Source organism: Rhodocaloribacter litoris, from assembly GCF_011682235.2.
In the GTDB taxonomy this organism is placed as follows: domain Bacteria; phylum Bacteroidota; class Rhodothermia; order Rhodothermales; family ISCAR-4553; genus Rhodocaloribacter; species Rhodocaloribacter litoris.
Genome location: NZ_CP076718.1, coordinates 1,130,693 through 1,246,035 on the forward strand (window position 1 = coordinate 1,130,693; position 115,343 = coordinate 1,246,035).

The window sequence follows — 115,343 nt, forward strand, 5'->3', positions numbered from 1 at the left end:
GGCGTCGTGCCCGTCGCCGCCGTGGGGGTCCAGCACGTCGGCCCACATGAACGTGGCGGGCGGCGTGGGGGTGGCCGTCGGGTGCAGCGCCGCGTCGTTGCCGCCGGCGTAGAACAGCTTCGGCGCCGTGCCCTGCTCGGGCTTGCGGACGGTCACCTTGCCGGCGGCCAGGCGACGGCTGATCTCGGAATCCGGGTCGTCCAGGTCCCCCGCGAGGATGGCGTGCTCGGGGCAGACCACCACGCAGGCCGGCTCCTGCCCCACCTCGATGCGGTGGGCGCAGAAGTGGCACTTGGCCGCCGTGCCCGTCTCGGGGTCCACGTAGATGGCGTCGTAGGGGCAGGCCTGCAGGCACGCCTTGCACCCGATGCACACGTCCGGGTCGAACTCGACGATGCCGTCGGCCCGCTGGTACATGGCCGTCACCGGGCAGATGCGCACGCACGGCGGGTTGGCGCAATGGTTACAGCGCGTCACCTGGAAGTGGCGGCGGACGTTCGGATAGACGCCGGTCTCGACGTACTTCACCCACGTCCGGTTGACGCCGAGGGGCACCTGGTTCTCGCTCTTGCAGGCCGTCGAGCAGGCATGGCAGCCGATGCAGGCGTCGTTGTCGATCAGAAAGCCGTAGTTCATGGAGGGAGGCGGACCGGGACAGGGGCTGGGTGGATTAAACTTGTGATGTCAAGTGATGTCAGGTAAAGAAAGCGCTTTTGTACGGAGAATGCAAGAGGGTATGTATTCGAGATTCAGCGGAGGTCGGTCGGCAGGTCGTCCGGCCGGTTGATGTTGCGGAGGGGGGCGGCGGGGACGTCGACGAGGCGGACGGCCCCGAGGCGGTCGAGCAGGGCGTGGAGGGCCCGGCGTCCGGCGGCGAGTTGCTCGGCCACCACCGGGCGCACCGTGGTGGCATAGGCGGCGCAGAGGGGGTGCAGCCGCCCGTCCGGGGTGCGGGGGACGACGGCGTCGAGGCCGGGACGGCAGGCAGCCAGCAGGGTGCGGAGGATGTCTTCGGAGAGAAAGGGCAGGTCGCACGCCACGGCCAGCAGCCAGGGCGTCTCGGCGGCCTCCAGCCCGGCCAGCAGTCCCGCCAGCGGGCCGGCGCCCTCCACGGGGTCCTCCACCCGCCGCACCGGCAGCCCGTAATCCTCCTGGCCCGGGCGCACGCTCAACAGCACCGTACCCGCCACCGGCGCAACGACCCGGTACACCCGCTCGATCATCGGGCGACCCGCCACCACCGCGCGGGCCTTATCCGACCCGAAACGCCGGCCGGTTCCGCCTGCGAGGATCAACCCGGTGACGCTTTCCTTTTCCATGCCGAGACCGATACCCGGAGAACGCCGCTGTATGCTTTGCTCAAAAGAAAAGATATGCTTTTCTTCCGGACCGGCATGGTGTCCGCTGTCTGCCGGTCGTTTTTCGCTGTGCACACCGTTTTGCTGATTCGTACGCTCACATGGGGGCTGGTTCTCTGGGGAGTCACGGGCGCGGTCCGGGCTCAACCGGAGCCGGCGAGCCGAATGGCGGTCCCTTCGGTCTTCTCGGCCGAGTCCGGCCGGCCGTTTCGCCTCCATTTCACCCCGGACGAACACGGCGGGCACGCGCAGACCTGGTCGCTCGTGCAGGACGACCGGGGGTTGATCTACGTGGGCAACAACCACCGCGTGCTCGAATACGACGGCGTGGCGTGGCGGCACATCCCCATTCCGAACGAGAGCATCGCCCGCGGCCTGGCCCTCGACGACCACGGCACGGTCTTCGTCGGGGCGCAGGATGAGGTCGGCTACCTGGCGGCCGGGCGGGACGGCGTCACCCGCTACGTCTCGCTGCTGGACGCCCTGCCACCGGAAGACCGTGCCTTCGGGGACGTGTGGCGGGTGGTCGTGCTCTCGGACGGCGTCTATTTCCAGAGCACCCGGCAGATCATGCGGTGGGACGGCCGCCCGCCGATGCGGGTGTGGCGCACCGCGACGCGCTTCCGCCCGGCCACGGCGGTGCGGGACACCCTCTTCGTCTCGGAGGACGGCCGCGGTCTCCTGGCGCTCGCCGGCGACACGCTGGCTCTTGTGCCGGGCGGCGAGGTGTTCGCCGCCCGGCCGGTCTACGCGGTGCTGCCTCTGCCGGGCGGCGGCCTCGTCGTGGGCACGGCCTCCGACGGCCTCTTCCGGCGTTCGGGCGGCGCGTTCGTGCCGATGCCTACCGGCGCCGACGACGCGCTCCGCAACGGTTTTCTCTACACGGGTGTTGTGTTGCCCGGAGGCCCGCTCGCCTTCGGGACGATCCGGCGCGGCGGCGTCGTGCTCGCCCCGGACGGCCGGCTCCTGCGGCGGCTCGACCCGTCCACCGGCGTCCCGGAAGACCCCATCCTGAACCTGGCCGTCGACCGGGAAGGGGCGCTCTGGGTGGTGCAGGACGGCGGTCTCGTCCGCCTGGAAACGAACAACCCGATGACGGTCTTCGACGAAGCCCTGGGCATCGGCGGGACGGTGGAAGCGGTGGCCCGGCACCGGGGGCGGCTCTATGCGGCCACCCGCGAGGGACTCCGGCGGCTGGAGCCCGGTCCGGCAGGGATCCCCCGCTTCGCACCCGTGCCCGGCTTCGACGGCCAGATCTGGGACCTCGTCGATGCCGGGGAAACGCTGCTGGTGGCGAGCGCGGGCGGCGTGTACGCACTGCGCGACGGGCGGGCCGAACGCCTCCTGACGGCCGGCCATGCCTACACTCTGTACCCCGACCCCGGCCGGCCGGGCCGCGTCTGGGCCGGCCTGGGCGACGGGCTGGCCGTGCTCGAGCGCCGGGCCGGGCGCTGGGTGGCCGCCGGCCGCGTCGAGGGCGTCACCGAGGAGGTGCGATCCCTCGCCCGCACCGGAGCGCGGACGCTCTGGCTGGGCACGTCGTACCAGGGACTCGTCGAGGTGGTCTTTCCCGGTGACGAAACGGCCCCACCTGCCGTCTACCGGTACGGCCTCGCCGACGGCTTGCCCGAGGGCCGCATCTACCTCTTCCAGGTGGCCGGCGTGTGGAAGGCGGGGACGCTCCAGGGCCTCTTCGACTTCCGCAGCGAGCCCGGACCGGACGGCACCCGGCGGCTCGTGCTCGCCCCGGACACGGTCCTGGCTCCTGCCCTCGGCAACCCCGCCCGCGACTTCTTCCGCATGGCCGAGGACGCCGCAGGCCACGTGTGGGCGCGACTCGACGGCGAGACGGGCGTCTTCCTGCGGCAGCCCGACGGGCGCTACCGCTGGGTCTGGGATCGGACGCCTCTCCGGCGCATCTCGCAATCGACCTTTTCCTTCTTCCCGGAGCACGACGGCGTGGTCTGGATCGGGCGCAGCAAGGACCTGATCCGCTACGACACGCGGCCGGCCTTCACGCCGACGGTGCCGGGGGCGGTCGTGCTGCGGCGGGTCGCACCGGCGGACCGGGACACGCTGCTCTACGACGGCGGGCGCGTGGACGGGCGGCCGGTCCCGGTCCTCCCCTATGCGATGCGCAACCTGCGGTTCACCTATGCCCTCCCCTTCTTCGATGCCCCCGACGCCACGCGCTTCCAGGTGCGCCTGGTTGGGTTCGAAGAGCAATGGTCGGCCTGGAGCGCGGAGACGTACCGGGACTACACCAACCTGCCCGAGGGATCGTACCGTTTCCTCGTCCGGGCGCGGGACGTCTACGGGCGGATCAGCGAGGCCACGACGTTTGCCTTCACCATCCACCCGCCGTGGCATCGGACGGCGTGGGCCTACCTCGGCTACCTGCTGGGGGTGCTGGGTCTGGTCTATGCCGGGGCACGCTGGCAGCAGCGACGCCATCGTGCCCGCGAGCGGGAGCTGGAACGGCAGGTCCGGGAACGCACCGCGGAGGTGGCCCGCCAGCGCGACCAGCTCGAACGGCAAGCCGTCCGCCTGGCCGAACTCGACCGGCTCAAGTCCCGCTTCTTCGCCAACGTCACGCACGAGTTTCGCACACCGCTGACCCTGACGCTCGGCCCGCTCGAAGACCTGCTCGACGGGGACACGCTCCGTGATGAGGACGCCGAGCAGGTGCGCCTGAGCCTGCGCAACGCCCGCCGCCTGCTCCGCCTGATCAACCAGATCCTCGACGTCTCGCGCCTGGAGGCCGGGCGGATGCGCCTGCAGGCCCGCGAGGGCGACCTCGCCGCCTACGTGTATGAGCTGGCCCAGGCGTTCCTGCCCCTGGCCGAACGCAAGGGCGTGGCCCTGCTCGTCGACGTGCCGCCGGAGCCTGTGTTGGTTTACTTCGACCACGACCAGCTGGAGAAGGTCATTGGCAACCTGCTCTCGAACGCCTTCAAGTTCACCCCGGAAGGCGGTACGGTGCGGGTGACGGTGAACGCCGATGCCGAAGCCGCCGAGGTGCAGGTGAGCGACACCGGCCCGGGCATCGCCCCCGAAGACCTCGACCACATCTTCGACCGCTTCTACCGGGCCGACGAGTCGACGGCCCACCGGCAGCCGGGCACCGGCATCGGGCTGGCGCTCGTGAAAGAGCTGGTGGAGCTGCATGGCGGGACGATCCGCGCCGAGAGCACCGTCGGCGAGGGGACGACGTTCCGGGTCCGCCTGCCACGCGGCAGCGACCACCTGCACCCCGAACAGCGAGCCGGCATGGATCCGTGCGACGAAGGCTTCGACGAAAACGCGGAAGAGCGCCTCGTCCGCTATGCCGACCTCCCGCCGGAGCACCCCGCCGGCGACGGGCCCGAACCGCCGGAAGACCCGGAGGAAACGCCGCGGGAGGACCGCCCGCTCGTGCTCGTCGCGGATGACAACGCCGAGCTGCGGGCCTTCGTGCGGCGACACCTGGAGCCGGATTACCGCGTCGTAGAGGCCGGCGACGGTGCGGCGGCGCTCGACCTGGCCCGCGAGGCCGTGCCCGACCTCATCGTCTCGGACGTGATGATGCCCAGCCTCGACGGCGACGCCCTCTGCCACGCCGTCAAGACCGACCCCGACCTCGACTTCGTGCCCGTCATCCTGCTGACGGCCCGGGCCTCGATGGAAGGACGGCTCCAGGGACTCGAAAAAGGTGCCGACGACTACCTGACGAAGCCCTTCGCGATGCCGGAGCTCCGCGCCCGCATCGCCAACCTGATCGCGCAGCGCCGCCGCCTGAAGGCCCGCTGGCAGGGCGACGGCCTGCGCCTGCAGGCCACCGTGCCGGAGGTGACCTCGGCCGACGAGGCCTTCCTCCGGTCCGTCCTCGAAGCCGTCGAGGCGGAGATGGAGGACGAAACGTTCTCGGTCGCCCGGCTGGCGGGGGCCGTCGGGCAGAGCCGCGCCAACCTGCACCGCCGCCTCAAGCAGCTCACGGGCAAGACGCCGTCCGAATGGATCATGGCGCTCCGCCTCGAACGGGCGGCCGCCCTGCTGGCCGGTGGAGCCGGCACCGTCTCGGAGGTGGCCTACGGCGTCGGCTTCAAGAGCGTCTCCTACTTCTGCAAGTGCTTCCGCGAGCGCTACGGCACCACCCCGGCACGCTACCGCGAAACCCTCGGGGACGAGACGGGCCGGTAGCCCCGCTTCGCCCTCATGCCCTTCTTTTCGCCCGTTTCCGGGCATTTGCTACCGGAGTGACATGATTTGAGACGAGGGTGTTATGCCCTTACGGGGAGGATGGACGAGACTGGAGGTATCGCACACGCGCCCTCCCCTTCCTCGCACCGTCCGCGCCCGATGGATGCTCCTGCCGACCGCTCCGAACCTTCCGGCTACGACATCCTGGTCGTGGACGACAATGCCGAGATGCGGGCCTATATCCGCCATTGCCTCCGGGACTTCGAAGGCGGCGGGCATCGCATCCGGGAGGCGGCCGACGGGCAGGAAGCGCTCGACGCCCTCGCGGGACACCCCTGTGACCTCGTCATCACCGACGTGGTCATGCCCCGCATGGACGGGCTGACGCTCGGCCGGCTGGTGAGCGAGCACTACCCCGGCGTGCCGGTCCTCTTCATCACCGGCGAAGCCCCGGCCGACGCTCGCCGCCGGGCGGCGCGTCTCGCCACGGGGACCGTGCTGCCCAAGCCCTTCAACGGGCGCAAGCTGTGCCGGGCCCTCGATCACTTGCTTCATCCCCATTCCTGAAATCGTTCGACGTCTCTTGCTGGTCCTCACCCCCCCTTTCGTCATGAATAGATCCACTGCCTCCCGTCTCGCCGTTCTGTTGGTGGGAACCGTGCTGTTCGTGGCGGGGATGCCCGCACGCGCCCAGGACACCGTCCCCGGCACACGGCTTGCCTTCGACGGCATCGACGATTATGCCAGAACCAACAATGGCATCCCCTTCGGGGCCACCTACACCCTCGAAGGATGGTTTCGCACCGACGGAGATGCGATGAGCGAGGCGGAAGACCTCCTCAGCGGGGCCGTACCCGGTGGCACGTACATCCTCCTCGAAATCCGACCCTCGGGTCAGATACGCTACCTGCATCGCGTGCCGGCCGGAAGTGTGGGCGGGGCGGAAGTCCTCTCTCCGGCCACCGTGAACGACGGCGCCTGGCACCACGTGGCCGCCGTCATGGACGGCACGGAGATCCGGCTCTACATCGACGGCGTGCTCGAAGCCTCAGCCCCCGAAACGTCGGCCATCAATGACAATGTGAACGTGTACCTGGGCAGCCTGGGCGATGGAGGCGGGCGCTTCTTCGGCGGAGGCATGGAGGAGGTTCGGGTGTGGAACGTGGCACGGACGGAGGCGGAGATCCGCGAGGCGATGCACCGCACGCTCAGCGGAACGGAATCCGGCCTCGTGGCCTACTGGCAGTTCAACGAGGGCGCCGGCTCGACGGCCGCCGACGTCGTGGGCGGGCACGACCTGACCCTGCAGAACGGCACCGCCTGGGCCGGGTCCGACGTGCCGGTGGCCGGGGGCGTGAGCGTGACGCAGACGGAAGCCGACGGCCTGGTCGACTTCGCGGCAGCCGGCGTGTCGATGAGCTACACCGTGCAGAGCGGCGCTTCGGTCACGGTCACGCGTCTGGATGCGGCGCCGGCGGTCGTGCCGGGTACGCTCGTGACGCCGTTCGACAGCCAGTACTGGGCCATCGAGCGCTATGGAACGGACACCTTCAGCGCCTCTGTCACCTTCACGGTGAGCGAGGACCTGACGATGGCCGACGAGGCCGACCCGGGACGAATCAAGCTGTTTCGTCGGTCGAGCACGGCGGGTATAGAACCGTGGGGCATAGTGGCGGCGGCTACGAGCGTAGACGCCGCGGCAAACACGGTGACGTTCGAGGGGATCACGGCCTTCGGGCAGTTTCTCGTCGGTCGCAGCGGCACGCCCGATCCCATCGCCGGCACGTTGCTCGACTTCGACGGCGTCGACGACCGCGCCCACGCGGCGACGGATCTCAACCTGGGCGCTACGGACATCACCGTCGAGGCCTGGGTACGCCGCGGCTCCACAGACACCAACGATTTCTTCTTCTCGTACGGGGATGTCGGCGAGGGGCGCAACCAGGGTCTCTCGATGGGATACCGGCCTACCAATGTTTTTGCCTCTGGATTTGCGGGCGGAAACGACCTGGACACGCCGGTGGCCTACACCGACACCGGCTGGCACCACTGGGCCGGGGTCTACGTCCGGTCGACGGGCGAGCGGCGGCTCTACCGGGACGGTGTGCTGGTGGCCTCGGATGTGACCGGTGAGCCGTTCGAGGAAGTGGATGCCCCTGAACTTTTCCTGGGGCGCTTTTTCCTTCAGGCGAACTCGGACTTTGGTGGTGATCTGGAGGAACTGCGGGTGTGGAACACGGCACGGACGGAGACAGAGATCCGCGAGGGAATGCACCGGACGATGACGGGGACGGAATCGGGCCTTGTCGCCTACTGGCAATTCAACGAAGGTATCGGTACCACCGCGGCCGACGTCGTCGGCGGGCACGACGTGGCGTTGCAGAACGGCACCGCCTGGGCCGAGTCCGACGTGCCCGTGGCTGGAGGCGTGAGCGTGACCCGGACCGAAACCGACGGGATGGTCGACTTCTCGGCGGCCGGCGTGACGATGGACTTCGCCACGCAGAGCGGCGCGCAGATCACCGTCACCCGCCTCGGTGCGGCGCCGTCTTCCCTGCCCGAGGGCGGCTCGGTCGAGACGGTCCTCGACAGCCAGTACTGGATCATCGAACGCAATGGCCCGGGCAGCTTCGAGGCCGACGTGACGTTCACCGTGGCCGAGGACCTGACGGGCGACGTGGCCGGGCGCATCCTGCTCTTCCGCCGCGACAGCCGCGCCGGCGCCGACGCCCCGTGGGAACAGGTGGGCGCGGCCGATAGCCTCGATGCTACCGCCAGAACGGTCACCTTCCGCGGCCTGACGACCTTCAGCCAGTTCGCTCTCGTGCGCGCGCCGGCGGCTGAGACCGTGCCGGGTTCGCTTCTCACCTTCGACGGTGTCGATGATTATGTTGAGATACTGGACAGCCCCGACTTTGCCTTCGACCGGGACAGTTCGTATACCGTCGAAACGTGGGTGCGCTATACGGGCACCGGCGGAAGCGGCTCCGGCGACGGGGCCATCATCGAGAAGTGGAGCGGCGGGGCGGCCTCCTATCCATTCGTCCTGCGGGTCAACCGGCAGGAACCGGGACAGGTGTACTGCGCCGTGTGGGATCAGAGCACGGGTATCTCATCCCGGTCCCAGGGGAACCTCAACGATGGCGCCTGGCACCATCTGGCGTGCGTGCACGACGGGGCGAAGCGCACCCTGACCCTCTACGTGGACGGTGAACCCCAGGAGGTGGCCTCGACGGCCTCCGTGGGGTCGCTCGCCAATACCCATCCCATCTATTTCGGACGGCGTGGCGGTCACCTGAACGAATGGTTCGGCGGGGATCTGGAGGAGGTACGCATCTGGCGCGTCGCGCGGACGGAAACCGACGTTCGCGAAGCCATGCACCGGACCCTGACGGGCACGGAGCCGGGCCTGGTGTCGTACTGGCAGCTCAATGAAGGGACCGGCACGACGGCCGCCGACATCGTGGGCGGGCACGACGGGACGCTGAACGGCGGCACCGCCTGGGCCGCCTCCGACACGCCCGTCGGCGGCGGCGCGAGCGCCACGGCCACGGCGGCCCTCGGCCCGGTCAACTTCGCCGCGGCCGGCGTCACGATAAACTTCACGGCCAACACCACGGCGGACCCGATCATCGTGACGCGCCTCGACCTCGACCCGTTCGATGCACCCGCCGGCGCGGCGCTGACGTTCCTCGGTGGGCGGTACTGGGTCGTCGAGCGCTTCGGCGACGGCGCCTTCGAAGCGTCGCTCACGTTCACGCTCGACGGCCTGACGGCGGACGACGCTGCCAATCCGGGTCGCCTCAAGCTGCTTCGCCGCGACAGCCGGGCCGCGGGCGGCACGTGGTCCGTCGTCGCCCACGGCCTCGCGGCGGACGCCGACGCGGGCACGGTCACGTTCCCCGGCGTGACCGGCTTCAGCCAGTTCGCCATCGCACGGGGGGGCACGCCCGGCACGCTCGCCGGAACCGCCGCCGACTTCGACGGCACCAACCACCTCGACGTGGGCGACCTGGGCGACTTCGGGCGACGCCTGAAGACGGCCACCGTCTCGTTCTGGATGAAGAGTGCTTCGGCGGCGTCCGGCTCGATCATGAAGGTCGAGGTCGATCCGGCCACGCCCACCGCGCCGGTCTTCGCCATCGAGGCCAACCGGCTGCTCTCGGCCGGCTGCACCGTGGGCGACGGCGCGGGCGCGACGCTGTTCTACGTGCGCGATAGCGCCGGGCGGGTGCTGGCCCGCCACATCACCGCGGACCTCTACGACGGCACCTGGCACCACGTGGCCTGGGTGCTCACCGACGCCACGGCCAACCAGATGACCGTCTACGTGGACGGCGTCGCGCAGACGCTCAACGGCACGTGCTCGCAGTCCCCGGCGACGTTCGTGGACTGGGGGCAGCCGCTCTTCCTGGGCGCGGCCTCCGCCGCCGGCACCGCCGAAGACCACGCCGCCGTATCGCTCGACGAGGTGCGGTTCTGGACCCGCGCCCGCACGGACCGGCAGGTGCGCGAGGCGATGCACCATCCCCTGACCGGCGCGGAACCGGGCCTCGTCGCCTACTGGCTGTTCAACGAGGGGACGGGCAGCACGGCCGCCGACCTCGTGGGCGGGCACGACGGGACGTTCGCGGGGGGCGACGGGTGGACGCCCGCCACGATGCCTTTCGGACCGGGCGTCTTCGCCCAGGAGACTGAGGCTGGCGGTCCGATCGACTTTGCCGGAACCGGCCTGGCGGCCGACTACCTCTCCCACAGCGGCTCCGTCGTCGGCGTCGACCGGATCGACCAGACGCCCGAGAATCCGCCGGGCGGGACGGCCATCGAGGTGTTCGAGGGTACCTACTGGCTCCTGACCCGCTACACCGGTGGACCCTTCACGGCCGACCTGACCTTCACCACGACGGGCTTGACAGCCACCGACGCCGCCGCGCCCGGCCGGATCAAGCTCTTCCGCCGCGAGGGCAACAGCGACGGTACCTGGACCCTCTCGGCCAGCGCCGTCGCCGTAGATGAGGCCGCCGGTACGGTCACGTTCTCCGGCGTCTCGAAGAGCGGGCAGTACGTCCTGGCCCGCGGGGAGGAAACACCGGCCGTGGCCGGCACGGCCCTCGACTTCGACGGCACCGACGACTTCGTGCGCGTGCCCGGCCTCGTGCTGCCCAACACCTTCACCCTCGAGATGTGGATCAACCCGCAGAGCGGCACCGACGGCCGCGCCTTCATCGCCAAGGATACCGGCAGCGACGGCGGCGGCTTCGGCAGCGAGGACCTGTTCAACATCGGCTTCTATGAGGGCAATCTGAGGGTTTTCCTTCGAAACCAGAAGCTCCTGGCGGGCAGCCGCGTCACCGGGCAGCAGCACCTGGCCGTGGTCGTGCAACAGACCGGCACCTCGTCGCTCGTGACGGTCTACCGCAACGGCGTCCAGGTTGCCCGGGGCACGCTCGCGGCCGTCCTCGATGACGACGGCTCCGGAGCCGACTGGACGTTCGGGCAGAACTGGGTGCTTCAGGCGCTGGCGAAGGCCCAGACCGACCCGCCCGCCGGCGATTTCTTCGACGGCACGCTCGATGAAGTCCGCATCTGGACGACCGCCCGCACCGCCGCGCAGATTCGTTCGTCGATGCACCAGGTTTTTGGCGGCACCGTCGACGGGCTGCTCGCCTACTGGACGTTCAACGAAGGCACCGGCACCACGGCCGTCGACCTGGTGGCCGGGCAGGACGGCACACTCGAGGGTGGTACCGGCTGGGTGATCTCCGGCGCGCCGATCGGCGAGGCCGTCGTGGCCACCCGCACCGAGGCCGGCGGTCTGGTGGACTTCTCGGGCACCGGCCTGCAGGTCGACTATACCGCCCAGGACGGCGCAACGGTCTACGTCAGCCGCGTCGACGGGGCGCCCAACACCGTTCCTTCCGGCGTGACGCCCTTCGACGGGCAGTACTGGGTCCTCGAGCGCTTCGGCACCGGCGCGTTCACGGCCGATCTGACCTTCACCCCGTCCGAAGAGGTGGACGGGTACGACGAACTCCTGGCGGGTCGCCTCAAGCTGTACCGCCGCACCGGCGGGGCGGACGGCGCGTGGACGCCCGCCGCCGAGGCCGCCGAGGTCAACCCCTTCACCGGCACCGTCACCTTCCGCCGCATCAGCCAGCCCGGGCAGTACCTGCTCGTCCGCAGCGACGCCCGCGCCCTCGTCCTCGACGGCGTCGACGATGCCGCCACAACCACGCTGGCCGAGGATCTGGACTCGTGGACGCTGGAGGCCTGGGTGAAGGCCGACGCGGCGCCCTCCGCCGCAAAGACCACCGCCCTCGTCGAGCGCGGCGCCAACTACGCCCTCTTCTGGGATCATCCCGACGCGACCGCACGCGGGGCCGCCGCCCTCACCATCGGCGGCACGCGGCACACGGCCTCCTTCGGCACACTGGAGGCCGGGCGCTGGTACCACCTGGCCGCCTCGTACGACGGCGAGACCCTCCGCGCCTATCGCAACGGCCGGCTCATCACCCAGAACGAGGACCCGTCCGGCCCGCCCGACGCGGACCCGTCCACGCTCGTCATGGGCCGCCACCAGGCCACCGGCGAGCACTTCGCCGGGCAGCTCGACGAGGTGCGGCTGTGGGACGTCTTCCGCACGGGCGACAGGATCCTGGCCGACATGCAGCGCACGCTCGCCGGCGACGAGACCGGCCTGGCCGGCTACTGGCGCTTCGACCTGGCCGTGGGCGCCGGCGCCCGCGACCTCACCGGCGGCGGCCATGATGCCACGTTCACCGGCACGCCGGTGCTGGTGGCCTCCGGCGCTCCCGCCGACCTCGTCTTCCCCGGCGACGTCGCCGCCACCGACGGCGTCTTCGAGGATAAAACCGAGATCACCTGGCCGGCCCTGAACCTGCCCGACGTGACGGTCAAGATCTTCCGGGACGGCGCACAGATCGCCGTGGCGTCGAGCGACCGGACCCTGTATGCCGACATGAAGGGCACGCGCGGCACGGAGCACACCTACTGCCTGGTGCTCTCGGCCCCCTTCCGGGCCGACTCCGAGCCCGTCTGCGACGCCGGCCGCCGCATCCTGTTCGCCCCGGACGACGTGGCCGCCACCGACAGCACACTGAGCGATCAGGTCCGGATCACCTGGGTGGACCGGTCGGCGTTCGAGACGGGCTTCAACGTCTACCGCGACGGCAGCCTGCTCGCCACGGTCGAGGCCGGGGTGCAGAGCTACAGCGACACGAGCGCCGCCGGCGGGATGACCCACACCTACTGCGTCGAGGCCGAGGACGCCGACGGCATCCCGTCGGAACAGGGGTGTGACACCGGCAGCCGGGGCTTCGTCCTGCCCCCGCTCGCCGTCGCCGCCACCGACGGGCAGTACCCCGACCGCGTCGTCGTCACCTGGACCGACCAGGCCCCGGACGAGACCGGCTACCGCATCACCCGCGACGGCGTCGAGCTGGCGACACTGGCCGCCGGGACGACCTCGTACGACGACCTCACGCCGACCTCGGGCGTGGCCCACACGTACTGCGTCGTCACGCTCAACGGCAGCCTCGAATCGCTGCCCGCCTGTGACCAGGGCGGTATCGACATCCTCCCCGCGCCGGGCGACGTCACCGCCACGCGCGACACCTTCGATGATCGCGTCGAACTCACGTGGACCGACCCGATCACGTTCGAGGACGGCTTCCGCGTCTACCGCCGCGACCTCGCCGGGACGGACTCGACGCTGCTCGTCACCACCGATCCGGGGGTGAAACGCTACACCGACCCCGACGCCGAGCCGGGGGTGGACTACCGCTACTGCGTGACCACGCTGAGCACGGCCAGCGGCAGCGAGGTCGAATCCGTGGCGGCCTGCGCCGGGGGACGCCGCTCGCGGGTGCTGGCCCCCACGAACGTGGCGGCCACCGACGGCGACCACGAGAACCGGGTCGTGCTCACCTGGCAGAACCCCGCCACCCGCGCGGTGCTGATGAACCTCTACCGGGTGGGAACGGACACCACCCTCATCAAGACCGTCTCCTCGGCCCTGACGAGCTACGAGGACTTCGGGCAGGCCTCGGGCACCGTGTACGCCTACTGCGTTTCGGCCGTCAACGAGGAGGCGGACGAGACGGCGAAGGTCTGTGACGAGGGCCACCGCATGCTGGCCGCCCCGACGAGCGTGGCCGCCACCGACGCCGAGAGCGAGGATTACGTCGAGGTGACATGGGTGGACAACTCCGGGATCGAGCAGGGCTACCGCGTCTACCGGCAGGCCGCCGGCGAGCCGGTTCGGGTGCTCGTCGGCACCACCGGCGCAAGCCAGGCCTCGTTCCAGGACTTCAGCGGCGCCTCGGGCGTGACCTACACCTACAGCGTCGTCGCCTTCGACGCCTACAGCGAGTCCGACGCCGGCACCGACGAGGGCTTCCGCACGCTGGCCGCCCCGACGAACGTGTCCGCCGCCGACGGCACGGCCGAGGACCGCATCCGGATCACCTGGATCGACAACTCCCGCGCCGAGGATGGCTATCGCATCTACCGCCGCACGCTGGCCGACGAGGACTCCGTCGTCATCGCCGAGGTGGGCAAGAACCGGGGCGTCTACGAGGACGCCACCGTGGTGCTGGGCGAGACGTATCGCTACAGCGTCGAGGCCTTCGACGCCCACGGCACCTCGGCGGCGGGCTCGGACGTGGGCACGACCGTGCTCTTCGCCCCCGAGACGTTCAATGCCTCCGACACCTACACCGGCCGCGTCGTCCTCTCGTGGATCGACCGCTCGGCCGTCGAGAGCGGCTACCAGGTGCTGCGCGACGATGTCCTCATCGCCACCACCGCGGCCGGCGCCACGACCTACATCGACTCGACGGCGGCGGGTGGCGCCTCATACACCTACTGCGTCCGTGCCACCGGCGGGCTGGCCTTCTCCGAACGGGCCTGCGACGCCGGCACCGCCATGGCCGGCGACCCGATCCCCGCGCTCGGGGACAACGGCGTGGCCGCCTCCGACGGCGCCTTCGACACCCGCGTGCAGATCACCTGGTCCAACGCCGGCGTCGATGCCTCGCAGGGCCTGCGCATCCGCCGGGATGGGGTGGAGATCGACCAGACCGGCGCCGGGGCGACGTCCTACAACGACTTCGACGCGGCCCCGGGCACGCTGGCGCTCTACTGCGTGGAGTCCGTCGCCACGGGCAGCACCGCGGGGTGCGACTATGGCTGGACGCCGCCCGACGGCTCCATCAGCGGCCGCGTGGCCTCCCGGCTCGGCGGCGGCATCGGCGACGTGGCCGTCTGCCTCGCCCCCAACCCGAACAAGGCCCTCCTCTTCGACGGCGAGGGCGGCACGGCCGTGGTGCAGGGCGTGGCGCTACCCGACTCGTTCACCGTCGAGTTGTGGGTGCGTCCGGCCGCGCTGACCGGCCGGCAGGACCTGATCGCCCTGCCGAACCTGCGGCTCGGCCTCACCGGCGCGAAGCTGCGCCTCGACTACGGCACGGACCGCATCGAAAGCGCCGACCTGGTCACCACCGCCTGGCAGCACGTGGCGCTGACCGTCCACCAGAACCGCACGGGCCCCACCAGCGACGTCAGGCTCTACCGCGACGGCATCCTGGTGCTCACGACGACCTTCAACCAGGTGCTCGACACGGGGACGCACGACTGGTCCTTCGGCGGTGACACGACGAACGGGGACCACTTCAGCGGGCGTCTGGATGAAGTGCGGTGGTGGAACGGCGTGAAGCCGGCTGACGTCCTCGCCGCCTCGGCGGCCGAGGCCCGCCCCCTCACCGGCAACGAGGACGGCCTGCTCGCCTACTGGCCGATGGACCAGGGCGCCGGCCGGATCGCCGGGGACCGCTCCGGCGGCAACGCCCACGCGGCCTTCGCCGGCGGCGTCTACTGGACCGACGACAGCGCCCCGCTCGAAGCCTGCGGCACGACCGACGCCGAGGGCAACTACACCGTGGCCGGCCTCCGCTACGGCAGCGGCACCACGTTCACCGTCACCCCCCGCCTCGGCGCCCGCGCCTTCGACCCGGCCTTCAAGAAAATCACGCTCAACGCCAACAGCCCCGTCCAGAACGAGGTCGACTTCACCGACGTCTCGGCCTTCACCATCGCCGGCACGGTGCAGTTCGCCGGCACCACCTGCCCCGTCCCCGACGCCGACGTATACCTCGACGGCGTCTTCAAGGGCAAAACCGAGTCCGACGGCACCTACAGCATCGCGGCCGACATCGGCGAGCGCATCGTGGAGGTGCGCCGGGGCGAAGCCGGCGACGCGCATCCCTTCACACCCGCTTCGGCCACCGTCACTGTCGAGGACGACGTCTTCGGCGTCGACTTCACCGACGGCAAGACGCGCCGGCTCTCGGGCTACTTCGGCGGAAGCTGCAACACCGGCATCGGCACGGCCACCATCCGCATCTTCACGGCCGACGGCTGCTTCGAGAAGGTCATCGAGACCAGCGGCAACTACGCGGTCGAGTTGCCGCCGCAGAAGTACCTGGTGCAGGTGACCGGCGTCGAGACGACGAACACGCAGCTCAAGGCGGACATCCTCGCCTTCTTCGACAACCTCGGGGCGCAGGAGGTGGACCTGACCGAGCAGGCGGACACGCTCGACCTGATCTACCGCGCGCCGCTGGCACTGGCCCTCAGCGGCTTCCCGGATCCGCCGGCGGCCTGCAGTGCCGGCTTCAACGGCGGCAGCCTCCCGGCTGTGCCGGTGCTCGCGCAGGGCGTCTCCTACCCGCTCACGATCACCGTCGTCGAGGACTACGGCAACGGGCAGACGTGCCCGCTCGAAGAAGGCACCCTGACCGTGACCGACGGCCTCGGCAACGAAACCGTCGTGACCACGCTCGACCTCGTGGACGGCGCAGCCATCTATACGACCACGGCCGGCCCACCGGACATCTTCAGCGGGCGCACCATCGACGGCGTCAACCGCTCCTTCCAGAAGTCGCTCCACGTCGTTGCCGAGGTTGAGGGCCGGACGCCGGTCAGCGAGACGACCTGGGCCCTCATCGAAGGGGCCCGGGCCCGGACGGCCACGTTTGTCTCCGCCACGACGGGCGAGATCCCGCTGATGATCCTGCACGACCCGCCCGGCAGCAACTCGTACAGCTACCTCGAGAAAGGAAGGACCGTCTGCAACAGCGTCAGCCACATGAAGCTCTCGGGCGGCGATGCCGGTGTCGAGTTTGACCTCGTGCTCGGCTTCAAGTCGGCAAACGGCCTGGGCGTGATGATCGAAAGCGGCGCCGGGCTCGCCGTGCGCGGCCGGTTCGTGGGCGGGCAGGACGTGACCGAACTCGACCAGAATGACGGCAAACGCTCGCTGGAGATCTGCGCCACGGCAACGGAACGCTTTTCGACCTCCGACGACCCGACCTGGGTCGGCGAAGACCTCTTCGTCGGGGTGGCCTTCAACCTCATCTTCGCGGAAGCCGACGTGCTTTCCGCCGATGCCGCCGCCTGCACCGTCGAACTCTCGGAAACACTCGCCACGGACTTCGACGAGGTCGAGCCCTTCGAGACGGTGTACGTATATGGCGCGAGCCACATCGCCTCTTCGCTCATCCCGGAGCTGGAGAACCTCATCGCGCTGGCGGGAGAAGACGCTGCGATCGAGCTGATCGAAGAGATGGACCTGTCTCCGCTGATCGGAGGCGATCTCGGTGAGGCGACGTTCCAGACCAGGCGGCTCCTGCTGACGGAAGCCCTGGCCTACTGGCAGGGGATGCTCGACCGGAACGAAGCAAACAAGGCCCGGGCCCTCGAGACGCCGTACATCAACCGCTCGTTCAGCGGCGGCGCCACGTTCGAATACGCGCTGAATGAGGTCGAGACGGAAACCACCTTCGCCCGAACGACCCGCACCTACTTCGAAAGCAGCGGGGGCGTCGGCAGCGTGCTCACGGGAGCCGGGTACGACCAGACGGGGCTCATCGTGTACGACGCCCGTCACGAGGTGACCAAGGACACGCTGGCGACGGACGAGGAGACCCATCTGATGGGCTACGTCCTCTCCGACGGCGACACGGGCGACTTCTTCTCGGTCGACATCGGGAAGGATCCCGAGTACGGCACGCCCGTCTTCGGCACCGTCAGCGGGCGCAGCTCCAACCCGTGGGAGGCCAACACGCAACGGCGGGACTATCCGAAGCTGGAGATCAGCCCGTCCGCGCAGTTCGACGTGCCGCCGGACGAGTCGGCCATCTTCACCCTCTCGATCCTCAATGCCAGCGAGAGCCAGGAGCGCCGCGAGTACATCCTGGACGTGCTGCGCGAGTTCAATCCCGGCTCCGCCGTCATCGGCATCACGGGGGACCCCATCGGGCAGGAGCGCTTCCTCGTTGAGCCCGGCCAGGCCATCAACGTGACGCTCGCCGTCGACCGCGGGCCCGAGCGGTATGCGTACGACAGCCTCGCCCTGATCCTCTACCCGCAGAAGGAGTTCGAGATCTGGCAGGCCGATCCGCGACAGCCCTTCGTCATGGCGGACACGGCCTTCTTCAGCGTCCACTTCGCCGCTCCGTGCAGCGAGATCGCCATCCTTCGCCCGAAAGAACACTGGATCTACGACGCCGCCATGGCCGAGGCCGGCGACTCGGTGGAGGTCATCCTGCACGACTTCGCGCTCCAGGAGGCCGACGCCGACCCGGTCGAAGCCATCGGGCTGGAGTACCGCCTGCAGGACACGCCGGACTGGCTGCCGGCGCTCCAGGTGCAGGCCTCCACGCTCGACCCGGAAGCCACCTCGTACGTGGCCTCGTGGAAGCCGCCGGCCGACGGGCGCTATGAGGTGCGGGCCTTCGCGTCGTGCCCGGGCGGGACGACGTACTCCGAGCCCTTCCCCGGCACCGCGGACACGAAGCGGCCCGAACCCTTCGGCACGCCGCAGCCCGCCGACGAGACCCTGGCCCTGGGCGACGACATCGCCATCACCTTCAACGAGGACATCGACTGCGCCACCGTCAGCACCACGGGGCAGTTTCCCAACGTCCGGTTGAGCTACCTCGACGGCCCGGATGCCGGCACGGCGATTCCGGTCGAGGCCGCGTGTGACGGGCGGACGATCATCCTCGAGCCCGGGGTCGAGGCCGCCTCCCTGGAAGGCCGCCTGCTGGAGACCCGCCTGCGGGCGAACGTCGTCGACGGGCAGGGCAATCCGGTCGTAATCACGGACGCCGTGGGGAACGGCATCGCCGAGGACATCGCCTGGACGTTCACCGTGCGGCAGAGCGCCTTCACGTTCAGCCCGGTCAACCTCGACTTCGCGCTGTCCCGGGGAACGGGGGCGCTCGTGGTCACGAGCCTGGTCAACGGCCGCGCCCAGCCGATCGACTTCACGCTGCCCGCGTCGTTCGACCTGGTGCTGGCCTCCGACACGACGGTGAAGGTGCCCGTGGCGCCGTCGGACACGGCCGGGACGCTGGTGGCCGGCGGCAGCCGGGCCATCCGGATGACGCTGCCCGACACGCTGGCGCTGGGCACGTACAGCGGCACGCTGCTGGCCTCGGCCACCGACGCCGGGGGCAACAGCCTGGGACAGACGCCCTTCTTCCTCACCACCGAGGTCGTCTGTGCCCCCCCGGCCTGGGAGGTCGATCCGGCCGCCTTCGAGCATTCGATGACGCTCACGGCCCAGCTCTTCTTCGACGGCGCGGCCTCGACGGACACGAGCGACGTGCTGGTCGCCTTCGTGGACAACGAGGCGCGGGGCGTGGGCCGCGTCGAGGCGGTTTCCCCCGGCGTCTACCGCATCAACCTCCTCATCTACAGCAACGTGGCCTCGGGCGAGGTGGTCACGTTCCGCGCCTGGGACGAGAGCACGTGCACGCTGCACACGGAGACGAGCAAGACGCTCGTGTTCGAAAGCGGCGCGGTGCACGGCAGCTTTGCCCAGCCCGTGCCGGTCCAGGCGCCCCCGGTCGTCGACGAGCAGGCCATCCCGCTGGCGGCCGGGTGGACGTGGTTCTCGCTCAACAAGCACCCGGACGACACCGACGTGAGCGCCGTGCTGGGCGACCTGGCCGCCGTCGAGGGCGACCTGGTCAAGAGCCAGGCCGCCTTCAGCCTCTACGACGACCGCTTCGGCTGGGTGGGGACGCTGCCGTCGCTCGAGGCGGGACCGGCCTACCTGATCCACCTGCAGCAGTCGAACAGCCTGACGGTGACGGGCCTCGCCGTCGACCCCGCCGCCGAGCCGATCGACCTGGTGCCCGGATGGAACTGGGTGGGCTACCTCCCCGCCGCGCCGATGGACGTCAACACGGCACTGGCCTCGCTCGACGCGACGGCAACCCCCGGCGACGTCATCAAGAGCCAGTTCGCCTTCGCCCAGTACGTGGATGCGACGCTTGGCTGGGTCGGCTCGCTGACGACGATGGAGCCGGGCCTGGGATACCAGATCCAGGTGGCCAGCGCCGGCACGCTGACCTACCCGGGCAGCGAGGCCGCCCGCGACCTGCCGCCGCCGCTCCGGGTGATGGTCGTCGACCGGACGGCACCGCCCCGGCGCGTGGCGAAGGCGGTGGCGCTGGCGGAGACCGCCGGGACGGAGCACGCGGCCGGGTCCACCGGCAAGACGGCATCCCTGCAGGCGCTCCCGGCCCGTGAAGAGGCCAAAGAACACCGGGAAGACGCCGCCGGGGGACCGGACTGGACACTCGACCCGAAAGCCTATCCGTTCTCGATGAGCGTGGTGGCCGAGCCGGTAGTGGACGACCTGCCGCTGACGGCGCCGGGCACCCGGCTGGGCCTGTTCGCCGGGGACGAGCTGCGCGGCGCCGGCCAGGTGCGCTACGTGCCGGGCCTGGAGCGCTACCTGGTCTTCGCGATGGCCTACGGCGATGAGCCGGTTGAGCTCACGGTGCGGCTCTACGACCCGATGCGGGGCAAGGTGCTCGACGCCGGCACGGTCGCCTTCGAGCCGGACACGGCGCTGGGCACGCCCGCCGAGCCGCTGATGCTGGCCGTGACGACGGAGGCCACCGAGGACCTGCCGGCCGTCTTCGCGCTGGCCCCGGCCTACCCCAACCCGTTCCACCCGGCCACGAGCCTTCGCTATGACCTGCCCCGCCCCGAGCACGTCCGCCTCGAGGTGTACGACGTGATCGGGCGGCGCGTGGCCACGCTCGTCGACGCACGGCAGAAGGCCGGGCGGTACGAGGTACGCTTCGACGCCCGCCACCTGGCCAGCGGCGTGTACGTCTACCGCCTCCGGGCCGGAGACTTCGTACAGACGCGCAAGATGGTGTTGCTCAAATGAGGCCTCGTTTCATGCAAAGACCGGTGCGAACCATGTACCGACGGGCGATGCCGTACGGGCTCGGCCTGATGCTGATCGGCTGGCTCCTTTCAGCCGCCGTGAGCCCTGCCCAGACCCCCTCGTGGTCTGTCGAGCCGTCCCGGTTCCAGTCGTCGATGAGCCTGACGGGCGTCGTCGAGCAGGACGGCCGGCGGCTCGGCGCGGCGGGAGACCTCCTGGCGGCATTCGTCGGGGAGGAGGTACGCGGCGTGGCCGGACCGGTGACGGTCGGCAGCGACGTGCTGTTCTTCCTGGCGGTCTATGCCAACGCCGACGGAGAGGCGGTGACGTTCCGCTTCTATGAGGCCTCCACGGGGCTGATCCACGACATTGCGGAGACGCAGGTGTTCGAGACGAACGCCGTACGCGGGCTGGTGTCGGCCCCGCTGGTGTGGACGACCGGCGCGGCGGGCGGCCCGGCATGGCAGGTGGACCCGGCCCCCTTCGCCGCGTCGATGAACGTCACGGGGACGTTCGTGGTGGGGGAGCGCCGGCCCGGCAGCGGGGCGCTGGTGGCGGCGTTCGCCGGAGAGGAGGTGCGCGGCGTAACCGGCTCCGTCGACGTGGGCGGCACGCCGTTGTTCTTCCTGACGGTCTACGCCAACGGGCCGGGCGAAACCCTCACGTTCCGCATCTTCGACCCGTTCACGGGGCGGGTCCACGAGGCCGCCGAAACGCTGGCTTTCGAGGCGAACGGGGTCGTGGGCAGCGTCACCAGCCCGTTCGTCTGGCACGCGGACACGGCCACGCACGCGGCGCATGAGGACGCGCCGGCGGCCTTTCATCTGGAAGCCCCCTACCCCAACCCGTTCGGCACGGCGATACGCATCCCGTACGTGCTGGATGCCCCGTCGCCGGTCCGCCTGACCGTCTACGACCTGCTCGGCCGGGTCGTGGCCCGGCTCGTCGAAGGCATGCAAGCCGCCGGGCCGCACGAGGCCGTCCTGGCGGGCGCCGGCCTGCCCGATGGCCTCTACCTGGTCCGCCTCGAAGCCGGAGATCGGGTGACCACGCGAACCGTCACCCGGCTTGCCGGATCCCGGAAACCATGAAGCCACGAATCCTTCCGCTCCTGCTGCCGGCCGTCCTGCTCGCGCCGGGCCTCGCTCACGCCCAGCCCGACTGGAGCCCGGACGGCACCTACGGCCAGTCGATGACGGTCGTGGCCGTCGTGCATTTCGACGGTGTGCCGTCGGACGACCCCGCAGACCTGCTCGCCGGCTTCGCCGGCGGCGTCTCGCGCGGGGTGGCCTCCCCCCTGCTCGTCGGCGGGACCTACGTGTTCTTCCTGAACCTGGGCGGAGACATGACCGGCGAAGCCCTCACCTTCCGGGCCTACGACGCCTCGACGGGGACGGAGCGCCCGCTCTGTGAAGGCGTTACGTTCGTGCCGGACGCAATCCGGGGCACGCTGGACGACCCCTTCCGGTTGTACACGTCGGACGGCCCCTCGCCCTGCGCGTTGCACTGGCGCGTGGCGCCCGGCCTCACGAACCAGATGACGGTGCATGCGGCCGCCTTCGTCAACGGCCTGCGGCTCCAGGACCCGGCAGACCGGGTGGCGGCCTTCGTGGGCGGCGAGGTGCGCGGTGTGGGCGTGCCCTTCGACGCCGGCGGCGAGCAGGTCTATCGCATCGAACTCTACGGGGTGACGGAAGGCGAACCCGTGGGCTTCCGCGCCTATGACGCCGCGACAGGCGTGACGTACGTGATGGCGGAACAGGTTGCCTTTGCGACGGGGACGACCCAGGGCACGCCGGGCGCGCCGGTCACGCTGACGAACGCGGCGGCGCTGCCGGTCGAGCTGGCCTCGTTTGCGGCCGTGCCCGACGGCGCCGCCGTGGTGCTCCGCTGGACGACGGCCACGGAGACGAACAACGCCGGCTTCGAGGTCCAGCACTTCGAAGGCGCCTGGCGCCCGCTCGCCTTCGTCGAAGGGCAGGGCACCACGGCCGAAGGCCATGCCTACCGGCACCGCGTCGAGGGCCTGGCGCCGGGCCCGCACCGCTTCCGGCTCCGGCAGGTCGACTTCGACGGCCGGTTCGCCTACAGCCCGGAGGTGTCGGTGACGCTCGGCGTGCCGGGGGCGTACGTGCTCTCGGCGGCCTACCCGAACCCGGTGCGGGACCGGGCCGGCGTCACGCTCTCGGTAGCCGTGTCCCAGCACGTGTGCGTAGCCCTGTTCGACGTGCTCGGCCGCCGCCTCCGCGTGCTCGTCGATGGGCCGATGGACGCCGGCCGGCCGCACCGCCTCATGTTCGACGCCGCCGGCCTGCCCGCCGGGCCGTATCTGCTCCGGGCCGAGGGCGAGCGGTTCCACGCAACCCGGACGGTGATGCTACTGAAATAGGCTTGCACCTCTCATCACGCGCCGCAGGCCTTTCTGGCGCGGGGCCCGTGCTTCTGGTGGGGAAGCACGGGCCCGTCGTTTTACGAACGATGCAGTTCGTGCCGCGCCGGGCATGCCGGTCCGGTTCCGCCCGTGCCCGCATCAGACCGGACAAGCGGAAACGTCCCGGATCTGCCCGGCCGCATCACCTTCGGCACGGATCAACCGGAGCGGGCCTCAAAACAGAAGGCCCCGCCCCCGAAGGAGGCGAGGCCTTCCGCCCGTGACGGGATTCGTCAGAACGTGTATCGCAGGCCGAGCTGCATGAACCAGCGCGAGCTGTAAAGACCGGAGTCTTTCGTCTCCGTCTTGAACAGGGCATCCTCGGTCGGCGTCAGGTCCGGGTCGAAGTCCAGGCTGTAGACGGGGGTGAAGTTCCCCGAGCCCGGCTCGCCCTGGAAGCCTTCGAACTCCAGCAGGCTGAAGTTGCCGATGCCGTTGTAGCGCACGCCCCAGTCGCTGTTGAGCAGGTTGGTGAAGTTGAAGATGTCGAGCGTGATCTCCAGCTTCTGGCGGCGCCCGCCGAGGTTGCCGAAGAGCTCCTGGGCGATCTTCAGGTCCACCACGTGCTCGAAGGGCAGGCGGCTGCCGTTGCGCTCGGCGTAGGTGCCGCGGCGGCTGCGGAGGTAGTCGCTGCTCTCGATGAAGCGGTCGAGGGCGGCGGCGTCCTCGGCGCTGAGCCCGGCCAGTTCGCTGGCGCTGTTGGGCACGTACACGAGCGAGGAAGCGAAGCCGTCGCCGTCGCCGCGCAGGTTCTGGCTGTTGGCGATCGTGTAGGAGAAGGGCCGCCCGCTCTCACCCGTGTAGAAGAGCGAGAACGTGGTGCCCAGGTTGTTCATGAACTCGACCCGGTAGGAGACCGAGGCCAGGACGCGGTGCCCGATGGAGAAGTCGGAGCGCGTCAGGTCCAGGTCGTTGAGGCCGTTGACGTTCTCCATGCTGTTCCAGAGCGAGTTGATCTGCGACGAGGTGCCGTCGTTGACGGCCCAGGCATCGCCGTAGGTGTAGGCCACGTTCAGCGCCAGCTGGTCCGTGTCGTTGAGCAGCCGGCGGAACAGGCGCTGCACCTGGGCCGTGACGTCGTACGTGTACCCCTCGCTCGTGGTGCCGACGCGGTGGATGGCCGTGTAGCGCGGGTCGATTGCCACGTCATCGCCGGCATAGACCGGGCGGTTGTCCGGCCCGTCGAGACGGCGGATGGCGGCCGGGTTCAGGTTCACGTTCGTGACCAGGATGTTGCTGAGCGTTTTCGTGTACTGGCCTTCGAGCGTGGCCACCCAGCCGCCGGGCAGCTCGTAGTCCAGCCCCAGGCTGGTGCGCAGCACGCGCGGGTAGCGGAAGTCTTTCTCGAAGATCTCCAGGCGCCCGCTCGGGATCAGGTTCGTGGCGCCGAAGTCCTCGCCGTCGAGGGCGTTCTGCACGTCGGGCACGAAGGGGATCGGCTCGCCGTTGGGCAGCCTGCCGGTGAAGACACGCACCTCGCCCGTGTTCGTCCCGTTGTTGAGGAACATGCCGCCGGGCCAGACGAAGGGCACGCGGCCGGTGAAGATGCCGATACCGCCGCGCAGCTGGGCCTGCCGCTCACCGGGCAGGTCGTAGTTGAACCCGAGGCGGGGCGAGAGGTAGACGGCCGCCGGCGGCGTCTTGCCCGGCGCGGCGCCCTTGAGGTCGATGCCCGCCGCCTCCAGGGCCGGGATCGTCGTGTCGAAGACGTCCGGTGCGAAGCGTGGCTTCGTGGTGATCTTCGGGATGTCCGCCCGCAGGCCGGCCGTGACGCGGAGCCGGTCGTTCACCTGGAACTCGTCCTGCACGAAGAGGCCGAGCTGGAAGGCCTTGAAGGCCCCGATGGCCTTCGAGCCGTCGCCGGCCACGCCGTCCACGAGCGAGAAGCCGCGGCGGAACTCGGCCGGTGACGCCGGGTCGACGGCCGGGTTGTTGACCGCTTCGAGCGACTGCAGGAAGTCGTCCAGGCTCCGGTAGCGGTAGAAGCCGAAGTTGCGGGGGATGAACAGGTTGCCGATGTCGTAGAACTCGTTGTGCGTGCCGAAGGTGAGCGTGTGCCGCCCCCGGAACCAGTTGAACGTGTTCGTGACGGTGAAGATGTCCTGCTCGAGCAGGTTGGCCGTCGAGAACTGCTCCGAGCCGAGGAAGATGCGCCCGGCGCCGTCGTCGATCTGCACGAAGGGGAACGGATCCCCGGCGAAGCCGCGGTCGTCGCGGACGCGCGTGTAGCCCAGGATCAGCTTGTTGGCGAAGCGGCTCCCGAAGGTGCTGTTGAGCTCGACGGCCGTCGAGTGCGTCGTGTTCGGGAAGACCTCGGCGTTGTTGGAGAAGTTGATGGCCGAGGCGCCGCTCTGGAAGGCGTCCACGTTGTCGGAGTGCGAGTAGCTGTGCCGGGCGCTGAGCTTGTGGTGCTGGCTGATGTTCCAGTCGAGCTTGACCAGGAGCTTGTCGTCGTCCAGTTTCGAGGCCTTGTCGCCGAAGTCGCCCGGGTCGTAACCGACGGCGAGCAAAGCCTGCCGCAGCTCCCCGAGCCGGCCGGCCGAGTTACCTGCGTAGGTGACCTCGAAGGGCTGCGGCGTCTCCGAGCGCAGGATCTCGCCGTTGACGAAGAAGAACAGCTTGTTCCGGACGATGGGTCCGCCGACGCGGAAGCCGTAGCGGTTGTTCGAGAAGTCCGGCAGGCGTTCCCGCGGGCCGTCTCCGGCCAGGTTCACCGGGGTCTTGCCGGCCAGGCTTTCATTGCGGAGGAAGTAGTAGGCCGAGCCCTCGAACCGGTTCGTGCCGCTGCGGGTGATGGCGTTGATCGAGCCGCCGGTGAAGCCGCTCTGCGTCACGTCGTAGGGCGAGAGGTTGATGCGGAACTCCTCGATGGCGTCGATGGAGATGGGCGTGGCGCCCGTCTGCCCGCCGTTGGTGCCCTGGGCCGAGAGGCCGAAGACGTCGTTGTTGATGGCCCCGTCGATGTAGATGGCGTTGTAGCGGTTGTTCTGGCCGGCGATGGAGACGGCCGGGCCGTCGTCGTCGTCGTTCTCGACGTAGGCCTGCGGCGTCAGGCGCACGAAGTCGGCCAGGTCCCGCCCGACGGTCGGGGTCCGCTGGATCTGCTCCTCATCGACGGTGGCCCCGACCCCCGTGCGCTCGGCGTCGAAGAGGCCCCGGTTGGCCACGACCTGCACTTCTTCCAGCTCCACGGCACTCTCGGCGAGCCGGACGTCGAGCCGGAACGTCTCGCCGAGGGCAAGCAGGATGCCTTCGCGCACGAAATCGTCGAAGCCGACGAACGTGACGGTGACCCGGTAAGGCCCCCCCACCCGCAGGTTGCGCAGGTTGTACGTCCCGTCGGTGCCGGCGGCGGTGCCGTACTCGGTGCCCGAGGGCAGGTGCACGGCGATCACGTTGGCGCCGGGCAGGGGCTCGCCGGCGTCGTCCGTCACCACGCCGCGCATCGACGCGGTCGTCACGCCCTGACCGAGCGCCGTGCCGGGCACGAGCACCAACAGACCGGCAAGGAACAACCCTTTTATGGCTTGGAGTCGCATTGTCATGATCCTCGAGTTGGTGGATAGAACCGAAGCAGATCAGAGGGTAACTCAAGGGAGCAGGCGGAAAACAAACCGGGCAAACACGGCGCCCGGAAAGCCACCTGCGTCACCCCGCACTGCCGGGTACCAAATTTAATACGATTCACCTTCCCGTCCGTCGAAGAAACGGTGCATTACAGAAGCATAATCTGACGAAAAACGGGAAGAATCAACGAACTGTCCCGATCGTCGCACCCGCCTCGAGCACACGTACCGCAGGTGGTCGCCGGAAGGAAGCCGCCGGTGATGCACGGTTGCCGAAACCGCCGGCCCGCCGTGCCCTATCCACGGGCTTTCCATCCTGCCGCCTTCCCATCCGCATCGAAACGGCCTATATTCTCCCCGCGAGGATGCCCGTTCCACAACCCGTATGCGGCCGTGACCGACCTGTCTTCTTCTTTTTCCCTGACCACACTCCTTCTGGAGGTGGACGAGCAGGGCATTGCCCTGTGCACGTTCAACCGCCCCGAGGTGCGGAACGCGCTCAACGAGACGATGGTCGGCGAGGTGCGGCGGGTGCTCGACGCGCTGGCCGCCCGGGACGACGTGCGGGCGCTGATCTTCACCGGCGCGGGCGGCGAGGCCTTCGTCAGCGGCGCCGACATCGCCGAGCTGCGCGAGCGGGGGCGCACCGAGGCGCTGCGACGCATCAACAACAGCCTGTTCCGCGCGATCGAGCAGTTCCCCGCTCCCACCATCGCCGCCATCCGGGGGTGGGCGCTGGGCGGCGGCTGCGAGCTGGCAATGGCGTGCGACCTGCGCGTGGCCGGCGAGGGGGCCCGGCTCGGACAGCCCGAGGTGCGGCTGGGCATCATCCCCGGCGCGGGCGCCACGTACCGCCTGCCCCGCCTCGTCGGCCCGGGCAAGGCCCGCGAGCTCATCTTCACCGGCCGCCTTGTCGACGCTCCGGAAGCGCTTTCGATCGGGCTCGTCAACCGGGTGGTGCCGGACGACGAGGTGGTGGAGGCCGCCCGCACCCTGGCCGCCGAGATCGCCCGCAACAGCCCGCTGGCCGTCCGCTTCGCCAAGACGGCGCTCAACGCCGCGGCCGAGATGAGCACCGACGCCGCCCTGGCCCTGGAGACGACCCTCCAGGCCGTGCTCTTCGAAGACGAGGAAAAATACCGCCGCATGACGGCCTTCCTCGAACGAAAGAAGTCGAAAAAATGAGTTTTACGTGGTGTGTCCTGAGGGGACGGATTTTGGGCCACGAAGACACGAAGGCACAAAGGGGCTGCCCCTCAGAAGCGCAATCTTATATCTTGCCTATGGTGCAGCAGTTCGTGTCAATCGAGGTCTCCGAGGCCGTATTGCAGCAGGAACGCTGCACCCCGTTCTGTGACAGAACCCGAACCGTTGACTGAGCCGGTCCGGGCGCTGCCCCCCGAGCTCGCATGCCCTAAGGCTGGGTCCGTCACGCCTACCCTCTTCACCCTGCATGCTGATTCGTCATGGCCTACTTCGGTATCGACGTCTCGAAAGACGCCCTCGACGTCGCCGACACGGAAGGCTACCTGGCCCGCTTCGCCTACGATGAGGACGGGCTGCACGCTCTGTGTCGGCGCCTGGCTCCGGCCACGCTCATCGTGCTCGAAGCCACCGGAGGGCTCGAGCGCGACGTGGCGGCTCGTCTCGGCACGGCCGGCCTCCCGGTCGCCGTCGTGAACCCGCGCCAGGTGCGCGACTTCGCCCGCGCCACCGGGCGCCTGGCCAAGACCGATCGGATCGATGCCCAGGTGCTGGCGGCCTTTGCCCAGGCCATTCGTCCCGAGGTGCGGCCGCTCTCGCCGGCGCAGCAACAGACGCTGGCCGCCCTGGTGGCTCGCCGGCGCCAGCTCGCCGAGATGATCACCGCCGAGCAGCACCGCCTCCGCCGGGCCAACGCCGTGGTCGTGCCCGACATCACCGCGCACCTGGCCTTCTTGCGGCAGCGCCTCGACGAGACGGACGCGGCCCTGCGCACGGCCATCGAGCAGAGCCCGCTCTGGCGGGCGGGCGACGACCTGCTGCAGAGTCTGCCCGGTATCGGCCCGGTCGTCAGTGCCACGCTGCTGGCCGAGTTGCCGGAGTTGGGTCGCCTGAGCCCGCCGCAGATCGCGGCGCTCGTGGGCGTGGCCCCGCTGAACAACGACAGCGGGCGACGCCGTGGGCGACGCAGGATCTGGGGGGGACGCGCACCGGTACGGTGCGTCTTGTACATGGCCGCCCTGGTGGGCGTGCGTCACAATCCGGTCTTGCGTGCCCATTACGAGCGGCTTCTGGGCCGGGGTAAGACACCCAAGGTAGCCCTGGTGGCTTGTATGCATAAGATGCTTCGGTGGCTCAACGCCATGATGCGGGACGCCCAGCCGTGGAATCCTGCGCTGCACGCCCTCTCTCCTTGACTCTCAAGACCGTTGCTGCAATCTGCAATTTGCAATCTTCAATCCAGGATTGATATGTCTGACCGCCGACAGCCGGTAACCGCCCGCCCCGCTTCCTCGGACCTTTCCGCCTTCGACTGGCGGCGGGTGGCCTACCTGGTGCTGGCCTCGCGCCTGATCGACGAGATCGAGGAGACGCGCCTGGTGCCCGAGCGGAAGGTGCTCTACCAGTTCTCCGCGCGCGGGCACGACGTGCCGCAGGTGCTGCTGGGCAGCCTGCTGACGCACCCGAAGGACGGCGTCGGCGCGTACTACCGCTCCCGCCCGCTGCTGCTGACGCTGGGGCTGAGCCTGGAGGACGCCTTCGCCTCGCCGATGGGCAAGTCCGGCGGCTTCAGCGACGGGCGCGACATCGGGGTGGTGTGCAACCTGCCGGGGCGGGACGGCCCCACCGTGCTGCCCATGGCCGGCGACGTCGGCTCGCAGTTCACGCCGGCGGCCGGGTGGGCGCAGGCCCTCCGCTACCGCCGCGACGTGCTGGGCGAAGCCGCCTACGACGGCGCCCTGGCCGTGGCCCACAGCGGCGAGGGAGCCGTGGCCACGAACGGCTTCTGGTCCGCCCTCACGATGGCCACCACGCTGCGCCTCCCCCTCCTCTTCTATGTGGAGGACAACGGCTACGGCATCTCGGTCCCCTCGCACCTGCAGACGCCCGGCGGCAACATCGTTGAGAACCTCCGGTCGTTCAAGCACCTCCGCCTCTTCGACGGCGACGGCACCGACCCGGCCGGGGCGGCGTCGCTGCTCCAGGAGGCCGTCGGCGTGGTGCGTGCCGGCGAGGGGCCGGCCCTGCTGCGCCTGACCGTCCCGCGCCTCTCGGGCCACTCCGGGCAGGACAACCAGGCCTACAAGCCGCCCGAGCGCCTCGAAGCCGAGCGGGCCGCCGACCCGCTACCGAAGCTCCGCGCCTTCCTCGTGCCCGACCACCTCAGCCCCGACGCATGGGACGCCCTCGAAGCCGAGGTGCGCCGCGACGTGGAAGCGGCCCTGGAGGCCGCCCTCGCCCGGCCCGATCCGGACCCCGCCGCCGTCACCCGCTATGTCTTCGCCGAGACGAAGCCCGACGGCACGCTCGACGTGCAGCAGGCCGGCGGGCTCGCCCCCGAGGGGGTCGCCTTCCCCGAAGGCACCGACCGGCCCGACCCCGAGCCGTCGCGGACCAACATGATCACCGCCATCCGGCGCACGCTGGAGCACGAGCTGCGCGTCAACCCGCGCCTGCTCATCTTCGGCGAAGACGTGGGGCCCAAGGGCGGCGTGCACACCGCCACGATGGGCCTGCAGGAGGCCTTCGGCGAGGCCCGCGTGTTCGACACCAGCCTCTCAGAAGAAGGCATCGTCGGGCGCGCCGTGGGGATGGCGCTGGCCGGGCTGATGCCGGTAGCCGAGATCCAGTTCCGCAAGTACGCCGACCCGGCCACCGAGCAGCTCAACAACTGCGGCACCATCCGCTGGCGCACGGCCAACCGCTTCGCCGCGCCTATCGTGGTGCGGATGCCCGGCGGCTTCGCCAAGGTGGGCGACCCCTGGCACAGCGTCACCGACGAGGTGCGGTTCGTCCACGCCGTCGGCTGGCAGGTGGCTTTCCCCTCGAACGCCGAGGACGCCGTGGGGCTGCTCCGCGCCGCCATGCGGTCGCACAACCCCACCATCTTCTTCGAGCACCGGCTGCTGCTGGACCACCCCTCGGCCCGCCGCCCCTACCCCGGCGACGACTATGTCCTCCCCTTCGGGCGGGCGCGGCTCGTCCGGAGCGGCGCGGCCCTCACGGTGGTCACCTGGGGTGCGATGGTCGACCGCTGCGAGCGGGCCGCCAGGGCCGCCGGCGTCGACGCCGAGATCCTCGACCTGCGCACCCTGCGGCCGTGGGACCGCGACGCCGTGCTGGCCTCCGTGCGCAAGACCAAGCGGTGCCTCGTCGTCCACGAAGACGCCCTCACCGCCGGCTTCGGCGCCGAGATCGCCGCCACGCTCGTGCGCGAGGCGTTCTTCGACCTCGACGCCCCCATCGAGCGCCTGGCCGTGCCCGACATCCCCATCCCGTACAACCTCGGCCTCCTGGCCGCCACGGTCCCCGGCGTCGACCAGATCGCCGAGAAGATGCACGACCTGGTCACGTTCTGACGCCGCCCCCCGAAACGCCGCCGTACGCAAGCCCTATGATCGACATCGTCATGCCGCCGTCCGAGGAGGCCGTCGAGGCCGTGGTGCTCACCTGGTACAAACAGCCCGGGGAGACCGTGGAGGCGCACGAGCCCCTCCTGGAGCTGAGCACCGACAAGGTGACGATGGAGGTGCCCGCGCCGGCTTCGGGCGTCCTCCGTGAGATCCTCAAGCACGAGAACGACCCGGTGCGCCCGGGCGAGGTGCTCGGCCGCCTGGACCCCAACGGCGCCGGCGAGGCCCCGGCCGAAGCCGTCTCCGGCGCCCCGGCCGACGCCGCCCCCACACCGGCCGACGCCGGCACGCCCGACCGGCGGACGCGGCTGAGTCCCCTCGTCAAGCGGATGCTCCAGGAGCACGACCTCGACCCCGCGCAGATCCCGGGCACCGGCCGCGGCGGCCGCATCACCCACCGGGACGTGAAGGCGTACCTCGAGCGCCAGACCGCCGAGGCGGCTACCCCGCCTCCGGCTCCGGCGCCCGCCGGCCCCATCCCCAGCCGCCGCGTGCCGCATTCGCACATGCGCCGCCGCATCGCCGACCATATGGTCGAGAGCATGCTGCGCACCGCCCCGCACGTGACGGCCGTCTTCGAGGCCGACCTGTCGGCCATCGTCCACCACCGGAAACGCCACAAAGACGCCTTCGCCGCCCGGGGCGTCCGCCTCACCTACACCGCCTACTTCGTCCGCGCCGCCGTGGAGGCCCTGCAGGAGGTGCCCGAGGTCAACAGCCGCTGGCACGACGACGCCCTCGAGATCTTCGAGGACATGAACATCGGCGTCGCCACGGCGCTGGGGCGCGAGGGGCTGATCGTGCCGGTGATCCACCGCGCCCAGTTGCTCGGCCTCTTCGGCATCGCCGCACGCCTGCAGGAGCTGACCGAAAAGGCGCGCGCCGGCAAGCTGCTCCCCGACGACGTGCAGCGCGGCACCTTCACCCTCACCAACCACGGCGTCAGCGGCAGCCTCATCGCCACCCCCATCATCCACCAGCCCCAGTCCGCCATCCTGGGCATCGGCAAGATGGAGAAGCGCATCAAGGTGCGGGAGGAGCACGGGCGGGACGTGATCGACATCGCCCCCCGCGCCTACGTCACCCTCACCATCGACCACCGCGCCCTCGACGGCTACACCGCCAACCTGTTCCTCTCGAAATTCGTCGAGGTCCTCGAGCGCTGGCCGGAGGAGAAGGTATGATCCGTTGCACGTTGCACGTTAATCGTTGCACGTTGCACGTTAATCGTTGAACGTTATCAACCCGACCATCCGCATGTTACGAGACGAACGTTTTCTGATCCTGGGCGGCGCCGGCCTCGTCGGCTCGCAGATCGTGCGCGAGGTGAGCCGCCAGCTCCGCCCGAAGAAGATCGTCGTGGCGAGCCTGCATGAGGCGGAGGTCACCGAGTTTCTGGCCGACGTGAAGCAGGAGTTCCCCGACATCGAGTTCGTCGGTGCCTGGGGCAACATCTTCGTCCGCGACGACTTCCGCCTGGCCTCGCGCGGGCAGCTGCTCGACGACCCGGCCCACCGGGAAGCCCTCTACGAAGATCTCTTCGGCGACCTGGAGGCCACCTACGAGCGGTCGGTGCTCGTCCGCCTCATCCGCGAGCACCGGCCCGACGTCATCGTGGACTGCATCAACACGGCCACGGCCATCAGCTACCAGGACGTCGAGCGCATCAGCAAGAAGACCCACGACGCGCTGGGGCAGCTGCGCGCGGCGCCGGACGATCCCGAGACGCGCGCCCGCCTGGAGCACGACGTGAGCACGCTGCTCATCTCGCAGGCCACCTCCCAGCTCATCCGGCACATCCGCCTGCTGCACCAGGCCATGCGTGAGGTCCGGACACGCCTCTACCTGAAGGTGGGCACCACCGGCACGGGCGGCATGGGGCTCAACATCCCGTACACGCACAGCGAGGACAAACCCAGCGTGCAGCTGATGACCAAGACGGCCATGGCCTTCGCCCACACGGGCCTGCTCTTTCTCATGGCCCGCACGCCGGACGGGCCGCTCGTCAAGGAGATCAAGCCGGCGGCCATGATCGGTTACCGGCGCGTGGCCCATCAGGTGGTCCGGCGGCACGGCCGGCCCCAGCTCGTCTACGACAGCCGCATCGAACCCCTGGAGGCCACGCTCGTCCTGCGCGACGACGAACGCCGCTACCGCCGCCGGGGCGAGCTCGTGATGGCCGGCGTGGACACGGGCGAGAACGGCTTCTTTGCCCGGGGCGAGTTCGAAACCATCACCCACATCGACCAGATGGAATTCCTCACCCCCGAGGAGATCGCCGAGCAGGTGGTGCTCGAGATCAAGGGCAGCAACACCGGGCACGACATCATCGCCGGGGTGGACAGCAACGTGATGATGCCCAGCTATCGCGCCGGGGTGCTGCGCCACACGGCCATCCGGCGCTTGCTGGCCCTGGAGGCGGAATCGAAGGGACACAGCGTGGCCCTGGGCCAGCTCGGCCCGCCTGAGCTCTCCAAGTTGCTCTACGAAGCGCACCTGCTCAAGCTCAACTACGGCACGCTCGAGGCCGTCCGCCGGACTCCCGCCGACGAGATCGCCACGAAGCTCTTCGCCTTCCTGGAGGCCAACGACGCCCTCCGTACGCAGATCGTGTCCATCGGCGTGCCCATCCTGGCTCCCGACGGCCGGCGGCTCATCCGGGGGCCGTTCATCAACATCCCCGAGAGCATCTACGACGAGGTCCCCCTTCGCCCCGAAGACGTGGACCGCTGGGCCCGCAAGGGGTGGGTGGACCTGCGGCCGGCCAGCATCCGGGGATGGCAGGAACGATTCGGCCGGATGCAGGAAGCCGGGCACATGCTCCACACGCGCGGCACCGCCTCCATCACCCGCACCACCTACCTCTACGAGACGATCGAGATCGGCGCCGTCGTCGCCTGGATCTTCGCCAATGAGGAGGGCGGGTACCGGATCAAGTAGGGTGTTTGCTTGAAAGGGGCACCGGAGGGTACCGCGCGTGTCGCGCCGGGATGTCGCTTCGTCACCCGGGCCGGGAGCAACCCCGCCCGTCCGGGTGTATGGCGCGGCAACCGTCCGAAGCTCAGGGAGCCGTACAGGTCACCGTGGAAACCGCCATCCCCGACGCGTAATTCAGCGTCGAATCCTGGGCATGTCCGCAGGCCCAGGCTCTCCACGTAATGGACTGAGTGCGGGTACAACCGGCCGGGCAGGTGATCCCGCTGATGAAGCTGGTCGCCTCGCGTTCGGCCTGTTGCACCAGGGGGCTGCTGGCGGATCGATAACCGTCGCACGTAGGGGGCACCGACCAACGGTGCGCAAACGCGCTGAACATGTCGGTAGGAGGGCATTGCAGTGCGGCCGAATCGTTGGCGGGAAAAGAACCGAAGGCATTCCCGTTGAGGATCTGGATCCGCAGTGAATCCGGAAACGACTTTCCGATCTCGAGCAATTCGGCGGAGGGTTCCGCTACGAAGGTATCGCTGTAGGATTCCGCCGCGATCACGCGTTCGGAGTCATCGCCGCAGCCCGGACTTACCAGCAGAACCAGCATAACCCCGACCCCCCAGAGGAACGGTGTTGGTAGAGGGGTGCAGACTTGGTGTGTGTTCATCATGACCTCCTTCTGGCTTATGGAGCCGCCAAACACTTCCGAGCCTGCTACCCTTCAGGTACGCATTGCTTCGAATTGACCGCCATGCAGGGGTATGAATATAGTTCCAAACTTGAAAATTTGCATGGGCCCTGGTCGTTTTGTGAAGCGCAACCCTTGGCTGACGTCCGTGTTGTTGAGGGTATGTCGGCTCGGGCCGCGCAGGTGCGGGCTTTAGCCCGGGCCCCCTGGCAGTGGGGCCGGTTGCACCCGTAAAGAGCCGTCCCTGAGCGGTGCCGGGGGATACGGCTACGTGCGTGACACCGGTTCGGCCTGCGTCTGTGCAAGTTTTTGAGACAGCCATCCCGAATCCCAACGGAGGTCGCCCTCAACCAAGGCGTGGAATCGGTATTACTTGTTCACCAGACAGGCCACCTTCTCACTACATCCATTCCCCTCTCCCGCACGTCCGCCGTTCTCAACGTTCCTCGCCACGTTGAGCCCGGAGGGCGCGGGCCACCCGGACGGCCCGGACGGCCTCGGCACGATGCCCGGCCTGGTGCAAGAGCATCGCATATTCTTCCCAGCGGGCGGGATCGTCGGGGTACTGGGTGACGGCCAGGTGAGCCAGGGACACCCGTCGCCGGAGCGCCTCCAGCGTATCGACGCGCGCCAGGTGCCGCGTCGCCTCCTCCGTCCGTCCCAGGGTCAGGAGGGCCCGCCCCAGCTGGTAGACGGCCTCCCGGTTCCACGGCTGTTGTTGTGCGGCGGTCTGCAACAGCGGCAAGGCCTCCTCCGCCCGGCCGGCCCGCAGGAGCGTCCCCGCCAGCAGCAGGGCATATTCCGGGTTGCCGGGCGCCTGCCTCCACACCCGGCGAGCCTGTGCCAGCGCGGCGTCGAGATTGCCGGCCTCACGTTCCAGCTCGGCCAGCCAGGCCCGGGCGGCGACGTGCGTCGTGTCGAGGTCCAGTGCAGCCCGATAGGCCGTGCGGGCGCTGTCGGCAACGCCGAGCAGCGCGTAGGAACGCCCGGCCTGGGCCAGCACGACGGCCAGTGCGGCCCGGTCTTTCGGGCCGGCCTCCCCACGCTGCAGCACGTCGCGCAGGAGCCGCTCCTCCGCACGATACCACCGCAGCGCCTCCCGGTACCGCTGCCGGAGGAAGGCATTCTGTCCCAGGTTGTAGCGCGCGCTGCGGTACGCCGCGTCACGCTCGAGCGCCTCCCTGAACGCCGCATCCGCCTCGTCGTAGCGCAGCAACTCCCGCAGGATCAGCCCTTTCAGGAAGGCGATCTCGGGACGCTCCGGCGCGTGGTGCGCGGCACTGTCGGCCAGCCCGAGCGCCGCCACGTAGGCTCCCTGCTCATAGGCCTGCTGTGCCCGTCCCAGCAAGGCGGCGGCCTGCGGCGGCACCGGTTCTCGCCCCGCCTCGCCCGCCGGCCCGCCACAGCCCACCAGCAGCAGCACGGTCCACAGAAGCGCCACGCCGCCCGGAACGATGCGGCGCGCACCGGCAGACCGGCAACCTGCGCAGGGATTATATCGATTCAAGCCGGTCACGTCCGCTCAGGCCAGGTGCTTCGCATGCGTCGATGAAGGGATCAGCGGCGGGCCGGGCGGGGTACCTGCTCGTAGCGCCCCGTTCCCTCGACCACCCGGATCTCCTGATTGGCGGCCGGCCCGGCCAGGACATCGACGACCCCGCTCGGCCAGTAGATCCACAACGAATCGACGGCGGGAGCCGATCCCAGCCCGAACGTAACCGTCGTCTCGACCTGGGAGAGATAGCCGGCCCCGGAGCGAACGTAATGCTCCAGCCTCCGGTTCTCCACACGGGCTACGACACGCGCGCCGAGGCCGTCCCGGTTGCTCTCCCGGCCTTCCAGCCGCAGGCGCAGCCACGACTTCGGCGCCCCCTCCCGGCCGGTACCGGCCGCGTTACGCCAGAGGTGCACGGGCCCGCCGTTCTCGGTGACGAGCAGGTCGAGGTCGCCGTCCCGGTCGTAGTCGGCGTAGGCGGCGCCCCGTCCCACGAGTGCCAGGCTCCAGACGTCGTCGTCGTCGCGGGGTCGAACGGCCTCGAAGGTGCCGTTGCCCCGGTTGAGAAAGAGCCGGGCAGGCTGCCGGAAGGTGGTGCCGTCCTGCACCCGCTCGATCTCCGGGTTGATATGCCCGTTGACGGTGAAGAGGTCCAGGTGCCCGTCCAGGTCGGCGTCGAAGAGGAAGAGGGCGAAGGTGAGCAGATTCAGGCTCGACGTACCGATGCGGGCGGTTCGGGCCCGGTCCACGAAGAAGCCGTCCCCCTCGTGCCGGTAGGCCCCGATCATTTCCCCGGCAAAGTTGGCCACGAAGACGGTGACCTGGCCGGTGGTGTCGATGACGCCGGCGTCGAGCCCCATGCCGGCGCGGGCGCGGCCGTGTTCGTCGTAGGCAAAGCCGCTGATCACTCCCCGCTCGATGAACGTGCCGTCGCCGCGGTTTTCATAGAGCAGGTCGCGTTCGGTGTCGTTGGCCACCGCCAGGTCGGGCCAGCCGTCATGGTTGTAGTCCAGGCTCACGGCGGCGAGGGTTTTACCGGGTGCGCCGGCCAGGCCGGCCTCGGCGGTGCGTTCGGTAAAGGTGCCATCGCCGTTGTTGCGGTAGAAACGCCCGGGCAGGCCGGTGTAGAGTTCGGGGGTACAGTAACCGCGCAGGCCGGCCTTGAGCGTGCACACGATGTCCGTTTCGGGCGACCAGGCCACATAGTTGCCCACGTACAGGTCGAGGTGGCCGTCCCGGTCGGCGTCGAGGAAGACGGCGGCGGTGCTCCATTCCGGGGGGCCGGCGACGCCCGCCGCCCGTCCGACCTCGGTGAAACGCCCGTCGCCGTCGTTGCGGAAAAGCAGGTTTTCGTGGAGGGTCGTCAGGAAAAAGTCGGCGTCGCCGTCGTTGTCGTAGTCGGCGACGGTGATGCCGAAGCCGTAGGCGAAGGTCGAGGCCAGCCCGGCCCCGGCGGTGCGGTCCGAGAAGGTGCCATCGCCCTCGTTCCGGTAGAGCCGGAGGGCCGGAACGGGCTCGCCGTGCCCCGGCCAGGTGCCCCCGGCAACCAGCAGGACGTCCATCCACCCGTCGCCGTCGTAGTCCAGGAATCCGCCGCCGGCGCCCATGATCTCGGGAAACCACAGGGCACCGAAGGCCCCGGTCGTATGCCGGAAACCTCCCAGCCCGGCCGCTTCGGTCACTTCGTGGAAAACCACGGGAGCGCCTGCCTCCGGGACCTTGCCACAGCCGGCCGCAAGCGCCCCCATCCACGCGGCCACGAGGCCCGGCATCCACCTCCCCCATTCACGGAGACCGTTCATAACCGGCGGCGACTACGCGAACAGTTTGACGAAGGCACGGGCGGCCCGTTCGGGATCCTCGGCCCGGCAGATGGCCCCGCTGACGGCCAGCACGTCGGCGCCGGCCTCGATCACGTGCGGCGCGTTCTCCAGGGTGATCCCGCCGATGGCCACCAGCGGAATCGACACCCGCTCGCGCACGGCCCGGAGCAGTTCCAGCCCCCGCGGCGGATAATCCTTCCTCTTGGTAGTCGTGGGGAAAATATGCCCGACGGCCACGTAATCGGCGCCCTGTTCGGCCACGGCGACGGCTTCCTCGACGGTGGAGGCCGTCCCGCCGATGAGGTGCCGGGCACCCACGAGCCGGCGGGTCACCGGAATGGGCAGGTCCTCCTGGCCCAGGTGCACCCCGTCGGCCCCGCCGAGCAGCGCCAGGTCCGGGCGGTCATTCACGATGAAGAGCGCAGGCGACGGCCCGGTCAGGGCGGCGATCTCCCGGATCTGTTCGAGCATGTGCCGGGCCGGTGCCGCTTTCTCCCGATACTGGATCATGTGCACGCCGGCGGACAGGGCCCGTTCGGCCAGCTCCCGGTGCGTGTAGCGCTGCTGCGTGTGCGTGTCGGTGATCAGATAAACCCCGCGCAATGGGTTCTTCATGCGTATCGCCGTGCCTCGTTTCGAAAAACTCCGTGCCTTTTCCCCGTATCGCCGGCTCCCTCACAGCGTTCCCAGCACCGCCCGCCACGCCCGGACCTGATCCTCGACGGACGCCGCTCCGAGCACGGACGAGATGCCGGCGATGCCTGCGGCCCCGGCGTCCAGGCAGGCCCGTGCCCGTGCCGGCGTGACGCCACCGACGGCCAGGACGGGAATGTCCACCGCGGCCACGACCGCCCGGAGCCGGTCCAGCCCCTGGGGCGCGCCGTATTTCCGCTTCGAGGGGGTGGCATAGACCGGCCCGAACAGCAGGAAGGTGGCGCCGTCCTCCCGGGCCCGCCGCGCCGCCTCGACGGAATGCACGCTCACGCACACCCGGAGTGCGGGCGCCAGGGCACACACATCGGACGGCCGGAGGCCCGCTTCCGGGCAATGCACCCCGTCGGCGCCGGCGGCCAGCGCCACATCGAGGCGATCGTTGACGAAAAACAGGGCGCCGTGCGCCGCCGTCACCGCCCGGAGGTCCTTCGCCAGCGCGTAGAGCGCACGCCCCGGCAGGTCTTTCTCCCGGAGCTGCACTGCCCGGATCCCGCTCCGGCAGGCCCGGTCCACCACCTCGACGAGCGGCCGCCCCCGTGTGCGCTTGCGGTCGGTGATCAGATAATACGAAAAACCCGGCCCCTGCATCACACGCTGCCGGCCAGTTCGATGCGGCCCTCCATGGGGGTGGACGCCCGGGCATACAGCCGGCGGGGGATCCGCCCCGCCTCGTAGGCCAGGCGCCCGGCCTCGACCGCCTTCCGCATCGCCTCCGCCATGAGCACCGGATGCTTCGCCTGCGAGATGGCCGTGTTCATCAGCACGGCGTCCATGCCCAGCTCCATCGCCACGGCGGCGTCCGAGGCCGTCCCGACGCCGGCATCCACGATGACCGGCACCGACACCTGCTCGCGGATGATCTGCAGGTTGTACGGGTTGCGGATGCCCATGCCCGACCCGATCGGCGCTCCCAGCGGCATCACGGCGGCACACCCCATGTCGGCCAGCTTGCGCGCCGTGATGGGATCATCGTTCGTGTACGGCAGCACGACGAAGCCGTCCAGCAGCAGCTGCTCGGCTGCCTTGAGCAGTTCGGGCACGTCCGGGAAGAGGGTCTCGTCGTCGCCGATGACCTCGAGCTTGATCCAGTTCGTCCCCAGCGCCTCGCGGGCCAGGTGGGCCGTCAGCACGGCTTCTTTCGCCGTAAAACACCCGGCTGTATTGGGCAACAGGGTGTACCCGTCTTCTTCCAGAAGCGAGAGAAGATCTTCCCCGTCGTCGCGGTCCAGGTTGGCGCGCCGGATGGCCACGGTCACCAGCTCCGCTCCGCTGGCCCGCAGGGCCCGGCGCATCGTCTCCGGATCCGGGAAACGCGCCGTCCCCACGATCAGACGGGACGAGAAGGTTCTATCGGCGATCTTGAGCATGAGCGATGGAAGGGTTGAAGGATTCGGAAAGTACGAGCCGCACGTTGCGGGCGAGACGGGCCGGGTTCCTGCGCGTCTCCGGGGAATCGAGGCTCCCGGAAGGGTTCATCCGCCCTGGGTGGCGCGAATGATCTCGACGCGATCCCCTTCCGACAGCGCAACGTCGTCCCAGCGATCGCGGGGCACGACGGCGTCGTTGACGGCCACGGCCATGCCCCGGCCGTCCGTCGCATAGTCGAGTGCCCGGAGCAGCGTCGCGATGGACGTCGCGTCCGTCTCCAGCGGCCTGCCATTGACGATCAACTTCATGGGGTGGGGTGGGTCTGAAACCGTTCCGGGCGAAAGGGGCGGGTGCTCTCCGGGATGGTTCCGAAGACGATCTCCGCCGCCAGGTTTTCTACCGTCACGGGGGTGAGCAGGATTCCGTTCCGGTAGTGACCGGTGGCGTAGTAGAGCCCTTCGAGACCGGCCTGCCCGATGATCGGGGCATGGTCGCGGCTGGCGGGTCGCAGGCCGGCCAGCACTTCGCGCACGGGCAGGTCGTAGATGCACGGGACCACCTCCCAGGCATCCTCCAGCAACTCTTTGACGGCGCCGGCCGTCGGCTCGGTGTCGAACCCCTTCTCCTCGGTAGTGGCCCCCAGGCGGATCGTCCCCTCCTCCTTGGGCACCAGGTAGACGCGAGGCGAGCGGATCATCCGGGTGAGCCGGCAGGCGGGATCCACGCCGAGGGTGAGGATCTGCCCTTTCACCGGGCGCACCGGGGGGCGCAGCGCCTCCGGAAGGCCCGGCACCTGGCCGGACCAGCAGCCGGCCGCCACCACCACGGCGTCGAGCGGATGCGTTTCCGCAGCCGTCTGCACGCCCCGCACGCGGTCGCCCTCGACCAGGACGCGCTGCACGGCGGTGCCCTCCAGGAGCCGCCCGCCCCGGCGGAGAAAGGCCTCCCGCAACGCGGCGACGAGGAGGCGGTTGTCGATCTGGGCGTCATCCGGGAGCCAGATGGCCGAGACGACGCGGGGGGCAAGCAGCGGCTCCCGCTCGCGGGCCTCCGTGCCGGTGATCATCTCCACCGGCAGGCCCAGTTCGCGCCGGAAGTCGTAGAGGCGCCGGAGATGCTCGGTATCGTCCCGGTCGACGCCGACCATGAGGGTGCCGCAACGATCCAGCCGGGGCACGCGGCCGGCGTCTTCGGCCAGGCGGTCCAGGAAGGCCGGGAACAGGTTCAGGCTCTGCTCGCCCAGCCGCATCAGCGGCAGTTCCTCGAACCCCACCTCGGCATACGGGGCCAGCATCCCGGCCCCGACATAGCTGGTCCGGGCCCCGGCACGGTCCCGCTCGAACACGACGACCTCAAGGCCTTCCCGGCGCAGTCGCCACCCGAGGGCCAGCCCGATGATCCCGCCGCCGACGATGCCGATCCTCATGACGCCGGCACGGAAGTCATCGCCTCCTGCAACGGCCAGGCCTCACGCCGGTAGGCGCTGTCCCAGAACATCCATTCCAGCAACGTGGAGTGGACGAAGGCTTCTTCCATCTCCTTCCGCTGCGCTTCCGAGGCGGCCCCGGCCACCTCGTCGGCGATCTCGATGGCCCGCTCCACGCTCCGGTTGAACGCCTCGCCGGCATACGTGTCGATCCAGGCCCGGTAGGGGTTATCCGGCGCGGCCCGGCGGTAGACGGCCATCCCCACCTCGCGGTAGATCCAGAAGCACGGGAGCACGGCCCCGATCAGGCCGGCATAACTCCCGAGGAGCGCCTTCGAAAGCAGAAAGTGGGTATAGGTGAAGCAGGCCGGCGCCTTCACCACGTCCAGCTGCGTGTCGTACTTCGCATAGAAATCCTCGTGCAACTGCCGCTCCACGGCGATGGCGCCCACGGCGAACTCGAGGAACGACTGCATGTGCGCGTTGTCGGCGGCCCGGGCCCCGGCCAGCGCCAGCGCCCGCGTGAAGTCGGACAGGTAGAGGGTGTCCTGCTTCAGGTAGAAAAGAAACGTGTCCCGCGGGAGCGTGCCGTCGGTCAGCTCGCGGATGAACGGGTGCGCCAGGGTGGCCTCGTAGATCGGCTCGATGCGTTTCCAGAGACGGTCGGTGAAGGTCATGACACCAGGGGGTTCGTCAGGTGAAGGATTCAGGTCCAGAACGAAAAAAAGTGGTGCAGGGGTCCGTGGCCCTGCCCGATCCGATAGGCCCGGCCGGCCTTCAGCGCCCCGGTGACGTACGCTTTGGCGTTCCGCACCGCCTCGGGCAGGGTCTGTTCCCGGGCCAGCCCGGCGGCGATGGCCGAGGAGAGGGTACAGCCCGTGCCGTGCGTGTTCGGCGTGTCGACGCGCTCGGACTCGAACCAGAAGACGTCGCGCCCGGTGGGATCGGGGGCGGCCAGCACCAGGCAGTCGGCGCTGCCGGCCTCGGCGAGGTGGCCGCCCTTGAGCAGCACGGCGCGCGGGCCGAGCCCGAGCAGTTCGCGGGCGGCGGCCTCCATGTCCGCCCGGCCGTTGATGGACCGGCCCAGCAGCACTTCGGCCTCCGGCAGGTTGGGCGTGACGACCAGGCTCAGCGGGAGGAGGTGGGTCTTCAGCGTCTCGACGGCCTCCTCTTCGATGAGGCGGGCCCCGCTCTTGGCCACCATCACGGGATCGAGGACCACCCGGTCGAGGCCGTGGGCCTGAAGCCGGTCGGCCACCGCGCGCATGATCTCCGCGTTGAACAGCATCCCGATCTTGACCGCATCGACGCCCAGGTCCTCGACGACCGCGTCGATCTGCGCGGTCACGAAGCCCGGCGGTGCCGCGTGAATGGCCCGCACCTCGTGGGTGTTCTGGGCCGTCAACGCCACGATGACGGACATCCCGTAGCAGCCCAGCGCCCCGAACGTCTTCAGGTCGGCCTGGATACCGGCCCCGCCCCCACTGTCGGACGTGGCAATCGTCAGGGCACGGGTGTAGCGTCTCGGTGAAGCGGAGGACATGGCGGATCGGTTTCGTGGAAAAGGGACTACATCTTCTTCCCGACCCCGGTAAAGGTTCCGCACCGGACCCCTGTGGCGCCGTGAAACGGGAGGATCTTCACCCCGCAATCCCCCGATTTTCCAAAAAATAATCCCCGGCCAGAGCCATGAACCTACGCTGTCACAGCCCCCTTCGTAGGTTGGGTTCGGTTTCCTTGATCCAATCTACGGAGGGTTCTATGTCAGACGTCAAGCCGGTACCCGAGGGCATGCACACGATCACGCCGCACCTGGTCTGCAAAGAGGCGGGCGAGGCCATTGCCTTCTATGAAAAGGCGTTCGGCGCCGTGCAGGGATATCGCATGGACAGCCCGGACGGCAGCAAGGTCCTGCACGCAGAGCTTCGCATCGGCGACTCGGTGGTGTTCCTGGCGGACGAGTTCCCCGAATGGGGCAGCCTCAGTCCCGCCTCCATCGGCGGCTCGCCCGTGGTGCTCTCGCTCTACGTCGAAGACGCCGATGCCGTCTTTGCCGCGGCTGTCGAAGCCGGTGCCCGGGTGGTGATGCCACTCGAAGATGCCTTCTGGGGTGATCGTTATGGCAAGGTCGTCGATCCGTTCGGTCACACCTGGGCAATCGCCACGCACATCCGGGACGTGTCGCCGGAGGAGATGCAGCAGGCCGTGCAGCAGTGGGCTGCCGCCCAGGCCTGACGCCCCGGACGTCACGAACGCATGGAGGGGTGGCGGTGCGCAAGCCTCATGCACACCGCCACTCCGCTATGCGTTCCTCCTCACACACCGCCCCCTTCCCCCGAAACGTCAGATGCCTTTGAAATGCTCGAAGGGTTGCCGGCAGGCGTTGCAGAAGTGCAGGGACTTGCAGGGCGTGGCGCCGAATGCACTCGTGAGGCGGGTGTCCTCGGAGCCGCAGAAAGGACATGGCACGGGCTTCGGGACGGCGACGGTCGTCAGCGGGATCATCCCGGGGTTTGCCTCCCCGGCCCGTTCGGGAGGCGGGGCGATGCCGTATGCGCGCAACTTCCGCCGGGCCGCCTCCGTCATCCAGTCCGTCGTCCAGGCCTCCCGGAAGACGGTGTGGACCTCCACCTTCGGAAAGCCCCGTTCGTGCAGGGTCCGGACGATCTCGTCTGCGATGGCCTTCATGGCCGGGCAGCCGGAATAGGTCGGGGTGATGTCCACATGCAGCGTGTTGCCCTCGACCCGCACGTCACGCACGATGCCCATCTCCACCACGTCGAGTACGGGAACCTCCGGGTCCTTCACCTCGGAGAGGTGCGCGAGGATTTCGTCTTTCGTCACGTCCACTTCAGGCATGGCTACGGGTTCGTCTGGTGCCGTGCGTGCTGCATGGCAGACGGAACGTGCCCCGCTCCGCTACCACGTCGCATCCGGGTAGGCCCGGGGCAGGAACTGCATCTCGGCCAGCAGGTGGCCCAGGTGCTCGGTGTGGAAGCCGGTACGGCCGCCGGAAGCCATATAGGGCGGCTCGGGGGGGAGCTGCAGCGTGGCCGCTTCCAGGACCGTGGTCACCATGTCTTTCCAGCGGGATCGTGCGGCGGGAACGTCCGGAGCGATCCCGGCCTCGACGAGGGCGTGGAGCACGTCGTCCGCTTCGAAAAGCTCACCGGTGTACATCCACAGGTCGTTGAGGGCCTGCTGCGTGCGGCGGTGGCTCTCGTCGGTGCCGTCGCCCAGGCGAAGCATCCATTCGCTGCTGTGGCGCAGGTGGTAGCTTACCTCCTTGTAGGCCTTGGCGGCGATACCGGCCAGCGGTTCGAAGGTGCTCTCGCGCAGCCCTTCGTAGAGCAGGTGGGCGTAGGCGGAGAAGAGAAACTGCCGGGCGATGGTGAAGGCAAAGTCCCCGCGCGGTAGCTCGACCAGCTGGACGTTACGGAACTCGATGGCATCGCGGAAGAAGGCCAGGTCGTCGGCGCTCTGTCCGGCCCCTTCGACCTCTCCGGCCAGGCCCAGCAGGGCATTGGCGTGGCCCAGGCAATCCAGGGCGATGTTGGCCAGGGCGATGTCCTCTTCGAGGTAGGGTCCGTGCCCGCACCACTCGGAGAGGCGGTGCCCCAGGATGAGGGCGTCGTCGCCGAGGCGCAGCAGGTATTCGAAGAGCGCCGTCTTCGTGGCAGTATCGAGGGCATCGAGCGTCACGGTCGTCGGGTCAGATGTTCCGCGTTCCATGCGGGACCTTGTAGAACGAGGGATGGCGATAGGGTTTGTCGTCGGCCGGATCGAAGAAGGGGCCGGTGTCCTCGGGCCGGCTGGCGTGGATGGCCGCCGCCGGGACGACCCAGATGCTGACGACGTTGCCGCGCCGGGCATAGACGTCCCGGGCATTCTGCAGGGCCATCTCGGCATCCGCGGCGTGGACGTTGCCGGCGTGTTCGTGCGGGGCACCGGCCCGCGGCTGCACGAACACCTCCCACGGAACCATGCGATCGTTCGTCTCGGTCATCAGGCAACCTCTACGCCGTTGGAGGGACGGGTTTTACGTTGTTGCTTGGCGGCATAGGCCCGGGCGGCTTCGCGCACCCAGGTCCCCTCCTCGTGGGCAGCCCGGCGGGCCCGCAGGCGTTCCCGGTTGCAGGGACCGTGGCCGCGCACGACACGCCAGAACTCGTCCCAGTCGATCTCCCCCGTGATCCAGTTGCCCGTCTCCTCGTCATACCGGAGATCCGGATCCGGCAACGTCAGCCCCAGCGCGTGCACCTGCGGCACGGTGATGTTGACGAAGTGCTGGCGCAGCTCGTCGTTCGTCTTCTGCTTGACCTTCCAGCGGAGCAGTTCGTCGCTGTTGGCCGACTCGGTGTCGTGCGGGCCGAACATCATCAGGGTGGGCCACCACCACCGGTTGACGGCATCCTGGAGCATCTGCCGCTGTGCGGGGGTGCCCTTCGCCAGCGTCACACAGATTTCGTAGCCCTGCTTTTTGTGAAAGTTCTCCTCCTTGCAGATGCGGATCATGGCCCGGGCGTATGGCCCGTAGGAGGCCTTCGCCAGCATGGTCTGGTTGACGATGGCGGCCCCGTCGACGAACCAGCCGATGACGCCGATGTCGGCCCAGGTCAGGGTTGGATAGTTGAAGATGTTCGAATACTTGGCCTTGCCGTCGAGCAGCTCCTGGATGAGGTCGTTACGATCGACGCCGAGCGTTTCGGTGGCGCTGTAGATGTAGAGACCGTGGCCGGCCTCGTCCTGCACCTTGGCCAGCAGCGCCATCTTGCGCCGCAGGTTGGGCGCCCGGGTGATCCAGTTGCCCTCGGGCAGCATCCCGACGATCTCCGAGTGGGCGTGCTGCGACATCATGCGCACGAGCTGCCGGCGGTAGCGCTCGGGCATCCAGTCGCGGGGCTCGATTTTCTCGCCTGCCGCCACACGGGCCTCGAATGCCTTCAGCAGGGTGGTTTCATCCATGACGGTTTCGTTCGGTGTGTCGGAACATCCGGAACCGCTTCCGGTGCAGGGTAAAGCGGCATGGTTCCAACCCGCCGGGCCCGAGCCGGGTTTCATTCCGCCCGGGACTTTTCGCCGGCCGGCGCCTCGTCCCAGGTCCACCGCGCCAGTTCTTCGAGAAACGTGTGTGCCGTCAGATCGTGCTGGAGGGGGGTGACAGAGACATACCCCTCCTCGACGGCCCCCAGGTCGGTGTTCTCGCCGTCGTCCAGGTTGACGAAGCGGCCGGTGAGCCAGTAATAGGGCCGGTTGGCGGGATCGACGCGGTCGATGAACGATTCTTCCCAGCGGGAGCGGGCCTGCCGGGTGGTGCGGATTCCCTTGATCTCGTCGAAGGAGAGCGCCGGAACGTTGACGTTGAGCAGCAGGCCGGGCGGCAGGCCCCGGCGCAGCACCGCTTCGGCGATGCGGCGGGCGTAGCGACCGGCCGGTTCGAAGTCCCCCCCTTCCCACCGGCACAGCGAAACGGCCAGGGCGTCGATGCCCAGGATGGAGGCTTCGGTGGCAGCGCTGACGGTGCCGCTGTAGATAACGTTGACGGCCGTATTCGGCCCCTGGTTGATGCCGCTGACAACCAGATCCGGCCGCCGGGGCACGAGCTTGTCGATGGCGAGCTTGACGCAGTCCGCCGGCGTCCCTCCGACGGCATAGGCCGCCGCCACGTCCGGTGGACCGTCGAAGGGCCAGGGACGCACGCGGACGGGATCGCGCACGGTGATGGCATGCCCGACGGCACTCTGTTCGGTCAGCGGGGCCACGACGTAGAGCGTACCCAGCCCCGCCAGCGCCCACGCCAGCGCCCGGAGGCCCGGCGCGTCGATGCCGTCGTCGTTGCTGATCAGGATCAGCGGTCGTTTCATGGTCGTGGTGAGATGGGGTCAGGCCGGAAGCCGCCGTTCCAGCGTATCGTTCAGGGACTGTGCCTCAGTAGCTTTCCTCATCGCTGGGGAAGGCGCGGTCGCGCACGTCCTGAATGTAGGCCTGCACGGCGTCGGTGATGACCTGGTCGAGGCGGGCATAGCGGCGGACGAAGCGCGGGTTGAAGTCGGTCGTCAGCCCGAGGGCGTCGTGCGTGACGAGGACCTGGCCGTCGCAGTGCACGCCGGCCCCGATGCCGATCGTCGGGATGCTCAGCGAGGCGGTGACCTCGGCGGCGAGAACGGCCGGGATCTTTTCGAGGACGAGGGCGAAACACCCGGCCTGTTGCAGGAGCAGGGCATCCCGGCGGAGCTGTTCGGCCTCCTGTTCGTCGCGGGCCCGCACCTTGTAGGTGCCGAAGCGGTAGATGCTCTGCGGCGTGAGGCCGAGGTGTCCCATGACCGGAATGCCGGCGGTGATGATGCGCTCGACGGTCGGCACCACCGCCTCGCCGCCCTCCAGCTTGACGGCGTGCGCCCCGGCCTCCTTCATCACCCGGATGGCCGAAATGAGGGCTTCTTTCGAATTGCCCTGATAGGAGCCGAAAGGCAGGTCTACGACGACGAGCGCCCGCTGCACGGCCCGGACCACACACTGGGCATGGTAGATCATGTGGTCCAGCGTGATCGGCAGCGTCGTTTCGTGGCCGGCCATCACGTTCGAGGCCGAGTCGCCCACGAGCAGCACGTCGACGCCCGCCCGGTCGAGGATGCGGGCGGTGGTGTAGTCGTAGGCCGTGAGCATGGCGATGGGGATCCCCGCCGCCTTCATCTCCTGCAACGACTGCGTGGTGACGCGCTTGACGTCAACGACGGGGGCGGCAACGGTCCGGGTGCTCATGGCGACGACAAGGCTGGTGAAAACGGGACGGGTAATATACGAAACGCCGGCCCGTGCGGGAGGTGCCGGTTTGCGTCACGGTCGCCGCACGGCCCCTGCTCCGGGGAGGACCGGCGGCCCTCGCAAACGCGAAACGGGCACCCGCTGCCGGCGCGGGTGCCCGTCCGAAAAAGACCGCCTGCGGTGCAACCGCCGCTCAGTTGGCATTGGCGGCCGCGCCGGTGCTGGCCTGGGCGTCTTCGATGGGAATACCGAGCTTGCGGGCCACCGCCTCGGTGATGTCCATCACCTTCGATTCGTCAACGTAGATGAGGGCCGGCGCCCGCAGGACCACGGTCAGCCCGTTCGCCTTCGCCACCTCGTCGATGGCCGCCTGCACCTTTTCGAGCAGCGGGGCCATCAGCTCCTGCTCCTTCTGGGCCAGTTCCTGGTCCTTCTGTGCGGCCGACTGTTGCAGTTCCTGCTGGAGCTGCTGCAACTCCCGCTCCCGCTGGGCACGGGTCTCGGCCGAGAGCAACGGCTGCTGCTTCTGGTACTTTTCCAGCTTTTCCTGGAAGTCGGCACTGAGCGACTGCAGAGCCTGCTGGGCCGTCTGGAACTCCCGCTGGAGTTGCTGCTGGATCTGCCGGTATTCCGGCATCGCCGCGACGATGACCTCCGGATCGGTGTAACCGATCTTGAGCGCCTGCGCCGCCGCCAGCGTCGGAAGCGCCAGGAGCATCAGCATCGCCATGCCGGCAACTCGATGAAAGCTTTTCATAATGCGATATCTCCGTGGTTGGTTTTCGTGGGAAGGGCAGGCCGGTTCACGAACCGCCCCGCCCGGCTGTGTCGATGCCAAGTTCCTCCAGTACCCGGTCGCTGAGGTTGTACTGCTCTCGTGCGAACAGGAAGATGAAGTCGCCGGCACGGTCGAAGACGTAGTCATACCCCTCGCGGGTGGCCACCTGCTCGATGGCAGCCAGGATGCGTTCCTGCAGGGGACGCATCAACTGCTCCTGCTGCTGGAACAGCTCGCCATCGGGACCGAAGTAGCGCATGCGCAGGCGCTCGACCTCCTCCTCGGCGCGCATGATCTCTTCCTGCTTGCGCTTGCGCTCCTCGTTCGTGTAGAGCAATTCGCGGGCCTGATATTCTCGAAACAGCGCCTCGACCTCCTCCTGTTTCTGCTTCAACTCGGCCTCCCATTCCTGCGTCAGGCGGTCCACCTGGTTCTGAATGGTGCGGTATTCGGGCACCTGCTCCAGGATGTAGTCCGAATCCACGTAGCCGATGCGTTGCTGCGCCTCCGCAGCGGGTATGCCGAATCCCAGGCATGCACCCAGGATCAGGGCAAAATAGGATGCTCGCTTCATAAGGTCATTTAATTTTACGCTAAAGCGTGTCCACGATACGGGGCACCGGGCTGTGACGAATCAGGACAGGAACCCTCCTCAGGACGGGAATCCGGCCGGCCGCGCGCAACGGCGCCCTAGTTGTTGAAACCCTGTCCCAGGGTAAACTGGAAGGTCCACTTCTTCGATCCGTCGTGCCGGCTGTTGACCGGGGCAAATTCGTCGAAGTTGTAGCCGTAGACGAGCTCCACCATACCCAGGATGGGCAGGAACAGCCGGGTGCCGAAGCCGGCCGAACGGAACAGCTCGCTCGGGTTGTAGCTGCGGAAGCCGTCCCAGGTATTGGCTGCTTCCACGAAGAGGTAGGGGGCGGCCGAGAGCTGCTGCGACTGCACCGCCATCCACCGGAGTTCAGCCGCATATTTGTTCAGGATGCGCCCGCCGAAGGGATCGCCGTTTCGCCGGGGCCCCAGGGCGCCGATGGGATAGGCGCGCATGTAGATGATCTCTTTCCCGAAGAAGCTGTAGAACCCCTGCGTCTCGAACGGCGAGCCGCCGACGATGAAGCGCTCGAAGGCCACCTCCTCGCCCGTGAGCGAGCCGATGAAGCCATAATCCATCCCGAACCCGATCGACAGCTTGCTCGAAAGCGGCACGTTCCAGCTCGAATCCAGCCGCCATTTGTGGTACTGGATCAGCCGGCCGACGGGCGGGGCGATCTCGAGCGAGAGGCGCAGCTTCGACCCGGTGAACGGAAAGATGGGGTGGTTCGTCGAGTTACGCGCGAGCGTCTGGCGGATGGTCACCTGCTGGCTGATCCCCTGCGGCAAGGACGAAAGCCAGTTGTCGTTGTCGAAATACTGGTAGCCGAGCGTGGTGGAGGTGCTGAAGAAGTCGTCGGGCCACTTCAGGCGCTTTTCATAGAAGGCGGAGACCGATGAGGTCAGCAACTTGCCGGTGTTGGTGCTCGAGACCAGCGAGCTGCCGGTGATCTTCGAGAAGGAAGCCGAGAAGCCGACCGGCGTGGGACGCCCCCGGAACCAGGGCTCGGTGAACGAGAGCGAATACTGCTGGAAAAAGCTCCCGTTCGTCTGCACCGCCAGGGAGAGCTTCTGCCCGTCGCCGGAAGGCAGCGGTTTCCAGGCCGAGCCGTTGAAGAGGTTCTGCGCGGAGAAATTGTTGAAGCTGAAACGAAGCTGCAGCACGAGCCCGAATCGTCCCCAGGTGCCCGAGAGCTCCAGCTGATCGCTGCCGGCTTCCTCCAGGTGGTAGGTCAGGTCCACCTCTTTGGCCTCCTCGTCGATGCGGATGTCCGGTCCCTTGGCGAGCGACTCCTGGGCAAAGTAGTTGAGCTGCATCAGCCGGCGGATCGACTCCTGGATGGCGTCCCGGCTGAACGTCTCCCCGGGGAACGTGATCAACTCGCGCCGGATCACGTGCTCCTTCGTCTTCGTATTGCCCGCGATCTCGATCGTACCGAACTCGTACACTTCGCCTTCGAAGACGTCGAAGATCAGATCCAGCGAATCCCCTTCCACCACACGCACCGTCGGCTGCACGTTGGCCCGCATGTAGCCCCGGTTCATGTACCGGCTCATCACGTCGCTGCTGTTCTTGTTGCCGTAGAGGTTTTCCTCCAGCCGCTTCGCGTTGTAGACATCGCCCCGTTCCAGGCCCAGGGCCTCCGTCAGCACGGCGTCCGGATAGACCGTGTTGCCTTCCCAGACGATGTTGCGGATGTGGTAGCGCGGCCCCTCGTGCACCGTCAGCTCGACGACCATCTTCGGATCGTCCCCCTCCATCCGCAGATACGTCGTGTCGCGCACGATCCGGGCGTCGTAGAACCCTTTCTCGTTGTACTTTTCCAGGATGCGTTGCGGGTCCTCGGCGAACTCGTCCGGCTTGAACGTGTTCTTCCGCCAGAACTGCCACCACTTCTTCGGCTTGGTCTTCATTGACCCCAGGAGGTCGCCGTCGGAGAGTTGTTCGTTGCCGTGAATGATGACCTCGCCGACGCCGACGCGCGGCCCCCGTTCCACCTGAAAGTCGAGCAGGAGTGAATTGTCCGGGTTGACGGTACGGACGACCTCGACCGAGGCCAGCGGGTATCCCTTCTCGGCGTAGAAGTCTTTGACGAGCTGGACGGTGCGTTCGATGGCGCTCGGGCGCACGGGGGTGCCTTTGTAGAGGGGTGCCTGTTTCTGGAGCTTCTTTCTGTCCCCGCCTTTGATCCCGGAGAAGCTGTAGTCGGCCAGCTTGGGCACTTCACGGACCTCGATGACGAGGTAGACGCCCTGCTCGAAGCGCCGCTCCTCCTTGATCTTGACGTCGGAGAACATGCCGAGGCGATAGATGGCGCGGATGGCGTCGGCCAGGGCCGGATCACCGGGGAGGGTGATCTTTTGCCCGACCGCGAGCCGGCTCGTCTGCTGGACGAACGAGCGCGTATACTCCGACCCGATCCCCTCGACGGTGATGCCCAGGATCTCGAACGTCTGCGGGCGCAGGGCCGCGGGCAGGCCGTCCGCCGAAGCGAGCGGGGTTTGCCCGGCGGCCGGCGGCGTCACCGGCAGCAGCAACAGGCACAGCAACATCGAGCAGGCACAAGCGCGCATACCAAGGGCTTTCGTATGGTCCTGACAGATGGGCACGACAGCGTGGGGTCTAAACGGGTGAGCGCAAAGCTTGGTTTCTGCAAGAAGGTGCGAATCGGCGTCCCTGCGGCGGGTCCATGCCGTGGAGAACGTCCGGCATCGCCGGATTATTGCGCGGCCGCGGGTCCTTCGTCGTCGTGGACACGGCCGAAGCGGCGGTCCCGATCCTGGAAGTCGCGGATGGCCTCGTAGAGCTGCGCGCGCCGGAAGGCGGGCCAGAGCACGTCCGTGACGTAGAACTCGGCGTAGGCGATCTGCCAGAGCAGGAAGTTGGAGACGCGCAGCTCGCCGCCGGTGCGGATGAGCAGGTCGGGGTCGGGCATACCGGCGGTGCCCAGGGCGGCGCCGACGGTGGCCTCGTCGATGGCGCCGGGGTCGAGTTCGCCGGCAGCGACGCGGCGGGCGAGCCCGCGCATCGCCTCGGTCAGCTCCCAGCGGCCGCTGTAGGAGAGCGCCAGCGTGAGGGTCATCCGGGTGCCGCCGGCCGTCTCGGCCATGGCTTCCTCCAGCTCTTTCCGGCACGCCTCGGGCAGCTTCGAGAGGTCGCCCAGGGCGCGGAGGCGGATGTTGTTCCGGTGCAGCGTCTCCTTCTCACGGCGCAGGGTGCGGATGAGCAGCTGCATCAGGGCATTGACCTCGTTCCGGGGCCTGTGCCAGTTCTCGGTGCTGAAGGTGTAGAGGGTCAGGTACTCGATGCCCAGCTCAGCACAGGCTTCGGTCACGTCCCGAACGGACTCGACGCCTTCGTAATGGCCCACGTAGCGGAGCTGTCCCCGCGCCCGGGCCCAGCGCCCGTTCCCGTCCATGATGACGGCGATGTGGCGGGGCAGCGGGCCGCGCCGGCGAAGCGCCGCCTGCACGGCTTTGTCGCTGGCCTTCGCGGTGCCGGCTTCCGCCGGGGAAATGACAGGGTCTTCTCTCACGACGCCTTCCCTGGCTTTGCGCATATTTTTTTTAAGCATACAAACTTAACAACCCCCTCTTTGAACGTCAAGGCGGCGTGCCGGAGGCCAGGGTCCTGCTGCAGGAAGCGCGTTCACAGGCGGAGGATATCGTTGAAGATGAGGAAAGCCATCAGCCCCAGCAGCAGCGCCATGCCGATCTGCTGCGTGACCATGCGCACCTTCAGCGAAGGCTCGCGCCGGGCCACGGCCTCATAGAGCAGAAAGACGAGGTGGCCCCCGTCGAGGGCGGGGATGGGCAGGATGTTGATGATCGCCAGGGTGATCGAGAGTACGGCAACGATGTTCCAGAACGAATACGCCCCGTCGGCGGCGGCTTCGCGGGTGAGCACGGCCACCTGAATGGGCCCGCCCAGGTTTTCGCGGAGGCTTTCGGAGCCGAAGACGATCCGTTTCAGGCTGGTGACGATGATCCGGGTGTTGAGCCAGGTGGCCTCGAGCCCGGCGACGACGGCCTCGCCGAAGCCGTAGTCGACGGAGCGGGTAAGCTGGTAGACGCCCAGGACGTACCGCCCGCCGCGCTCGTCCGGGGTGACGCTTGCCTCATAGACGCGCCCGTACTCCGAGGAACCGACGGCCTGGAGGCCGGGAGGAATCACGCCTTCGAGCGAGTCCGGGCGGGCCCAGCGCAGCGTGAGGGGCTGTCCCTCGCTCTGCTGAATCCGTTCGGTCATCTCGTGCCAGAAGCGGATCGGGTGCCCGTCGATGGCCAGGATGCGGTCCCCGGGTCGCAGCCCGATGCGTTCGGCCGGTGCCCCCGGAACGAGGTCCCCGACGACGGGCGGGTCGAAGGCGATGCCGAAGTTGCCCCGGGCCCGGCTGAGCTGGGTCATGATGTCCTCCGGTCCCTCGAACGTCAGGCGCTGGCCGTCGCGCAGGACGGTGATCTGCAGCCGCTCCGCCAGGAGGGCTTCCTGCAACCCGCGCAGCCCGGCAAAACGGGCCGGCGGGGCGCCGTTGACCTCCAGGATGCGGTCGCCGGTACGCAGGCCCATCTGATAGGCGAGGGAGCTGTCGGCCACCATCACCTCCCCGAGCGGCGGCACGTACCGCTCGCCGTAGACGCCCTTGAGCATCATGAACACCACGGCGGCCAGGATCATGTTGAAAACGACCCCGGCCACGATCACCACGATACGCTGCCAGACCGGCTTGGCCCGGAACTCCCACGGCTCGGGGGGGCGCCCGGCGAACTCGGTGTCCATGCTCTCGTCCACCATGCCCGCGATCTTGACGTACCCGCCCAGCGGCGTGGCCCCCAGCACGTACTCGGTCTCCCCGATCCGCTTGCCCACGATCTTCGGCGGGAACCCCACCGAGAACCGCTCGACGCGCATCTTGAAGAGCTTGGCGAAGAGAAAATGTCCCAGCTCGTGCACGAACACGAGCAGCATGATGGCCCCCAGAATGGGCAGGATGTAGGAGAAGATGTTCAGGATGAAATCCATTCGACCCGAGAGGCGGCTGCCGGTGTCCGGGCGAGGCCGGGCACCTCCTGTGGCATAAATCCGAACGACCGGCTACCTATCACGTTGGCCGTGGCGTGATGCCATGTAGCGAACATACACCTCCCTCCCCCGGCCGCGTAGCGCGGCCTATCGGCCAGGGAGAAAGGCTCATACGATACCGCTTCAGCCCCCCAAGTCCCTCCCCTTGCGAAGGGGAGGTGGCGCGGAGCGACGGAGGGACAGACCGATGAGCCGGGCGTGTACGTTTCATTCAAAAGTGACAGGTAGCTGGTCCGAACCGTTGAACCTGAAAAAAAGCGGTACGTGCCGGGATGTTTTCCGAAGCGCGGCTTCAATGAACGGCGAGGCGGTGGAGTTCCTGAACCCGCCGCCGGGCCCGGGCGTCGGCGTCGGCGAGCAGCTCGAACGAAAGCCGGTCCGGGCGGGCCGCCAGCGCCTCGAGCGCGCGCTCGATCAGGCGCGGGATGTCGGTGAAGCGGATCCGTTCTTCGAGGAAGAGGGCCACGGCCTGCTCGTTGGCGGCGTTGAGCACGGCCGGGGCGGTGCCCCCGTGTTCGAGCGCCTCGAAGGCCAGGCGCAGGCAGGGAAACTTGTCGAGGTCGGGTTCTTCGAAGTCGAGCCGGCCCAGCGTGGCCCAGTCCACCCGGGGATGGGGCGCGGGCCAGCGGTCGGGGTAGGTGAGCGCATACTGGATGGGCACCTTCATGTCCGGCACCCCGAGTTGCGCTTTCGCCGAGCCGTCCCGGAAGACGACGATCGAATGCACGATCGACTGCGGGTGGACGAGCACGCGGATGCGGGCCCCGTCGAGGCCGAAGATCCACCGGGCCTCGATCACCTCCAGGCCCTTGTTCATCATCGTGGCCGAGTCGATGGTGATCTTGTGCCCCATCGACCAGTTGGGATGGCACAGGGCTTCGGCCCGTGTGATGGCGTCGAACGTCTCTTTCGGGCGGGTGCGGAACGGCCCGCCGGAGGCCGTCAGCACGAGTGTTTCGACGGCTTCCTTCGGCTCGCCGAGGAGGCACTGGAAGATGGCCGAGTGTTCGCTGTCGACGGGGAGGAGCACGGCACCATGCCGCTCCGCCAGTTCGGTCACGAGCGCGCCGGCCACCACGAGCGTCTCTTTGTTGGCCAGGGCAATCTTTTTACCCGCCCGGACGGCGGCGAGCGTCGGGGCCAGCCCGGCGAAACCCACCACGGCGGCCAGCACGGTGTCCACGTCGGACCGGGTGGCGGCTTCGCAGAGGCCCTCCGCACCGGCCAGCACCGCGATGCCGGTGCCGGCAAGCGCTTCCCGGAGCGTTGCGTACTTTTCCACGTCCCCGATGGCGACGCAGGCGGGTCGGAAGCGCCGGGCCTGCTGCACCAGCCGCTCCACATTGGCATAGGCCGTCAGGGCACGGACACGCAGCCGATCCGGGAACAGGGCCGCCACCGCGAGGGCCTGCGTGCCGATGGAGCCGGTAGAACCGAGCAGGCACAATCCTTGCGCCTTGCCGTTGCGGTCGGAAAAGGACATGAACACCGTAGCGGATTCGAACGGAACCTGCAGCCCCCGGCCGGAAACCGGAAATCGAAGGATGCCCCGTACATACGTACAACGGCGGCATTTGCTTCCGCCTGCCGCCGCCGCGGCGTGAAACTTACGAGGATCCGCCGCCATATCATCGCATGCCACGTGCCGGCCGGCTGCCTCTGCTCTGACGAAACGACGGGTCTTTTCGATGCCACACGTTCCCTTTTCGACGCACGCCGCCCGCCCGGTCTTCCGGGCGCCGGGGCGGATTCCCCTGCTCGGGGCAATCGGCCTGTGCCTGCTGCTCGCCGCCCGCCCGGCCGCCTCGCAGGGCGTCGACAGCAGCCTCGTGGCGCGGTTCCAGCTGGCGGAAGCCTACCTGCGCGGCGCCCAGTTCGACCGGGCCATCGCACTGCTCGAAGACCTCTACGCCGAGAGTCCCGAAACCCACGTCTTCTTCGACCGCCTGCGGCAGGCCTACGAGAACGTCAAGCGCTACGACGACGCCATCCGCCTCATCGACGCACGGATCGAGCGGACCGAGACGCCGATGGCGCTGCTGGCCGAGAAGGGCCGCCTGCTCTACCTGAAGGGCGATGAAGAAGGGGCACGCACCACCTGGCGCACCGCGCTCGACACCCTGCCGAACCACACCAACACCTACCTGACCGTCTACCGCGCCATGCTACAGGTGCGCCTCTTCGACGAGGCCATCGACGTCCTCGAAACGGGACGGCGCACCCTCGGCCGCGAGGACCTCTTCCAGACCGACCTGGCCTATCTCTACAACCTGACCGGCGAGCACGCGAAAGCGATGGTCGAATACCTGAACCTGCTGGCCCAGAACGAACGCCAGCTCAACTTCGTCCGCAGCCGCCTGAGCCGGTACCTGGAACAGGAAGACGCCCTGAAGGCCAGCATCGCCGTGGCCGAGCGTGCCGTGCGGCAGAACCCGCTCAACCGGGCCTTCCGCGAGCTGCTCTCCTGGCTCTACCTCGAAGCCGGCCTCTACCGCGAGGCCCTCAACGTCAACCGCGCCATCGACCGGCTCGAACAGGAACAGGGACAGGTGCTGTTCGACTTCGCCCGGCAGGCCGCCGACGCCGGCGCCTACGACGTGGCCCTCGAAGCCTACGAAGAGATCCTCGCCCGCTACCCCGGCGCCCCGGCGGCCCCGGAAGCCCAGTTCGGCCTCGCCGAGATGTACGAACGCCGCGCCGAAAAGACCGGCGAACAGGCTTTCGACGCCGCCGGCAACCGCATCCCGGCCCCCTATTACGACAACGCCCTGAACGCCTACCGCGCCTTCCTCCAGACCTATCCGCATCACCCGCTCTATCCCGACGTCCTCCGCCGCATCGGCCGCCTCCAGCAAGACGTGTTCATCGACCTCGGTGCCGCCGAGGCCACGCTGCGGGAAGTCGCCGACCGGTACGCGGGCACCGAAGCCGCCGACCGGGCCGAATACGACCTGGGCCGCATCGCCCTCCAGCAGAACCGGCTCGATGCCGCCCGCCTCACCTTCTCCCGCCTCATCGACCGGCTCCGCACGGGCGAGCTGGCCGAACTGGCCCGCTATGAACTGGCCCTCATCCACTTCTACCAGGGCGAGTTCGATGCGGCCCGGACGATCCTCGAAGCCATGAAGGAAAACACGTCCGCCGACGTGGCCAACGACGCCATCGAACTGAAGGTGCTCCTCGTCGAAAACAAGGGGCCGGACTCGCTGGACACCCCGCTGCGCCTGTATGCCCGGGCCCACCTGCTGGAGCGCCAGCGCCGGCCGGCCGAGGCCCTGCAAACCCTGGAATCGCTGCTCGAACGCTACGGCACCCACCCCCTGGCCGACGACACCCGCTTCTCCCGCGCCCGGCTCCTGCGCCGGCTCGGCCGCACCGAAGACGCCCTCATCGCCCTGCTCGAACTGCCCCTGCTCCATCCCCACAGCTACCTCGCCGACCGCAGCCTCTTTACCGCCGCCCAGATCCAGGAATACGACCTGGGCCAGCCGGAAGCCGCCCGCCAGACGTACACGCGCCTCCTGACCGAGTACCCCAGTTCGCTCCTCGTCCCGGAGGCCCGCGCTCGCATCCGTGCCCTCCGCGGCGACGGAACCTGAGCACCGCCCGGACGGGCAGCAGGCCGCGGTGCACGGGCGCACCGCCACACCACACCGGCACGAAATACGCCATGCGAAACCCGCCATCCAGAACCCGGAAAACCATGCGCCGCCTTACCGTGTTGCTGGCCTGCCTGATGCTCGCACTCCCCGCCGGGGCACAGGACCTCCTCATCCCGATGGACACCCGGCAAACGGATCACCTCAAGGCGTACGGCGTCGCCTACTGGACCCTCTCCCGGGGGGTCGAGGTGGACTGGCTCCTCAACTACCGGGGCGGCTCCTTCCTGATCTCGTCTTTCCCCGAACTCGAACAGGAACTGCGCATCCGCGGGGTCTTCTTCGAGAAACTCGGCGCCGGGCAGGCCGCCCAGATCATCGCCGAGGTGGAACGCGAGGACCGCAACACCGCCGTCGTCCGCCTGGAAAAACCACCCCGCATCGCCGTCTATGCCCCGGACGTGACCCAGCCCTGGGACGACGCCGTGCTCCTGGCCCTCAACTACGCCGAGGTGCCCTACGACATGATCTACGACGACGAGGTGCTCGCCGGAAAGCTCCGGGAATACGACTGGCTCCACCTCCATCACGAAGACTTCACCGGGCAGTACGGCAAGTTCTACACGTACCGGGCCATGCCCTGGTACATCGAGCAGCAACGGCAGGCCGAAGCCACCGCCCGCCGGCATGGCTTCCGCAAAGTGAGCCGGCTCAAGCTCGCCGTGGCCCGGACCATCCGCGACTACGTCCTCGACGGCGGCTTCCTCTTCGCCATGTGCTCCGGCACCGACACCTTCGACATCGCCCTGGCCGCCCACGCCACCGACATCGTGCCGGCCGAGTACGACGGCGACCCCATCGACCCCGACGCCCTCAACAAGCTCGACTTCTCCGAAACCCTCGCCTTCGAAAACTTTACCCCCAGCTTCAACGCACAGGAATACGAGCATTCGAACATCGACACCGGCCCCCCTCCCTCACAACTGCTCAACCCGGCCCTCGACTACTTCACCCTCTTCGAGTTCAGCGCCAAATGGGATCCGGTCCCCTCGATGCTGACGCAGAACCACGTAGCCACGATCAAAGGCTTCATCGGGCAAACCACCGGCTTCCGCAAAAACCTCATCAAACCCGGCGTCGTGATCATGGCCGAGGCACCGGGACGGGACGAGGTCCGCTACCTTCACGGCTCCTTCGGACAGGGCACGTTCACCTTCTACGCCGGGCACGACCCCGAAGACTACCAGCACTTCGTCAACGACCCGCCGACGGATCTGAACCTGCACAAAAACTCTCCCGGCTACCGCCTCATTCTAAACAATATTCTCTTTCCGGCCGCCCGCAAGAAGAAACAGAAGACGTGAGACCGCGTTTCGCCTCGCGCAGCGCAGAGACCGGACGGACCGGCTCTCGCCCGGGCCCGAACCCCTCAAAGGGTCAGGCTTCGCGTTTCCGTCTTCCCGACGAACCCGAATTTTCCAACCCGCAATCCCCATGAACGAAGTTTCCACCTATACCGGCCCTGTCAAGACCGTCAGCGCGACCCGCACGGTGATGAGCGAGATCGTGCTGCCGAACGACACGAACGGGCTGGGCAACCTGATGGGCGGGCGGCTGCTGCACTGGATGGACGTGGCCGGCGCCATCGCCGCACAGCGCCATGCCAACCGCGTCTGCGTCACCGCCGCCGTGGATTCGGTGGAATTCAACTGCCCGATCCGGGTGGGCGAGGTGGTCATCCTCGAAAGCCGGGTCAACCGGGCCTTCAACACCTCGATGGAGGTGCAGATCAACGTGTGGGCCGAAAACCCGCGCGACCAGACGAAGCGCAAGTGCAACCGGGCCTTCTACACCTTCGTCGCCATCGGGGAAGACGGGCGCCCGAAGCCGGTGCCGCCGATCCATCCGGAGACGGAAGAAGAGCGCAGATGCTACGAAAACGCCGCCAAGCGCCGCGAATTCCGCCTGATCCTGGCCGGGCGCCTCAGGCTCGAGGAGGCCACGCACATCAAGTCGGACCTCCTCGCAGCCCTCGACGCCTCGTGAAGCACCGGCGGGGCTGGGCCGGCCTCTTCCTGGTGCTCTGGCTCGGCGGGCTGCCGGTCGCCCAGGCCCAGCCGGACGGCCGGCGCTTCGGGCTCGGCGCCCAGATCGGCACCCCGGCCGGGCTGACGATCAAGTTCTACCGGGTGCCCCCGCCCTCCGGCACCGGCTGGCGGCCGGACGCCCTGACCCTGCTGGCCGCCTGGAACCGCAGCGCCGCCCTCCGGCTACATGCCTACCTGACCGGCGAACGCCCGATCCCGGACTCGCCCCTGCGATACTTCGCCGGGCCGGGCCTTGTCCTCGGCCTCGCCGGCACCCGCCCCGACGCCGACCTCCTGCTCGGCGCCGGCGGCACCTTCGGGGTCAACTTCTTCCGCGAGCGCTTCGAGGTCTACCTGCTGGCGGCCCCCCGCCTGAACCTCCTGCCCGGCCTGCGTGGCGTCCTCGATGCCGGCGTCGGCCTCCGATACTATTTTTAACGCAATCCCGAACGTTCCGTATCTTTCAGACGAGCCCGCCCTGCCGCGCGGCATTCCCCCGTACGGCAATCCACGCGGGCCCGCTTCACCCAACCCCGGAAACAGCCCCGTGCCCCCGTCCCCTGCCATGTTGTTCAAGCGCGTGCTGATCACCGGCGCCAACGGCCTGCTCGGGCAAGAGCTCGTCGCCCAGATGAGCCGCTTTCCCGACTACGACCTGCTGGCGACCGCGCGGGACCCGGCGCCCCACTTCGAGCAGGGGGCGGGCGGATACGTCCCGCTGGACATCACGGACCACGCCGCGGTACGCAACCTCTTCCAGGACTTCACGCCGGACACGGTCATCAACTGTGCGGCCATGACACAGGTGGACCGCTGTGAGACCGACCGCGAAGCCTGCTGGCGCGTCAACGTCGACGCCGTCGAGCACCTGGCCAGGTGCTGCTACCAGCACGGCAGCCGCCTCGTCCAGGTCTCGACGGACTTCGTCTTCGACGGCGAAAACGGCCCCTACCGGGAGACGGACCGGCCCCACCCGATCAGCTTCTACGGCAAGTCGAAGCTGGCCTCGGAGAACGCCGCACGCGGTGCCGGCCTCGACCGCTGGGCCGTGGCCCGGACCATCCTGGTCTACGGCACCGGCAACCGCCTCAGCCGTTCGAACATCGTGCTGTGGGTGCTCGACCAGCTCAGCCGGGGGAAGAAGATCCGCGTCGTCACCGACCAGTGGCGCACCCCCACCTACGTCGTCGACCTGGCCGCCGGCATCGAACGGATCGTCCGCTTCAACAAGTCCGGCATCTTCCATCTCTCCGGGCGCGAGATGTTCTCCATCTACGAGTTCGCCCACCGCATCGCCCGCATCTTCGACCTGGATGCCTCCCTCATCCACCCGACCGACGGCACCCGCTTCCGGCAGGAAGCCCCGCGCCCCCCGCGCACCGGCTTCATCATCCTGAAGGCCGAAACCGAACTGGGCTATAAACCCCATTCCACCGACGCGGCCCTCCGCCACCTCGGCCAGCGTCTCGGCCTTCCGGTCACCACGCCGTGAGGGGTTTGCGTGGCGCGCTGCACGCTGGAACGCCAAGCGTTTCACGATCCTGCCTGCCAGCGTGTGAAACGCGCCACGTCGAACGCCAGGCATTGAACCGTCACCCGAACGCGTGCCCCGTCAATCTTGATGGAGAATTCCCTGCCGCTTTCGGGCGGTTTTGCTTTTTTTCGGCTCGAACGAGCCGCGGGTGCGCCCTGCCCGCCCCACCCTGATCCCGACCACCATGCTGGACCTCCACTTCATCCGCGAGCACCCCGAGCGCGTGCGCCAGGCCATCCGGGACAAACGGGCCGGCGACGTCAAGACGGTCGACGCCGTGCTGGCGGCCGACGAACGCCGCCGCGCACTCCAGACCGAACTGCAGGAATTGCAGCACCACGTCAACACGCGTTCGAAGGAGATCGGCACGCTCATGAAAGCGGGCCGGCGGGAAGAGGCGCAGGCGATCATCGCCGAGACGGGGCAGATGAAGGAGCGGATCAAGGCGCTCGACGAGGAGATGCGGGCGGCCGAGGCCCGGCTCGAACGGCTGCTCCTGGAACTCCCCAACGTGCCGCACCCGAGCGTGCCCGTGGGCCACAGCCCGGAAGACAACGTCGTCGTACACGAGGAAGGCACGCCACCCGCCTTCGACTTCGAGCCGCTGCCCCACTGGGAGCTGGCCGACCGGCACCACCTGATCGACTTCGAGCGCGGCGCGAAGGTGACCGGCGCTGGCTTCCCGTTCTACGTGGGCGCCGGGGCCCGCCTCCAGCGCGCCCTCCTCAACTTCTTCCTGGACCTGGCCGTGCGCGAGGGCGGCTATACCGAGATCCAGCCCCCCTACGTGGTCAACGCGGACAGCGCCACCGGCACGGGACAACTCCCCGACAAGGAGGACCTGATGTACGAGGTCCCGCGTGACGGCCTCTACCTGATCCCCACCGCCGAGGTGCCGGTGACCAACTTCTTCCGGGGCGAGATCCTCGACGAGGCCGACCTGCCGGTCCGGTTCTGCGCCTACACGCCGTGCTTCCGGCGGGAGGCCGGCTCCTACGGCAAGGACGTGCGCGGCCTCAACCGCCTCCACCAGTTCGACAAGGTGGAACTCGTCCAGTTCGTCCATCCCGAACAGAGCTACGAGGCGCTCGAAGCGCTGCGCGAGGACGCCGAGCGGGTCCTCCGCCGGCTCGGGCTTCCCTACCGCCGCCTGCTCATGTGCACCGGCGACATGGGCTTCACGCAGGCGAAGAAGTACGACCTGGAGGTCTGGAGCGCCGGCCAGCAACGCTGGCTGGAGGTCTCCTCCGTCTCCAACTTCGAGGCGTTCCAGGCACGGCGCATGCAGATCCGCTACCGCCCGGCCGGCGGCGGCAAGCCGGTGGTGCTGCACACGCTCAACGGCAGCGGCCTGGCCTTCCCCCGCGTCGTGGCGGCCCTCCTCGAGCACTACCAGCAGCCCGACGGCACCATCCACATCCCCGACGCCCTGCAGCCCTACACCGGCTTCGACCGGATCGGTTGAGACCGGACCGGAGCCTGGTTCGCCGGTGTGGACAGGAAACAGGCACGCGCGTCTCCGTCCGGCACTCGCTTCACCGTTTTTTTGAAATACAGGCCGTCCGTTTCGTATACTGGCCCGTGAATCTTCGCCTTGCGGGCCGGCGCATCCGGCTCTCCGTCGTGCGGGCGAGGCACCACCGTCTTCTCACTTCGCCTCACGATGCCATGCGCAAACGTTCCATCGGCATCCTGGAGATCGTCTCCCGGACGGGTCATCAGAACTGGTACGGGCGCATCATGCGGGCCAACCTGGCGAGCATCATGCCGCAGTGCGTGGCCGTGTGGTGCGAGCAGCTCGGCCACGACGTCGCCATCACCTACCACAACGGCCCCCACCCGCTCACCGAGCCGCTCCCGGACGACCTCGACCTCGTCATCATCGGCGCCTTCACGCAGTCGGCCCAGGTCGCCTACGCGCTGAGCAATTACTATCGCGCAAAGGGCGCCGTGACCGTCCTCGGCGGTCCGCACGCCCGCTGTTACCCCGAAGACGCCTGCCGGTACTTCGACTACGTCCTCGGTTTCACCGACCGGGCGCTCATCGAAGAGGTGGTGCAGGAATGCGCGCCCCACCGGCCCCGGGGGCGCTACCTCTCGGCGCCCCGCCAACCCGCCTCCCTGCCGAGCGTGCGCGAGCGCTGGCCTCACATCCGCCGCCTGCTCGAAAAGGCCCCGCTGATCAAGGTGGTGCCCATGATCGGCAGCCTGGGCTGCCCCTACACGTGCAGCTTCTGCGTCGACGCCGTGGTGCCCTACCAGCCCCTCGACTTCGACGAGATGAAGGCTGACCTGCGCTTCGTCCGCGAGCAGATGGAGCGGCCCATCGTCGGCTGGCACGACCCCAACTTCGGCGTCCGCTTCAACGACTACCTGGACGCCATCGAGGAAGCCGTACCGCCCGGCAGCGTCGAGTTCATCGCCGAGAGCACCCTCTCCCTGCTCTCCGAACCCAACGTGAAGCGGCTCCAGAAAAACGGCTTTCGCGCCATCCTGCCCGGCATCGAGTCGTGGTTCGACATGGGCTACAAGACCAAGACGGGCCGAACGCAGGGCCAGGAGAAGGTCGACCGGGTGGCCGAGCAGGTCAACATGATCCTCCGGCACCTGCCCTACCTGCAGGCCAACTTCGTCCTGGGACTCGACACCGACGAGGGCGACGCCCCCTTCGAACTGACCAAGCGCTTCCTCGACGCGGCCCCCGGCGCCTTCCCGGCCTACTCGATGCTCACCGCCTTCGGCCGCAGCGCCCCCCTCAACCTCGAATACCAGCGGCAGGACCGCGTCATCCCCTTCCCCTTCCATTTCCTCAACAACAACGGCGCCATGAACGTCCGGCCCAGGAATTATACCTGGCCGGAGTTCTACGACCGGATGATCGACCTGCACGCGCACTCGTTCTCGCGCCGCGCCATCGCGAACCGGCTGCGGGCCAACCGGGGCTGGATCCCGAAGCTGATGAACGTCGTCCGCGCGGTCACCTTCGAGGGGTGGGGCAAGATCCGGTACTTCAAGACGGTGCGCCGCCTGCTCGACGAGGACCGCGCCTTCCGCGCCTTCTTCGAGCAGGAGACCACCGAGATCCCGCCGTTCTTCGTCGAGCAGATCCGCCACGACCTGGGGTGGCTGTGGGACTGGCTCCCCGAGGGCGCCCTCCACCACGACCCGTACGCCTACCTCAAGGCCGAGGGCCTCGCCGCACCGGAGGTCATGGCGCAGGCGTGAAACCCCGTTCGGGTGCCGGCACCCAGACACGGCAACCTGATGGCGATAAAACCGTTTCACTCGTCCGTATCCGCCTGTCTCGCTCCCCCATGATTTCCTGGCAAGATCATATCGTCTCGGATCCTGGCATCTGTCATGGCAAGCCCTGTATCAAGGGCACCAGGATCATGGTTTCCGTCGTGCTGGACAACCTGGCCGCCGGGCTGACGCCGGAAGAAATCGTGGATGAATATCCCCCGCTGACCCGCGACGACGTGGCCGCAGCCATGGCCTACGCCGCCATGCTGGCCCGCGAAGAGGAATTGATTCCGCTGCGATGAGCCCCGTTAGCGTGAAGCTGGATGAAAACCTGGGGCGTAGGCATGTGCACCTGCTACGGCAGGCAGGCTATGAGGCGGACCGCATAACGGATCAGGGACTCTCCGGCGCACACGACGACGTGGTGTGGCAGCGCGTCTGTGCCGATCAACGTTTCTTTATCACCCTTGACCTCGACTTCTCGGACGTTCGGCGTTTCCCGCCGGGTACCCATGCCGGTATCCTCTTGCTCCGTCCGTCCAACCGGAGCCGAGACGCGGTGGCCGTCGTGTTGACCCGTGTGCTCCGCGAACATGTCCTCGAAAACCTGAAAGGGTGTCTCGTCGTCGCGGACGAACAACATACGCGCATCCGTCGTCCCGGTGGTTCCGCATAGCGACCCGTTCACCCCGGACGACCGTTCAGACCCGAAGGCGCCCTCCACCACGACCCGTACGCCTACCTCAAGGCCGAGGGCCTCGCCGCACCGGAGGTCATGGCACAGGCGTGACGGCGACGAAGATCTTCGTCGACCGATGTGCCTTAGAAACTATCTCAAAACGGACTTGAGCCTGTAGAGTCGCCGATACCACAACAACCCGCAGGCCAGTTGCAACAGCGCCAAGAAGTTCTGCGCCTTCTTCTCATAGCGCACCAACAGACCCCGACACTTGGACAACCACGACAGCGTCCGCTCAACCACCCAGCGCCGTGCCGGGTAGGTCTTCTCCTGGTTCTCGTCGAGCTTTTCCTCCCCGATGCGGCGGATGTGGCCTATGTAGCCGAAACGCGCTACCGTCTCATGCCCGGTCGGGTTGTCATAGCCTTTGTCGAGGCACAAGTGCTGCGGTTGCGCCCGGCTCGGCTCAGGGCGTTCGACAACCATCGCCTCGAGCGTTGCTGCCAACAACTTCGTGTCATGGCGGTTGGCTCCGTCGATCACCACGGAAAGGGGGCCGCCGTCGGCTTCAACTAAAATCGAGCGTTTGACGCCCTTTTTGCCCCGATCGGTGGGGTTGGGGCCCGTCGCGTCCCCACCGAAACGGGCTTTCCCATGGCGCCATCGGCTGCTTGCCACGCGTAGTCGACGCCCCCGAGTTCGTCGCAGGCCTTTACAAGATGGGCCCAGATGGCGGGGAAGACCTGGCGATCGACCCAGCGCTGCATCGTGCGATGGACCGAGGCGTCGTCGCCGAAGGCTTTGGGCAGTTGGTTCCACTGGCATCCGGTGCGCAGGCGGTAGATGATGCCGTCGAGGGCGGCGCGTTGGTCGATGCGCGGGCGTCCGGTGCGGGCGGGTGGGTCGAGTTCAAGGAGGAGGGCTTCGATGGTGTGCCAGAGTTCATCAGGCACGCGCCAGATGGTTGGCAGCGGGTTCTCTTGGGGATGGCTCATCCGTATACGAGGTCAAGGTGTGCAAGGGGAAGACCCCTTCAACTCCGGCTTTTGAGATAGTTTCTTATTCCCCGACCTGCCGGAGCACCGCCCGGTACACCTCGTCATGCACATAGAAACCGGCCACCTGTCTCAAGGCGTCGACGAGCGGGCGGAGGGTCGCAACGTGGCCCTTCGCTTTGGCTTCCACCAAAAGGCCCAGCACGCCCGTCACCGACAGGCCCAGCCGTCGTGCAGCCCGGCGTCCCTCCCGCTCGTCCAGCAGGACCAGATCCGCGTTCCGCTCCAGGGCCAGGGCGATGGCCTCGGCTTCACCACGCCCCAGATCGCGTTGCAAAACGGTGACGAGCCGGGTGTCTCGCACGGTGTGTTGTTCCACCAGGTCGCCGCAGCCACTTCACGGCTTCCAGGCCAGGATGTACCGAAGGCATTGAGTTCTTCCCAGACACCACGGGGAATGTGGATACGATCGTAGAGATGCCGGAGCAGATCAAACTGTCCGATGGCTGCGAGATTGGTAAGCGGAGAGGTGTCGCTGACGACAATCACAAGCGCCCCAGAGCTTGCAACGTAGTGATGTCCCCGGCCAGGTCGTCCACATCATAATGTGGGGCAATGCGTCGAGCGGCCAGAAGTTGCCGGAACTGCCATAGCGACATCTCGGCCAACTCACATGCCTTTCCGAGCGAGAGACGTCCCTGCTCGTACAGATGCACAGCCAGTTCTATCTTCAGCTCCGCAACGGTCATGCGGGCCGAATCGAGAATGTCTTGCGGTATATCCAGGATCTGCTTCATTATCCAGGTAGACCAGCCGTATCGTTTCGCGGCTCTGTTCCACGGGAAGATCGTCGGGTTGTATGCCGGAGCCCCTGCTTGGTTCGAGCACACGCGGCCCTTCCGCCCCGGACGACCGTTTTTCGCTGAGGGCGCCCTCCACCACGACCCGTACGCCTACCTCAAGGCCGAGGGCCTCGCCGCACCGGAGGTCATGGCACAGGCGTAAGAAAGCGGTTCGCCCGGGTGGCATGTCCCGGTGCGCGCATGTACCTTTGAGAGACGCGATCCGACGCCACCACGAGCCGTACCCGGAGCCCATGCCCGCGCTGCCTCAACCTCCCGAAAAAGAATCCACCTTTACGAGCCCGGAAGTGCTCGAAGAGATGATCCAACGGCTGGTGAAGCAAGTCCCGGATACCGGCCACGATGTGAAGATCTATCTGCACCCGATCGCAACCCCGCTCGGTCCTCTGCTCGCCGGAACGACCGGGGAAGGCGTGTGCCTGCTCGAATACGCGGATCTGCCCCGGCTGTCGAGACAGCTGACCCGCCTGGCCAGCCGGTGGAACGCCGCCTTCGTCGCCGGCCTCTCGGCCCTCCACACGCGGCTGGCGGCGGAGCTGGACGCCTACTTCGCCGGCCGCCTGCGCACCTTCACGGTGCCGGTGCTGGAACGGGGCACGCCGTTTCAACGGGCGGTGTGGGCGGCACTCCGGTCCGTTCCCTACGGCCGGACGTGCTCCTACGGCGCGCTGGCCCGGCAGCTCGGCCGTGCGGGCGCCGTCCGCGCCGTCGCCCGGGCCAACGGGGCTAACCCCATCGCCCTGCTCATCCCCTGCCACCGCATCATCGGCACCGACGGCTCGCTGACCGGCTACGGCGGCGGCCTGTGGCGGAAGCGGTGGCTCCTGCGCCACGAAGGCGCCACGTTCACGGACGAGGCGGCCCAGCTCACCCTGGCCCTGTAGTCCCGGAGTCCATTCGAATCCCGGAATCTTACCTGCTCCCCCGGCTGAATCCGGGAGATCCTCCCCTCAAACCGCACCCGTCCAGGACCGCCCGGACGGGTAACACAGCCTGTCACCGTGGCGGGGTTCGACGCTACTGATCCAGGAAGGCAACCGGCTGCGGTACCCACTCTTCCCATTCCACCCGCAAGCCTCCCCAAGATGCAGGAGCTGATGGCAACACGGTCCGAGCTCGCGTGCCGGCCCGCCGGGAAAGCCGCCGTGCGCCGCATCCTCGGCACCGGCTGAGGCCCCGTCTCTCCGCCCCTGTCCCTTCCTTACGCCATTTTCTCGCCGGGCGAAAACCCGTATTTTGACCGTCGCCCAGGCCGCGTTCGGTTCGATGCACGGCGAATCGAACGGCCGGCTGGTTCGTATTCAGACCCACGCAACACACCGCCTATTCCTGAAGCAGCCGGAGGTTATGACGAAGAAGATCACCATCGATGAGGTGGCCAGGCTGGCGTATGTCTCGCGCTCGGTTGTGTCACGGGTGTTGAACAACCATCCGAACGTGAGCAAGGAAGCACGGGCGCGGGTGATGAAGGTCATCGAGGAATACAACTACCGGCCCAGCTCGGTGGCCCGCAGCCTGGTGACGGACCGGACGTACGAACTGTGCGTGCTGGCCCCGCGCCGCCGCAACGACGTCCTGGCGACGGGCTACTGGCCGCTCGTCCTCCTGGGGCTGTCCGAACAGAGCATCCAGCGTGGCTACTACGTCTCGATCTCCATGGTCTCGGCGGACATGGAGAGCGCCATCAACGAGCGTATCCTCACCGGCCACGCCTTCGACGGCTTCATCCTCATCGCCCGCGACGTGACCCGCTTCGTGGCCGAGGCCCTGCAGGCCAGCGCCACCCCGATCGTCCTCATCGGCCACGACCCCAACTTCCCGGACCTCAACTCCATCGACGCGGACAACTTCGACGGGGCCTACCAGGCCGGAAGCCACCTCGTCGGGTTGGGCTACCGGCGCATCGGCCTCATGCTGGGCCCGGCCGAGATGCCGGAATCCGATGACCGGCGCAATGGCTTTCTGAAAGCCCTCGCCGACGCCGGGCTGTCGGTACCGCCCGCCTACACGGCCATCGGGGACTACTCGCACCAGAGCGGCTATGCCATCATGCAACGGTGGATCGAACGGGGCGACGTGCCCGAGGCCGTCTTCTGCACGAGCGACGCCAAGGCGACCGGCGCCATCCTGGCCCTCCACGAAGCCGGCCTGCGCGTGCCCGAAGACGTGGCCATCGTCGGCTTCGACGACCTGCCCACCGCCCGCTTCACCATCCCCCCGCTGACGACCGTGCACCAGCCGGTCTACGAAAAAGGCGAGCAGGCCGCCAACGTCATCATCGACCTGATCGAGGGACAACGCACCGGGGTCATCCACCAGAACCTGCCGGTGAAGCTGGTCGTCCGGGAGACGTGCGGCGCCCACCTCCGCACCACCTGACACCGTCTCCTCTGCGACGAGGCCTCACAACCCCTCGCGGGCAGCAGGCGCGTGATCCGAAGCTATTCGAACCGGAGACGCGGCCAGAGGCGGAGCAGCGCAAAGAGGGCCACGCCGGCCGTGAGGGCGAAGAAGGTCCCCAGGCCGAGGCGACCGTAGAGGAAGAACCCGGTGGCAAAGAGGACGCTGTAGATGCCGAGGGCGCCGCAGGCGGCTGCGGCCAGGCCGTGGGGCAGGTCGGACGCCGCCGCGGGCACGGGCCGGCCGTCCTGCCGGGCCGCCTCCAGCACCGGCCGCCAGCCCGGTCCACCCGGCCGGATGCGGCGGTAGAAGTCGCGCAAGACCGCCGGGTCGGTGGCCGGGGTCAGATAGGCCACGGCCACCCAGGCGGCCGTCGTCACCGCCACGATGACCAGCAGCCGCTCCCAGTCCGCCAGGCTACCGCCCGGCCAGTCCAGCCGCCCGGCCACCTGAAAGTACACCGCCACGACGAACGAGACGACCATCGCCGTCAGTTCCGAGGCCGCGTTGATCCGCCACCAGAACCACCGGAGAATGAACAACAGCCCGGTGCCCGCGCCGATCTGCACGACGATGTTGAAGACCTGCAGGGCGTTTTCGAGGAAGAGGGCCAGCGTGCAGGCCACCCCCATCAGCACCACCGTCGCCAGGCGCCCGACCCACACCTGCTGCCGCTCCGTGGCCTGCGGGTTGATGAACCGGTAGTACACGTCGTTGACGACGATCGAGGAGCCCCAGTTGACCTGCGTGGACATCGTCGACATGTAGGCGGCCGCCAGCGACGTGACCACGAGCCCCAGCAGCCCGGAAGGCAGGAAAGACAGCATGGCCGGGTAGCCCAGGTCGTTCCGGATCACCTGGTCAGAGAGGCTCGGAAAGCGCTCGGCCATCATGGAGAGCTCGGGAAAGACCACCAGCGACGCCAGCGCCACCAGGATCCACGGCCAGGGCCGGAGCGCATAGTGCAGCGCGTTGAACAGCAGCGTGGCCCCGACGGCATGGCGCTCGTTCCGGGCCGAGAGCATCCGCTGCACCACGTAGCCGCCGCCCCCCGGCTCCGACCCCGGATAGTACGCCGCCCACCACTGCACCGCCAGCGGGATGACGAACACCGGCAGCATCTCCTGCCACGTCATCGTCTCGAACGAGGGCCAGAAAGCCAGCGCCCCGCGCACGTTCTCGTGCGCCAGCAGGTTGCCCAGCCCCCCCACCTCCGGCATGTTCAGCACATAGATCGCCGCCCCGATGGAGCCGGCCATAGCCAGCGCGAACTGCACCAGGTCCGTCAGCACCACGCCCCGCAGCCCGCCCAGGGCGCTGTAGATCATCGTGACCGTGGCCGCCACCACCACCGTCTCGACGGGCGTCCACCCCATCATCACCCCCCCGATCTTGATGGCCGCCAGCGTCACCGAGGCCATGATGAGGATGTTGAAAACGATCCCCAGATAGACCGCCCGGAAGCCCCGCAGAAACGCCGCCAGCCGGCCCGAATACCGGATCTCGTAGAACTCCACGTCGGTCAGCACCTCGGACCGGCGCCAGAGCTTGGCATAAAGAAAAACCGTGAGCATCCCCGTCAGCAGGAACGCCCACCACGTCCAGTTCCCGAAGATGCCATGGGTGCGGACGAGGTCGGTGACCAGGTTCGGGGTATCGGTCGAAAACGTCGTGGCGACCATCGAGACACCGAGCAGCCACCACGGCATGTCGCGCCCGGCCAGGAAAAAGCTGCTGAAGTTGCGGCCCGAGCGGCCGGAGACGGCCAGACCGATGCCCAGGGAGAGCGCGAAAAAGGCGGCCATGATGACCCAGTCAATCGTGCCGAGTTGCATAGAACGGGCCTGGTTGCGTTGCACGAAACGGAAAACGGCACAGCCGGCGAGGGCAAGGCGTGCGGGAAAATAGGAAAGGCCGGGACGCCTTGCCCGTATGGAATCGGTTCCATATCGACGTGGAAGCGATTCCTAATTCCCGCGCGATGTTGTTTCGCGCCGGACGACACCCCTATCATATATCCACGCAAACTGTGTCCTGCCCGGCGGAGACGCGGCGAGGCCGGAGACGGCCCACCCGCCTCCGGTGCTCCCACCCCGCCTCTCCCGCCAGGACGATACGCCGGGCCCCGCCCCGGCCGAAACAGGCAGGCCCGGCGTACCGTTTTTTTTCCTTGCGACCTACCGCTTACCCCTCGACGATCATGGTTTCGACTGCTGCCTCCCTGCCCGTCTCCACACACGACGACGCCGCGCTCGAACTGCCCGACGGCAGCCACCGCGAACGCGTCCCCGTGCTCATCTTCGAACACCCCGCCCAGATGGCCCGCCAGGTGGCCCGCCGCATCGCCAACCTGATCGAGGAGCGGCAGGCCGTCGGCAAAAACGTCGTGCTCGGCCTGCCCACCGGCTCCACCCCCATCGGCGTCTACGAAGAACTCGTCCGCATGCACCGCGAGCAGGGCCTCGACTTCTCGAACGTCATCACGTTCAACCTCGACGAGTACTATCCCATGAAACCGGACAGCCTTCAGAGCTACCACCGGTTCATGCACGAGCACTTCTTCGACCACGTCAACATCCCGAAGGAAAACATCCACATCCCCCGGGGCGACCTGCCCCGCGAGGAGGTCGAGGCCTACTGCCTGCAGTACGAGCACGCCATCACCAAGGCCGGCGGGCTGGACCTGGTGCTGCTGGGCATCGGCCGCAGCGGCCACATCGGCTTCAACGAGCCCGGCTCCGGGCCGGAGACGCGCACCCGCCTGGTCGTGCTCGACGAGATCACGCGCAAGGACGCCGCCAGCGACTTCTTCGGGGAGGAGAACGTGCCGCGGGAGGCCATCACGATGGGCGTTGGAACCATTCTGGACGCCCGGGAGATCATCCTGATGGCCACCGGGGAGCACAAAGCCTCCATCGTGCGCCGGGCCGTGGAGGAGGAGCCCAACCGCCGCGTGACGGCCTCCTTCCTGCAACGCCATCGCGACGCCACCTTCTACGTGGACCGGGCTGCCGCGGGTGAGCTGACCCGCATCAAGACCCCCTGGCTCGTCCGCGAGGTGACGTGGACGCCCGAACTGGCCAAACGGGCCGTCATCTGGCTCTCGGAGAAACTGGGGAAGGCCATCCTGCACCTCGAGGCCGCCGACTTCTACCGGAACCACCTCCAGGGCCTCGTCCATGCCTACGGCAACGTGGACGACCTCTGCCGGCAGGTCTTCGAGGACCTGCGCCGGCGCATCCGCTACCCGGAGAGCCTGCCCCGCAAGGAACGCATCATCGTTTTCAGCCCCCACCCGGACGACGACGTCATCTCCATGGGCGGCATGCTCGACAAGCTCGTCCGCAACGAGAACGAGGTCACCGTCGCCTACATGACCAACGGCTCGGTGGCCGTCTTCGACGCCGACGTGCGCCGCATGCTGCGCTTCGTGGAGATGAGCCTGCCCGCCCTCGGCTTCAACGACGAAGCCGGCCGCGAGGCCTTCCGCAAGACGAAGGAGCGCTACCTCCGCTTCCTCAAAAACAAAAAGCCGGGCGAGGTGGACCTCGAACCCATCCAGCAACTCAAAGCCTACATCCGCTACGCCGAGGCCGTCGCGGCCATCGAGGTGATGGGCCTGGACGAGCGCCATGCCCGCTTCCTCGACATGCCCTTCTACAAGACGGGCACCGTGCGCAAGGCCCCCATCGGCGAGGCGGACGTGCAGGTGGTGCTCGAACTGCTCCGCGAAATTCGCCCCAGCCACGTCTTCGTCGCCGGCGACCTCTCGGATCCCCACGGCACCCACCGCATGTGCTACCGCGCCATCCAGCTCGCGCTCGAACGCTACAACCAGCCGGCGGACCTCCCGGACGGTGAGGCGAAGGACGCCCCGCAAAACGGCACCGCGAGCAAGGGAAAGAAAAAAGAAAAGGCCGGTCCCTCCAGGCCGGCGGCGGAACGCCCGCTCGTGTGGCTCTACCGCGGCGCCTGGCAGGAGTGGGAGATTGACAAGACGGACATCTTCATCCCGCTCTCGAAGGCCGATCTCGACCGCAAGATCGAGGCCATCTTCAAGCACGAAAGCCAGAAGGACCGCGCCATGTTTCCCGGTGCCTACGACGAACGCGAGTTCTGGGAACGCGCCAAGGACCGCAACCGGGAGACGGCCGCCGCCCTGAACCGGCTCGGCCTGCCCGAATTCTACGCCGCCGAGGCCTTCGTCACCACCTACGAGATGCCATAGCCTCCACCCGTCCACGCCATACCGCTTTCCGAACACAGCCACATGTCTTCTCCCGTTCCTGCCCGCCTGCTCGCCGGTATCGACATCGGAGGAACCAACATCCGCTATGCACTCGCCGCCCCGGACCGGCCACAGGCGCTGCTGGTGTGGCACAGCGTGGAAACCCCGCCGGGACTCACCCCCGAGCAGTTCGTGGCCTTCATCGAGGCCGAGGTGGGCCGGGGGCTCAAGGCGCTGAACGCCTCACCCGAAACACTGGCGGGAATCGGCTGTGTGGCGCCGGGGATCACGGACGTCGAAAAAGGGGTCGTCCGCCAGGCCACCAACCTCGGCTGGGAAAACGTGCCGCTGGTGCAGTTGCTGGAGAACCGGCTCGGCGTGCCGGCCGTCATCGAAAACGACGTCAACGCGGCGGCCATGGCGGAATACACCTACGGGGCCGGCCGGGAAGCCGGGTCGCTCGTCTACCTGACCGTGAGCACCGGCGTGGCGGCCGGCATCGTGCTCGACGGCCGGCTGTGGCGGGGAGGCGGGTACGCCGCGGGTGAGATCGGCCTTTTCCTGCCCGAACCGGCCCACATCGGCAAGGACTGGCGACCCAACGGTTGCCTTGAACTGACGGCCGGCGGGGTGGGACTGGCACGCGCCTGGGCCGCCCGGCACGGCGGCAACGGCACCCCCGGCGAGGCCGTCGAAGTGTTCAACCGGGCCCGGGAAGGCCACCCGGAGGCGGTGACGCTCGTCCGCCGGGCCGCCGACTACCTGGCCCAGGCCATCGTCGCCATCGGGGCCCTCCTCAACCCGGACATCCTGGTGCTCGGCGGCAGCATCGCCCGAAACGAGGAATGGATCGCCGGGCGCATCCGCGAGGTGGTCGACGCCACCCTCCCCTTCCCGCTTCCCATCGCCCACTCGGAACTCGAAGGCGACGCCCCCCTGATCGGCGCCCTCCTCCTCGCCGCCCGCCACGTTGCCGCAGCCACCCCGGACACCGCCGGAATCGACCCCTGAAACACCCCGCCAGGCAAACCATCACCATGCGCCCACCCGAACCCTGCGGCCCACCGGGGACCACCGCCCTCCTCATCCTCCTGCTCCTGCTCCCCATCCCCGCAGCCGCCCAGCCCGTCCCCCGCCACTACGTCGCCTACCGCACCGCCGCCCCCCTCACCCTCGACGGCCACCTCGACGAACCCGCCTGGCAGGCCGCCCCGTGGACCGACGCCTTCACCGACATCGAGGGGGAACGCCGCCCACCGCCCCGCTTCCGCACGCGGGCCAAAATGCTCTGGGACGATGCCTACTTCTACGTGGCCGCCACCCTGGAAGAGCCGCACCTGTGGGCCACCCTCACCGAACGCGACGCCGTCATCTTCCACGACAACGACTTCGAGGTCTTCATCGACCCCGACGGCGACACGCACCTGTACTATGAGGTCGAGCTGAACGCGCTGGGCACCGTCTGGGACCTGCTGCTCGTGCGCCCCTACCGCGACGGCGGCCCGCCCATCGACGCCTGGGACGTGCGCGGCCTCGGCCTCGGCCTGCACCTCGACGGCACCCTCAACGACCCGTCCGACACCGACCGGGGCTGGACCGTGGAGCTGGCCCTCCCGTGGGAGGCCCTCCGCGAGGCCGCCCCTGGCGACCGGCCCCCGCAGCCGGGCGAGACGTGGCGCGTCAACTTCTCCCGCGTGCAGTGGCACACCGACGTGGTCGACGGGCAGTATGTCAAACGCACCGACCCGGCCACGGGACGGCCGCTCCCGGAGGACAACTGGGTGTGGAGCCCGCAGGGCGTCATCGACATGCACCGGCCCGAGCGCTGGGGCTTCGTGCTGTTCTCTGACCGCGTCGCCGGCACGGGCACCACGCCGTTCGTCCCCGACCCCAACGAGCGGGTCAAGGACGCCCTGCGGCACCTGCACGAGGCCCAGCGCGCGCACTTCCGCACGCACGGGCGCTATGCCGACGACCTGGCCGCCCTCGGCGCGGACACCCTGCGCGTCGAAGGCGTCACCTTCACCCCCACCCTGTACGTCACCCCGACCCTGTACGAGATCACCGCCCCCGGCTTCGACGGCGCCACCGTCCACATCCGCCACGACGGGCGGGTGTGGGTGGAAAAGCCCTGACCGTTCCCCGCCCCGGCACACCCATCGTGCCTGACGCCCCGGGCCCCATCTTCAATTTGCAATCTGCAACCCGAAACCCTCTCATGAACCGCAAGGACTTCCTCCGCCTGATGGCCGCCGGCGCGATGAGCCTGGCGGCGGGCCGCGTGCCCGCGCCGGGACCGCGCCCTCGCGCCGAGCGCAAGCACTTCGCCTGGCTCCGCGGCGACTTCTCGACGATGGAGCCGTGGAAGCCGAAGTTCGCCCGGTGGAAGGCGGCCGGCATCGACGCCCTCCTCCCCAACGTGAGCGAGCCCGACGTGCTGGCCCGCGTGGCCGAGGCCGCCGCCGCCGAGGGGCTGGAGACGCACGCCTGGATCGTGACGATGATGCGGGGCGGCATGGAGGAGGCGCACCCCGAGTGGTACGCCGTCAACCGGCTGGGGCAGTCCACCGCCACCGATCCGCCGTACGTCCCCTACTACAAGTTCCTCTGCCCGAACCGGGAGCCCGTGCGCGCCCACCTGGCCGACCACTACGGCCGCATGGGCGAGGTGCCCGGCGTCGCCAGCCTCCACCTCGACTACATCCGCTTCCCCGACGTCATCCTCCCCGTGGCACTCTGGGACACATACGGGCTGGTGCAGGACAAAGAGTATCCGGCCTTCGACTACTGCTACTGCGACGTCTGCCGGGCGAAGTTCAAGGCGCAGACGGGCCTCGACCCGCTCGACCTCGACGACCCGCCGTCGAACGAGGCCTGGGTCCGCTTCCGGTACGACAGCATCACCGAGGTCGTCACGATGCTGGCGGACGTGGCGCACGCGAAAGACCGGGCCCTCTCGGCGGCCGTCTTCCCCACCCCGGCCATTGCCCGGCGGCTGGTGCGGCAGGACTGGCCTCGCTGGCCGCTCGACGCCGTCCACCCGATGATCTACCACAGCTTCTACAACGAGCCGGTGTCGTGGATCGAGCAGGCCACCCGCGAGGGTGTCGCGGCGCTGGGCGGCCGCATCCCGCTCTATGCCGGCCTCTACGTGCCGGAGCTCTCCCCCGCCGAGCTGGCCGAGGCGGCCCGCGGGGCGCTGGCCGGCGGCGCCGACGGCATCACCCTGTTCGAAGCGCAACACCCCACCGAAGCCCACTGGCAGCAACTGGCCCCCGTCCTCGCGTCATGACCTCGCCCACCGCCACCGCACCGGCCACCCCCGTGGCCTCGCCCGACGCCGCCCCCCTCCTCGCCCGCCGCTACGACGCCCTCGACGTCTTCCGCGGGCTGACCATCGCCGGGATGATCCTGGTCAACACCCCCGGCAGCTGGGCGCACGTCTACGCGCCGCTGCGCCATGCCGCCTGGCACGGCGCCACGCCCACCGATCTCATCTTCCCCTTCTTCCTGTTCATCGTCGGGGTGGCGATGTGGTTCTCGTTCTCGAAGTTCGAGCATCGCCCCTCGCCGGCCGTGCTGAAGAAGATCGCGCGGCGGGTGGTGCTCATCTTCGCCGTGGGGCTGCTGATCCTCAACGCCCACCCCTACGTGCGCGACTACGGCACCCTCCGCATCATGGGGGTCCTCCAGCGCATCGCCCTGGCCTACGGACTGGCGTCGCTCCTCTGCCTCTACCTCCGCCCGAAGGCGCTGCTGGCCACCTCGGCGGGCCTGCTGCTCGGCTACTGGGCCCTGCTGTGGGCCGGCGGCGGCCCCGACCCCTACGCCCTCGAAACCAACCTGGCCCGGCAGATCGACCTGTTCATCTTCGGGGCGGACCACCTGTACCAGGGCTTCGGCGTGCCCTTCGACCCGGAAGGGCTGCTCGCCACGATCCCGGCCGCGGTGACGGTGGTCCTGGGCTACCTGGCCGGCCGCACGCTCCGCGCCACGGCCCCCCTCGAAAAGGCGCTCCTCCACCTGTTCCTGGCCGGGACGGCCCTCCTGCTGGCGGGGGTCGTGTGGAACCCGCTCTTTCCCATCAACAAGCCGCTGTGGACCAGCTCGTACGTGCTCTACACCGGCGGCATCGCCATGATCGGCCTGGCATGGGCGGTCTGGCTGATCGACGTGAAGGGGTGGCGCCGGTGGGCCGAGCCGTTCCGGTGGATGGGGCTCAACCCGCTGTTCCTCTACGTCCTCTCGGGCCTCTGGGTGCTGGCACTCATCCGCTGGGTGCGCCTGCCCGCCGGCGACGGCACGACGATGAACGGCTATGCCTGGCTCTACCAGAAGGTGTTCGCCCCCCTGGCCGGCCCGCTGAACGGCTCCCTCCTGTTCGCCCTCGCGCACGTGGCCGTCTTCATGCTCCTGGGCTGGCTCCTCTACCGGCGGCGGCTCTTCATCAAGCTGTGACGCCGATGCGACCGATCCGCTCCCTGCTCCCGCTCCTGCTCCTCCTGCCGCTGGCGGCGTGCGAGGAGGCCCCGCCGCCCGAACCCGCCGCCCCGGCGTACCGGCTCGGGGGCTACCTCCACGGCCCCCGCGGCGTGCAGCTCGACGACGAGGCCGCGGCCCGCCTCACCCACGTCAACTACGCCTTCGCCAACGTGCGTGACGACGCGGTGGTGCTCGAACACCCCGAGGACCCGGCCCGCCTCGCCGCCCTGACGGCCCTCCGCGACCGCCATCCCCACCTCCGGATCCTCCTCTCCGTGGGCGGATGGACGTGGTCCGAACACTTCTCCGACGCCGCCCTCACCGAGGAATCCCGCCAGACGTTCGCCCGAAGCGCCGTGGCCCTCGTGACCCGGCACCGCCTCGACGGGCTCGACATCGACTGGGAATACCCGGGGCAGCCCGGCGAGGACAACGTGTACCGCCCCGAAGACCGGGAAAACTTCACCCTGCTGCTCCAGACCCTCCGCGAGCACCTCGACGCGCAGGCCCGGCAGGACGGCCGCCCCGCCGACCGGCCGTACGAGCTGACCATCGCCGCGGCCGCCGGGGAGACCTACCTCGAACACACCGACATGCGGGCGGCCGCCGCCTACCTCGACTTCGTCAACCTGATGACGTACGACTTCCACGGCCCCTGGACGGCCCGCACGGGCCACCACACGAACCTGTACCCGCCCGCAGACACCGAGGCGCCGTCCGGGGCGGCCGCGGTGGAGGCCATGATCCGGGCCGGTGTCCCCGCCGACAAGATCGTGCTCGGGGCGGCCTTCTACGGGCGCGGTTGGCGGGGCGTCCGTCCCGAACGCAACGGCCTGCACCAGCCCTACGACGGGCCGTCCGAGAGCTACCCGTATCACGTCCTCGCCGCCGGGTACATCGACCGGAACGGGTTCGTCCGCCACTGGGACGAGGCCGCCCGCGCCCCCTACCTCTGGCACCCGGACTCGCTCGTGTTCATCTCGTACGAGGACGAGGCCTCCCTCCGCGAGAAAGCCGCGTACGTGCACGCCCACGGGCTGGGCGGCGTCATGTACTGGGAGCACCACGGCGACGCCGATGGGCGCCTGCTGAAGGCGCTCCACGAGGCCCTCCAGCCCTGATCGACATCCGGCGGGCAGAAAGCGCGCACCCGTAAAGGGTGCGGCTACGAGGACCATGTAGCCGCGGGCTTTAGCCCGGGCCTCTCCCATCGTCGGCAGAGGCGCACCCGTGAAGGGTGCGGCTACAGTAGCCGCGGGCTTTAGCCCGGGCCTCTCCCATCGTCGGCAGGAGCGCACCCGTAAAGGGTGCGGCTACGAGGACCATGTAGCCGCGGGCTTCAGGCCGGGTCCATGGACCATCCACCCGCTGGCAAGGGCGAAGCCGTGAAGGGTGTGGTCATGGTAGTTTGGTGCTTCCCGTAACCGAAGACAATAGCATGCTCAGACCCCACGAAAAAAAAATCAACCAAACAGTTGAACCAACTGATCAATTTAATTATCTTGTCGATGCCTTCTCACGAACCCAGCCCTCGCATGGCACAGGACACCGAACAGAAGATCTTCGAAGCGGCGCGGGCCATCTTTCACGAGCGCGGCTATCACGGGGCGCGCATGCAGGAGATCGCGCGGCGGGCCGGCATCAACCAGTCGATGCTGCACTATTATTTCCGCACCAAGGACAGCCTCTTCGAAGCCGTATTCCAGGCCACGGCCAGAGAGGTGCTGGGGCCCGTGATGGCCGTGCTCCGGGAGGACCTCCCCTTCCCGGAGAAGCTCGACCGGTTCGTGGAGACGTACCTCCGGCAGATCGCCGCGCACCCGCATGCCCCGGCGTTCATCCTTCAGGAGCTGAACCACCACCCGGACCGGCTGAAGGCCTTCGCCGCGCGGTTGGGGACGGGGCTGTTCGAGCGCTGGGCCGCCGACGTGGAGGCGGCCGTGGCCCGGGGGGAGATCCGCCCCGTCGCCCCGGCGCACCTGCTCGCCGACATGCTCGCCCTGTGCGCCTTCCCGTTCATCGCCCGGCCCATGCTTCAGGCCGTCACCGGCTTCGACGACGACGCCTACCGCGCCTTCCTGGCCGGGCGCAAAGACGACGTGCTTCGTTTCCTCCACCAGGCCCTGGCTCCATGACGCTCCTCCTTCTCCTCGTGCTCATCGCCGCGCCGCCAGACACGCTGCGGCTCGAGGACGCCTACCGCGAGGCGGCGGCGCACCACCCGCGGCAGGCCGAACTGCCCCTCCATGCGGCCCTGGCCGACCTGCGCGTGCACAACCTGAACACCCGCTTCCTCCCCGACCTGGCGCTCCGGGGGCAGGCTACCTACCAGTCGGACGTCCCCTCCATCCCCCTCGCCGCGCCCGGCTTCGCCCCGCCGGAGGTCAGCAAGGACCAGTACCGCGTCGCCCTCGGCGTCGAACAGCTCGTCTACGACGGCGGGCTGACGGCTGTGCAGCGGGCGCTCGAATACGTTCAGCGGGACCTGGCCCGGCAGGAGGTGGTTGTGGACGTATACCGCCTCCGCGACCAGGTCAACGCCGCCTTCTTCGGCGTGCTGGTGCAGGAGGCGCACGCGGCCTCGCTGGCCGTGCTGGCCGAGGACCTGCGGGCGCGGCGCGACCGGCTGGCCGCGCAGGTGGAGGCCGGGGTGGGCACGCCGGCCAACGTGGACGTGCTGACCGTCGAGCTCCTGCGGGTCGAACAGCAGCGGGCCGAGGCGGCGGCCCGGCGGCGAGCGGCGCTGGACGTGCTCGGCACCCTGCTCGGCCGCCCGCTCCCCGACGACGTGGTTCTCACGCCGCCGTCGCTGCCGGAAGCCGCCCTCGTGCCGGAAGCGCGCAGGCGCCCCGAGTACCGCGCCTTCGACCTGCGGCGCACCCTCCTGGCGGAGCAGGCGCGGCTGGCCGGGCGGCAGACCCGCCCCCGCGTGTCGGCCTTCGCCGAGGCGGCCTACGGGCGGCCCCCGGGCAACGACCTCTTCGAGAACACCTTCCAGCCCTTCTATTCGCTGGGCGTGCGGATGCAGTGGGGCTTCTGGGACTGGCGCCGCAGCCACCGTGAGCGCGAGGCGCTGTCGCTCCAGCAGCAGCTCGTCGCCGCGCAGGAGGCTGCCTTCACCCGCCAGCTCGACGTCGCCGCCACGGAGCAGCGGCACGAGGTCGCCCGCCTCGAAGAGCTGCTCGCCCGCGACGACGAGATCATCGCCCTCCGGGCCCGTATCACCGCCGAGGCGGCCTCGCGCCTGGAGAACGGCGTCATCACCGCCACCGACTTCCTCATCGAACGCAACGCCGAACACCGGGCCCGCCTCACCCGCGACCTCCACGCGCTCCAGCTCCTGCAGGCCCGCGTCCAGTACCTGACCATCCTCGGTGCCCTATGAAACGTCCTCGTCTTGCTGCCGCCCGTGCGGCCCTGCTCCTGCTCACCCTCGTCGGCGGGCTCGCCGCCTGCAACGGCAACGACCACCTGTCCGACGCCTACGGCAACTTCGAAGCCCCCGAGGTCGTCGTCTCGGCCGAGGTGTCGGGGCGGCTCATGCGCTTCGACGTGGCAGAGGGGCAGCGCCTGGCCGCCGGCGCCGTGGTGGGGCTGGTGGACACCACCCAGCTGGCCCTGCAGCGGGCGCAGCTCCGGGCCCAGCGCGAGGCCGTCCGGAGCCGCCTGCGGGGCGTCCGCGCCCAGATCGACGTGCTCGAAGCCCAGCAGCGGGTGGCCCTCACCGAGAAGGCCCGCCTCGAACGGCTCCTGGCCCGCGACGCCGCCCCCCGCAAGCAGTACGACGACGTGCTCGGGCAGCTCGACGTGCTCGAAGCCCAGATCGCGTCCGTCCGCACCCAGACGGCCACCATCGAGGCCGAGGTCGCCGCGCTCGACGTGCAGCTCGACCAGGTGGCCGACCGGCTGGCGCGGAGCCGCATCGTCAACCCCGTCGCCGGAACCGTGCTGGTCGCCTACGCCGAAGCCCACGAGCTGGCGGCTGCCGGCCGGCCCCTCTACAAGGTTGCCGACCTCGACACGATGGAGCTGCGGGCCTACGTCAGCGGGGCACAGCTCCCCCACCTGCGGCTGGGCCAGCGCGTCACCGTGCTCATCGACGACGGCCCCACCGCCAACCGGGCCCTCGAAGGCGAGGTGACGTGGATCGCCTCTGAGGCCGAGTTCACCCCCAAGCTCATCCAGACCAAAGAGGAGCGGGTGAACCTGGTCTACGCCTTCCTCGTGCGCGTGCCCAACCCCGACGGCGCCCTCAAGATCGGCATGCCCGGCGAGGTCCGTTTCACCGCCCCCACGCCCTGACGCCCATGGATGCCGTCGTCGTCAAGGAGATCGCCCGGAGCTTCGGCGCCGTAAAGGCCGTTGACGGCGTGTCGTTCTCCGTGCGGGAGGGCGAGCTGTTCGGCCTCATCGGCCCTGACGGGGCGGGTAAGACTACCCTCTTCCGCCTCCTGGTGACGCTCCTCCTCCCCGACGCCGGCGAAGCCTACGTCGACGGCCTCCATGTGGTGCGAGACTACCGGCGGCTGCGGCCCCGCCTCGGCTACATGCCCGGGCGCTTCTCCCTCTACCCGGACCTCAGCGTAGAGGAGAACCTCCGCTTCTTCGCCTCCGTCTTCGGCACCACCGTCGAGGCCAACTACGACCTCGTGAAGGGCATCTACGGGGCGCTCGAGCCGTTCCGGGACCGACCCGCCGGCAAGCTCTCGGGCGGGATGAAGCAGAAGCTCGCCCTTTCGTGCGCCCTCATCCACCGGCCCCGCGTGCTCTTCCTCGACGAGCCCACCACCGGCGTCGACGCCGTCTCGCGGCAGGAGTTCTGGGAGATGCTCGCCCGCCTGAAGGCCTCGGGCCTCACCATCGTCGTCTCCACCCCCTACATGGACGAGGCCCGCCGGTGCGACCGCGTGGCGCTGATGCAGGCCGGCCGGCTGCTTACCGTCGAGACCCCCACCCGCATCGAGGCGATGTATGACCGTCCCCTCTTCGCCGTGCGCGGGAAGAACCGGTACCGCCTCCTGCAGGCTCTCCGCGCCTACCCCCACGTGCACACCGCCTATGCCTTCGGAGACGTCCTCCACTACACCGACGCCCGCCCCACGGCCGACCCCGAGGCGCTCCGCCGCGACCTCGCCGCCGCCGGCTTCCCCGACGCCGAGGTGACCCCCATCCGGGCCACCATCGAAGACGTGTTCATGGCACTCATGCAGACGGAGGAGGCCCATGGCGATCATTGAGGTCCACCGGCTCACCCGCGCCTTCGGCGACTTCGTGGCGGTGAAAGAGGTTACCTTCACCGTCGAGCGCGGCGAGATCTTCGGCTTCCTGGGGGCCAACGGCGCCGGCAAGACGACGTGCATCCGCATGCTCACCGGCCTGCTGGCGCCCACCTCCGGCGAGGCCCGCGTCGCCGGGTTCGACGTGTACACGCAGGCCGAGCAGATCAAGCGCCACATCGGCTACATGAGCCAGCGCTTCTCCCTCTACGAGGACCTCACCGTCCGCGAGAATATCCGCTTCTACGGCGGCATCTACGGCCTCCCCCCGCGCGTCCTCCGGGAGAAGACGGCGGCCCTCATCGAGCGGCTTGGCCTCACCCACGTCCGCGACGAGCGCATCGGCGCCCTCCCGCTCGGGTGGCGGCAGAAGCTGGCCTTCTCCGTCGCCATCCTCCACGCCCCCCGCATCGTCTTCCTCGACGAGCCCACCGGGGGGGTGGACCCCGTCACCCGCCGGCAGTTCTGGGACCTGATCTACGAGGCCGCCGACCGGGGCGTGACCGTCTTCGTCACCACCCACTACATGGACGAGGCCGAGTACTGCGACCGGGTGAGCATCATGGTCGACGGCCGCCTCGAGGCGCTGGGGCCGCCGGCCGAGCTCAAACGCCGCTACGGCGCCGCGACGATGAACGACGTCTTCCTGAAGCTGGCGCGTGGCGTGCCGGCTGGCCACGAAACCACGGGAGGGACACCATGAGCGCGTTCCGGGGGTTCGTCGTCAAAGAGTTCTACCACATCCTCCGCGACCGGCGGACGCTGCTGATCCTCTTCGGCATGCCGGTGATCCAGCTCGTGCTCTTCGGCTTCGCCATCCGGAACGAGGTCAACGACGTGCGTGTGGTGATCGTGGACCCGGCCGGGGACCACGTCACGCAGGCCCTCACGAGCCGGCTCCTGGCCTCCCCCTACTTCGAGGGCGTGGAGTACCGGACACACGCCGAGGGCCTCGAACGGGTGTTCCAGCAGGGGCAGGCCAAAGAGGTGATCCTGTTCGAGCCCCGCTTCGCGCACCGGCTGGCGCACGACGGCGTGGCGCGTGTGCAGGTACTCACCGATGCCACCGACCCCAACACGGCCAACACCATCCTGGCCTACACCACCGCCCTCCTGCAGGCGGCAGGCCAATCCCTGGCCGCGGCCCCGCCCCCCGGCCTCCGCATCGTGCCCGAGGTGCGGATGCGGTACAACCCGACGCTGAAGAGCGTCTACCTGTTCGTCCCCGGCCTCGTGGCGCTCATCCTGATGCTCGTCTGCGCCCTCATGACGTCCATCACCATCACGCGTGAGAAGGAGACCGGGACGATGGAGGTGCTGCTCGTCTCGCCGCTGCGGCCGGGGCAGATCATCGTGGGCAAGGTGCTCCCCTACCTGTTCCTCTCGCTGGCCATCGTGAGCGTCATCCTGGTGCTGGCCCGGACGGTCTTCGGCGTGCCCCTGCGCGGGAGCGCGGTGCTCCTCGTGCTCGAATGCCTCCTCTTCATCGCCTGCGCCCTCTCGCTCGGCATCCTGATCTCCACCCGCACCCGCACCCAGCAGACGGCCATGATGATCTCGCTGGCCGGGTTGCTCCTGCCCACCGTGATCCTCTCCGGCTTCATCTTCCCCCTCGACAGCATGCCCCCCCTGCTCCAGGGCGTCAGCCACCTCGTCCCGGCCAAGTGGTTCCTCCTCATCGTCCGGGGCATCATGATCAAGGGGGTGGGGATGGCCGAGCTCTGGCAGGAGACCCTCATCCTGGCCGGCATGACCGCCTTCTTCCTCGTCGCCAGCGTCCGCAACTTCAGCGTCCGCCTGGACTGATCCCATGCGCACCATCCTGTTCATCTTGCAGAAGGAGTTCCTGCAGATCTTCCGCAACCGGGCGATGCTGCCGATCCTGTTCGTGATGCCGATCATCCAGCTGCTGGTGCTGTCGCTCGCGGCCACGTTCGAGGTGAAGAACACGCCGGTGAGCCTGATCGACCTGGACGGCAGCCCGACGGCGCGGCGGCTGGTGGCCCGCTTCGAGGCCAGCGGCTACTTCACCGTGGTGCACCGCACGTACGACCCGGCCGCGGCTGACGAGGCCATGCAGCGCGGCGACGTGCGCATGATCCTTCAGATCCCCGCCGGTTTCGAACGCGACCTCCGCCGCGACGGCGCCGCCCCCGTGCAGCTCATCCTCGACGCGCAGGACGGCGCCACGGCGGGCGTCGTGCAGGCCTACGCCAACCGTATCCTCGGCGACTACACGCGCGACCTGCAGGTGACTTTCGCCGCGACGCCTCCCGACCCCCGGGCCCACCCCGTGCTCGACGTGGTCTTCTCCCACTGGTACAACCCCGAGCTGAACTACCACTACTTCATGGTCCCCGGCATCCTGGTGCTGCTCGTGACCATGATCGGCACGTTCCTCTCCGCCATGAACGTGGTGCGGGAGAAAGAGCTCGGCACCATCGAGCAGCTCAACGTGACGCCCCTGCGCAAGCGCGACTTCATCGTCGGCAAGCTGCTGCCGTTCTGGATCCTGGCGCTCGTAGAGCTGAGCGCCGGGCTGGTGGTGGCCCGCCTCGTCTTCCACGTGCCCATGCTCGGCAACCTGGCGCTCGTCTACGCGCTGACGGGCGTCTACCTGGTGGGCATGCTGGGCCTGGGCCTGTGGATCTCGACGTTCACCGAGACGCAGCAGCAGGCCATGTTCCTCGCGTGGTTCCTGATGGTCGTCTTCATCCTGATGAGCGGCCTCTTCACCCCCATCGAGAGCATGCCGGGCTGGGCCCAGAAGCTGACCCTGCTCAACCCCATCGCCTACTTCATCGAGATCATGCGGCGGGTGCTGCTCAAGGGGGCGGGCTTCGCCGACGTGCAGCCGCAGTTCTGGGCGCTGGTGGCCTTCGCCGTCACCAGCGTGACGCTGGCCGTGCGCCAGTACCGGAAGGTGAGCACCTGAGGGATGGGCCCCTCGATCCCCCGCCGTTCAGCGGAGCCGATTTTTGGACTTTGCGTCCATCAAGCCGTTCGTGTATATTCCACGGAACGATTCGAAACCCCTTCTCTTCATCGCGCGCAAGGGCCTTTGTTTCTGAAGTGAGTTAGCAACAACCGACCCTCTGCGACCTGTGTACAGTCCGGGCCGGCGGGATGCGCGTGTGTACCCGCCCGGCCCTGTACCTGTGGCCGGACTGGTACGAGGCCCCGCAAAACGGTGGCGCCTTTGCCTCCCGGTGGAAAAACCCTGGCCGGCTTTTCTCACGAGAAAGGGCGCTTCCGCCGTCCAAAAGATCGGTGTCGCCCCCCCGGCTTCCGGTGCTCCGCCGTGACGGGCCGTCATGCCCCGGCCATCGTTCAGGTTTCTGTCTCCCTTCGCTGAAGGCAAACCGTTCCCGGACCGGCCATGCCGCCTGTTCCGGAAGGATTGTCCCGTTGATCCGATGTGTGCCGTTCCCGCCTCTTCCGTCGATGGTCCCGTCTGGTGCCTGTTGCTCGACCAGGCCGGCCGGGTGTGCCATGCGGACCCGGCGATTGCGGGACTATCGGATCCGGCAAGGTGGCACGGCCTGCCTCTGGAGGATCTGTTTCACCCGGACGACCGGGAAGCTATCCGGACGGCGTTACGGCAGGCACTCGACCGGGCGGAGGCGCCTGCTTCCCTCACCGGCCGTCTCCACCACGGAGCGGCAACGTGGCAAAGCGTCACGGTATGGCTGCACGTGCTCTCCGGCGCGTCCGCATCGGACCGGCGCGTGCTCGTCCGGCTGGCCCCCGAGGCCCCCGCCCCGGTCGAAGCCTACGACCTTTTCTTCGAGAACAACCCGCTTCCGATGTGGATCTACGACCTCGAGACGCTGGCTTTCCTCGAGGTCAACCACGCAGCCCGGCTGCAATACGGCTACACCCGGGAAGAATTCCTCCGCCTGCGCCTGCCCGACATCCGCCCGGAGGAGGACGTGCCGGCGCTGATGGAGAACCTGGCCCAGTCGCGGCCGGCCCTGGAGCAGAGCGGCCCCTGGCGGCATCGCCTGCACGACGGCTCGCTCATCGAAGTGGACATCACCTCCCACCTGATCGAGTACCGGGGGCGCCCGGCGGCCCTCGTAGTGGCCCGCGACGTCACCGGGCAGGTGAGCCTGGCCCGGCGCCTCCGCGAGAGCGAGGCCCGCTTCCGCAACACCTTCGAGCAGGCGGCCGTCGGCATCGCCCATGTGGACCTCGACGGGCGCTTCCTGCGCATCAACCGGCGCTACGGCGAGATCGTCGGCTACCGCGTCGACGAGATGCAACACCTGACTTTTCAGGAAATCACGCACCCGGACGACCTGGAAGCCGACCTGGCCCTCGTCCGGCAGTTGCTGGCAGGTGAGATTCCCCGCTACAGCCTGGAAAAACGCTACATTCACCGCCAGGGCCATCCCGTGTGGGTCCGGCTGACCGTGTCGCTGGTGCGCACGGAGACCGGCGCCCCCGACTACTTCATCGCCGTGGTGGAAGACATCACGGCCCGCAAGGCCGCCGAGCAGGCCCTGCGCGAGAGCGAAAGCAAGGCCCGGGCGGTGCTCGACACCACGGCCGACGGCATCATCACGATCGACGAGCAGGGCATCATCCGGTCGTTCAACCGGGCGGCCGAACGCCTCTTCGGATACCGGGCCGGCGAAGTCATCGGCCGGAAGATCAACCTCCTGATGCCCTCGCCCTACCGGGAAGAGCATGACGGCTACCTGAACCGCTATCTGACCACGAACCAGCCCCACATCATTGGCCGGGGCCGCGACGTCGAGGGGCAGCGCAAGGACGGATCCGTTTTCCCGATGTACCTCTCCGTGAGCGAGGTGCGGCTGGGGGAAGAGCGCCTCTTCACCGGGATCGTCCACGACCTGAGCGAACGGGTGGCCGTCGAGGCGGAGCTCCGCAAGCGGGCCCGGCAGCAGGAGGCCGTCGCCCGGCTGGGCCTGGCGGCCTGGTCGCTCCGGGGAAACCTGAGCGCCCTCTTCGACCGCGTCGTCCACACCCTGGTCGAGGTGCTCGAAGCCGACCTGTGCAAGGTGCTGGAGCGGATGCCGGACCGGGAGGCCCTGCGCCTGGTGGCCGGTGCCGGCTGGAAAGAAGGGCTCGTGGGCAACGCCATGGAAGCGGCGGGGACCGGCTCCCCCGCCGGGTATGCGCTGGAACGTGGTGAGCCGGTTCTGATCGAGGACCTGCGGGCCGAGACCCGTTTCCAGGCACCGCCCCTGCTCCTCGATCACGGCGTCGTCAGCGGCATCAGCGCCGTCATCCAGGGCGAAGGAGGGCCCTATGGCGTGCTGGGGGTCTATACCCGCCGGCACCGGTCCTTCGGCACCGACGACGTCCACTTCGTGCAGGCCGTGGCCAACCTGCTGAGGGAGGCGATACAGCGAGACCGTTACACCGGGCTGCTGGAGCAACGGGTGCGCGAGCGAACGGCCCAGCTGGAGGCTACCAACCGCGAGCTGGAGTCCTTCACCTATTCCGTCTCGCACGACCTGCGGGCCCCTCTGCGCTCGATGGACGGCTTCTCGCGGGTGCTGCTCGAACGCTACCGGGAAGCCCTGCCCGAGGAAGCCCGGCGCTACCTGGAGCGCATCCGCGCCAACGCCACCCGCATGGGCCAGCTCATCGACGACCTGCTCCGCTTCTCCCGCCTCGGCCGCCAGCCGCTCGAACGGCGCCGCGTCGACCCCGCGTCGCTGGTCCGCGACGTCTGGCACGAACTGCGCCCCCTCGCCGGGGACCGCAACGTCGTGTTCCGGGTCGGCCACCTGCCCCCTTGCCAGGCCGACCCCCGCCTGCTTCGCCAGGTCTTCGCCAACCTGCTCGAGAACGCCCTCAAGTTCACCCGCAACCGGGAGGCGGCCCACATCGAGGTCGGCGCCGGCCTCCGGGACGGCACGCCGGTCTACTACGTCCGGGACAATGGCGCCGGCTTCGACATGACCTACGCCTCCAAGCTCTTCGGCGTCTTCCAGCGGCTGCACCGCCAGGAAGAGTACGAGGGCACGGGGGTGGGCCTGGCCATCGTGCAGCGCATCGTGCACCGGCACGGCGGCCACGTCTGGGCCGAGGCCGCCCCGGACCAGGGCGCCACCTTCTACTTCACCTTGCCCGATCACACAGCCCGGAACGCCCATGACGGATAAGGCTATCGAGATCCTCCTCGTCGAGGACAACCCGGACGACATCGAACTGACGCTGCTGGCCCTGGAGGAATACCATGTCCTCAACCGGGTCCACGTCGTACGCGACGGCGCCGAAGCCCTCGACTTCATCTTCTGCCGCAACCGGTACGCCGACCGGGACTTCGCCAACAAGCCCCGCGTCGTCCTGCTCGATCTCAAGCTCCCGCTCGTCGACGGGCTGGAAGTGCTCAAAACCCTCAAACAAAACCCGACCACACGCCAGATCCCCGTCGTCGTCCTGACCTCCTCCAAGCAGGAAACCGACCTGGTCAGGAGCTATGAACTGGGCGTCAACAGCTACATCGTCAAGCCGGTCGACTTCGACCAGTTCAAAGAGGCCATGCGTACGATCGGCTACTACTGGCTCCTGCTGAACGAGTGCCCGGGCGATCTGTCCCCGCCTGGGCGGGGCGTTTAAGTTTCCCCCCCTCCTGAACCGATGAAACCAACAACGCCTTTCACTGCGCGGGCACACCCCGCCGTCAGGGCGTCGGTGCCGGCCGGATGGAAGCAAGAAACCGGAACCCTTGCTTCTTGATTCTGACACAACCGGCCCTCGGCCCGCGGAGTTCTTTCTCTTGCCGTGACCTCCGTTCCGGCCCTTTTCGGAACACACCCCCTTCCCGCTATGACCGAGTCGTATTCCCCGGAAAAAAACCTCCGCGTTCTCCTCATCGAGGACAATCCGGACGATGCCCTCCTGATCCGGCTGGCCCTGGAGCAGTCGGGCTATCACCCCCAGACCTTGCAGGTGAACACCCGGGAGGAATACCTGGCCGTGCTGGACGAGCGGGTGGACGTCATCCTCTCCGACCATGCCCTGCCCCGCTTCAACGCGATCGAAGCCTTACGCCTGGTGCAGGAGAAGGGGCTGGACCTGCCCTTCATCATCATCAGCGGCGTCATCGACGAGGAAACGGCGCTGGAAGCCCTGCGTCTGGGCGCGGACGACTACCTGTTGAAGGACCGGATCACCCGGCTGGGCGCGGCCGTGGAACACGCCATCGAGAAGCACCGGCTGCAACGCACCAACCGGGCGATCCTGACGGCCCTGCAGGAGAGTAATGCCCGGTTCACGGCCCTGGCCGAACACATGCCGGGGCTGATCTTCCAGCTGCTGACCCGCCCCGACGGCGCCCCGGCTTTCCTCTACGCCAGTCCCTGGGTGCAGCGCACCTTCGGCCTTGCCCCGGAGACGCTCCGCGAACAGGCCGATCTGCTGCTCGACCGGATCCACCCGGAAGACCGGCCGGGCTTCTTCGAGACGCTCCACCAGGCCGGAGCCACCGGTACCCCCTGGCAGTGGGAAGGCCGCATGCAGGCCGAAGACCGCATCCTCTGGGTGCGCGGGGTGGCCCGCCCGACCGCCAACCCGGACGGCACCACCCTCTGGAACGGGTTGCTCATCGACCTGACCGAAAAGAAACGGGCCGAGCAGGCCCTCCGGCAGAGTGAGGTGCGCTACCGCACCCTGTTCGAAGCCGCCCACGACGCCATCGTCATCCTCCGGGAAAAGCACATCATCGATTGCAACCGGCGCTTCCTCACCCTGCTCCAGCAGCCCCGCGAAGCAGTGCTGGGCCGCCATCCCGCCGACTTCTCCCCGCCCGGCTTCCCCGCCGGCGAAGACCCCCGCAGCGTGCTGGACCGGCACCTGGAGGCCGCGCCGGCCGGCAAGCCCCGCTCGTGCGAATGGGTCTTCCGGCGCCGTGACGGCACCACGTTCGATGCAGAGCTCTCCATCGGGGCCTTCCAGCTCGACGACGAGGTGCTCCTGCAAGTCCTGGTGCGGGACATCACGGATCAAAAACGTTACGAGGCCGGGTTGATCGAGGCCAGGGAGCGGGCCGAAGAGATGAGCCGGCTCAAGAGCGCCCTGCTGACGAACATGAGCCACGAGATCCGTACCCCGCTGACGGGCATCCTCGGCTTTGCCGAGATCCTGCAGGACCTGGTCTCCGGCGAAGCCCGGAAGATGGCCGACATGATCCAGCTCAGCGCCCGTCGCCTGATGACCACGCTCAACTCGGTGCTCGACCTGGCGCAACTGGAATCCGGCTCGATGCCCCTGCACCTTCAGCCGGTGAACCTGACCGAGCAGGTGCAGGAAGCGCTGCACATCCTCCTGCCGCAGATCAAGCGCTCGGGCCTCGAAGTGCGGCTCCACCTGCCCGATGAGGCCGTGCTCGTCTGGGCCGATCCCGGCGGGCTCGGCCGCATTCTGCTCAACCTGATCTCCAATGCCGTCAAGTTCACCCCGGCAGGGCACATCGAGATCACGGTGGCCTGTGAAGGCGACGAGAGCTACGTCCGCATCACCGATACCGGCGTGGGCATCAGCGAGGCGTTCCTGCCCCACATCTTCGAAGCCTTCAAACAGGAGTCGGCCGGCCTGGATCGCAACTTCGAGGGGACCGGGCTGGGCCTGACCATCACGCACCGCCTCGTGACGCTGATGCGGGGGCGCATCGACGTCGAGAGCGAGAAACACCGGGGCAGCACGTTCACGGTCCACCTGCCGCTGGCCGAGGCGACGCCGGCGGAGACCGTTTCCACGCAGCCGGCACCGGTGCCGCCTCGCGCCCCCGACACCCCGAAGGCCCGCCTGCTGGTGGTGGAGGACAACCCGGAGACCCAGGAACTCTTTGCCCGCCTCCTCGAACCGGGCTATGAGATAACCCAGGCCATGAAACCGGACGAAGCGCTGGAAAAGCTGAAGGCGCACCCCTACGATGCCGTCCTGATGGACATCAACCTGGGAGCCCGGCTTTCCGGAGAGGATCTGCTGCACCTGCTCCGCGAGATGCCCCACCATGCCCGAACGCCGGTCATCGCCTGCACGGCCTACGCCCTGCCGGGCGACAGCGAGCGTTTCCTGCAGGAAGGGTTCGATGCCTACCTGCCCAAACCCTTCACCCGGCAGCAACTGTACCAGATCCTGGAACGCCTCCTCTCCTCAGCGCCCGGATGACGGGCGCCGGTCAGGACCGGGGTTCCGGGGCGCGGACGGTGAACGGGTGCACGTTGCCGTTGAGCTTGAGCGTGTAGTTGCCGGGTGCGTATCGCCCTTCGAGGAGGAAATAGAACCGGTAGGGCCGCAGCACCATGGCACAGATGGCGCCGCGGGGCTTGCGCATCTCGATCTCGACCTCGATCAGGTGGTCGTAGCGGGTCTGGCGGACGTCGTGCAACTCCATGCAGGCATCCGGGAAAGCCCCTTTGACGAGCACCTCGACGGGCACCGCGTCGTCGGGTCCACCGGGCCGGGCTGGCCGGACGTGCAGCGTGTCGTAGACGATGGGATAATAGGTGTAGACCCGCCCCGAATCCGGCGGGGTGATGACGACGGTGCGTCGTCCCTCCGGCCCGCGTTCCTCATAGCGATGGCCGAAGCGCTCGTCGGGAGGCGGCTCGGACGGCCGCCCGCCCAGGCAGGCGGCCCACAGCAGGGGCAGCATCACGAGCAGGCCGCCCCGGATCGGCCGGGCGAGACGGGCAGGGCGGCGCATGGTCTTCACCCTTCGGCGGGTTCCCGGAGGAGCTGCACGTCGGCGGCATCGCCGTCGTCCGGGACGCGCTCCGCCGGGGCATCGCCCCAGAGCCGCTCCAGGTCGTAGAAGAGGCGCTTCTCCGGATTGAAGATGTGCACCACCAGGTCCACGTAGTCGATCAGCACCCACTGGCGATGCTCATACCCTTCCCTGTGCCAGGGACGTTCGCGGCAGGCTTCCCGGATACGCTCCTCCACCGCGTCGGCGATGGCCTTGATCTGCAGGTCCGAGTCCCCGGTGCAGAGCACGAAGTAATCCGCCACGCCACTCACCTTGCGCATGTCCATGACCACAACGTCATGCGCTTTCTTGGAGAGCACGGCCTCGACGGCCTGCCGGGCCAGGAGCCGGACGGGCGTATGCGCCGTTCGTTTACGCTTTTTGTCGGTACGAGAAGGGGTGAAGGTCTTGCCGGAAGCAGTCATAGGCACAGGTCAGATTGGAACGTTGAAAACCTTGAAACGGCCGGGGTCAGGCACCGCCGGACACGCTTGAGACGCGCGACCCTGCCGGGGGTTCAACCGGCGCCCACGCGACGTGCGTTCAATCGGCGCGAAAAGGCTTCAGCGTGGCATAATCCTTACCGATGACGACCGAGGCGTCGAGGTAATAGTCGGGGCGGATTTCCTGCCGGACGCGGCTTTCCGGGATTCCCAGGGCATGGGCCACCTTGCGGGCCGCCTCCAGGTCACCGACCCGGTCGACCACGAACGAGTGGGCTTCGTCGAAGCTGGTATGGTCCCCCACTTCGACGACGTCGAAGCCGTGATCGCGCAGGTAGTGCATGGCCTGGGCCGCCAGCCCGCTCACACCGCAGCCGTTGCGCACCTCCACCTGGATGATCTCGCCGACGAGCCCCGCCGGGTTGGCTTCCCGGACCGGATCCGTACGGGGAAACAGGAACCGTGCGACGAGGGCGTAGAGCAGCAACAACAGCGCCGCCCCGGCCACAACGAGTGCCACGTTGAGCCAGGCTCCCCCCCGGGTCGTCGATGCCTTGCTCATGTTGATCCACACGATGGGAGCGGGCGAGCGAAAAAAACGCGACACGCCCCTTCAGGACGTGCCGCGCCGCAAAACGTATGACTCAGGCCGTGTGCCGCACTTATCGCAGCCGGTCGTTCCAGAAGAGGTCCCGCGAGCCGCCGTAGAGACCGGCCTCGAACGAGCGATATCCGCCGTAATAGGGGGCATATCCGTACGGGCCGGCGTAGAGGCCGTAGGGGCTCTGGCGCACCGACACGTTCAGCATCATGTTCTCGGCGGGACGCCAGGCGATCTCCGCGTTGCGCAGGAAAATGCGTCCCTGGTTGCCCTGCGAGAGGCCGTCGAAATCCGTACCGGCCAGCGGCGAGAAGGCGAAGGCGACATCGACCCGGGCGGCCAGTTTCGAGCTGAACTGCCAGGCCATCGTGTTCGTGTACATGGCCAGCGACGCAGTCTGCCCGCCGAAGCTTCCGGCCGACAACTCGAACGAATGGCTCATGCGAAAATGCGCCGGGCTGAAGAACTTGTTCAGGGAAAAGCCTCCCTGATCGTAGAGCTTCGCCGGGGCCGTCATCTCCTGGACGGCTTCCCGGAGCTGTGCCTGCGCCGGCACGGCCAACCCCAGCACGAGCAGCAGGCATCCGGCAGATATCGCCTTGCGCATGGATAAACTCCTTTTTCGATAGTCGGTTACGCGCGAAGTTAAGCGTCGGGCGCTTTCTTTGTCAAGAACGACGACGGCGCCGCTTTGTTCTACCGGCCGCCCCCGCCGGCAGGGCAATTCCGAATCCCCGTTCGCCCGGACGGAGGCGCCGTCGAGAAACCTTCTCCGCCTCCCCGGCATTCACCCGAACCCTGCAGCATCCTGAACGCCGCATGCCAGCGGTTTATTGCCCATGAATGCGTCCCTGCCTGCCCCGATCCTGCTCGGCATCGAGAGTTCGTGTGACGACACGGCGGCGGCCGTCGTGGCCGGTGGGGTGCTCCGTTCGAACGTCGTCTCGTCCCAGCGGGTGCATGCCGGTTTCGGCGGGGTGGTGCCGGAGCTGGCCTCGCGGGCGCACCAGCGCCTGATCGTACCGGTGGTGACGGCGGCCCTCGACGAGGCCGGCGTCGAGCGGGCCGACCTCGATGCCGTCGCGGTCACGTATGGGCCGGGACTGGCCGGCTCGCTGCTGGTGGGCCTCAGCTTCGCCAAGGCGTTCGCGCTTGCGCTGGACCGGCCGCTGGTGGGCGTGAACCACCTGGAAGGGCATATCTACTCGGTCTTCATCGAAGCGGCGGGGGGCACGCCCGTGGCCAAGCCGTCGTTCCCCTACCTCTGCCTGGTCGTCTCCGGCGGGCACACCGAGCTCATCCTGGTGGAGGCGGGCTTCCGCCACACCCTGCTGGGACGCACCCGCGACGACGCCGCCGGTGAGGCTTTCGACAAGGTGGCGAAGCTCCTGGGCCTCGGCTACCCCGGCGGCCCCGCCATCGACCGCCTGGCCGCCACCGGCGACCCCTCCTTTCACCCCTTTCCCCGAACCCGCCTCGACGGCTTCGACTTCTCCTTCAGCGGGATCAAGACCGCTGTGCTCTACTACCTGAACCGGTTCCCGGAGACGGAACGTGCCCGCCTGCTCGAAAAGCACCTGCCCGACCTGTGCGCCGCCTTCCAGCAGGCCGTCGTCGACATGCTCATCGACCCGCTGCGACGGGCCGTACAGGCGACCGGGGTCCGGCACGTGGCGGTGGTGGGCGGCGTCTCGGCCAACACGGGCCTGCGGGCCGCCGCCGGGGCCCTGAGCCGGGAGGCGGGTTTCACGCTCTACACCCCCGACCCGGCCTACTGCATGGACAATGCCGCCATGATCGCCGTCACCGCCCACTTCAAGCTGGCCGCCGGCCACACCAGCCCGCTGACCCTCACGGCCGAACCGGCCCTCGCCCTCCGGTAATCCCACCCACCGCGTTCCATGCTCAAGACCGCCCTCGATGACCTGGTGCCGCTCGAAGCGGGAGACCCCCCGCTGCCTGACAGCCCCGCACCGGAGGACCTCCGGCCGTGGCGCGACCGCATCGACGCCCTCGACCGGGCCATCCTCTACCTGCTCAACGAGCGCTCCCGCTGCGCCAACGTGATCGGGCACATCAAGAAAAAGCTGGGCATGCCGGTCTATGTGCCAAGCCGGGAAGAAGAGGTGCTGCAGAACGTCTTCAACGCCAACCCGGGGCCCCTGCCCGCCGCGGCCGTCCGCCGCATCTTCGAACGAATCATCGACGAGACGCGCGCCCTGGAACGACAGACCTACCAGGACGAACCCAGGCACGATACCCTCCGTTGAATCCCGCAGCCCGCTGCGCCCGACACCGCACGCAACCGCAACCATGAGACCCCGCCTGCTGATCGTGCTGCTCGTGCCGGCCGTGCTGGCCCTGGCCGGTGCCGGCGCCGGGTACTGGCTGGCCTTCGCCCCGAACACCCCGGCCTTCGAAGGCGAGCGCAGCGTCAAGATCCCGCGCGACGCTGGTTTCGAGCAGGCCGTCGACTCGCTGGAGGCGGCCGGGGTGCTGGCCTCCCGCACCTCGTTTACCTGGATGGCCCGTCTCACGGGCTGGGGCAGCCAGATCAAAGCCGGGCACTACACCTTCACGGCCGGCACCTCGAACTACGGGCTGCTCGACAAGCTCCGGCGCGGGCTCCAGACACCGGTGCGGCTGACGATCCCGCCCGGCTCGCGGCCGGAAGTCGTCGCCGCCGTGGCCGGCCGCCACATGGCCTTCACCTCCGACGACTTCCTCAACGCCCTGTACGATCCGGAACTGGCCGCCACGCTCGGCACGGATACGACCCACCTCTTCGCCTTCATGTTGCCGGAGACGTACTTCTTCTACTGGCTCACCGATGCCCACACGGTCGTGCGCGAGATCAAGGAAACGTTCGATGCCTTCTACGCCCGGGAACGCGAGCGAGCCCCGCACCCGCCCGACCTGTCTCCCGAGGAGGTGGTGAACCTGGCCGCCATCGTCGAGTGGGAGACGGACCACGAGGCGGAGAAGCCGCGCATCGCCGGGGTCTACCTCAACCGCCTGCGCGACGGCTGGCCGCTCCAGGCCGACCCGACCGTGCAGTATGCCGTCCTCGCCGCCGAAGGCCAGAAACGCCGCCTCTTCTTCCGCGACTACGCGATCGACCACCCCTACAACACGTACGGCTTCCGGGGCCTTCCGCCCGGCCCCATCACGAACCCCTCCCCCTCCTCCATCCGCGCCGTGCTCAACGCCGAACGACACAACTACTACTTCTTCGTGGCCAACGGCGACGGCACCCACACCTTCAGCCGCACCATCCGCGAGCACAACCGCGCCGCCGAAGCCTACCGGCAACGCATGCGCCAGCGCCGCGCCGAGACGCAGCAGGACGGCTGAACCTAAAAGTATTTCTCCAGCCGCCGTGGCGTGTCGTCGCGGTAGGTCTTTTCGATCCAGTAGGAAGAGGCGGCGGGATCGCGCCGGCGCTGAAGCGGATCCCTGCCGAACAACCGGAGCAGCAGGCCGATGGGGGTTACCACGAGGTAAAAGACGAGGGTCAGGACCACCCGCGTCATGACGAAGCCCAGCACCAGGGCCAGCCCCATCCAGGCGCGGTAGAGGGGGCGGAAGAGGCGGGGCGCCAGCCAGCCGCCCAGGGCCAGCACCGCGCCGGCCACGCCCAGCCCCACGGGCAGCGCCCCCGGCGTCCATCCCCGGCGCCAGGCCAGCCCCAGCGCCAGCGCCACGAGCACGCCGCCGACGAGCCACCCGAACGCGCGCACCTGCCGGTCGCCCGCCTCGATCCCGCGGATCTCATCCCACAACATGGCCGTCCTCCGTTGGCAGCGAAACCACCACGTCAACGCCGCGGTCCCGGCCGGGATTCCCGGGCGCGGCTCCTCGCGTCAGATGTACTTTTCTCCGCGCACCACCTCGGCATCCTGCACGTAGACGATCACCGCGTAATGCTCGAAGTAGTGCTCGGCGATGTACTCGACGATGGCGTCCGCCACCGGCGGGCTCACCAGCGTCTCGATGCGCGTGTCGGGGCCCTCCCACTCGCTGGCCCGCACGCCGCGCGAGCCTTTGCCGGTGGCCTGTGTGAGCGTGTATCCCTTGGCACCGAGTTCGACCAGCTTGCGCAGGAGCCGGTCCTCCAGGATCCGCTCCGTGACGATGGTGACGAGCTTGAGCTTCGTGGTATGCATGGGTCCGGGCGATCAGAAAGGGCGTTGACGCGGTTCATCCGGCCAGCCAGGTGGCGAAAGTATAGTAGAGGGGAATGCCGAACATCACGTTGAAGGGAAACGTGATCCCCAGCGAGGCCGTCAGGTAGAACGTCGGGTTCGCCTCGGGCAGAGCGATGCGCACGGCGGCCGGAGCGGCAATGTACGATGCGCTCGAGACCATCGCCGCCAGCACGGCCCGGCCGGCCAGCGAGAGCCCGGCGTACCCGCCGAGCCAGGCCGCCAGCAGCCCATGCACGATCGGGATGAGGATACCGAACCCGACCAGAAAGAGGCCCACCTCGCGCAGGTCCTGCAGGCGCCGTGCCGCCAGGATGCCCATCTCCAGCAGGAACAGGGCCAGCGCCCCCTGGAAGCCGGAAACGAAGAAGGGCGACACCGGCTCGAACTTCTCCGGCCCGACGGCCAGCCCGATGAGCAGGCCCCCGGCCAGCAGCACGACGCTGCGCCCGGCCAGCACCTCATGCAGGGCATCCCGCCACGAACCGGCCCGCTTCTCCCGCGTGAAGGCGATCATCAGCGCCACCACGATGGCGGGCACCTCCAGGATGGCCACCAGCGCGGGCATGAAACCCTCCGGCGTGTGGCCGATCATCGTCCCGAACGAGATGGCCACAATGAACGTGACGGCCGAGACGGAACCGTAGTGGGCCGCAATGGCCGCGGCATTGACCCGGTCGAACCGGCCCAGGCGGCGCAGCACGTTGTACGCGATCACCGGCGTGAGCAGGCCGAGGAACAGGGTGAGCAGGGCCGGCCCCAGAAACTCCAGGAGCGGGGTCTTGTGCAACTCCACCCCGCCCTTGAGACCGATGGCCAGCAGCAGGTAGATCGAGAGGGCCTGGTAGAGGGCATCCGGCAGCCGCAGGTCGCTCCGCACCAGCGAGGCGATGACCCCGAGCACGAACGAGAGGATGATGGGCGAGAGCAGGTTGGCCGCCAGGGCGTCGATGTGTTCCATGCACGTGACGGGTTTGCGTGAACACGGCAGGGCGCCTGCCTCCGGCGGGTACGCCCCGGCAGGCAGGCGCACAATCTACACCCCGAACGCCCGCACGTCAGGCCCCTCGCTTGAGTTTCCGTCGAAGAATGGAGGCGGAAGGGCTTCCGCAACACACGGCATGGAAGCCCGTTCGACCGCACATCCCGAACGAGCGCCGCACTCAACGCTGCCGCAACAGTTCCTCCACGGTCAATCCAATATCGCGAGCAATCTTCCGGAGCAATACCGGCGCAATGTCCCGCCCCTTGTGGAACGGCACCGTCGTCATGCGTCCATCCGCGTGCCGGAACTGCTTGTGCGAACCCCGTTGCCGTACCTCTACGAAGCCCAATCCTTCGAGGAGCTTGATCACTTCTTGGGGCTTGAGTACCGGCACCGATCCCATCGCTACGCCACATGAATCTGCTGGATACCCACGAATTCGGTATCTACGACCGGCTCTTCGTCCTCCAGCAGCATTTCGATCACTTCCTGCAGGTTCCGTCGCAACTCATCGAGCGTCTCACCCTGCGAGTGCGCCCCGGGAAAGCCAGGAACGTAGCCGACATAGAGCCCCGTATCCCGGTCTTTTTCGACAACCGCCGTGAACGTTTTCATGGCACACGTGATTTGAACGACGCCACATCCGAGAAGGATCAATCCCGGCAAACGCCAGATGTTTCTGCGACTTACGCCGTAAGAGCCGTCCCGACCGCACACCCCGGACGCCCCTCATCCGGCCACCTTCTGCCGCTCGATGACGCCGAGGATGTCGGGCGGGGTCCAGCCGGGCGGCTTCATCCACTTGCCGTCCTCGCGGCGGTACGAGCCGGGGGCGAACTTGCGCAGGTTGGCCCGGTCCACCTCCTCCAGGACGGGCTCGTCGTCGATGCCGAAGGCGATGAGCGTGCCGATGGTGACCACCGAGATGTCCGCACAGCCATCGACGACGCCCTCGAGGTCGGCCTCGCCCTGCGCGACGAAGTCCAGATGGTCGACGTGGTTGAAGTCCACCTCGGTGCCGTCGTCGGTGGTGACACGCACGCCCACGCCGAGGGCCTTCACGGTTTCGAGGGCCTCTTCGAGGATCAGCTTGGCGCGGAGCAGCCGCGTCTCGGCGTCGGGGACGGTGGGCACGTCGGGCGTCTCCTGCCCGGCCTTCTGCATGAATTCGCGTACACGCTGGTAATGCGGGGTTGGCATGCTTCGATGGGAAGGTTGGAAGATTGCAAACGGGAAGATGGAAGAGGGCCGTTCGGCGCGAGCTCCTGACGCTTACCGCCCGGCGCGCAGGGCATGATGGAACGCGCGGGGGGTGACGTAGCGCGTGTGGTACGTCTGCCAGTCCGCCGCGTGGCGCCGGTAGACGGGGTCCTCCTCGAGCGTCGTCGGCGGGGAGGTGTAGTCGGGGTTGTCGTGCGAGGGCAACGGCAGGACCGTCTTCGAGAACGCCGTGTTGTAGTCGCCGTCCTTGACCCAGCCGTCGCCGATGAGCACGAAGTCGCGGCGCCAGCCTTCGGGCGGGGGCGGCGGCGCGGCGAAGCGGAAGACGAGCTCGTCGCCGGCGTTCATGATGACGTAGCGGTCGTCCACCGTTGCGAGCAGCTCGCGCACGTCGCCGAAGCGGGTGTAGTACCCTTCGAGGTCGCGCCAGACGGGGACGGTGCCTTTGAGGCGCTCGTAGTCCGGCAGCTCGGGCGAGGAGCGGTCCGCCTCGGTGACGACGGAGAAGCCGCGGTACCGGAGGTCGGCGGTGTCCGGGGCCAGGCGGGTGGTGCGGAGCGGCGTGTCCGGACGTTGCTCGGCCCAGAAGAAGGCGTCCCAGTAGACCTCCAGGTTGGTGTGCAGGCGCACGCGGCGCGGCACGCCGGGGGCAAAGGCGCCGTCGAGGTCGATCAGGATCGTCTTCTCCTTGCCCGAGGGGAAGCCCAGGTCCGGGTGGAGGGTACGCCAGCCGCCCTGCCCGTCCGGCACCTCCACGCGCACCCCCTTCGGGCCGGGATGCCGCCCCTGCCCGATGGCGACGTTGATGGAGCTGTCGGTGGGGCGGATCCATCCGGCGGCCACGAGCCACAGGGGCCGCTCCACCGGGACGTCTCCGAGATCGATCTCGACGAAATGGTCGCGCGTGATGCCCTGGTAGAGCCCCCGTCCGAAGTAGTCGAGGTAGCGGCGGTCGCGGGCGCGGGCGCGGTCGGTGAGGTCCTCGCCGGTGTCGGCCCACACGCCGGCGACGGGGTGCAGCGGCCCCGTCGGGTGCACCGTGAGGGCGGGCGGCGGGATGGCGAAGCGCTCGTCCACCCACACCTCCGTGTCCGCCGGGTGGTCCACCACCAGCAGGCTGACGTGGTCGAAGAAGTGGGTCTCCCACAGCTCGGCGGTGATGCGCACGTCGTAGAACCCGTCGCGCGGCGCCATCATCTCACCGGGAATCTTGACCCAGTCCTCGGTGGTCATGATGCCGGCCGTCTCGACGGCGTTGATCTTCAGCCCCAGGGGCGAGCGCCAGATGAAGTCGGTGACGAAGGCCATCCGCTCGCCGTCGAAGGTGAAGAGCCAGGGGCACGACCCCTTGAGGCGTTGCTGGGCGGAGAGGACCTCGTCCGAGAGCAGGTCGAACTCGGCCTGCACGTCGCCGTTGGGCCAGATGATGCGGGCCACGTCGGCCACCAGCTGGTCGCCCAGGCCGAAGTAGACGACGGGCTCTTTGATGGGCTGTTTCTGGAAGAGGAGGCCGGCGCGCAGTTCGATCTCGCCGCCGATGCCGTACGAGTTGATGCGCCGGTCGCCGCGGGTGGAGGCGGCCTGCGGGCGGATCTGCCGCCAGTGATAGGGCCTGGTGCCCCGGTTGACCAGGTGCACGGGCCTTCCCTGCGCGTCGAGGCCGGCGAGGTCGAGGCGGCCGTCGCCGGTGAAGTCGGCGAAACCGAAGACATGGACGCCGGGAAGGCGCAGGGGCGGGCCGAAGGTGAAGTCGGCCTGCATGAGCCGGACCAGGGCTTCACCCGGTGCGGCGACGAGCAGATCGAACCCGCCGCTGTTGTCGAGGTCGACGATGGTGAGGCGGGCGGCCCCGGCCTCGTCGCCGGGCGGTGCGAGCGGTCCGGCAAGGTCGGCGACGTTCCAGGCCTGTCCGCCGCGCACGTCGGAGAGCCGCCGGAGGGTACCGTCGGCCTGCAGGACGACCAGGTCGATGAGGGCGTCGGCGTCGAGGTCGGCGGCGTCGAGGGCATGGGCCGGGCCAAGTGAGGGGGGCAGGGGTCGCGGGGTAAAGCGCCCGCCGCGCTGGTTGGTGAAAACGTGCACGGTGCCGGCACCGTCGATCAGCGCGGCGTCGGGATCGCCGTCGGCGTCGAGGTCGGCCCAGGTGAAGTCGCGCAGGCCGTTCAGGGCGTCGAAGGGTTGCCAGGGAGAGAAGGTGCCGTCGCCGTCGTTGCGGAGGACGAGCGGCGGGCCTTCCGCCCGGCCCAGGACGAGGTCGAGGTCTCCCTCCAGGTCGAGGTCGGCGGTCCAGACGCCCGTATAGGCCCCGCGCGTGACGGCGGCGGGAAGCCCCGTGCCGGCGGTCACGTCGACGAAGGCGGCGGTGCTGTCCTGCCGGAGGAGTCGGAAGCCACCCGGCCCGGCGAGGGCGAGGTCGATCCAGAAGTCGTTGTCGTAGTCCACGGCCACGATCCCGGCGGGGGGGGTGGTGCCGTCGCCCGGAAAGGGGGTGGTGCGGTCTTCACCGAGCCACCGGACGGTGTGGCCGTCGCTGGCCAGCACGGAAGGGTTACCGTTGGGATCGAGCAGGAGCACGTGGAGGCTCTGCCAGGGCCCGTCCGGCGCGTCGAGGGGTTGCGGGGCGAAGGTCAGGCTGTCGTCCGGCGGGGCGGGGGTGGGACGCGGGGCAGGCAGGTGCAGGAACCGCTCGAAGACGTCCCCGACCCGTTCGAAGGGCGTCTGGACGGCGGCCAGGTCGTCCTGGTAGGCCGTGGTGCGCAGCAGCACGTTGCGCAGCATGGCGACGGCCGCCACGGTCTCCCCGGGCGCGGCGTCCCGCAACGCCGCCAGCTGCCGGTGTGCCTCGTCGGGCCAGGCGCCCTCCGGCGCCAGGGCGTCGAGGCGTTCGACGACGGTGGCCAGCGTGGCGGCGTCGCCGGCCTGGGCAGCCAGGCGCGCCTTCTCGAGCAGCACCGCCAGGTTGCCGGGTTGCCGTGCGAGGATCCGGTCGAGCAGGTGCTGGATCTCGTCGTGGTGTGCCCGGGCGTCGCCGCCGGTTTCGGCCAGCACCTGCGCCAGCGCATAGAGCACCTTCGCATCGGTCGAGTCCAGGGCGGCGGCCTGCCGCAGCGCGGCGACGGCCCCCTGTTCGTCCCCCTGGATGCGCCGGCCCAGGCCGATGAGCAGGTGGATCCGGGCGTTGTCCGGTGCCAGGCTGCGGGCCCGCTCCAGCCGTTCGAACGCCACGTCGAAGGCGCCGCGCCGCAGGGCCAGCAGGCCCAGGTTGGCCCAGGCCGCCGGCTCCTCCGGAACCAGCTCGGTCACCCGCGTCAGCCGGGCATCGGCGCGCTGATCCTCGCCCACCTGCATCGCGATCACACCGGTGTAGAAAGCCGACACCGCCTCCCGGTACGTCTCCTCACCGGTGCCGCCCTCCCGGCCGCACGCCGCAAGGCCCAGCACCCCCACCAGCAGTAACGTTCCTGAAACAAGTCGTCTCATGCTCATCAAGATAACCTACATGCCCGAGATAACGAAACAGGTTCTCGGCCCCGGCCGCCCGTTTTCCGGCATCCAATTTCGGATCCGCGGCCGTCTTTCCTCAAGTCCCTCCGAGACGGCCGCCCGTCGCCGTGCCAGAGAATTCGCGACGGCCGCCCATTCCCCTTGATAAACCCGGAAACCTTGACGAACTTTTCGCTTACGATTTAAGGGTAAGGTGGGGAGCGATGAAAGCCCACGGCTTCAGGGCTATGTTGGCCGTGTAGGGCCGCGTTGGCCGTGTTACACGGCCCTTGCGGCCGGACGGCCCCATGAGATAGCCCATGTGGGATGAAATCGCCAGCAGAGTATGACACACTAGGACGCGGAACGCGTCCAATGTCGTTGGCTTGTGTTAGCTTTAGATACATAGCGGCGTGTACGCGCCGCATAGGTATGTAGATACTCGCTAAGCGATGTGCAGGAAGACGCTCAAATACCGCCTCTACACGTCCAAGAAGGATAAGCACCTGATCGAGCAGATTGAGGTTGCTGCTTCGATCTGGAATCACTCCGTGGCGCTGACCCGCCGATACTACCGAATGTACGGAAAGCCTCTCGGCGCGAACCGACTGATGAAGCACATCGCTAAACTTCGCCGTCGCAATCCGTACTGGCAGAAGCTCGGATCGCAGGCCGTACAGGACGTAATCCAGCGACTCGACAGGGCCTACCAGCGCTTCTTCGCGGCGCGTACCGGACGTGTGCACGTCCGGCGCCGCTCCGATCGCGCCGCGTCCACGCGCGGGCGCAAAGCCGGGCGGCCCGGTTTCAAGAGCCGACACCGGTACTCCTCGTTCACCTTGAAACAGGCTGGGTGGAAGTACCTCGGAGGTAACCGGCTCCGCGTAGGCCGCCACAATTTCAAGTTTGTCCTCTCTCGTCCGCTTGAGGGCGAGATCAAGACGCTGACGATCAAGCGTGACCGCTGCGGGGATCTGTGGGTTTGCTTCTCCGTCGTCGTTGCCGATGTCACGCCTTCGGCAGTAGGCTGTGACGGCCACGCCGTTGGACTCGATTTCGGACTCAAGACGTTCCTGACGACCTCGGATGGAGACAGGTACGAAGCCCCACAGCCTCTCAAGCAGAGCCTTAAGGAGATGGCAAAGCGTCAGCGCAGTCTCTCCCGTAAGCTCCGAGGCTCGAACAACCGCCGCAAGGCCCGTATCCGCGTGGCCAGGCTGCATCGCCGCATCGCAGATCAGCGGCGGGACTGGCATTTCAAGTTGGCCCACAAGATCTGCGACGGCGCCGATGTGATCTGCCTCGAAGACCTCTGCCTGAAAGGGATGCAGGCCATGTGGGGCAGGAAGGCGGCGCGTACACGCCGCGTTGATGATCTCGGCTATGGACAGTTCGTGTCGATCCTTCGGCATGTCGCACAGAAGCGTGGCAAGACCGTGGTGCAGGTGGACCGCTTCTTCGCCAGTAGCAAGACCTGCTCGGACTGCGGGGCCTTGAATCAGACCCTCAGCCTCTCGGATCGGGAATGGGTATGTGCTTCGTGTGGTAGCCTGCATGATCGCGATGAAAACGCGGCGGTAAACATCTACAGGGAAGGGGCATCTTCCCTTGGGGTAGGCGACGTAAGACCGTCTACCACCCCACCTCGGTGGGGTGGGACGGCTGTCGCTGCCTGATCCCAGAATCCCACGTGCTTCAGCCGTGGGAGTATGTCAACGCACTCTTACCCGCCCTTTCCTCCCCTGCCCCTATGTCCCGCCTTTTCGAGAAACGCCGGCTGCTGCGTGCCGGCCCCTGGTTGACGCTGCTCGTGCTCGTCAACGGCGGCTATCTCTGGGCCGCCGGGTCGCCGACCCTGTTTTACGTGGCCAACGTGCTGGCACACGTACTGCTGGGACTCGTGCTGCTGGCGGTGTGGGCCGGGATCGGCCTGGCGGTGATACGGCACGATGCGGCACGGCAACCGGCGTTCTCGGTGGTGCTCCTCTCGCTGATGCTGACCGCTGCCGGGACGGGGATAGCCCTGCTCGTCTTCGGTAACCTGCGCCCGCAGCGGCCCCTGCTCGTGGCCCACATCGCCTCCAGCTTCGGCGGAGTGCTCGGAACGCTGTGGTGGTTCCGGGCAAAGGGCTTCTTCGCCGGGCGTCCCTGGCTGCTCCGCACGGCAACGGCGCTCGTGATCCTTGCCGTGGCGGTGCCGCTGAGCCGCCCGTTCTGGCCCCCGCCGGCCGACCACGTCATCACCAACCCCACGATGCCCCCGGCCGACATGGCGGGCGAGGCCATGGGCGGCGCCGAAGGGCCCTTCTTTCCCAGTGCCGCCGAAACGGCCCACGGCGGCCTCATCCCCGGCGACTTCTTCCTCGAGTCACAGAGCTGCGGTCGCGGCGGCTGCCACCCGGACGTGACGGCGCAGTGGGAAGCCTCGGCCCACCGCTTCTCTTCGTTCAACAACCAGTGGTACCGCAAGTCCATCGAGTACATGCAGGAGGTCGCGGGGCTGCAGGCGCCGCAGTGGTGCGCCGGCTGCCACGACCACGCCCTGCTCTTCTCCGGGCAGATGGCCCGGCCCGTGGCCGAATTCATCGACACGCCGGAGGCGCATGCCGGGCTGGCCTGCGTCTCGTGCCACAGCATCACCCGCGTCAAGGACACGATGGGCAACGGCGGCTTCGTGATCGAGTATCCGAAGATGCACGAGCTGGCCACGAGCGAGAACCCGCTCGTCCGGGCCCTGCACGACTTTGTCGTCCGCATCGACCCGGAGCCGCACCGCCGGGCCTTCCTCAAGCCGTTCCACCGCGCGCAGCCGGCCGAGTTCTGCTCCGCCTGCCACAAGGTACACCTGGACGTGCCGGTGAACAACTACCGGTGGGTGCGCGGCTTCAACACGTACGACAACTGGCAGGCCAGCGGCGTCTCGGGGCAGGGCGCCCGCTCCTTCTACGAGCCCCCCGCCCCGAAGGACTGCCTCACGTGCCACATGCCGCGCGTCCCCTCGGACGATGCCGCCAACAAGGACGGCTTCATCCGCAGCCACCGCTTCCTGGCCGCCAACACCGCCCTGCCGACGGCCTACCAGGATAGTGTCCAGCTCCGCCAGACCATCGACTTCCTCCGGAGCGGGCAGCTCCGCGTGGACCTCTTCGCCGTCAGCGAGCCGATGGCCCCGGCCCTCTCGGCCGACGAGGCCCGCCGCGCCGGGGAGATGCCGGCCAACCTCGCCAGCACCTTTGCCGTCGGGGAGGAGCAACTGCGGGGCCTGGGCACGGGCAGCCTCACCCGCGAGGCGGTGAAGGTCTTTGCCCCCCTGGAGGACGGCGACGCGGTGCTCCAGCCCGGCACCTCCGTCCGCCTCGACGTCGTCGTGCGCACGCTCGGCCTGGGCCACTTCTTCCCGAGCGGCACCGTCGACGCGCAGGAGGCCTGGCTGGAGGTGAAGGCCGTCGACGCCCGCGGGCGTGTGCTCCTCTGGAGCGGCTGGGTGGAGGACGAGGGCCGCGGGCCCGTCGACCCGAGCGCCCACTTCTACCGCAACCTGATGGTGGACGCCCACGCCAACCCGATCAACAAGCGCAACGCCTTCGCCACCCGGGCCGTCGTCTACGTCAACCTGATCCCGCCCGGCGCGGCGGACGTGGCCCACTACCGCCTCCACATCCCCGAGGACGTCGGCCCCACGGTCACCATCACGGCGAAGGTACACTATCGCAAGTTCAACTGGTGGAACACCCACTTCGCCTATGCCGGTGTGCGCGACCCCGCCGACCCGAACCCGCGCTTCACGCGCGACTATGACGACGGCCGCTGGGTCTTCACCGGCGACACGCGCAACGTCTCGGGCAAACTCAAGGAAGTCCCCGTCCTGCCCATCGTGACGATGGCCGCCGACTCGGTGACACTGGCCGTGGCCCCCGCCGTGGCCGTCCGCCCGTCCGAGCGCGGCGTGCGCCCCGGCCTCCGCGAGCGGTGGAACGACTACGGCATCGGCCTCCTGCTCGAAGGCGACCTCAAGGGTGCCGAACAGGCGTTCCTCCGCGTGACCGAGATCGAACCGGACTACGCCGACGGCTGGGTCAACCTGGCCCGCGTCTACCTGCAGGAGGGCAACCTGGAACGGGCCGCCGAAGTTCTCGACCGGGCCGAGGCCGTGCGCCCCGGCTTCCACAAGACCCACTTCTTCAAGGGCCTCTACCACAAAGCCTGCGGCGAATACGATGCGGCCCTCAAGCACCTGCTGGCCGCCGCCGAGGCCTTCCCCCGCGACCGCGTCGTGCTCAACCAGATCGGGCGCGTCCACTACCTCCGGGCCGAACCCGAACAGGCCATCCCGTATTTCGAGCGGGTGCTCGCCATCGACCCCGAGGACCTGATGGCCCACTACAACCTGATGCTCGTCTACCGCGCCCTGGGCGAGCTGGACCGTGCCGCCGAGCACGAACGCCGCTACCTCCGCTTCAAGGAAGACGAGACGAGCAAGGCGCTGGCCCGGCAATACCGCGAGAAGCACCCGCACGATAACAACGAGGCCCTGCCCATCCACGAGCATACCCACCACCCGCCGCCGGCCGGGCGATAAGAAATGCCGAAGAGGGAGCCTGAACCGGTTTGCCTCGTTATCATGGGTCCGTGTCACCATCCTCTTCGAGCACGATGAGCCTCTACGACCTGATCGGCAAGCGGGTGCGGGTGCACCTCTACAACCGCGACGGAATCGCCCTGGGCACCGTCACCGGCCGCGTGGCCGACGTGGCGCCCGACGTGGAGGTGGCCCCGGGCATGAAGAAAGACCTGGCCTACGTGGTCGACATCGAGACGGGCGACCCGGACGTGCCCTACCGCAACAGCGCCGGCGAGGAGAACGAGTCGTGGTTCGCCGTGCAGGACATGGAGGTCATCGAGGAGAACCGCCCGCGCCTGTTCGTCAACTGAGGCGGGGGCGGCGTGTCGCCGGAATCCCGGCACCGTTCCGTATCTTCCGGCCTTGCCCTTCTGACCCGTCCCTGCCGCGATGCCTGCCGAACGCCCCACGCTCCTCTGCCTGGCCAGCTACTTCAAAGGCGAGCGCTTCCTCGAAGCCGCCCACCGCGCCGGGGCCCGCGTGGTGCTCCTGACCCGCGAGAAGCTCGCCGGCGAGCCCTGGCCCATGGACCACGTCGCCGAGCGCTTCCTCCTGCCCGACCTGCGGCGGCAGCCGGACGTGACGCACGCCGTCAGCTACCTGGCCCGCACCCGCCGCTTCGACCGCCTCGTGGCCCTGGACGAGTACGACACCCCCACGGCCGCCTCGCTCCGCGCCCACCTGGGCCTGCCCGGCCCCGACGAGAGCACCGCCCGCCGCTTCCGCGACAAGCTGACCATGCGCCTGGCCGCCCGCGACGCCGGCCTGCCCGAACCCGCCTTCGTCCCCGTCCTCAACCACGACGACCTGCGGGCCTTCATGGACGCCGTGCCGCCCCCGTGGGTGCTCAAGCCCCGCGCCGAGGCCAGCGCCATGGGCATCCGCAAGCTCACCCACCCCGACGCCCTCTGGCCCCTGCTCGACGAACTCGGCGACCGCCAGTCCTATCACCTCCTCGAACAGTTCCTCCCCGGCGAGGTCTTCCACATCGACGCGGTCGTGTGGGACGGCAAGGTGGTCTTCGCGGCGGTCCAGCAGTACGGCGAGCCGCCGCTGGACGTCTACCAGGGCGGCGGCGTGTTCCTCTCCCGCACCGTGCCATACGACACCCCGGAGGCGGCCGAGCTGCTCCGCCTGAACTGCGACCTCGTCGCCGCCTTCGGCCTGCGGCACGGCGTCATCCACGCCGAGTTCATCCGGAACGACGGCCGGTTCTACTTCCTGGAGGTGGCCGCCCGCGTCGGCGGGGCCGGCATCGACCGCCTCATCGAGGCCGCCACGGGCCTCAACCCCTGGGAAGCCTGGGCGCACGTGGAGGTGGCCCGCGCCCGCGGCGAAACCTACCGCCTGCCGCCCCTCCGCCGGGACTATGCCGGCCTCATCGTCTGCCTCTCCCGCCAGCCCTGGCCCGACCTCTCCGTCTACGACGACCCCGAAATCGTCTGGCGGCTGCACAAGAAGCACCACGCCGGCCTCGTGGTCGCCGCGCCGGAGCACGCCCGCGTCGAGGCCCTGCTCCATGCCTACGCGCCCCGCTTCGCCCGGGACTTCCTGGCCCGGCACCCCCCGCTGGACACGGCGCCGGAGTGAGCCCGGGTTTATAGTCCGTATTTCGTAGTGCGTATTTCGTAAGGTCGTTACGTACCACGCACTACGCACTACGCACCACGCACTACGCCTCAATGCCCCCGGCGTTTGTGTACGGTGTGCCAGTACAGATCGAGGTATTTCTCGGCGGAGCGTTTCCAGGAGAAGTCGCTCATCATACCTCGGCGCTGGATCTCCCGCCAGGTCTCCGGTTCGTGAAAGAGGGCCATGGCCCGCAGGATCGTCGCGTAGAGGGCGTCCGGCGTGGCATCGTAGAAGGAGAAGCCGTTGCCCTGCCCGCCGAACTCGTGGAAGTCGTGCACCGTGTCGGCCAGGCCGCCGGTGCGATGCACGATGGGCACGGTGCCGTAGAGGAGGCTGTACATCTGGTTGAGGCCGCAGGGTTCGAAGTGCGAGGGCATCAGGAACAGGTCGGCGCCGGCCTCGATCCAGTGGGCCAGTTCCTCGTGGTAGCCGATGTAGACGCCCACGCGGTCGGGGAACGTGGCCGCGGCCCAGTTGAAAAAGTCCTCGAACCGCCGCTCGCCGCTGCCGAGCACGACGAGTTGCATCTTGTGATGGACGAGCAGATCCCCCAGGATCGGCTGGAGCAGGTCGAAGCCCTTCTGCCCCGTCAGCCGGGAAACGATGCCGAAGGTAGGCACTTTTTCGTCGTATTCGAGGCCGAAACGTTCGAGCAGCGCCCGCTTGTTCTTCTGCTTCTTCCGGAGCGAGGCGAAGTCGTAGTTCTGCGGGATGTAGGGATCGCGGGCCGGGTGCCAGAGGTCGGTGTCGATCCCGTTGAGGATGCCGTAGAGGTCGCCGCCGCGGGCCCGCAGGATACCGTCGAGGTCAGCGCCGAAGGCCGGCGTCTGGATCTCGTGTGCATACGTCTCGCTGACGGTGGAGATGCTGCCGGCGAAGACGATCCCGGCCTTCATGAAGCAGAAGGCGCCGTGCAACTCATACGGCCCGCCGGGATAGAACAGGTCGTACTGAAGCCCGGCCTTGTAGATCGAGGCGCTGGGAAAACGTCCCTGATAGCTGATGTTGTGAATCGTCAGGAGCGTGGCCGTCTGGTGAAAGAGCCGGTCCCAGTGATAGACCTTGTGCAGATAGACCGGCATGAGCGAGGTCTGCCAGTCGTTGCAATGAATCAGGTCGGGCGCCCAGGCATAGCGCTGGAGGATTTTGAAGACGGCATGCTGGAGGAAGATGTAGCGCTCGTCCTCGTCGGGGTCGCTGGTGTAAACGCCGGGGCGGTGGTAGTAGTGGGGGCAGTCGATGAAATAGACCTCGACGGGAGAGTCCGGCAGGTGGCCGTACCAGACGTTGAACGTGTGCGTGTGATCGCCGACCGTCACCGGGATGTCCTGCAGTTCGGTGGCGAAGACCAGGTCGTGATCGAGGGTGGGGATGGACGCATAGAGCGGCATGAATAGCTTGACCTCGCAGCCGAGCTCGGCCAGGGCTTTCGGGAGCGACCCGCTCACGTCGGCCAGGCCACCGGTCTTGGCATAGGGAACGCATTCGCTCGTCGCAAAGCAGACTTTCATCTCATCGGCGTTGAACGTGAAACGGGAACCCATCGAACGTTGGCCCTGCACCGGCGTCTCACTGTACCGGTTCCCTCGGAAGCACAACGTCCAATGCAGGGGAAGATACATGCTGGAGACGATACTTGAAGGCGTACGCCCGGAATTTCGCACCCAGGAGGAAGTCCGCCCTTCCATCCGGGCGGCGTGCGAAGCCCACCCGGACGTCGCCGCGTATCACGAGCTGGGCACGAGCGAGGAGGGCCGGCCGCTCTACGGCGTCGTGCTCGGGCGCGGGCCGCACACCGTCTCGCTCATCGCCGGCGCCCACGCCGACGAGCCGGTCGGGCCGGAGACGCTCCGCACCTTCGTCCTCGAAGCCCTGCGCCGGCGGGATCGCCTCGCCCCCCTCTTCGAGCGCTTCCGCTTCGTCGTCGTGCCCCACGTCAACCCGGACGGCGAGGCCCGCAACCGCCCCTGGATCGAACGGTGGCCGGACGTGCGCGCCTACGTGCGCCACGCGTTCCGCGAGCCGCCCGGCCGCGACCTCGAGTTCGGCTTCCCCGCCCTGCGCGTCGAGAACCGGGCGGTGGCCGCCTTCCTGGAGGCCCACGCGCCGGTGGGCCTGCACATGAGCCTGCACGGCATGGGCTTCGCCGAGGGCGCCCTGCTGCTCATCGAGCGCCGCTGGACCTTCCGCACGCAACCCCTGCGTGACGCCTTCGCCGCCGCCGCCCGCGCCCACGGCCTCCTTCTGCACGATCACAACCGCAAGGGCGAGAAGGGCTTCTTCTACATCGAACCCGGCTTCACGACGACACCCGAGGGTGAGGCCATGCGCCACTACTTCCACGCCCTGGGCGACGACGCCACCGCCGCCCTTTTCCACGACAGCTCCATGGAGTTTGCCCGTCGCCTCGGCGGCGACCCGCTCTGCCTGGTCACCGAGCTGCCACTGTTCGTCGTGGCCTTCCGTGACCCACCGGCCGCTCCGCCCGAGCCGGGCCGTCCCGCCGCCTACCTGGCCTTCCGCGAACGCCTCCCCGCCTGGCGCCGGCGCCTCACGACCGGCGAGCCCGACGACGACCTGCTCGCCCCCTTCACCCTCACCCCGGTCGACCTGGCCACCCAGATCCGCCTGCAACTCCATGCCCTCACCCTGGGCCTGCAGGCCCGCTTCGATGAACAGGGTGTAGAGGACCGGTTTACTTTCTGTTAACTTTAGAATTTGGAAGCGCTTGCCGGAAACCCGCCATTGAATCTTTCGGATATGTGGCGGAATTTATATCGTCGCGAATGCCGTGCGCATTTCGACAACCTTCAACCTGCCAACAAACACACAGCAAGGTGTCGCTATGATAAACAAGAAAGTGAGCCCGAAAGGCAAAAAGGTGCGCGTCACGTTCGAGCTGCCGGGCGAGGTGGCCAGCGAGCGGGTCTCGGTCGTCGGCGACTTCAACGACTGGAACCCGGCAGAGGGTGAGATGACCTTCGTCAAGACCCGCAACGTGTGGAAGAAGGAAGTCTCGCTCGATGCAGGCCAGACGTACCAGTTCCGCTACTTCATCGACGGCGAGAAGTGGGCCAACGACGACGAGGCCGACGGCGCCGTACCGAACGAGTACTTCAGCCAGAACAGCGTGCTCTCGCTCTGAGCGCGCACGTGCCACCCCCTCTCTCCGGCACGGCACGGAGCCCGAAGCCCCTCTCCGCATCCCCTTTTCCGGATGCCGGCTCCCGGCCTGCGCAACCTGACGGCACGTCATCCGATGTGGACGAGGCCCCCCTTGCGGGGGGCCTTTTTCTTTGCTCCGGCTCAGCCGAAGAGCAGCCGCACCACGTAGATGGCCAGGAACATGGCGAAGACGTCGGCGATGAGACCGGCGGGGACGGCATGCCGCGTCTTCTTCACGTTCACCGCGCCGAAGTAGACGGCGATGACGTAGAACGTCGTCTCGGTGGAGCCGAACATGGTGGCGGCCATCTTGACCAGCAGCGAATCCTCCCCGTACTGGTTGATCATGTCCAGCACGATGGCGGCCGAGCCGCTGCCGGTGAGCGGGCGGATGATCATCATGGGCAGCACCTCCGGCGGCACACCCAGCCAGCCGAGCACGGGCCGCAGCCCGTCGATCAGGAAGTCGAGCGCCCCGGAGGCCCGGAACATGCCGATGGCGAACAGGATGGCCACCAGGTACGGAATGATCATCACGGCCACGTTGAACCCCTCCTTTGCCCCCTCCACGAACTCCTCGTAGACGGGCACCTTCTTGATCAGGCCGTAGAGCGGGAAGCCGACGATGATCGTCGGGAGGACGAAGACGGAGAGGATGTCGAGCAGGGTACGGACGGTTTCCATATCGGGAGCAGGGTTACGGGATGAGCGGAGTCGTCAGGTGCCGGCGTCCTCGCGGCCGGTACCGGCCGCGGCGCGCTGCGGGTCGGTGTCGCGGTAGGCTTTCA

At 68.3% G+C, this 115,343-nt stretch carries 89 protein-coding genes and 1 pseudogene (1 of these 90 cut by a window edge); 47 read left to right on the top strand and 43 right to left on the bottom strand.

Translation table 11 applies throughout. The features are described 5' to 3' along the window. A partial coding sequence (locus tag GQ464_RS04765; protein WP_228350599.1) for a 4Fe-4S dicluster domain-containing protein occupies positions 1 to 636 on the bottom strand: 636 nt, incomplete at its 3' end. A 113-nt stretch (positions 637 to 749) separates the two neighbouring features. Beyond that, positions 750 to 1,319 (bottom strand): molybdenum cofactor guanylyltransferase, encoded by a 570-nt coding sequence (mobA, locus tag GQ464_RS04770; protein ID WP_166975953.1) that lies wholly within the window; start codon positions 1,317 to 1,319, stop codon positions 750 to 752. 204 nt (positions 1,320 to 1,523) lie between these two features. Between mobA and GQ464_RS04775 the strand changes: the two genes are divergently transcribed. The 5 genes from GQ464_RS04775 (at position 1,524) to GQ464_RS04795 (ending at position 23,200) form a co-directional block, all read left to right on the top strand. Then, positions 1,524 to 5,537: an ATP-binding protein gene (locus GQ464_RS04775; RefSeq protein WP_166975958.1), complete on the top strand. Its 4,014-nt coding sequence runs from the start codon at positions 1,524 to 1,526 to the stop codon at positions 5,535 to 5,537. 159 nt (positions 5,538 to 5,696) lie between these two features. Next, entirely contained in the window at positions 5,697 to 6,104 is a 408-nt protein-coding gene (locus GQ464_RS04780) for a response regulator (RefSeq protein WP_166975964.1), read from the top strand. Positions 6,105 to 6,147: 43 nt separating this feature from the next. Beyond that, positions 6,148 to 20,811, top strand: coding sequence for a LamG-like jellyroll fold domain-containing protein (locus tag GQ464_RS04785; protein WP_166975971.1), 14,664 nt, complete (start codon positions 6,148 to 6,150; stop codon positions 20,809 to 20,811). A 32-nt stretch (positions 20,812 to 20,843) separates the two neighbouring features. Then, positions 20,844 to 21,902 (top strand): T9SS type A sorting domain-containing protein, encoded by a 1,059-nt coding sequence (locus GQ464_RS04790; protein WP_228350600.1) that lies wholly within the window; start codon positions 20,844 to 20,846, stop codon positions 21,900 to 21,902. Beyond that, positions 21,899 to 23,200: a fibronectin type III domain-containing protein gene (locus tag GQ464_RS04795; protein ID WP_166975978.1), complete on the top strand. Its 1,302-nt coding sequence runs from the start codon at positions 21,899 to 21,901 to the stop codon at positions 23,198 to 23,200. The genes GQ464_RS04790 and GQ464_RS04795 overlap by 4 nt, the downstream gene beginning before the upstream one ends. Before the next feature lie 275 nt (positions 23,201 to 23,475). Here the strand turns inward: GQ464_RS04795 and GQ464_RS04800 are convergent, their stop codons facing one another. Next, complete coding sequence (locus GQ464_RS04800) at positions 23,476 to 26,781, bottom strand: TonB-dependent receptor (RefSeq protein WP_228350601.1); 3,306 nt, start codon at positions 26,779 to 26,781, stop codon at positions 23,476 to 23,478. Between the two features lie 420 nt (positions 26,782 to 27,201). On the opposite strand from GQ464_RS04800, the gene GQ464_RS04805 reads away from it, so the two are divergent. The 5 genes from GQ464_RS04805 (at position 27,202) to GQ464_RS04830 (ending at position 34,364) form a co-directional block, all read left to right on the top strand. Next, the gene (locus tag GQ464_RS04805; protein WP_228350602.1) at positions 27,202 to 27,993 is read left to right on the top strand and encodes an enoyl-CoA hydratase/isomerase family protein; all 792 of its coding nucleotides are present in this window, start codon (positions 27,202 to 27,204) and stop codon (positions 27,991 to 27,993) included. A gap of 281 nt (positions 27,994 to 28,274) precedes the next feature. Then, positions 28,275 to 29,207 carry an IS110 family RNA-guided transposase gene (locus GQ464_RS04810; RefSeq protein WP_228350603.1) on the top strand — a complete coding sequence of 311 codons (933 nt, stop codon included), beginning with the start codon at positions 28,275 to 28,277 and terminating at the stop codon, positions 29,205 to 29,207. 54 nt (positions 29,208 to 29,261) lie between these two features. Beyond that, positions 29,262 to 31,370 (top strand): alpha-ketoacid dehydrogenase subunit alpha/beta, encoded by a 2,109-nt coding sequence (locus tag GQ464_RS04815; RefSeq protein ID WP_166981910.1) that lies wholly within the window; start codon positions 29,262 to 29,264, stop codon positions 31,368 to 31,370. A 35-nt stretch (positions 31,371 to 31,405) separates the two neighbouring features. Next, entirely contained in the window at positions 31,406 to 32,608 is a 1,203-nt protein-coding gene (locus GQ464_RS04825; RefSeq protein WP_262899685.1) for a dihydrolipoamide acetyltransferase family protein, read from the top strand. 73 nt (positions 32,609 to 32,681) lie between these two features. Then, positions 32,682 to 34,364 carry a Rossmann-fold NAD(P)-binding domain-containing protein gene (locus tag GQ464_RS04830; RefSeq protein WP_166979526.1) on the top strand — a complete coding sequence of 561 codons (1,683 nt, stop codon included), beginning with the start codon at positions 32,682 to 32,684 and terminating at the stop codon, positions 34,362 to 34,364. A 121-nt stretch (positions 34,365 to 34,485) separates the two neighbouring features. On the opposite strand, the gene GQ464_RS04835 is transcribed toward GQ464_RS04830, so the two are convergent. The 10 genes from GQ464_RS04835 to thiD all read right to left on the bottom strand — a co-directional run bounded on the left by GQ464_RS04835 (position 34,486) and on the right by thiD (position 43,406). Then, positions 34,486 to 34,956, bottom strand: a complete 471-nt coding sequence (locus GQ464_RS04835; RefSeq protein ID WP_166979524.1) for a hypothetical protein — start codon at positions 34,954 to 34,956, stop codon at positions 34,486 to 34,488. Positions 34,957 to 35,473: 517 nt separating this feature from the next. Next, the gene (locus GQ464_RS04840; RefSeq protein ID WP_166979522.1) at positions 35,474 to 36,478 is read right to left on the bottom strand and encodes a tetratricopeptide repeat protein; all 1,005 of its coding nucleotides are present in this window, start codon (positions 36,476 to 36,478) and stop codon (positions 35,474 to 35,476) included. Between the two features lie 116 nt (positions 36,479 to 36,594). Beyond that, on the bottom strand, positions 36,595 to 38,334 hold the full coding sequence (locus tag GQ464_RS04845; protein WP_228350604.1) for a CRTAC1 family protein: 1,740 nt from the start codon (positions 38,332 to 38,334) through the stop codon (positions 36,595 to 36,597). Between the two features lie 12 nt (positions 38,335 to 38,346). Beyond that, positions 38,347 to 38,970 carry a thiamine phosphate synthase gene (thiE, locus tag GQ464_RS04850; RefSeq protein WP_166979518.1) on the bottom strand — a complete coding sequence of 208 codons (624 nt, stop codon included), beginning with the start codon at positions 38,968 to 38,970 and terminating at the stop codon, positions 38,347 to 38,349. 60 nt (positions 38,971 to 39,030) lie between these two features. Next, on the bottom strand, positions 39,031 to 39,657 hold the full coding sequence (thiE, locus tag GQ464_RS04855; RefSeq protein WP_228350605.1) for a thiamine phosphate synthase: 627 nt from the start codon (positions 39,655 to 39,657) through the stop codon (positions 39,031 to 39,033). Beyond that, positions 39,657 to 40,436, bottom strand: a complete 780-nt coding sequence (thiG, locus tag GQ464_RS04860; protein WP_166979514.1) for a thiazole synthase — start codon at positions 40,434 to 40,436, stop codon at positions 39,657 to 39,659. The genes thiE (GQ464_RS04855) and thiG overlap by 1 nt, the downstream gene beginning before the upstream one ends. Positions 40,437 to 40,541: 105 nt before the next feature. Beyond that, a complete protein-coding gene (gene thiS, locus GQ464_RS04865) occupies positions 40,542 to 40,745 on the bottom strand; it encodes a sulfur carrier protein ThiS (protein WP_166979512.1) in 204 nt (67 codons plus the stop codon). Then, entirely contained in the window at positions 40,742 to 41,863 is a 1,122-nt protein-coding gene (gene thiO, locus GQ464_RS04870; RefSeq protein WP_166979510.1) for a glycine oxidase ThiO, read from the bottom strand. Before thiO ends, thiS begins: the two co-directional genes overlap by 4 nt. Then, complete coding sequence (tenA, locus tag GQ464_RS04875; RefSeq protein WP_166979508.1) at positions 41,860 to 42,540, bottom strand: thiaminase II; 681 nt, start codon at positions 42,538 to 42,540, stop codon at positions 41,860 to 41,862. Before tenA ends, thiO begins: the two co-directional genes overlap by 4 nt. A gap of 29 nt (positions 42,541 to 42,569) precedes the next feature. Then, positions 42,570 to 43,406, bottom strand: a complete 837-nt coding sequence (thiD, locus tag GQ464_RS04880; protein WP_166979506.1) for a bifunctional hydroxymethylpyrimidine kinase/phosphomethylpyrimidine kinase — start codon at positions 43,404 to 43,406, stop codon at positions 42,570 to 42,572. Between the two features lie 218 nt (positions 43,407 to 43,624). Here thiD and GQ464_RS04885 point away from each other — a divergent pair, with 218 nt between their 5' ends. Beyond that, complete coding sequence (locus GQ464_RS04885) at positions 43,625 to 44,098, top strand: VOC family protein (protein WP_166979504.1); 474 nt, start codon at positions 43,625 to 43,627, stop codon at positions 44,096 to 44,098. 108 nt (positions 44,099 to 44,206) lie between these two features. Here GQ464_RS04885 and paaD read toward each other — a convergent pair whose 3' ends face one another. From paaD to GQ464_RS04945, 12 genes are all read right to left on the bottom strand, one after another. Continuing rightward, the gene (gene paaD / locus GQ464_RS04890) at positions 44,207 to 44,722 is read right to left on the bottom strand and encodes a 1,2-phenylacetyl-CoA epoxidase subunit PaaD (RefSeq protein WP_166979502.1); all 516 of its coding nucleotides are present in this window, start codon (positions 44,720 to 44,722) and stop codon (positions 44,207 to 44,209) included. A 60-nt stretch (positions 44,723 to 44,782) separates the two neighbouring features. Next, positions 44,783 to 45,565, bottom strand: coding sequence for a 1,2-phenylacetyl-CoA epoxidase subunit PaaC (gene paaC / locus GQ464_RS04895; RefSeq protein WP_166979538.1), 783 nt, complete (start codon positions 45,563 to 45,565; stop codon positions 44,783 to 44,785). A gap of 10 nt (positions 45,566 to 45,575) precedes the next feature. Continuing rightward, positions 45,576 to 45,869: a 1,2-phenylacetyl-CoA epoxidase subunit PaaB gene (gene paaB / locus GQ464_RS04900; RefSeq protein WP_166979500.1), complete on the bottom strand. Its 294-nt coding sequence runs from the start codon at positions 45,867 to 45,869 to the stop codon at positions 45,576 to 45,578. Further along, positions 45,869 to 46,828, bottom strand: coding sequence for a 1,2-phenylacetyl-CoA epoxidase subunit PaaA (gene paaA / locus GQ464_RS04905; RefSeq protein ID WP_166979498.1), 960 nt, complete (start codon positions 46,826 to 46,828; stop codon positions 45,869 to 45,871). Before paaA ends, paaB begins: the two co-directional genes overlap by 1 nt. Positions 46,829 to 46,920: 92 nt before the next feature. Next, positions 46,921 to 47,727 carry a 5'/3'-nucleotidase SurE gene (gene surE / locus GQ464_RS04910; RefSeq protein WP_166979496.1) on the bottom strand — a complete coding sequence of 269 codons (807 nt, stop codon included), beginning with the start codon at positions 47,725 to 47,727 and terminating at the stop codon, positions 46,921 to 46,923. A gap of 64 nt (positions 47,728 to 47,791) precedes the next feature. Continuing rightward, the gene (gene panB, locus GQ464_RS04915; protein ID WP_166979494.1) at positions 47,792 to 48,625 is read right to left on the bottom strand and encodes a 3-methyl-2-oxobutanoate hydroxymethyltransferase; all 834 of its coding nucleotides are present in this window, start codon (positions 48,623 to 48,625) and stop codon (positions 47,792 to 47,794) included. Positions 48,626 to 48,821: 196 nt separating this feature from the next. Continuing rightward, complete coding sequence (locus GQ464_RS04920) at positions 48,822 to 49,385, bottom strand: OmpH/Skp family outer membrane protein (RefSeq protein WP_228350607.1); 564 nt, start codon at positions 49,383 to 49,385, stop codon at positions 48,822 to 48,824. 46 nt (positions 49,386 to 49,431) lie between these two features. Beyond that, positions 49,432 to 49,980 (bottom strand): OmpH/Skp family outer membrane protein, encoded by a 549-nt coding sequence (locus GQ464_RS04925; protein WP_166979489.1) that lies wholly within the window; start codon positions 49,978 to 49,980, stop codon positions 49,432 to 49,434. Between the two features lie 116 nt (positions 49,981 to 50,096). Next, positions 50,097 to 52,610, bottom strand: coding sequence for an outer membrane protein assembly factor BamA (gene bamA, locus GQ464_RS04930; protein ID WP_228350608.1), 2,514 nt, complete (start codon positions 52,608 to 52,610; stop codon positions 50,097 to 50,099). A 110-nt stretch (positions 52,611 to 52,720) separates the two neighbouring features. Beyond that, a complete protein-coding gene (locus tag GQ464_RS04935; protein ID WP_228350609.1) occupies positions 52,721 to 53,536 on the bottom strand; it encodes an isoprenyl transferase in 816 nt (271 codons plus the stop codon). A gap of 113 nt (positions 53,537 to 53,649) precedes the next feature. Continuing rightward, the gene (rseP, locus tag GQ464_RS04940) at positions 53,650 to 55,023 is read right to left on the bottom strand and encodes an RIP metalloprotease RseP (RefSeq protein WP_166979485.1); all 1,374 of its coding nucleotides are present in this window, start codon (positions 55,021 to 55,023) and stop codon (positions 53,650 to 53,652) included. 352 nt (positions 55,024 to 55,375) lie between these two features. Beyond that, on the bottom strand, positions 55,376 to 56,566 hold the full coding sequence (locus GQ464_RS04945) for a 1-deoxy-D-xylulose-5-phosphate reductoisomerase (RefSeq protein ID WP_166979483.1): 1,191 nt from the start codon (positions 56,564 to 56,566) through the stop codon (positions 55,376 to 55,378). Positions 56,567 to 56,771: 205 nt separating this feature from the next. Here GQ464_RS04945 and GQ464_RS04950 point away from each other — a divergent pair, with 205 nt between their 5' ends. The 9 genes from GQ464_RS04950 to GQ464_RS19155 all read left to right on the top strand — a co-directional run bounded on the left by GQ464_RS04950 (position 56,772) and on the right by GQ464_RS19155 (position 66,222). Continuing rightward, positions 56,772 to 58,682 carry a tetratricopeptide repeat protein gene (locus GQ464_RS04950; RefSeq protein WP_166979481.1) on the top strand — a complete coding sequence of 637 codons (1,911 nt, stop codon included), beginning with the start codon at positions 56,772 to 56,774 and terminating at the stop codon, positions 58,680 to 58,682. A 104-nt stretch (positions 58,683 to 58,786) separates the two neighbouring features. After that, positions 58,787 to 60,046: an asparagine synthetase B gene (locus tag GQ464_RS04955; protein ID WP_166979479.1), complete on the top strand. Its 1,260-nt coding sequence runs from the start codon at positions 58,787 to 58,789 to the stop codon at positions 60,044 to 60,046. A gap of 130 nt (positions 60,047 to 60,176) precedes the next feature. After that, on the top strand, positions 60,177 to 60,728 hold the full coding sequence (locus GQ464_RS04960; protein WP_166979477.1) for an acyl-CoA thioesterase: 552 nt from the start codon (positions 60,177 to 60,179) through the stop codon (positions 60,726 to 60,728). Then, complete coding sequence (locus GQ464_RS04965; protein ID WP_166979475.1) at positions 60,725 to 61,207, top strand: hypothetical protein; 483 nt, start codon at positions 60,725 to 60,727, stop codon at positions 61,205 to 61,207. Before GQ464_RS04960 ends, GQ464_RS04965 begins: the two co-directional genes overlap by 4 nt. A 109-nt stretch (positions 61,208 to 61,316) precedes the next feature. Next, the gene (gene rfbD / locus GQ464_RS04970; protein ID WP_228350610.1) at positions 61,317 to 62,261 is read left to right on the top strand and encodes a dTDP-4-dehydrorhamnose reductase; all 945 of its coding nucleotides are present in this window, start codon (positions 61,317 to 61,319) and stop codon (positions 62,259 to 62,261) included. Between the two features lie 226 nt (positions 62,262 to 62,487). Beyond that, on the top strand, positions 62,488 to 63,768 hold the full coding sequence (serS, locus tag GQ464_RS04975) for a serine--tRNA ligase (protein ID WP_166979532.1): 1,281 nt from the start codon (positions 62,488 to 62,490) through the stop codon (positions 63,766 to 63,768). Between the two features lie 203 nt (positions 63,769 to 63,971). Further along, complete coding sequence (locus tag GQ464_RS04980; protein ID WP_166979473.1) at positions 63,972 to 65,528, top strand: B12-binding domain-containing radical SAM protein; 1,557 nt, start codon at positions 63,972 to 63,974, stop codon at positions 65,526 to 65,528. 89 nt (positions 65,529 to 65,617) lie between these two features. Continuing rightward, positions 65,618 to 65,848 carry a DUF433 domain-containing protein gene (locus GQ464_RS04985; protein WP_166979471.1) on the top strand — a complete coding sequence of 77 codons (231 nt, stop codon included), beginning with the start codon at positions 65,618 to 65,620 and terminating at the stop codon, positions 65,846 to 65,848. After that, positions 65,845 to 66,222: a DUF5615 family PIN-like protein gene (locus GQ464_RS19155; RefSeq protein WP_166979469.1), complete on the top strand. Its 378-nt coding sequence runs from the start codon at positions 65,845 to 65,847 to the stop codon at positions 66,220 to 66,222. The genes GQ464_RS04985 and GQ464_RS19155 overlap by 4 nt, the downstream gene beginning before the upstream one ends. 153 nt (positions 66,223 to 66,375) lie before the next feature. Here GQ464_RS19155 and GQ464_RS04995 read toward each other — a convergent pair. From GQ464_RS04995 to GQ464_RS05005, 3 genes and pseudogenes are all read right to left on the bottom strand, one after another. Then, a protein-coding gene (locus GQ464_RS04995) for an IS5 family transposase (protein WP_166979467.1) occupies positions 66,376 to 67,220 on the bottom strand; the annotation gives its coding sequence in 2 pieces (ribosomal slippage) (positions 66,376 to 66,878 and positions 66,878 to 67,220; 846 coding nt in all). A 64-nt stretch (positions 67,221 to 67,284) separates the two neighbouring features. Then, positions 67,285 to 67,769, bottom strand: a pseudogene (locus GQ464_RS19280) (PIN domain-containing protein). Then, complete coding sequence (locus GQ464_RS05005) at positions 67,766 to 68,017, bottom strand: UPF0175 family protein (RefSeq protein ID WP_166979465.1); 252 nt, start codon at positions 68,015 to 68,017, stop codon at positions 67,766 to 67,768. Before GQ464_RS05005 ends, GQ464_RS19280 begins: the two are co-directional and overlap by 4 nt. A gap of 299 nt (positions 68,018 to 68,316) precedes the next feature. Between GQ464_RS05005 and GQ464_RS18835 the strand changes: the two genes are divergently transcribed. Both GQ464_RS18835 and GQ464_RS05015 read left to right on the top strand, forming a co-directional pair. Further along, a complete protein-coding gene (locus tag GQ464_RS18835) occupies positions 68,317 to 68,967 on the top strand; it encodes a methylated-DNA--[protein]-cysteine S-methyltransferase (protein WP_272493455.1) in 651 nt (216 codons plus the stop codon). Positions 68,968 to 69,430: 463 nt separating this feature from the next. Beyond that, entirely contained in the window at positions 69,431 to 70,462 is a 1,032-nt protein-coding gene (locus GQ464_RS05015; RefSeq protein ID WP_166979463.1) for a LacI family DNA-binding transcriptional regulator, read from the top strand. A 62-nt stretch (positions 70,463 to 70,524) separates the two neighbouring features. On the opposite strand, the gene GQ464_RS05020 is transcribed toward GQ464_RS05015, so the two are convergent. Continuing rightward, entirely contained in the window at positions 70,525 to 72,318 is a 1,794-nt protein-coding gene (locus GQ464_RS05020; RefSeq protein WP_228350613.1) for a sodium:solute symporter family protein, read from the bottom strand. Between the two features lie 365 nt (positions 72,319 to 72,683). Here GQ464_RS05020 and nagB point away from each other — a divergent pair, with 365 nt between their 5' ends. The 16 genes from nagB (at position 72,684) to GQ464_RS05100 (ending at position 93,619) form a co-directional block, all read left to right on the top strand. Then, positions 72,684 to 74,711, top strand: coding sequence for a glucosamine-6-phosphate deaminase (nagB, locus tag GQ464_RS05025; RefSeq protein ID WP_228350614.1), 2,028 nt, complete (start codon positions 72,684 to 72,686; stop codon positions 74,709 to 74,711). Positions 74,712 to 74,753: 42 nt separating this feature from the next. Continuing rightward, complete coding sequence (locus GQ464_RS05030; protein ID WP_166979957.1) at positions 74,754 to 75,722, top strand: ROK family protein; 969 nt, start codon at positions 74,754 to 74,756, stop codon at positions 75,720 to 75,722. Between the two features lie 26 nt (positions 75,723 to 75,748). Beyond that, positions 75,749 to 76,846, top strand: coding sequence for a carbohydrate-binding family 9-like protein (locus tag GQ464_RS05035; protein WP_166979959.1), 1,098 nt, complete (start codon positions 75,749 to 75,751; stop codon positions 76,844 to 76,846). Between the two features lie 83 nt (positions 76,847 to 76,929). Further along, a complete protein-coding gene (locus tag GQ464_RS05040; RefSeq protein ID WP_166979961.1) occupies positions 76,930 to 78,003 on the top strand; it encodes a glycoside hydrolase family protein in 1,074 nt (357 codons plus the stop codon). After that, positions 78,000 to 79,169 carry an acyltransferase family protein gene (locus GQ464_RS05045; RefSeq protein ID WP_166979963.1) on the top strand — a complete coding sequence of 390 codons (1,170 nt, stop codon included), beginning with the start codon at positions 78,000 to 78,002 and terminating at the stop codon, positions 79,167 to 79,169. Before GQ464_RS05040 ends, GQ464_RS05045 begins: the two co-directional genes overlap by 4 nt. 5 nt (positions 79,170 to 79,174) lie before the next feature. Continuing rightward, positions 79,175 to 80,314 carry a glycoside hydrolase family 18 protein gene (locus tag GQ464_RS05050; protein WP_166979965.1) on the top strand — a complete coding sequence of 380 codons (1,140 nt, stop codon included), beginning with the start codon at positions 79,175 to 79,177 and terminating at the stop codon, positions 80,312 to 80,314. Positions 80,315 to 80,728: 414 nt separating this feature from the next. Further along, the gene (locus GQ464_RS05055; protein ID WP_166979967.1) at positions 80,729 to 81,328 is read left to right on the top strand and encodes a TetR/AcrR family transcriptional regulator; all 600 of its coding nucleotides are present in this window, start codon (positions 80,729 to 80,731) and stop codon (positions 81,326 to 81,328) included. Beyond that, complete coding sequence (locus tag GQ464_RS05060; RefSeq protein ID WP_166979969.1) at positions 81,325 to 82,578, top strand: TolC family protein; 1,254 nt, start codon at positions 81,325 to 81,327, stop codon at positions 82,576 to 82,578. Before GQ464_RS05055 ends, GQ464_RS05060 begins: the two co-directional genes overlap by 4 nt. Further along, the gene (locus GQ464_RS05065; protein ID WP_166979971.1) at positions 82,575 to 83,495 is read left to right on the top strand and encodes an HlyD family secretion protein; all 921 of its coding nucleotides are present in this window, start codon (positions 82,575 to 82,577) and stop codon (positions 83,493 to 83,495) included. Before GQ464_RS05060 ends, GQ464_RS05065 begins: the two co-directional genes overlap by 4 nt. A 5-nt stretch (positions 83,496 to 83,500) precedes the next feature. After that, entirely contained in the window at positions 83,501 to 84,430 is a 930-nt protein-coding gene (locus GQ464_RS05070; RefSeq protein ID WP_166979973.1) for an ABC transporter ATP-binding protein, read from the top strand. Beyond that, complete coding sequence (locus GQ464_RS05075; RefSeq protein WP_166979975.1) at positions 84,417 to 85,172, top strand: ABC transporter ATP-binding protein; 756 nt, start codon at positions 84,417 to 84,419, stop codon at positions 85,170 to 85,172. Before GQ464_RS05070 ends, GQ464_RS05075 begins: the two co-directional genes overlap by 14 nt. Next, the gene (locus GQ464_RS05080; protein ID WP_166979977.1) at positions 85,169 to 86,275 is read left to right on the top strand and encodes an ABC transporter permease; all 1,107 of its coding nucleotides are present in this window, start codon (positions 85,169 to 85,171) and stop codon (positions 86,273 to 86,275) included. Before GQ464_RS05075 ends, GQ464_RS05080 begins: the two co-directional genes overlap by 4 nt. A 4-nt stretch (positions 86,276 to 86,279) precedes the next feature. After that, entirely contained in the window at positions 86,280 to 87,404 is a 1,125-nt protein-coding gene (locus tag GQ464_RS05085) for an ABC transporter permease (protein WP_166979981.1), read from the top strand. A 481-nt stretch (positions 87,405 to 87,885) separates the two neighbouring features. Further along, positions 87,886 to 90,609 (top strand): PAS domain S-box protein, encoded by a 2,724-nt coding sequence (locus GQ464_RS05090; protein WP_166979984.1) that lies wholly within the window; start codon positions 87,886 to 87,888, stop codon positions 90,607 to 90,609. Continuing rightward, positions 90,599 to 91,066, top strand: coding sequence for a response regulator (locus tag GQ464_RS05095; protein ID WP_166980005.1), 468 nt, complete (start codon positions 90,599 to 90,601; stop codon positions 91,064 to 91,066). Before GQ464_RS05090 ends, GQ464_RS05095 begins: the two co-directional genes overlap by 11 nt. A gap of 210 nt (positions 91,067 to 91,276) precedes the next feature. Beyond that, on the top strand, positions 91,277 to 93,619 hold the full coding sequence (locus tag GQ464_RS05100) for a response regulator (protein WP_166980007.1): 2,343 nt from the start codon (positions 91,277 to 91,279) through the stop codon (positions 93,617 to 93,619). Positions 93,620 to 93,629: 10 nt separating this feature from the next. Here GQ464_RS05100 and GQ464_RS05105 read toward each other — a convergent pair whose 3' ends face one another. The 4 genes from GQ464_RS05105 to GQ464_RS05120 all read right to left on the bottom strand — a co-directional run bounded on the left by GQ464_RS05105 (position 93,630) and on the right by GQ464_RS05120 (position 95,850). After that, on the bottom strand, positions 93,630 to 94,157 hold the full coding sequence (locus tag GQ464_RS05105; protein ID WP_228350615.1) for a hypothetical protein: 528 nt from the start codon (positions 94,155 to 94,157) through the stop codon (positions 93,630 to 93,632). Positions 94,158 to 94,162: 5 nt separating this feature from the next. Next, positions 94,163 to 94,624 carry a ribosome silencing factor gene (gene rsfS / locus GQ464_RS05110; RefSeq protein WP_166980017.1) on the bottom strand — a complete coding sequence of 154 codons (462 nt, stop codon included), beginning with the start codon at positions 94,622 to 94,624 and terminating at the stop codon, positions 94,163 to 94,165. A gap of 118 nt (positions 94,625 to 94,742) precedes the next feature. After that, positions 94,743 to 95,249 (bottom strand): LytR C-terminal domain-containing protein, encoded by a 507-nt coding sequence (locus GQ464_RS05115; protein ID WP_228350616.1) that lies wholly within the window; start codon positions 95,247 to 95,249, stop codon positions 94,743 to 94,745. A 55-nt stretch (positions 95,250 to 95,304) separates the two neighbouring features. Beyond that, positions 95,305 to 95,850, bottom strand: a complete 546-nt coding sequence (locus tag GQ464_RS05120; protein WP_228350617.1) for a hypothetical protein — start codon at positions 95,848 to 95,850, stop codon at positions 95,305 to 95,307. A gap of 232 nt (positions 95,851 to 96,082) precedes the next feature. Here GQ464_RS05120 and tsaD point away from each other — a divergent pair, with 232 nt between their 5' ends. Genes tsaD through mltG form a run of 3 tightly spaced genes read left to right on the top strand, consistent with a single transcriptional unit; the run spans position 96,083 to position 98,597 of the window. Further along, complete coding sequence (gene tsaD / locus GQ464_RS05125) at positions 96,083 to 97,126, top strand: tRNA (adenosine(37)-N6)-threonylcarbamoyltransferase complex transferase subunit TsaD (RefSeq protein WP_166980019.1); 1,044 nt, start codon at positions 96,083 to 96,085, stop codon at positions 97,124 to 97,126. A gap of 18 nt (positions 97,127 to 97,144) precedes the next feature. Next, positions 97,145 to 97,513 (top strand): chorismate mutase, encoded by a 369-nt coding sequence (gene pheA / locus GQ464_RS05130; protein ID WP_166980021.1) that lies wholly within the window; start codon positions 97,145 to 97,147, stop codon positions 97,511 to 97,513. A 43-nt stretch (positions 97,514 to 97,556) separates the two neighbouring features. After that, the gene (gene mltG / locus GQ464_RS05135; protein ID WP_166980023.1) at positions 97,557 to 98,597 is read left to right on the top strand and encodes an endolytic transglycosylase MltG; all 1,041 of its coding nucleotides are present in this window, start codon (positions 97,557 to 97,559) and stop codon (positions 98,595 to 98,597) included. A gap of 2 nt (positions 98,598 to 98,599) precedes the next feature. On the opposite strand, the gene GQ464_RS05140 is transcribed toward mltG, so the two are convergent. The 7 genes from GQ464_RS05140 to GQ464_RS05170 form a co-directional block, all read right to left on the bottom strand. Beyond that, positions 98,600 to 99,028 carry an SxtJ family membrane protein gene (locus GQ464_RS05140; protein ID WP_166980025.1) on the bottom strand — a complete coding sequence of 143 codons (429 nt, stop codon included), beginning with the start codon at positions 99,026 to 99,028 and terminating at the stop codon, positions 98,600 to 98,602. 78 nt (positions 99,029 to 99,106) lie between these two features. Then, entirely contained in the window at positions 99,107 to 99,409 is a 303-nt protein-coding gene (locus GQ464_RS05145) for a P-II family nitrogen regulator (RefSeq protein WP_166980027.1), read from the bottom strand. 34 nt (positions 99,410 to 99,443) lie between these two features. Then, positions 99,444 to 100,409 carry a sodium-dependent bicarbonate transport family permease gene (locus tag GQ464_RS05150; RefSeq protein WP_166980029.1) on the bottom strand — a complete coding sequence of 322 codons (966 nt, stop codon included), beginning with the start codon at positions 100,407 to 100,409 and terminating at the stop codon, positions 99,444 to 99,446. A gap of 202 nt (positions 100,410 to 100,611) precedes the next feature. Beyond that, positions 100,612 to 100,836 carry a type II toxin-antitoxin system HicA family toxin gene (locus GQ464_RS19160; protein ID WP_166980031.1) on the bottom strand — a complete coding sequence of 75 codons (225 nt, stop codon included), beginning with the start codon at positions 100,834 to 100,836 and terminating at the stop codon, positions 100,612 to 100,614. A 2-nt stretch (positions 100,837 to 100,838) separates the two neighbouring features. After that, a complete protein-coding gene (locus GQ464_RS05160; RefSeq protein WP_166980033.1) occupies positions 100,839 to 101,048 on the bottom strand; it encodes a type II toxin-antitoxin system HicB family antitoxin in 210 nt (69 codons plus the stop codon). A gap of 114 nt (positions 101,049 to 101,162) precedes the next feature. Continuing rightward, positions 101,163 to 101,633: a pyrophosphohydrolase domain-containing protein gene (locus tag GQ464_RS05165; protein WP_166980035.1), complete on the bottom strand. Its 471-nt coding sequence runs from the start codon at positions 101,631 to 101,633 to the stop codon at positions 101,163 to 101,165. 72 nt (positions 101,634 to 101,705) lie between these two features. Continuing rightward, entirely contained in the window at positions 101,706 to 105,134 is a 3,429-nt protein-coding gene (locus GQ464_RS05170; RefSeq protein WP_228350619.1) for a CRTAC1 family protein, read from the bottom strand. A gap of 455 nt (positions 105,135 to 105,589) precedes the next feature. Here GQ464_RS05170 and GQ464_RS05175 point away from each other — a divergent pair, with 455 nt between their 5' ends. The 4 genes from GQ464_RS05175 (at position 105,590) to GQ464_RS05190 (ending at position 111,348) form a co-directional block, all read left to right on the top strand. Continuing rightward, positions 105,590 to 106,813 (top strand): RNA-guided endonuclease InsQ/TnpB family protein, encoded by a 1,224-nt coding sequence (locus tag GQ464_RS05175; RefSeq protein ID WP_228350620.1) that lies wholly within the window; start codon positions 105,590 to 105,592, stop codon positions 106,811 to 106,813. Between the two features lie 74 nt (positions 106,814 to 106,887). Then, positions 106,888 to 109,716, top strand: coding sequence for a tetratricopeptide repeat protein (locus GQ464_RS05180; RefSeq protein ID WP_166979797.1), 2,829 nt, complete (start codon positions 106,888 to 106,890; stop codon positions 109,714 to 109,716). A 74-nt stretch (positions 109,717 to 109,790) separates the two neighbouring features. Next, a complete protein-coding gene (locus GQ464_RS05185) occupies positions 109,791 to 110,069 on the top strand; it encodes a hypothetical protein (protein ID WP_166979799.1) in 279 nt (92 codons plus the stop codon). Between the two features lie 79 nt (positions 110,070 to 110,148). After that, positions 110,149 to 111,348, top strand: a complete 1,200-nt coding sequence (locus GQ464_RS05190; protein WP_166979801.1) for an ATP-grasp domain-containing protein — start codon at positions 110,149 to 110,151, stop codon at positions 111,346 to 111,348. Between the two features lie 89 nt (positions 111,349 to 111,437). Here the strand turns inward: GQ464_RS05190 and glgA are convergent, their stop codons facing one another. Next, on the bottom strand, positions 111,438 to 112,901 hold the full coding sequence (glgA, locus tag GQ464_RS05195; protein ID WP_166979838.1) for a glycogen synthase GlgA: 1,464 nt from the start codon (positions 112,899 to 112,901) through the stop codon (positions 111,438 to 111,440). Between the two features lie 109 nt (positions 112,902 to 113,010). On the opposite strand from glgA, the gene GQ464_RS05200 reads away from it, so the two are divergent. Together GQ464_RS05200 and GQ464_RS05205 are read left to right on the top strand one after the other, a co-directional pair. Then, on the top strand, positions 113,011 to 114,099 hold the full coding sequence (locus tag GQ464_RS05200) for a M14 family zinc carboxypeptidase (protein ID WP_166979803.1): 1,089 nt from the start codon (positions 113,011 to 113,013) through the stop codon (positions 114,097 to 114,099). A gap of 136 nt (positions 114,100 to 114,235) precedes the next feature. After that, complete coding sequence (locus tag GQ464_RS05205; RefSeq protein WP_166979805.1) at positions 114,236 to 114,535, top strand: isoamylase early set domain-containing protein; 300 nt, start codon at positions 114,236 to 114,238, stop codon at positions 114,533 to 114,535. Between the two features lie 161 nt (positions 114,536 to 114,696). Here GQ464_RS05205 and GQ464_RS05210 read toward each other — a convergent pair whose 3' ends face one another. Together GQ464_RS05210 and GQ464_RS05215 are read right to left on the bottom strand one after the other, a co-directional pair. Then, on the bottom strand, positions 114,697 to 115,239 hold the full coding sequence (locus tag GQ464_RS05210; protein WP_166979807.1) for a spore maturation protein: 543 nt from the start codon (positions 115,237 to 115,239) through the stop codon (positions 114,697 to 114,699). 33 nt (positions 115,240 to 115,272) lie between these two features. Beyond that, a protein-coding gene (locus GQ464_RS05215; protein WP_166979809.1) for a nucleoside recognition domain-containing protein crosses the window boundary here: on the bottom strand, positions 115,273 to 115,343 show its 3' end. The gene runs 928 nt beyond the window's last position; only the last 71 of its 999 coding nucleotides appear in the window; the start codon falls outside the window, past its right edge; it ends in the stop codon at positions 115,273 to 115,275.

Coding starts and splice junctions, on each gene's coding strand:
- mobA (WP_166975953.1), bottom strand. CDS start 1,319: ATGGAAAAGGAAAGCGTCACCGGGTTGATCCTCGCAGGCGGAACCGGC.
- GQ464_RS04775 (WP_166975958.1), top strand. CDS start 1,524: ATGGCGGTCCCTTCGGTCTTCTCGGCCGAGTCCGGCCGGCCGTTTCGC.
- GQ464_RS04780 (WP_166975964.1), top strand. CDS start 5,697: ATGGATGCTCCTGCCGACCGCTCCGAACCTTCCGGCTACGACATCCTG.
- GQ464_RS04785 (WP_166975971.1), top strand. CDS start 6,148: ATGAATAGATCCACTGCCTCCCGTCTCGCCGTTCTGTTGGTGGGAACC.
- GQ464_RS04790 (WP_228350600.1), top strand. CDS start 20,844: ATGTACCGACGGGCGATGCCGTACGGGCTCGGCCTGATGCTGATCGGC.
- GQ464_RS04795 (WP_166975978.1), top strand. CDS start 21,899: ATGAAGCCACGAATCCTTCCGCTCCTGCTGCCGGCCGTCCTGCTCGCG.
- GQ464_RS04800 (WP_228350601.1), bottom strand. CDS start 26,781: ATGCGACTCCAAGCCATAAAAGGGTTGTTCCTTGCCGGTCTGTTGGTG.
- GQ464_RS04810 (WP_228350603.1), top strand. CDS start 28,275: ATGGCCTACTTCGGTATCGACGTCTCGAAAGACGCCCTCGACGTCGCC.
- GQ464_RS04815 (WP_166981910.1), top strand. CDS start 29,262: ATGTCTGACCGCCGACAGCCGGTAACCGCCCGCCCCGCTTCCTCGGAC.
- GQ464_RS04825 (WP_262899685.1), top strand. CDS start 31,406: ATGATCGACATCGTCATGCCGCCGTCCGAGGAGGCCGTCGAGGCCGTG.
- GQ464_RS04830 (WP_166979526.1), top strand. CDS start 32,682: ATGTTACGAGACGAACGTTTTCTGATCCTGGGCGGCGCCGGCCTCGTC.
- GQ464_RS04835 (WP_166979524.1), bottom strand. CDS start 34,956: ATGCTGGTTCTGCTGGTAAGTCCGGGCTGCGGCGATGACTCCGAACGC.
- GQ464_RS04845 (WP_228350604.1), bottom strand. CDS start 38,334: ATGAACGGTCTCCGTGAATGGGGGAGGTGGATGCCGGGCCTCGTGGCC.
- thiE (WP_166979518.1), bottom strand. CDS start 38,970: ATGAAGAACCCATTGCGCGGGGTTTATCTGATCACCGACACGCACACG.
- thiE (WP_228350605.1), bottom strand. CDS start 39,657: ATGCAGGGGCCGGGTTTTTCGTATTATCTGATCACCGACCGCAAGCGC.
- thiG (WP_166979514.1), bottom strand. CDS start 40,436: ATGCTCAAGATCGCCGATAGAACCTTCTCGTCCCGTCTGATCGTGGGG.
- thiS (WP_166979512.1), bottom strand. CDS start 40,745: ATGAAGTTGATCGTCAATGGCAGGCCGCTGGAGACGGACGCGACGTCC.
- thiO (WP_166979510.1), bottom strand. CDS start 41,863: ATGAGGATCGGCATCGTCGGCGGCGGGATCATCGGGCTGGCCCTCGGG.
- tenA (WP_166979508.1), bottom strand. CDS start 42,540: ATGACCTTCACCGACCGTCTCTGGAAACGCATCGAGCCGATCTACGAG.
- thiD (WP_166979506.1), bottom strand. CDS start 43,406: ATGTCCTCCGCTTCACCGAGACGCTACACCCGTGCCCTGACGATTGCC.
- GQ464_RS04885 (WP_166979504.1), top strand. CDS start 43,625: ATGTCAGACGTCAAGCCGGTACCCGAGGGCATGCACACGATCACGCCG.
- paaD (WP_166979502.1), bottom strand. CDS start 44,722: ATGCCTGAAGTGGACGTGACGAAAGACGAAATCCTCGCGCACCTCTCC.
- paaB (WP_166979500.1), bottom strand. CDS start 45,869: ATGACCGAGACGAACGATCGCATGGTTCCGTGGGAGGTGTTCGTGCAG.
- paaA (WP_166979498.1), bottom strand. CDS start 46,828: ATGGATGAAACCACCCTGCTGAAGGCATTCGAGGCCCGTGTGGCGGCA.
- surE (WP_166979496.1), bottom strand. CDS start 47,727: ATGAAACGACCGCTGATCCTGATCAGCAACGACGACGGCATCGACGCG.
- panB (WP_166979494.1), bottom strand. CDS start 48,625: ATGAGCACCCGGACCGTTGCCGCCCCCGTCGTTGACGTCAAGCGCGTC.
- GQ464_RS04920 (WP_228350607.1), bottom strand. CDS start 49,385: ATGAAAAGCTTTCATCGAGTTGCCGGCATGGCGATGCTGATGCTCCTG.
- GQ464_RS04925 (WP_166979489.1), bottom strand. CDS start 49,980: ATGAAGCGAGCATCCTATTTTGCCCTGATCCTGGGTGCATGCCTGGGA.
- rseP (WP_166979485.1), bottom strand. CDS start 55,023: ATGGATTTCATCCTGAACATCTTCTCCTACATCCTGCCCATTCTGGGG.
- GQ464_RS04945 (WP_166979483.1), bottom strand. CDS start 56,566: ATGTCCTTTTCCGACCGCAACGGCAAGGCGCAAGGATTGTGCCTGCTC.
- GQ464_RS04950 (WP_166979481.1), top strand. CDS start 56,772: ATGCCACACGTTCCCTTTTCGACGCACGCCGCCCGCCCGGTCTTCCGG.
- GQ464_RS04955 (WP_166979479.1), top strand. CDS start 58,787: ATGCGCCGCCTTACCGTGTTGCTGGCCTGCCTGATGCTCGCACTCCCC.
- GQ464_RS04960 (WP_166979477.1), top strand. CDS start 60,177: ATGAACGAAGTTTCCACCTATACCGGCCCTGTCAAGACCGTCAGCGCG.
- serS (WP_166979532.1), top strand. CDS start 62,488: ATGCTGGACCTCCACTTCATCCGCGAGCACCCCGAGCGCGTGCGCCAG.
- GQ464_RS04980 (WP_166979473.1), top strand. CDS start 63,972: ATGCGCAAACGTTCCATCGGCATCCTGGAGATCGTCTCCCGGACGGGT.
- GQ464_RS04985 (WP_166979471.1), top strand. CDS start 65,618: ATGATTTCCTGGCAAGATCATATCGTCTCGGATCCTGGCATCTGTCAT.
- GQ464_RS19155 (WP_166979469.1), top strand. CDS start 65,845: ATGAGCCCCGTTAGCGTGAAGCTGGATGAAAACCTGGGGCGTAGGCAT.
- GQ464_RS05005 (WP_166979465.1), bottom strand. CDS start 68,017: ATGAAGCAGATCCTGGATATACCGCAAGACATTCTCGATTCGGCCCGC.
- GQ464_RS18835 (WP_272493455.1), top strand. CDS start 68,317: ATGCCCGCGCTGCCTCAACCTCCCGAAAAAGAATCCACCTTTACGAGC.
- GQ464_RS05015 (WP_166979463.1), top strand. CDS start 69,431: ATGACGAAGAAGATCACCATCGATGAGGTGGCCAGGCTGGCGTATGTC.
- GQ464_RS05020 (WP_228350613.1), bottom strand. CDS start 72,318: ATGCAACTCGGCACGATTGACTGGGTCATCATGGCCGCCTTTTTCGCG.
- nagB (WP_228350614.1), top strand. CDS start 72,684: ATGGTTTCGACTGCTGCCTCCCTGCCCGTCTCCACACACGACGACGCC.
- GQ464_RS05030 (WP_166979957.1), top strand. CDS start 74,754: ATGTCTTCTCCCGTTCCTGCCCGCCTGCTCGCCGGTATCGACATCGGA.
- GQ464_RS05035 (WP_166979959.1), top strand. CDS start 75,749: ATGCGCCCACCCGAACCCTGCGGCCCACCGGGGACCACCGCCCTCCTC.
- GQ464_RS05040 (WP_166979961.1), top strand. CDS start 76,930: ATGAACCGCAAGGACTTCCTCCGCCTGATGGCCGCCGGCGCGATGAGC.
- GQ464_RS05045 (WP_166979963.1), top strand. CDS start 78,000: ATGACCTCGCCCACCGCCACCGCACCGGCCACCCCCGTGGCCTCGCCC.
- GQ464_RS05050 (WP_166979965.1), top strand. CDS start 79,175: ATGCGACCGATCCGCTCCCTGCTCCCGCTCCTGCTCCTCCTGCCGCTG.
- GQ464_RS05055 (WP_166979967.1), top strand. CDS start 80,729: ATGGCACAGGACACCGAACAGAAGATCTTCGAAGCGGCGCGGGCCATC.
- GQ464_RS05060 (WP_166979969.1), top strand. CDS start 81,325: ATGACGCTCCTCCTTCTCCTCGTGCTCATCGCCGCGCCGCCAGACACG.
- GQ464_RS05065 (WP_166979971.1), top strand. CDS start 82,575: ATGAAACGTCCTCGTCTTGCTGCCGCCCGTGCGGCCCTGCTCCTGCTC.
- GQ464_RS05070 (WP_166979973.1), top strand. CDS start 83,501: ATGGATGCCGTCGTCGTCAAGGAGATCGCCCGGAGCTTCGGCGCCGTA.
- GQ464_RS05075 (WP_166979975.1), top strand. CDS start 84,417: ATGGCGATCATTGAGGTCCACCGGCTCACCCGCGCCTTCGGCGACTTC.
- GQ464_RS05080 (WP_166979977.1), top strand. CDS start 85,169: ATGAGCGCGTTCCGGGGGTTCGTCGTCAAAGAGTTCTACCACATCCTC.
- GQ464_RS05085 (WP_166979981.1), top strand. CDS start 86,280: ATGCGCACCATCCTGTTCATCTTGCAGAAGGAGTTCCTGCAGATCTTC.
- GQ464_RS05090 (WP_166979984.1), top strand. CDS start 87,886: ATGTGTGCCGTTCCCGCCTCTTCCGTCGATGGTCCCGTCTGGTGCCTG.
- GQ464_RS05095 (WP_166980005.1), top strand. CDS start 90,599: ATGACGGATAAGGCTATCGAGATCCTCCTCGTCGAGGACAACCCGGAC.
- GQ464_RS05100 (WP_166980007.1), top strand. CDS start 91,277: ATGACCGAGTCGTATTCCCCGGAAAAAAACCTCCGCGTTCTCCTCATC.
- GQ464_RS05105 (WP_228350615.1), bottom strand. CDS start 94,157: ATGCGCCGCCCTGCCCGTCTCGCCCGGCCGATCCGGGGCGGCCTGCTC.
- rsfS (WP_166980017.1), bottom strand. CDS start 94,624: ATGACTGCTTCCGGCAAGACCTTCACCCCTTCTCGTACCGACAAAAAG.
- GQ464_RS05120 (WP_228350617.1), bottom strand. CDS start 95,850: ATGCGCAAGGCGATATCTGCCGGATGCCTGCTGCTCGTGCTGGGGTTG.
- tsaD (WP_166980019.1), top strand. CDS start 96,083: ATGAATGCGTCCCTGCCTGCCCCGATCCTGCTCGGCATCGAGAGTTCG.
- pheA (WP_166980021.1), top strand. CDS start 97,145: ATGCTCAAGACCGCCCTCGATGACCTGGTGCCGCTCGAAGCGGGAGAC.
- mltG (WP_166980023.1), top strand. CDS start 97,557: ATGAGACCCCGCCTGCTGATCGTGCTGCTCGTGCCGGCCGTGCTGGCC.
- GQ464_RS05140 (WP_166980025.1), bottom strand. CDS start 99,028: ATGTTGTGGGATGAGATCCGCGGGATCGAGGCGGGCGACCGGCAGGTG.
- GQ464_RS05145 (WP_166980027.1), bottom strand. CDS start 99,409: ATGCATACCACGAAGCTCAAGCTCGTCACCATCGTCACGGAGCGGATC.
- GQ464_RS05150 (WP_166980029.1), bottom strand. CDS start 100,409: ATGGAACACATCGACGCCCTGGCGGCCAACCTGCTCTCGCCCATCATC.
- GQ464_RS19160 (WP_166980031.1), bottom strand. CDS start 100,836: ATGGGATCGGTGCCGGTACTCAAGCCCCAAGAAGTGATCAAGCTCCTC.
- GQ464_RS05160 (WP_166980033.1), bottom strand. CDS start 101,048: ATGAAAACGTTCACGGCGGTTGTCGAAAAAGACCGGGATACGGGGCTC.
- GQ464_RS05165 (WP_166980035.1), bottom strand. CDS start 101,633: ATGCCAACCCCGCATTACCAGCGTGTACGCGAATTCATGCAGAAGGCC.
- GQ464_RS05170 (WP_228350619.1), bottom strand. CDS start 105,134: ATGAGACGACTTGTTTCAGGAACGTTACTGCTGGTGGGGGTGCTGGGC.
- GQ464_RS05175 (WP_228350620.1), top strand. CDS start 105,590: ATGTGCAGGAAGACGCTCAAATACCGCCTCTACACGTCCAAGAAGGAT.
- GQ464_RS05180 (WP_166979797.1), top strand. CDS start 106,888: ATGTCCCGCCTTTTCGAGAAACGCCGGCTGCTGCGTGCCGGCCCCTGG.
- GQ464_RS05185 (WP_166979799.1), top strand. CDS start 109,791: ATGAGCCTCTACGACCTGATCGGCAAGCGGGTGCGGGTGCACCTCTAC.
- GQ464_RS05190 (WP_166979801.1), top strand. CDS start 110,149: ATGCCTGCCGAACGCCCCACGCTCCTCTGCCTGGCCAGCTACTTCAAA.
- glgA (WP_166979838.1), bottom strand. CDS start 112,901: ATGAAAGTCTGCTTTGCGACGAGCGAATGCGTTCCCTATGCCAAGACC.
- GQ464_RS05200 (WP_166979803.1), top strand. CDS start 113,011: ATGCTGGAGACGATACTTGAAGGCGTACGCCCGGAATTTCGCACCCAG.
- GQ464_RS05205 (WP_166979805.1), top strand. CDS start 114,236: ATGATAAACAAGAAAGTGAGCCCGAAAGGCAAAAAGGTGCGCGTCACG.
- GQ464_RS05210 (WP_166979807.1), bottom strand. CDS start 115,239: ATGGAAACCGTCCGTACCCTGCTCGACATCCTCTCCGTCTTCGTCCTC.